This is a genomic window from Pseudomonas sp. LRP2-20 (genome assembly GCF_024349685.1).
Taxonomy (GTDB): domain Bacteria; phylum Pseudomonadota; class Gammaproteobacteria; order Pseudomonadales; family Pseudomonadaceae; genus Aquipseudomonas.
Genome location: NZ_AP025944.1, coordinates 4464313 through 4577528, shown reverse-complemented (window position 1 = coordinate 4577528; position 113216 = coordinate 4464313). Strand labels below are relative to the sequence as shown.

Sequence of the window (113216 nt, the reverse complement as noted above, 5' to 3'; positions counted from 1 at the left end):
GCAACGCAGACGCGGCGATCGTTGTAACTTCCGTATCGAAGTGCTTCCACATCTATAACAAACCTCAGGACCGCCTCAAGCAATCGATCATGCCTCGCATCAGGCGAGCGCTAGGAGCTGGGCCGAAAACTTACGGCCGCGAGTTCTGGGCGCTGAACGACGTTTCGTTCACCCTTAACAAGGGGGAGACGCTTGGCATCATCGGCCGGAACGGTTCAGGCAAGTCGACACTGCTGCAACTGATTTGCGGCACGCTTAGTCCCAGTCACGGACAGGTGCAGACGTTTGGCAAAGTGGCGGCATTGTTGGAGCTGGGTGCAGGTTTCAACCCTGAATTCACTGGGCGCGAAAACGTCTACCTGAGTGCCGCTTTCTATGGTTTGAGCAAGGAGGAGACCGATGCCCGCTTTGATGACATCGTCGACTTCTCGGAGATCCGCGACTTCATCGATCAGCCGGTCAAGACCTACTCCAGCGGCATGTTCGTGCGCTTGGCCTTTGCCACCATCGTTCATGTCGATGCCGACATCCTGATCATCGACGAGGCGTTGGCGGTCGGCGATGCGGTATTCACTCAGAAGTGCATGCGCTTCCTGCGCAAGTTCAAGGAAGAGAAGACACTGCTCTTCGTCAGCCACGACAGCAGCTCGGTCATTGCCTTGTGCGACAAGGCGCTGTGGCTTGCAGATGGTCAGATGAAGGAGCTCGGCGAAGCCAAGCAGACCTGCGAGAATTACCTGACTTACATCCTCGGCGCCACGAAGAAACAAGGCGAGCAAAGCCTTGCCGATGATGTTACCCCCACCGCCAGCAAGCTCAGAAAGATCTGGGCGAACGAGCGCCACTACGCGAGCGCCGGCGAGCCCAGCCTCTTCAAGCCTAACCTGGCGGCTTCCGCGCAAATGGGGCCGTTGGGCGCGCAAATCAAACATGTCAGCGTTACCGCCGAAGATGGAAGCGACATCCGCACTGTGAAAGGCGGTGAAGTGGTCACGCTGTCGATTCATGCGGTGGCGCTTGACGCCCTGCGCAGCCCGATCATGGGTTTTTTCGTCAAGGACCGGCTTGGCCAGTTCCTGTTTGGCAGCAACACGCTGAACATCAAGGACAGTGTGCCTGCCAGCGCTGATGCAGGCGAGGCACTAACGGCCAGTTTCACCTTCGCCATGCCTTGGCTGGCGCAGGGGGACTATTCTATCCAGGTTGCCATTGCTGACGGTGATCAACGGGATCACACGCAACATCACTGGATTCATGACGCGATTATTTTCCACTCCAGCAATGACCCATCGGCATCCGGTCTGATTGGCATACCGATGTTGGGCATTGAGCTAAGTACCGTTACTGAAGCAGGCTTATAAATGCATCTCTCCGCACTTAATTTTGGCCGGTTGTTTTTCGAGACCTACCGCAACAACTTACCTGCTGGTTCCACGGTCGTTGATATCGGGGCGCAAAACGTCAATGGCTCGATAAAAGATGTGTGTCCTGAGGATCTTCAGTATATCGGTGTGGACTTTGTCGAAGGCAAGGGCGTTGATGTCATTCTCGACGATCCGTATAAGCTGCCTTTCGAAGATGAAAGTATTGACGCCATTGTCTGCAGTTCGTGCTTTGAACACTCGGATATGTTCTGGCTGGTGTTCAATGAAATCCTGCGTATTCTAAAGCCGACCGGTATTGTCTACATCAATGCGCCGAGCAATGGCTATGTGCACCGCTGGCCTGTGGACTGCTGGCGCTTCTACCCTGACGCCGGTAATGCCCTGGTCACTTGGGCCAAGCGCAGCGGTTATGATCCTGTCCTGCTGGAGTCGTTCATCGGCCATCGCGCAGCCGACAACATGGATGGCGCCTGGAACGACTTCGTTGCGGTGTTCGCCAAGAGCCAGTCGCTGCAAGACCAGTTCGACAAAAAGATGCTCCACGCGTTGGAGGACTTCGACAACGGCCGGCTACCAGGCTCGGACGAGTTGATCAATTTCCACCAGGATCCGCCAGATTTTCGCCTTATCGAGCGCTTGCGCCAAGAGAATGCCAGCCTGCAGAAGCAGGTCGACGAGGATGCGCAGCGCGCGCATGCGGCAGAGTGTGAAATGCTTCGCGAGCAACTGGCTGCGCAGCAACAAGCGCTGGCACTGGCCCAAGAAGAACTGGCCCACGCACAGACTGCTGCGACAAAGGCGACTGACCAGCTGCAAAGCCTGCAGTTGCAACTTGCGCAGGCCAAAGAGCAGAACAAAAAGGTGGCTGTCGATTTCGCCAACACCCTGCAGGATATTCATCAGTCGGCCAGCTGGAAGGTGACTGGGCCATTGCGGCTTCTGTCCCGTGCCGTTCGCGGCGAGCGGCCGCTCGTGGCGGGTGGCTTGCGCCGCCGTGTGCTGGAGCAGATCAAACCGGTCTACTGGGCCATTCCGCCCAAGTACCGCACGCCGGTCCTGGACTGGAGCTACCGCAATCTGGACTTCGTGTTCCGCGGCAGCCCGCATTACGAGTGGTGGAAGAACGGTAGCCAAGCCCACCTCGACATCGCAGATGTTTCGCTGATTGCCATCGATAGCATCGAGCCGGTCGATCAGGTGCAAGGCCGCATTGCGATTCACCTGCATATGTACTACGAGGATCTGGCGGCGGAATTTGCCGGTCATCTGAAGCATATGCCGTTTGCCTATGACCTTTACGTGTCGGTGAAGGATGCCCAGGGCGAGCTGGCTTGCCGTGACGCTTTTGCCAAGCTTGAACAGTGCAAGGCGCTGACTATCAAGGTCGTGGAAAACCGCGGGCGAGACATTGCGCCGATGTTCTGTACCTTTGGTGAGGCGTTGCGCGGCTACGATTACATCGCGCACTTGCACAGCAAGAAGTCGCTGTACAACGCCGGCGCTACCGAGGGCTGGAGGGAGTACCTGAGCAGTCAGCTGCTCGGCAGCTCGCTGCAGATCCGCCGGATCTTCAGCCTGCTGAACCAGGGCAAAGGGATTGTCTACCCGCAGAACTACAAGTCGATCCCGCATCAGGCCAACACCTGGCTGGCCAACAAGGCGATGGGTACTGCCTGGTGTGCTCGGTTGGGTATCGCGCCGGTACCGCAGGGTTATTTCGATTTCCCCGCAGGTTCAATGTTCTGGGCCCGGGGCGACGCATTGCGTCCGTTGTTCGACGCCAACATCACCATCACCGACTTTGTCGAAGAGGCCGGCCAGACTGATGGCACCTTCGCGCACTGTCTGGAGCGACTGCTTGGGCTCAGTGGGCGCAAGCAGGGCCTGCCACCTGCGATCCTACAGGACATGCAGGCGCCGAGCTGGTCCGCCTGGCGCCTGGAGCAATCCACAGCCCGTCCATTCCAGTCGCTGGTGGACGCCTTGGCCAATCCGGACATCAAGTGCATTGGCTTCGACATTTTCGACACCTTGATCTGCCGTCCGCTGATTGATGCGGAATCGACCAAGCGTATTGTTGCGGCCAACCTACCCGAGCACCTGGCGGCGATGTTCAGCCAGTACCGAGTGGTGGCTGAAGGCGAGGCGCGCACGCAAAAGGGCGCGGATGTCGACCTGGGTGATATCTACCAGGTCTTCCAGCAGATGACGCGCTTGGCAGTCGAGGACGTCGCAGCTATCCGTGAGCTGGAAGAGCGCATTGAGTACAACTCGCTTTCCGCCCGTAGCGGTGGCGTAGAGTTGTTCGAGCGCGCCAAGGCCACCGGCAAGCCGGTTGTGCTGATTTCCGACATGTTCCTGCCCAAGGCTCTGATTATCCAGGCATTGAACGCTCATGGCGTGCACGGCTGGAGCGAGTTCTTCCTGTCCAACGAAGTGGGCCTGCGCAAGGATACCGGGCAGCTCTACGACCACGTGCTGCAAGCCTATGGCCTGCAGCCTGGCGAATTCATAATGGTCGGTGACAACGAGCGTTCGGACTTGCAGGTCCCTTGCGACAAAGGCTGTGTCGGCCTGCATGTTCTGCGTCCGACGGAACTGGCCAGGGGGACGCCACGCTTGCGCAGGATCGTGGAAAGGTACGAGGCCATCCCTGATCTCAACGCCGAATTGACCCTTGGCCTGCTGTTCAGAAAGAACTTCCAGGCGGTGGTCTACCCCGACCTGAACCCAGGTTCACTGTTCCATGCCACACCGTACAACATTGGATACAGCCTGCTTGGGCCGATGCTCACCGGTATGTCGCAATGGCTAATCGATAACGCGCGGCTCGATGGCGTCGAGCGCTTGCACTTCCTGGCGCGTGAAGGGCAATTGATGAAAGCGGTCTATGACGTGTGGGTGCAAGGTGTGGAGGACGCCCCGCCAGCGGATTATCTGGTGGTGTCCCGCCGTACGTGCAGTGTGCCATTACTGCAGACCCTGGACGATGTTTTCGCCCTCGGCAAGGGCGACTATTACTTGAATACGGCGGCCAATTACCTGCTCGAGCGCTTCGGCCTGGAGCTGAGCGATGCCCGATGGAGCGAGCTGCAAGCCGAGTTGCAAATTGGCAAGGACACCCAGGTAGAAGTCCGCAACGACGATCTGACGCCCGTGCAGCCACTGCTGACCAAGCTGGCCGATGTCATCTTCAAGGAGGCCTCGCAGGAGCGTGATGCACTGACGCTGTACCTCAAAAGCATGGGCCTGGATGCCGGGAAAAACGCGGTGGTGGACGTCGGTTACGGCGCCACCATCCAGAATTACCTGTGCAAACTCACCGGGCAGCCGGTGCACGGTTATTATCTGGCGACCGATGAGCGTTCGATCCCGGTGGCGGAGCAGCATGGTGTGATTGCCCGCGGTTGCCTGATGCACAACGTCGAGCACAGCCTTGCCGCGCCGATCATGTACTTGCGTAGCTTCGAGCTGGAGAAATTGCTCAGCTCCAGCGATGGGCAGGTGGTGAAGTACATGTCGGTCGATGGTGTCAACGTCGAGGCACAGCACCGCGAGCTGTCTGCGCTGGAGCTCGAGGGGGATGCGTTCCGTGCCGAGCTGCGCGATGGCGTGCTGCAATTCGCCAAGGATGCGCTACAGGTCCGTACTACCTTGCTGAGCAGCTTTGCCCCGTCGATTGAAGCCAGTCGGGCGCTGGCTGAAGAGTTCTTCTCGAAGCACTCTACTGATGAGCTGAAGCTGCTGGGCGAAGTGGCGCTGGATGATCACTACTGCGGTCGAGGTGTGGTGTAAGCAACGCTAGCGCCAGGCGCGAGCCAAGCTCGTGCCTGGCGGGGCAATTTGCATGCGCCCGGTGGGCGTGAGCATTCCTTGCGAAGCGCCGCTAAAGCGGCGCCCGAGCTCTCGGGCGCCACATCCCTCGCCTCAGCCCTCCCACCAGATCAACGCCGGTCAAACGCTGCCTTGTACAGGCAAATGAGTGACAGTACTGCCCGGTCGCGGGTTCGGCGACGACACTTGGTGCTGTTGCAGGCCATCTTCAACCAGGCGAACGCCTTGCCATGGTAGCCATCGAGGCCCATGAACGGGTTGGCGATTTCCAGCAGCGAAGCGGTCAGCCAGACCTGGCTGAACCACCAGCCATCGGTGATCTTCCGCCACCTGGCGAGGGCGGACGCTACGCCATTGTTGACCCCGACCTGATTGCGTTCATGCTGCCGGTAATCCAGCCCCGGCTCAGGATCGATCATCCATCGGTAACCCTGGCTGCGGGCAAAGGCGTAGCAGAACCAGTCGTGAAGGTCGACCCCCTGCGCCGCATCCCAGCAGCTCAGAATCTTTGCCTTGAACGCTGACGCCAGCGCCTGGCTCAGCACATAGGTGCAACCAGGGCCTGCAGCTTCGAACAGGTGATCCCAGCGCACCTGGGGTTGTGCCTTGTTCACAAGCAGTCGCCGCCCATTCTTCCAGAACGCAACCACATTGCTCGAATAACCGTCGGCTTGACTATCGCGCAGTGCCGTCACGGCCCGTTCGAGTTTGTCTGCGTACCACAGATCATCCTGATCGGAAAATGCCACGTAGTCGTACGTCGAAAGGTCGACATCCCTGATCAGGCGGAAGAAGTTGCGTGAAGCGCCCTTGAACGGGCCGGAGGGGGGGAGGAGTACAACGTTGGAGTGCGCGAGGGCATATTCGGCGCACCATACCTCGGTACCATCGGTGGAGGGGTCGACGCTGATATAAATATCGACGTCGACCCGCACCTGAGCCTGGATAGAGGCCAATTGCGCCTCTATCCATTCGCGGCCGTTATAAGCCGCGAGCAGCACGGCTACCTTGGCTGGCGCAGCGGCCATGCCTAACACGTGGGTAGCGGCTGGCATGCTCAGTGGTGACCTGGCTCCAGAAGGCGCTGCAAGTACTGGCCGTAGCCGGTTTTCTTGAGCTTGTCTGCCTGGCTGGCCACCTGTTCTTCGCTGATCCAGCCGTTGGTGTAGGCAATTTCTTCAAGGCAAGCCACTTTCCAGCCTTGGCGCTCTTCGATGGTCTGGATGAAGTGACTGGCTTCCATCAGCGACTGATGGGTACCGGTATCGAGCCAGGCGAAGCCACGGCCGAGAATCTCGACGCTGAGGTTCTTCTGAGCCAGGTAGGCACTGTTCACGTCGGTGATTTCGAGCTCGCCACGAGGCGATGGCTTGATGTTCTTGGCAATTTCCACGACCTGGTTGTCGTAGAAGTACAGGCCGGTCACCGCGTAGCTGGACTTGGGCTTGGCCGGCTTTTCTTCGATGCTCAGGGCGCGGCCGTTGGCATCGAACTCGACCACGCCGAAGCGCTCCGGGTCGGCAACGTGGTAACCGAACACGGTGGCGCCTTCGGTCTGGTTGGTTGCCGTGCGCAGATTGTCGGAGAAGTGCTGGCCGTAGAAGATGTTGTCGCCCAGGATCAGGCAGCAAGGGTCCTTGCCGATGAACTCTTCGCCAATGATAAACGCCTGCGCCAAGCCGTCCGGGCTTGGTTGTTCGGCGTAGCTCAGCTGCACGCCGTACTGGCTGCCATCACCCAGCAGCTTGCGAAACGCAGGCAGGTCTTCCGGGGTGGAGATGATCAGGATTTCGCGCATGCCGGCCAACATCAGCACCGACAGCGGGTAGAAGATCATCGGTTTGTCGTAGATGGGTAGCATCTGCTTGGAAACGCCCAGGGTCAGCGGGTGCAGACGCGTACCCGAACCGCCAGCCAGAATGATCCCTTTACGATTGGTCGTGTTCATTTATTCAAAGCTTCCATAAGCATGCGGGTGACACCACTTTGCCAATCCGGCAAGTGCAGAGAAAAAGCGTTGCGCAGTTTTGCGGTGGCCAGGCGCGAGTTCAACGGCCGTTTGGCGGGCGTCGGGTACTCGGTGGTCGGGATCGGGTTGACCGCTTCCACGGTCAGGGTTTCACCCAGGCTGCGGGCGAACTCGATGACGAAGCTGGCGTAGGCGTGCCAGCTGGTTTCACCAGCCGGGGCCAGGTGGTAGATGCCACCCAGCTCAGGGTTGCGCAGGGCTTGCTGCAGCGCGGCCACGGCCACGTCGGCCAGCAGGTCGGCACCGGTAGGCACGCCGACCTGGTCGGCGATGACGTTCAGCGTCTGCCTGTCCTTGGCCAGGCGCAGCATGGTCTTGGCAAAGTTGTTGCCCCGTGCCGCATACACCCAGCTGGTGCGGAAGATCAGGTGCTTGCAGCCCGAGGCGGCAATCAGCTGCTCACCCTCGAGCTTGGTGGCGCCGTAGTAGTTGACCGGCGCCACAGCGTCGGTTTCCTGCCAGGGGGCCGAACCGCTGCCGTCGAACACGTAGTCGGTGGAGTAATGCACCAGCCAGGCGTCGAGGCGCTTGGCTTCTTCAGCCATTACCTGGCTGGCCAGGGCGTTGACCGTATGGGCAAGTTCGCGATCGCTCTCGGCCTTGTCGACAGCGGTGTAGGCCGCCGCGTTGACGATTACCTGAGGTGCTACAGCGCGGATGGTGTCGCGCAAGCCGTTGAGGTCCGACAGGTCGCCGGCCAGTTCGCCATAGGCAGTCGGCGCCAGGTGGCGGTCCAGGGCTACCACTTCGCCGAGCACGCTCAGTGCCCGCTGCAGCTCCCAGCCGACCTGGCCGTTTTTACCCAGCAGGAGAATCTTCATGCCTGGCCTGTACGAGTGGTGTAGTTGGAATCGATCCATTGCTGGTAGCTGCCGCTTTTCACATGCGCGACCCACTCAGGGTTGTCCAGGTACCACTGCACGGTCTTGCGGATGCCCGATTCGAAGGTTTCTTCCGGTACCCAGCCCAGCTCACGCTGGATCTTGCTGGCGTCGATCGCGTAACGAAGGTCGTGGCCTGGACGATCCTGTACGTAGGTCAGCAGTTCGACATGCGGGCGGAACGCCGAATCGGGGCGTAGCTCGTCGAGCAGGGCGCAGACGGTGCGCACCACTTCGATGTTCTGTTTCTCGTTGTGGCCGCCGATGTTGTAGGTTTCGCCTACCTCACCTTCGGTCACCACCTTGTACAGCGCGCGGGCGTGGTCTTCGACGTACAGCCAGTCGCGAATCTGGTCACCCTTGCCGTAGATAGGCAGCGGCTTGCCTTCCAGTGCATTGAGGATCACCAGCGGGATGAGTTTTTCCGGGAAGTGGAACGGGCCGTAGTTGTTCGAGCAGTTGGTGACCAGGGTCGGCAGACCGTAAGTACGTGCCCAGGCGCGTACCAGGTGGTCGGAGCTGGCCTTGCTGGCCGAGTACGGCGAGCTTGGCTGGTAGGGCGTGGTCTCGGTGAACAGGTCTTCCGGGCCTTCAAGGTCGCCATACACTTCATCGGTGGAAATGTGGTGGAAGCGGAACGCCGCCTTGCGCGTTTCGTCCAGGGCAGCCCAGTAGCCGCGTGCGGCTTCCAGCAGGTTGTAGGTGCCGATGATGTTGGTCTGGATGAATTCGGACGGGCCGCTGATGGAGCGGTCGACGTGGGATTCGGCGGCCAGGTGCATCACGGCGTCAGGCTGGTGCTCGCGGAACACGCGGTCGAGTTCGGCGCGATCGCAGATGTCGACGCGTTCGAACGCATAGCGTGCGTTCTGCTCGACTGACTGCAGCGACTCCAGGTTGCCGGCGTAGGTCAGCTTGTCGACGTTGACCACCGAATCTTCGGTGCTGGAAATGATGTGGCGCACGACTGCCGAGCCGATGAAGCCGGCACCGCCTGTTACTAGGATCTTCACGAGAGTTTTCTACCTTGAGGTTCTGACAGATTCCGAATGGAGTCTGCATAGTCCATATTCGAACGGCTTAACCATAAAGACGGCTGGCGAAAGTATACCTGATGATTCATAGCTCGCGATAATAGGTGCCCGCCGGCACTGCCAGCCAAAAAGGTATGGCCGGGCGATTGCTGCCATTTATTTGCAGCATATTGTAGGAAAATTCCGATAAAGCTCGAACTTATGGCGAAGCGGAATCCAGCCATTACCGCATTGTCTCGATCCTGAGCAAAAGCACCTGGCCGCTATCCTCGTCTTGGCGACGCTTAGCCAGTATCATGTCGCGCTGCTGGTCTACCAACCAATTGCAGCCTATCAGGCACCGCAGGGAATATTTTCGGAGGATATATGATCGCTATCGTCACGGGTATCACAGGCCAGGATGGAGCCTATCTGGCAGAGCTGCTGCTGGGCAAAGGCTATACCGTGTACGGCACCTACCGGCGCACCAGTTCGGTGAACTTCTGGCGCCTGAGCGAACTGGGCCTTGATCAGCACCCCAACCTGCACTTGGTCGAGTATGACCTGACCGACCTGTCGTCCAGCATCCGCCTGCTGGAAACCACCCAGGCGACGGAAGTGTACAACCTGGCAGCACAGAGCTTTGTCGGGGTGTCCTTCGACCAGCCGATCACCACTTCTGAAATCACCGGCCTGGGCGCCGTCAACCTGCTGGAAGCCATCCGCATCGTCAACCCTAAGGTGCGTTTCTACCAGGCCTCTACTTCCGAGATGTTCGGCAAGGTACAGGAAGTGCCTCAGGTCGAAAGCACCCCGTTCTACCCCCGCAGCCCTTACGGTGTGGCCAAGCTCTACGCGCACTGGATGACCATCAACTACCGTGAGTCGTATGGCATCTTCGGTACCAGCGGCATTCTGTTCAACCACGAATCGCCCCTGCGCGGCCGTGAGTTCGTGACCCGCAAGATCACCGACTCCGTGGCCAAGATCAAGCAGGGCAAGCTGGACCTGCTACAGCTTGGCAACCTCGACGCCAAGCGCGACTGGGGCTTTGCCAAGGAGTACGTCGAAGGTATGTGGCGCATGCTGCAGGTCGACGAGCCGGACACCTTCGTGCTCGCCACCAACCGCACCGAGTCGGTTCGTGATTTCGTCACCCTCGCTTGCAAGGCGGTCGACATCAACATTGCCTGGCAGGGCAAGGACGAGAATGAAATCGGTATCGACGATGCCACCGGCAAGACCCTCGTTGCGGTCAACCCCAAGTTCTATCGTCCCACCGAAGTCGACCTGCTGCTCGGCAACCCGGAAAAGGCCAAGAACGTGCTGGGCTGGGAAGCCAAGACCACCCTCGAAGAGCTGTGCCGCATGATGGTCGAGGCCGACCTGCGCCGTAACCAGCAAGGGTTCTCCTTCTGATACTCGCCCACCAAGGAGCCTGAGCGTTTCGCCACGCGGGTGAAACGCTCGTGCAACCGATCTGGAGTTTCAACCATGACCAGGATCCTGTTGACCGGGGCCAGTGGTTTTGTCGGGAAGGTGCTGCACCGGCGCTTGCTGGCCGACCGCCATGAAGTGTTTGGCTCGGTCGCATCGTCGCCTGCACCGACAGACAGCGGCCACCACTACGAGGTGATGGACATCTGCGACCGCACCAGCGTCGACGCGGTCATCCAACGGGTTCGGCCGACGCACCTGATTCACCTGGCTGCAGTTTCCAATGTGGCAGTCAGCTTCAAGAACCCGATGCTGACCTGGAACACTAATGTCATCGGCACGCTGAACCTGATGGAGTCGCTCAAGGCCCACGCGCCTGATTGCTTCACCCTGTTCGTCAGCTCGTCCGAAGTCTACGGCGAAACCTTCAAGCGCGGCGAGCTGCTGGAGGAGGACGCGGCCTGTGCGCCGATGAACCCTTACGCAGCCAGCAAGCTGGCCGCCGAATTGGCGGTAACGCAGTACCTGCGCCAAGGGTTGAGCGGCGTTATCGTCCGGCCGTTCAACCATATTGGCCCGGGGCAAAGCGCCGACTTCGTGACGGCGTCGTTTGCCAGGCAGATCGCCCTGATCGAAGCCGGTTTGCAGCCGCCGGTGCTCAAGGTCGGCAACCTCGAGGCGAGCCGCGATTTCCTCAGTGTCGAGGATGTGTGCGACGCCTATGCAAGGCTGGTCGGGGTGCCGGTGGGCAGGCTTGAGCATCGGGTCTACAACATCTCGTCCGGCTCAAGCCGCAAGATCCGCGCGGTGCTCGATGAATTGCTGGCGCACACCACGGTGCCAATTGAGGTGCAGACCGACCCTGAGCGCCTGCGTCCTTCGGACATCCCGGTGGCGGCGGGTAGCAATCGGCGCATTCTCGCGGAGCTGGGCTGGGCGCCTGCCACGCCGCTGGCGCAGACGGTGGAAAGTATCCTCGATTACTGGCGGGAACAGATAGCGGCTGGCTGAGTCACCGCCAGCTGAATGAAAAAGCGCCTGAGTATGCTCAGGCGCTTTTTTTTGCGGCGGCAACGCTGACGGGGGTCAGGCCTTGGCGAGCATCTGGCGAATCTCGTTCAGGCGTTCGCGGTAGCGCAAGCCGGTGTAGCGGTAGTCGAAGTAGTTCTGCATGTGCAGGCGTGCACGCTTGCCGACGGCACGGCCCATTTCTGGCTCATCGACCAGTTTGACCATGTACCTGGCAGCTTGCTCATAGTCCGGGTCTGCCCAGCGCTGGCCCTCGTGGTGCGGATACTCGCCTTCCAGCACCGGGATCAGGTGATAATCCACCGCCAGGCTGGTGTCCTCGGTCATGAAGTCCATGTTCCCCGAGTAGGCGGTGGCTATCACCGGCTTGCCCAGCGCCATCGCTTCGGCGATACCGAAGCCGTAGCCTTCGGAACGGTGCAGCGACACGAAGCAGTCACTGCAGCGCAGCAGGTTCTTGACCTCGCTGCTGCTCATCATGCGGTCGATCAGCGTCACCCGGTTGTGCAGGTCGTGGACCTCGGCCTTGAGGGCCTCGTAGGCTTGCGGGTTCATATCGACCCCGTTCACCTTGATCACCAGGTGCGTTTTGGTGAAAGGCCGTTTCTCCATCAACTTTCTGAACGCGTGCAACACACCCTCAGGGTTCTTGCGCGTCGAGTAGGAACGCAAATCGTAGAAGAACAGGAACACATAGTCCGCTTCCGGCAAACCGAAGTAGCGACGGCTCATGAACGTGTCGAGGTTGATTTCGGTGGCCAGGGGCATGTGTATCACGGGCTTCTTGCACGCCGCCTGGAGGCCCTCCATGACAAAGCGCGAAGCGGCCCAGATTTCATCGAAACGGTCGAGCTCTACCGCCCACTCTTCGGGGTAGCGGGGTAGCTCCCACAATGGGTAGACAATGTTGTAGCCGGTCCACGGGCGCGAGTGGCTGATGTGCTCCCACACCGGCTTCACTTCGTTGCCATTGATGTGGAAGATGTTGATAGGCGCCGGGTTTTCCACCATGGCCTGGCCAAATTCGGCGACTTCCGCCTTGTTGGGCTGGACCATCTTATAGATGTCGTGCACCTGAGGCGTGGCGTAGGCCGCCCTCAGCGAGCGAAACGTAGCGCGTACGTGTTCGCCCATGCCGATGGGGGCGAAGGGATGGCCCGCGAGGCATACGTCTCTACTGTCGTTAATGATCTGAGTCATCGCTATTCAGCCGTTCAGTTTTTTTTCAGCAGACGCGAGGCGTCCAGCGCGTTGCTTACCGCTTCGAGGTAGGTGTGGCCGAACCGGCGGTCAGGCTCCAGATAGGCGCCCTCGGCCCATTCGTTCCAGGCGTTGATGAACACCAGGCGCTCGTCGCCGAAGTTCTGCTCGCGGGTGTCGGTAATCGACTCCTCCAGCCATGCCTGGAAGGCCCCGGGCGTAGCCTGCTCGAAGCAGAACCCGGCGTGCTGGCGCCGTGCGGTATTGTCCCAGCCCGGCATTGCGCCCTTGAAGCGGGTGTAGCCTGGGGCAGGGCGCGATGCGTAGCGCACGGCGACGTCACGATAATCTGCAACATTCCCGGTGAACTCCGGGTTTACCACAGCGCCGCTTGGTGGCTTGATCTCTGCCATGCCTTGCGGCGGGAATTCCACTGCAGCGTCGCAGCCGAACGCAGAAGGCGGCGTATTGGCCTGGGCCAGTTCGAACGACTCGACCATGGCGATGTAGATTTCACCCAGCCCTTGCTCGCGGCACACCTTGCGCCACGTGGCAGCGGTTTTGGCGAAGTCGGGGAACAAGGTGACGCGGTAGATCAGGATCAGCGGGCGGCCGTCGATCTTGATGTAGCGGTCGTCTTTGAAGAAACGCATCAAGTCGTAAATGACTGCGACGTCATCCTCGTCGGTATGGGCCTGTGCCATCAGCACTTCCTGCTCCATACCGTCCCAGCGCCGGGTCCAGTTTTCGTTGGCCCAGCACAGGCAGAACGGGATATCAGGCTTGTCGCTGAGCAGCAGTTGCTCTACCGGGCGCTCCAGCAAGCGGTGGCCATCGAACCAGTAGTAATAGAAGCAGAAGCCGTGGATGCCGTAGCGCTGGGCCAGTTCGGCCTGGGCCTTGAGTACTTCTGTCAGGCGCAGGTCGTAGTAGCCAAGGTCAGCTGGGATACGTGGCTGGTAGTGGCCGACGAAGTTCGGGTAAGCCTTGCTGACGTTGGTCCATTCGGTGAAGCCTTTGCCCCACCATAAGTCGTTCTCCGGCACCGGATGGAATTGCGGCAGGAAGAACGCGATGAGCCGAGGGTCGAAGTTCTTTTCGATCGACGACGCCCACTTGCGGTTCAGCACGCTGATGTTCTTGGAGATACAGGCCATCTTGAAATCGCTGTCGGTGGCCGCAGTGGTCTTGGACAGGTGATGGATGATGGTGGCCTGTGGGTTGTAATAGATTTCATGGCCGTCGGCGCGAATGCTCAGGCACAGGTCGCTGTCTTCGCAGTAGCACGGCAGAAACTCTTCCGAGAAGCCGCCAAGGCGCTTGAGCAGGGCGGTGGGGGCCATCAGGCACGCACCGGAAACGTAGTCCACGCGACGGGTGTAGTTGAAGCGCGGTTCGTTGGGGTTTTCGCCAAAACCGACCATGGTCGCGGTGCCGTCGGTGGCCAGCGCTGCGCCCGCCTCCTGCAGGTGGCCGCTGGGGTAGACGAACTTGGGCCCGACGGCGCCGACATTGTCGTATCGATCGAAGGTGGCCAGCAGCGCTTCGAGCCAGCCGGCGGTGACCTGCACATCGTTGTTCAGGTAGACCGTGTACTGGCCATTGACCTTGGCCATGGCGCGATTGCAGTTGCGCAGGAAGCCCACGTTCTGCTCGTGGCGCAGGTAGCGGATGTTGGCCAGCGTGCCCAGCAGTGCCTGGGTGTCGTCGCTGGAGGCATCGTCCGCGACGATGATCTCGACCGGCATGCCCGAAGGCATGTGCCGGGCGAGGGATGCCAGGCATTCGATCGTTAGCTTGACATTGTTGTACACCGGAACGATCACCGACACTCGTGGCGCCGGGCCCGGGTCGCGGAAGCGCAGGCGTGCTGCTTTTTCAGCCAGCTCTTGCGGGCTGAAGTCCAGCGTCGCGATGGGCTCGACCGGCCGGCTGGCGCGATCAGCAGCCTTGGCCTGGGCGATGCGCGCGCGAACGCTGGGGTAGTCCTGCCATTCCCAAATGCCATCGGCGTCAGGCAGTGCCCTGGCGCTGAACGCGGCGGATGCGGGCGGCGCCTGGACTGCGGCGACGGCGGCCGGCGCCTCCAGTTTCTGCTGATAATCCAGCCAGCACTTGTAGGCGTAGAGGTCTTTGAAAATGAAAGAAAAATTACTGAACAACAAGTGCCTGAACTTCAAGCGACTATCAGTAGACAGAGGCAGCTTACGGTACGCCTCATAAATCTCGTTTTTTATACGTTGCTTCATTTGAGGCATATAAGAATTCCCATTCTCACAGGCTTGGTCTACCTATTCGGTTATTCATCAGGTCTGTCAGCGTTGTATTCGCGTTCTGGGCGAGCGCCCTATGCTGCGCGGCACGCCGAGCAAGGGCAGCAGGCCGGTACGCGGTGTTCAAGCGAGCCCGTTCGCAGGGCTGGCCACGCCGGGTTCATAGGTCGTCATCCAGGCGGGCAGGGCGCACCGGGGGCGCAACGTCCAGCCTGGACCAGAAAAATCATGAAATGTTCCAGACCCACACGACAGACAACCGTGTGCACTGTCCTGTTCGCACACGATGCAGGCCCGGGGCCGATGTTGCGCCTCGAAGCGAATAGGTTTGTTTAGACGGAGGCGTTTGTGCAAAGCGATTTCCACCTGAAAGTAAGACGTAAACGACGTCATCACATGGCCCTGTACCTTTGCCTGGGGGCCGATGAATGAATCACACGCTTGGATGTCGGTTGAAACGCCAGTTGAAGCCACTCCAACGGTCGATTGACCAAGGAAGCGCTGGCAAAAAAAGCCCAGCGATTTTTCCACGGATTTCATGAAAGACAAGCTGCCGATTGTGGCACAGCACCTTGGTCTGCGCTAGGGCAGGTGTCAGAACGGCGGCGCCGGAAATTCCGACACCGCTCGCATTGAACAATGGTTGCTGCGCATCGGAAGGGCGCGTTGGAGGGGGTTATTTCGGTTTCAGGAAAACCAGCATCTGATACGGGTCCTGCAGGAAGTGCTCGGTGCCCACCACCTGCCATTCGCGCCAATGATCCTTGATGTAGTCGAGGGTCATCGAACTGTCGCCATAGGTGATCTCGCCATTGACCTGTGCCGGTGTGCCGACACCGTGTGGGGTAAAGGCGAAGCCTTTGCGCTCGTGATCTTTGATCATCTGCGATTTGACCACCAGATGGTTCTGGCTGTCGGGATGCACCTCCCAGTACGATTTCGGGCGAACCGTGATGATCAGCAGGCCATCGTCGGCAATATGCTTGCGGCAGGCAGAAACGGCCGCCAGTGCGGCTTTTTCGGACAGGTGGGTGAAGACCGAATAGGCGTAGATGAAGTCGAACTTCATGCCTGGAAATGGCAGGTTTTCGGGAAGATAGTCGGATTGTGCCAGGTTGCCGGTGATGCCGCAGTCAGCGCAAATCTGCAGTGACTGGTCCCAAGGGTCGCAGCCGTAGATGTTCTCGGGCGCGGTGAATTTGTAGAGGAGGCGCAGCAGCCGTCCCCAGCCGCAGCCGAAGTCGAGGATTTTGGCATTGTCGAGTGAACGCCCCGAGAAGCGGTTGACGCCGCATTCCAGGGTGCGCATGAAGGCGCAGCTTTGCAGGAGGAGATCGTAACCGGATGAACCGTTCCAGTTACGCTGGATTTCGTCGGGTGCCATCCTGGGGAGGATGCGCCTGAGGTCTTCGTGGTGTTCGGGAACATTCAGCATCAGGTCGCCAACAACATCGATTGGCAGGGTTCTCAGGTACTTGAAGAATTTTCCTTTTTCGTTCGTGTGAGCCGCAAGAGACTTGTAAATGTCGACGCGATCCATCGTACCTCCTTGCTGTTGGTTATGTAGCTCGGATGAGGGATTTGACTGTACTCCATCCTTAATCCAAAGACCAAACCAGAATTTTTCTTGGAGTAAACGCACGGAAGGCGCGCGATGGACGCCGCAGGCTAACCGGGTGGAGGGGGCCAATCGGCGCAGTTTTATCATTCAAACAACGTGGAAAATATTTGTCAGGCCATAATGACCGCAGCATCCGAGATTTGCGACAGATTTACCAGGCCCTTGGGCGGCCGAAATGTTCATGCAACGGTTCTTTTCGAGGTAACGGGCTGCCAGCGCTGCCCGTACGCTCATTGGGCAATAGCCAGAGATTATTGGGTTCTGCTCTTGATGTGCTCTACGGATTTCAAGAATTTTTGATGGCGGTCGCTTTCACGCATCTGATCTAGAGTGTCGCACTTCATTCTAGACCAAGTCACACCTTCTCGAATTAGCTTGGCTGGAACGCCCCCATAAGCACATCCGGGAAGTACGTGTCCGGTTACAAGAGACGACTGACCTATAATTGCGTCCTGCCCAATGAATGCGCCTTTAGAAATTCGAACATCGCGACCTATCCATGCATGATCGGATATGATCACGTCTTGGTCCAGGTTTATCTTTTGGCCAGTAGCGGTGTCGTAAATAGAGTGGTGATCGCTTCGGTCAATTATGATTCGTGCAGAAAGCATGCAGAAGTCGCCGATCTCAATTTTCCCCTCGTCACCACTCAGGATGGTTGTCATGCTCTCTACTGTGGTAAATCCGCCAAAATAGAGTATTGAGTGATTGCAGTTTATTCGGATGTCTGCATTGCTTAGGCGGCTGTGCGGTCCCAAAAAAATAATATTATTGTTGCCATTGATCGAGATCTTCGAATTATTCGATTCGCTGTTACTTCCGCGTATGAGAACGTTGCCCTTGCCTGCCAAAGCTGGGTGTGTGATGTCACCTTTCACTTGGGTGGAAGCGAAGCAAGAAAGTACAGAGGGGTTTGCTGATTTGTTTTCGTTAAAATGTTGCACTGCTTCAACCAATTCGCTCCTGCTTTTAGCAGTCAGTCGATCCAGTGCGGCTTGCAGAATGGAACCTTGCATAAGTCCTCCCCGAGAAAATATGAAGTATCTAACCATGCGCGTCGTGCTGCAATAGAAAATTACGCCAAGGCAGAAAATGTTCGCTCGGGAGGTGCGTTATGAGCCATCGAGTCATCCTTAGCAAAGTTTGATGAAAGGTTTGCTTCAGTCGTCGACTGCACTGGCGAAAGAGTCGTAAGGTCGATTCGCAATCCTCAAGGATGCATTGCTTGCACAGCTTTCGGATAGGCAACGCTGATTAACTATCTATTGCAAGCTCCACTTTTGCCGATGTTGGCATATGAGGCCCTTCGCTGCCCGTTATCGGCTTAACAGATAACTCATTGCTTTGGCCGTATTTGAATTGGGATTCTAACCAGGTCTCGGTCGAAACTTAGTTGGCAGCTTTGATTGAGATTGAACTTTGTGTAGTAGAGGTAGGCGGTGTCATTAACCGTGCCGAAATTTTCATCAGAAGATGTGCTGTCAATTATTGAAGGGTATGCGCCAGCGATTTGAGTGTTCTGGCAGTGTTCGTTCCCCTTCAGTGTGATAATGGTCTCGGGTTTGCTCCAGTCTTTTAGGTTTTCAGATAGGGCGTAGCTAAATTGTATGTCTATTCTTTTGGTGGTATTATGTAATTTGGTTACTTCAAATACGGCGATGTATTGCTTGCTGGCTGGATGCCATAGCAGGCTGCGAACTTTGTATGGGAGAGTTTCTAGTATTTTGCAAGATTGGCCGTCTGAGTGAGGGGCTGTATTTTTATACAGTGGGTCGGAAAAAGCTTTGCCATTCCAAGCTAGCCAGGACCTAGGGCTTGCTAAGTTATTAGTTCTTGCCAAGCAATTTCCGCGGGCTTGTTTCTTGTAGGGGGCTGTGTTGAATAATGCGTAGTAATGTTCGCCAAGCATGACAATATTGGATGTTGTTAGGAAGCCAGTTGCTCCCTTGCGAGTATTCGAAAAACCAGCAGGGGATTTAGCGACAATATGATGTGGGGCGGGAGCAGAGCGGAAGTGTTTGCCACCGTCTCCAGAGTGTGCCAGAACTATTGCGCTCATCCAGCAATCGTGGCTGTCGTTATGCTGGCAATTATTGAACCATTTGCCGTGATAGTCGGAACTACCGAGGCTGTAGATATCTTGGCCTTTGTTAGTGCTATAAAAAGTTTGTAGCCAAATACGGGCATCATAGCGCTCAGGATTTGAATCGAGTGAGCCTGAGAATAACGTGTTGCAATCAGGTTTCAGGTTGTCAAGGCTCGAGCCTTTCAGGGGGGTGTTTTTATAGTGTGTAGCATAAAGGTATACCGAGCCATCAATGGAGTGAAATGCTCTTGCCGGAGAGTCTGGGATGTTTTCCTTGAAACATCGTTGTTTGCTCCAGTCAAAAATGGTTTCGATGTTGTGTGGCTGCGCAGTAATCTGCAATGGGGATGTGGCACCGCTGGCCTGGAGAGAGGTGATAATCGTCAGAAATAATAGCGGTATTGAGGTTTTTGGCATCGGTAGGTTTTGATTTTGTTTGTCAGGATTTTTTATTTAGCGTGGTCTGGGTTTTGGTGTCTTGGGAGTGGTGAGTGTTTATTTATGGGGCGGCTTGTTGTGCATTAGAGGAAGGGTGGCTTTCGGGGGTAGGTGAAAGCCACCTCTGCAGTCAAGCTGAAGCAATAGCAATAGCTATAGTGTTAGCGCTTGGCAATTCCGTTCTGCTGAAGGAAGGTTTGGTATTGTTCGGCGATAATTTGGCGATTTTTGTCAAAGGCTTGGCCATCAAACTCTACCAAGTGTTGCAGGTCTTGGACGTTTATCCCATCTTTCACAGCGTCAGCCATGACGAAAGGAATTTTGCATTTTTCACACAGTTCGCGAATGCGTGAATCATGAGCGATGCAGAGTCCGGGTACACCAGCTTGGATCGCGAGCATAACGCCATGGATTCTCGCACCCACCACGAAATCGAAGCGTCGCAAGTACTCCATCCATGCAGGGATGTTGTAGAAGGAAATAAAGTATTTTCGGATCCACTGAGCAAATTGACTGTCATCAAGGTTGAGCTTGAGGTAGCCTTTCAGTTTTTGAATATATTCTGGATTAACTGAGTCGAAATCATTGCGCGACAATGCCACCGCTTCGTCGGTCGCCTGCACGATATACATCCCATTGGTATCTTCCATCATGCGTACCAAGGAGGATTCAAGTGTGCTGAGCGCTTTCCAGTTAGGATGCCCTGCGGCAATGGCGACCTTGCTGACTTTTTTCTTGTACAACTCTTGCAGCTTGACGCCGTGATCAGTTGCCTTATTGATCAGCAGTGATGGGCAGCCCAAAGATACTGCTTTATCCCCAAAGCCGTAATGGTCAAGGACCCGCAGCGTATAGTCACCACGGACTGTGATATTCGGGTGGCTTGAAGCTGCGCGTGCTACCAATGCATCCAGCCAAGCGAGAGTGCCTTCTGGCAGCACAGGAATATCATTGTGGCCAACACCACCTTGAGCGCCGAGGCCGATGGCGACGAAGTTAGGTTTAAGCTGTTTGAAAACATTGGCCAACCCCCCCATGTTCATATGGGTTCCCAACTGGTTGGCACAGGGCATGATCCCAATATCCCCCATCGAGTTTATAATCTCAGGGTTCGTGCTCCAAGAGACGGTTCGCGGTACGGTACCGATAATACGGTTGATCGCGTAATGGAAAGCCAGGTTGCCAGTATTGTGTCCAACCAGATTGTACAGCTCTGGCGTGGCAATGCTATGGGAGGCCGCCACAGACTCATTCAGGCCGAAGGTAAAGATATTTGGCATGCGGATCTCCATTGTATTGACGAATGGTGTGCTAATGCCGCTAGCCTCACCATTGCGCTACTGAAATTCAAAGCAAAGCGCCTTTGGGCGCTTTGCTCTTGAACGGCTGGTTTCTACGCGGGCGACAAGTTCATCAGCGAGATTTTTTCATTTTTGGGGCCGCGCTGCGGGGTGATCTTGAGATGCTCGACTGCACATTCGGAATAACTGATAGGTTTGACGATGCCGTCGTGCAGGCTTTCCCAGAGCCCCTCGGTTGTAGCTGCTTCCAGCAGAGTGTCCGCCAGGTCGATGGCGTTGCGAGCTTCGAAGTGCAGACCGTTTACGCCATGGGTGACTTTCTCAGCCATGCCGCCAATGTTGGCGCAGATGACAGGGCGCCCATAAATGAACGCTTCCTGAATGACCATCGGTGAGTTTTCCCACCAGATGGAAGGCACCAGCACCCAGTCGATTTTCGCCAGTCTGCTCTTGAGTTGCGAGGCCTGGTAGGGCCCTGCCCAGCGCACACAACCCTCGGCAATCAGGGGCTGCATCAGGTCATTGATCTTTTTCTGGAACTCGTGAGATTGATGCTCAAGGTTTGCGCCGTGGAATTCAACGACGATTTTTTTGCGTTGCTTTGGTGTCAGCCGGGTGATGGCTTCAAGGAGCAGGTCGGCCCCCTTGAATTCATTGATCTGGCCGAAGAAGCCGAAGCGGTTGCGCGCCGATGTGGTAACCCTCGGCGGCGCTGGCTCAGCTTCGTCTTGTCCGTTTTCAATCACCGTGATGTTCTGTGGCTCGATGCCCCAGGCAATATAACGCTGGCGCAGGAACTCGGACGGAGAGACAAAGTGATCAACGAACTCGAAGTGTTCCTTGATGAACATCTCGCGAAGCCAGAATTGCTCTCGGCTGAACGAAGGGATGCAGCGATGGCAATCATCGATGGAAGACTCGTAGCAAAGCTTCTTGGTGCCGGCCTTGACCATTTGACCCTGCTGGTGACAAATGGCCATGTACTCATGCAGGGTCACGATCAGCTGGGCGTTAGGAAGCTCCTGCTTGATGATGCGGAAGTATTCCAGCCCAAGGTGGAAGTAATGGTGTGCATAGATCTTGGTCGGTTTGAGAGCCGCGATCATGGCGCGGAAACCATGCCATACCGCATGGGCGTTCGCTGCCTTGATAAGGAATGAGTTACCCAGGGATTGTTCCCACAGGTACTCGTCCTCTCGGCGCAAGCTGAAACTGCCAGTGGGGCCGTTACCGCGGTCCACGCGGCCTATGAACCAGGCTTTCTCCACGTCGGGGTTGTTCTTGAAGGCTTTGAACAAATTGTAGGCGGCAATTTCTCCGCCCCCCAAGTTGAAGTCTGGGTGGCCATGCGCCAGGACCAGAATGCGATCTTTGCTCATCGTGTTCACTCCGACTTGAATTTGTTCATGATCTTCTCGATGTTCTTGCCCCATTTTTTCGTATGGCGCCACGCGTTGAACCTGACGACCAGCGTTCGATACGAGACATCGCCGAGCAAGGTGAAGGACTGACGCTCGAGGTGGGTGAGCACCACGGAGGGGAGGTAGCCGATCTTCAAGTCTTCGGCGTGCACTTTCAAACACAGGTCCGAGTCTTCAAAGTCACCAATCAGGTAGCCTTCGTCGAGGCCTTCGATTTTGTCGTAGGTGCTACGCTTGATTGCAACACAGGCACCGGTGATGGCTGGTTTTTCCGTCAGGCCAACCGCTTGATCCAGCGCTGGATCAAGGCCTGCCAGTGGATGCTTGTTAAGCCATACGCTCCAGCTTTGCGAGTAGACGAACTGCATTCCGCAATGCTGGATACTGCCATCCGGGAAGAGCAGTCTTGGCCCGATCATTCCGTATTCAGGATTGTCTTCCAGGCATTGGCTGAGGCTTTCGACCCAGCCAGTGTGGCGGGGGAAAACGTCACTGTTGAGCAGGATCAGCGTGTCGCCTTTGGAATGCTTCACACCCAAGTTGTTGGCGCCGGAGAAACCTCGGTTACGGTGACCCCAGACAATTGTGAAGGGAACCTGATAAAGCTTGAAGAGTGATTCTGCTTCGTTGACGAAAGCGTTGATCAGCGCAGGGTCATCAATGACATAAACGATCTCTGCGCTTTCTTTGAACGCAGGGTCTTTGGCGAAAGCGCTCAGTTGGTGCTCGACGAAATCCCAGCGGCCGTACAACGGAACGATGACACTGGTTTTAACCTGCTCTTCGAGCAGACTGCCGAATTGCCAGCATGTAGCGGGTAAATCGTTTCTCTGATTTTCCAGATTTTTTTCGAAGATCAGAGAGTTTACGACATCGCCTTCCCAGGCGTTGAGCCGGGTATTGAAATCCTGCGCGGGAGTGGCCAGTTTGAACGCAAATTCCGCGTAGTTCACAGGGTCATCAGCGATCGTCGTCCAGCGCACTGTTGCGATAAGTTTGAACTGATCGCCCTTCTGCTCGACGACCGCGAGGTGATCTTCGATATCCTGTGGGTAAGGCCAGTCGGTTACAAAACCACCGTAGACGATTTGTGACGAGTATTCACTCTTGAAGATTTTCGCAATGTCATCGCGATGGAAGCGAAGGCAAGTCGAAAGGTCTTTCTTGTTGCCCTTCGAGTCGACCAGCCACAGCGTAACCCCGGGCTTGGCAATGCTCCAGCCCGAAATAACTCCGACTTTTCCAGGGATGGCGCCGCAGAGATCAATGTGGGCCTGGGCGTTGGTCGAACTTTCTAGTTCGAGCTCGCTGATGTCGAACGTATCGGCAAATGCCCTCTTCGACGGCAGCTTGTAAGCAAAGACGGTGCCTTCGAAGTTGAACGTCAGGTACAGGTCTTTAGGGGGTGGAGACGACAATTTTGCAAGGATGCGGTAACCGGAAACTTTCAGGCTCGACTGGTTGCCGATGGAGGCTTCCACATCTGCTCTCGAGGTCGTTGAAATCTCGCAAGGAATCGCTTTGTTGGGCGCCGCCAGGCAAAACGGCAGACCTGCTTGCGTGGCCCAAATATCCAGCTGGATGCGGCTGTCCGATTGCTGGATGCTATCCAGTTTGATAATGATTTTCTTCGAGCCGTTCTTCGCTGTCAGCGTGACCGGTTGTGTGGCGATATCGTTCAGCACAACGGGTGGGTTGGGTATGGCTTTTGATTGTTTAGGCTCGGGGACCACGGTTTCAGTATTCACTGCTTTTTCCCTGGGTGAATATTTTTTCAATGAGTGGGGGTGGGGGTGCTGGCGTACCCTGCCGGGTAGTTGGACTGCCAGCGCCAAGTGTCACGAATCATGTCCTCTAACGTACGGCTGGCGACCCAGTTCATTTCCACCTTTGCTTTCGCTGGGTTCGACCAACTCTCCGCGACATCGCCCGCGCGCCGCTCGGTAAAGGAGTAGGGGATGTTCTGTCCGGTCACTTGCTCGAAGGAGTCAATGATCTCGATAACGCTGTAGCCAGTGCCTGTTCCAAGATTCCATGTGTGAAGTCCCTTGTGCTCACATATGAAATCAAGGGCTTTCAAGTGGCCCTCGACCAGGTCGACTACGTGGATGTAGTCTCTGATGCCAGTGCCGTCTGGAGTAGGGTGATCATTGCCAAAGACTTTGAGTTCTTTGAGCGTGCCAATTGCCACCTGGCTGATGTACGGCAGAAGGTTATTCGGGATGCCTTGTGGGTGCTCCCCCAACAGGCCGCTTTCGTGCGCGCCGATTGGGTTGAAGTAACGCAGTAGCGCGATGTTCCAGCGCTCATCGGCATCGCTGAAGTCCCTCAGCATATCTTCGATGATCAGCTTCGTGCGCCCATAGGGGTTGGTGGGGCGTTCAACCTTAGTCTCTTCGCTGATCGGCATCTCAGACGGGCAACCGTAGACGGTGGCCGAAGAACTGAAAACAAAATTGAAAACGCCATGTTGGTTCATGGTCTTGAGCAAGGTGAGTGTGCCAGCGACATTGTTGTCGTAGTATTTTTCAGGCTCTCTGACGCTTTCGCCCACTGCCTTCAGGCCTGCAAAATGGAACACCGCTTCGATCGCGTGTTCACTGAACACCTGATCCAGCAGTGCGCTGTCTCGAATGTCACCTTCCACGAATACCGGACGCTTTCCGCAAATGTTCTCGACGTGATCCAGAGCCGCACGCAGGCTGTTGCTGAGGTTATCCAGGACGACTACGTTCTTGCCATTTTGCAGCAGTGCCAGCACGGCGTGGGAGCCTATGTAGCCCGCTCCTCCAGTTACCAAAACTGTGTTGCTCATCATTCAAGTCCTTCAGAAAGATTTTGTCGCTGTCGTGCTCGCATGCTTCTCAGCGCTCGGTTTTATCGGCGAGATTACCGCGTGCTTTCAGCGTATTGGGGGGGAGTGCCAAGCCGCCATAGGGGCCGCTGAGATAGTCTGCACTTAGTGCTGGGTGGTAACAGTCATCAACCTTTTGCGTAGGAGACCATCGCTTGATGAACGATTGCTGTTCACGTTGAGCTCGTGCTTTCTTTTCCGGTGTCTGATCCTTGCCCCGGCTGGCGGACTCCGCATGTATCAGTTGGGCAAATGCACTCCAGATCAAGTGCAGGCCTAGTTCGCGGATTTTCAGGCACAAATCGACATCGTTGAAGGCAACCGGGAATGCGTGCTCATCCAGCCCGCCCGCGGACTCGAAGATCGATTTGCGCACGAGCAGGCATGCCGCAGTCACGGCACTTTGCCGGCGACTGGCCTGGTTCATGCCTAGATAGCCTGGGTCATGCTCGGCAAGATCATTGCCGGTATGGGCAGCCAAGCCATTGATACCCACCACCACGCCGCCATGTTGCACCATGCGGTTGGGCCACAGCAGCTTGGCGCCCACCGCGCCGACACCGGGGCGCAGCAGTTGACTGACCATTTCCTTGAGCCAACCGCTATCAATGACTTCGATATCGTTGTTCACCAGGCCAATCAGTTCACCGGTGGCGAGGCTCACCGCGCGATTATTGATTGTCGAGTAATTGAATGGATGAGGGTGGGCAACGACCGTGACTCCACGCGTCTGGATTTCTGATAGGTAGCCCAGGGTATCGGGATCGCTGGACTGATTATCGACGACGATGATTTCCAGATTCGGGTAGTCGGTATCGTTAAGTAGCCCTTCGACGCACGCCCGCAGTAACTTGTACTGATCCCGCGTGGGGACGATCAGGCTGACGCGAGGCAGTTGTGCCGGCAGTGGCCAATGGGCTCTGAATAGCGTCGGGAATTCAGGCACGGCTGTCACCGACGTACCCGGTGCCAGGCGTTGGCACAACCATTCCATTGCCTGTTGACGCATTGGCGAAGGAGCTGCCTGCTCAGGACTGGCCGGTGCATGGCAGGCGCGGTGGTACAACACTCGCGGCAAGTGCACGACACTTGCATTGGTCTCTTGTGTGGCCAGAGCGATGCCTGCTGTCAGGTCGTGCCAGTTGACGGCAGTTGTACCTGCACGTGAGCCCAGCAGCGTCAGCGCTTGTTGGACAATGCTTGCTCCAAAAATCGCTCCAGATGTAAAAATATCCGCGCCAATGAACAGGTCGATATCCCATACCGGCTTGAACCACGGCAGGCTGCGTTCGCCCTGTGGTCCGTCGCGGTCGCAGTCGGCGTAGGCCCACGCGCTGCCATCGTCCAGCAGGGCGCTGAGATGAGGTATTGCCAATTTCGCCAACCGGTCACCAGCAGCAACGGGTAGGATGCGATCGCAACCGCTCTCCAGCAACTGCTCTAGGGCTGGCAACAGATCGGCAAAGGCGGCAGTCGCCAGTTGATGCACGTTCGCCCGGAATTCGCCCAGGCTCGCCAGGCTGGTTTGCTCGAGTGCGGCATCGCCTTCACTGATCAGCAACAGGCCAAGTTTGCCCTGCAGAGTTGGTGTTTCTTTGGCGTCCAGACGCTGGAACGCCTCGAACCATTGCGGGTAGTTCTGCCAGCCTGCGCTCTTTGGCAGACGCAGAGTTTGTTCCTTGGCCACTTCGGTGAGCAGTGCCAAGATAGCCGGCTCTTGGGTCCCGTCCAGTTGTTGCAACAAGCCCTCGACGCCTTCCGGCCAGCAGCACAGGCGTATGGGGCTGCCAGACAATGGTTGGCCTCGGTCGTCGACCACATCCAGAATGTGCAACTTGCCGTCCGCCAGTTCCCAGGGCAGGTCAATGGCAAAACCGTGATCGCTGGTGGCGCGGTATGCCAGTGCCTGGTTATGGGTATCGCAGGTCGCTTGACTGATGACCTGGTTGCCTTTACGCACGGTCACTTGCACGTGGCGGCGCGGTGCTTCGGGGTCCCAGCACCAGCCGCCGACTCGCAGGCCGCCGGTGTGCCATACCTGCGAGGTGACCGAGGAGGTGTCCTTGTTGGGCGCGGTGGGTAGCAGAACCTGGCCTTCCAGGATGAACGCCTGGTTGGCGATTCGCGCTGTGATCACCTGGGCCTCGTCCAGCCACCCTTGCCGCAGTTGCACGGCGAAGCCATGGAACTGATCACCAGCCGGCGCTTGCGGTTCGTACTGGTCGGCGCGGGCCAAGGCGACGCTGGTGCCATCGATGAACACTTCGATCACCGAGCGCTGCTCCGGTTGCGCAGCGTCCATGGCCCAGCCATGCAGCACGTCACCTTGCAGGCCGATGATGGCTCCGTTGAAGGCGGGGAGGGTGACGTGGCGTTGGGCCACCTGCGGCGTGTCCAAGAGGTGTTGGGTCATCAGTCCTGGCTCGGTGAAAAAGGCAAAAAGGAGAGGGCAGCTGCACCGGCTTCGCCAGCCAGCAGGCTGGCGCTGGCGTAGAGCGGCAGTGCCAGGTCGTTGGCCAGCAGCGGAGCGCTCCAGCCGGCGCCTGGTTCATCGATCAGGCTTAGAACGCCGTCGATGCCAGCGGACCGGACGAGTTCGGCAGGGCTGAAACCATGCAGCGCAGGCAGCCGATGCACGGCGCCCGTCGCCATCAGTGGTTTGAGCCACGGCGTGTCATTCTGGGCCAGCAAGCGCAGCGGCAGCCGCTCGCGGGTGATCTGCCTGGCCACCTGTAGCCAGCGCTGGGCAATGGCGGGGTTGCTTAGTGTGTCGCCGATCATCAGCGCACGTGGGGCTTTATCTGGCAATGTCACACAGGTGGAGGCGGTTGCCACTTGCAGGTTGGCTTGCGGGAAGGCAGCGGCATAAAGGGGGCGAAGGGCCTGCCACGGCAGTTCCACGCTGGTGGCTTCGCGGGCGAAACGTTGCCAGTCATAGTCGCCTTCCTGATTCAGCAGCCGGTCATCCCGGCATGCGATCCGGTAGGGAATGCCCAACAGAGCAGGCAGATCGCACAGTACGGTCGGGCAGCTAGCCAGCTGTTCAAACACCAACTCCTGGAGTGGCAGCTTGCGCAGGCATTCCACCAGTGGGGCGAAATCGCCTGGCAATTCGAATTCCAGGTTCAGCGCCAGTGGTTGCAACGGCGCCTGCAGCGCCACCCAGCGGCGATGGCTGTCACGCTGGCAGGTCAGGCTGAAGGCAGCGTCGCTGTGGACGCCAGCATGTATGTACAGGGCGCGGTCGGCCACTGCCGGCCAGCGTGCGCTGTGCTGCGCGGCTGCGGCTTCGCCCAGCTGGGCGAGGCGGGCGCGCTGCAAGGCTTGCCGGGCAGGTTTGATCGGGTCACGCAGGCAGAAGGCGTTGTAGCGCGCCGGCGCAGCTGGGTAGCGCTGGCGCAGAATGGCGTTGTTGTGGGCTACGCGCAGGGTTTTCTCGGCGCCGAACGAGATACCGCCTTGGTGCGCCACGAACACATTGGGCGCGCCCATGTGCCGCCAGCCTTGGTCGCGGGCGCGCAGACACCAGTCGGTCTCTTCGCCATAGCCGCGGGACAGGTGTACTTCGTCCAGATAGCCCACTTGGTCGAGTGCGGCCCGTTTGATGTACAGACAGAAGCCGCAGCCTGTCTCGATCTCCATCGGCGGGCTGGCGACTTGCCGGGCCAGCTCATCGAGTTCGGCCTGCTCCTTGGCGCTGGGCATGGCGTGGCTGACCTGGCTACGCGGGAAGCTCATCAGCTCGCCGTTGTTTGTGAAGGGGGTCACCGAGGCGATGCGGGCGTCGCTGTAGGCCACTTCGCGCAGGCGGTCGAGCCAGGCGCCGTGTACCCGGGTGTCAGCGTTCAGCCACACCACATCCTTGTTCGGGCTCAGGCCCATGGCGCGGTTCATGGTGCGGATGAAGCCGAGATTCACGGCATTGTGCACCAGCGTGATCTTGCCTTTCGCTGCCAGCGCCTTGAGGGCCTTGGCCAGCTTGGGCTGCGGCGTGGCATCGTCGACCACCACCAGGCGGTGGGGCGTGCGGTTGAGCTTGCGCGCTTCCAGGGCGCTGTTGATGCACTCCAGGGTTTCGTCCAGGCCGTCATACACCGGAATCAGCACGTCGACCGGTTGCTGCTCGCCGCCACCGTTGGCAGGGGGCGGCGGCACGAAGGCTGGCATGGCGAACACTGGGCTGCCGAGCAAAGGGTCGCCGTTGGCGAAACGCACGTGTACCGCAGCCGTCGGGTTGGGCACGCCGATGCGAATACCTCCGTGGCTGGCCGGCAAGCCGGCGGCACTGAGCAGCGGGTGGGGGGCATTGGCAAAGGTATCGACCTTGTTGCCGTTCACCTCCAGTTGCAACGCCGCCGGTGCCTGCGGGTTGCGCAGGTCGATGGCCCAGCCGTGGATTTCGCGACGCGCCTCGATATAGCGCATCACCCCGACGGTACCCGGTGCGTCAGCTTGCGCTGCCAGCAGCTTGAGTACCAGGGCCAGCTCGTTGGCTGCGCTGATCTCGGGCAGGTTGGCGAGGATCTGGCGGCGAAGCTCGGCGGGTGTCTCCGCCTGGCTGCGTGCTTGCCACAAAGTCATGCGCAGGGCAGGTTCGTTAGGTTGCTGCCGCCATGCCGTGGTCAGGTACATGCAGGCCAAAGCGGCGTGCCCCTGGGCTAGCAGGCTGCGGCCGATCAGGGCGTGGATGTCGGCGCGGTCAGGCAATGCCTGGGCGGCATTGGCAAAAAACAAAAAAGCCAGCTCAGGCGTCTGCGGCAATGCCGCGATGCCTTTCCACACCAGTGCCTCCGGCCGGTATTCGGCGGTTTGCAGGGCGCGCTCGAGTGCGGCGGCCGCCAGGGCAGGCTCATTGGCCTGGCGATGACGGTGGAAAATGTCCATGAGCGTTTCTCGCCCATGGTCGAGGAGTCTGGACATAAGCTTGGCTTGACTACAAAAAATAAAAAGAGGGGCGACCCGAAAGTCGCCCCTTTTTCGCATACACCCGGCCTTGCGACCGGGTATACGCTTCGCTACGACAGGGCTAGTTACACCTGGCCGTGCAGCACGACGACGTTGTCGTTGTGCTCAACAGCTTCGGCGGAACCAACGATGGCCAGCGCGACGTCGGTGTGCGAAGCACCGTTCGCCAGAGCAGCTTGCCAGTCAGCCTTGCCAGCTTCGTCTGCGGTACGGCCCAGAGCGGACTGGTACAGCGAGTCGATGAAGTCGCTGTCGGACTTCAGGCCAGCTTCGGTCGAACCGAGGAAGCTCTGAACCACGTCGGTGCGGCTGGTGCCGTTGAACAGCTGAGCGACCCAGGCGTCCAGGCCATCCTGATCCGCATCGCGGCCCAGAACGTTTTCGTACAGTTCACGTACGAAGGTGGCGTTCGACTGATCCAGCTGCAGCGCTTCGCTGGATTGAGCGATGGCGGCTGCCACGTCGTTCAGCGAGCCACCGTTGGCCAGCACGGCTTGCCAATCGGCAGCACCGGCTGCATCAGCGTCGCGACCCAGCAGAGCTTGGTACAGCTCGTTGATGTCGGCAGCGTTGACCTTGCTGGTGAACTCGGAGGAGTTCAGGAAGGCGTTGGCGATGTCGGTCAGCGAGGTGCCGCTGTTGACTGCGCCGACGAACGCCTTGGTGCCTTCCAGGTCGGCATCGCGGCCCAGCAGGCCTTGGTACAGACGCAGGGCAGCTGCTTCGTCTTCGCTCTGCGCCAGGGCAACGGTGTCACCGTTGGCGAAGGTCAGGAACTCAGCGTTGCTGATCTGGGCAGTCTGGTTGCCGGTCAGGTTGACGTTGAAGTTGTTGCCAACGGCGAAGTTGTAGGCATCGCGCGAGCCGTCCAGCTGGACAACGTCGAAGCCTGCGCCAGTGTCGACCACGTCAGCGTGGTTGCTGCCGCTCAGGATCACGGTGTCGGTGCCCGAACCGGTCTTCACGTAGTTGTTGCCAGCGCCAGCGATAACGGTGTTGTTGCCGTTGCCGGTGATGATGGTGTCGTTGCCGTTGCCAGCGTCGATCACTACGTTCTGGTCGCCTACGGTGATCACGTCATCGCCGTTGCCGGTGGTGATGATCTGGTCGTTTTGGCTAGCAGCTACGTTGACAACCAGGTTGGCGTCGCTTTCCAGAACGAAGACGTTGGCGCCAGCGGCTTGAGCGGCGGACAGGTCAACGGTGACCTGGTCGGCCACGTTGCCGACGACTACGCCGGTAACCACGTTGGCAGTGCCGGACTCAGGCAGAACCAGGTTCACGCCGTCGAAGGTGGCGAGGTTGACGGTAGCGCCTTCTTCGTTCAGGCCCAGCAGCGAGTTGATGGCATCAACGGTGGTCGACGAGATGTTGGCGGTAGCCAGGTGGTCTTGCAGTTCCGCGACGGGATTATCGTATTGCATCATTCATTCCTGTTACTTCAAGCCGATTGGCTTGCTGCACTGATTTTCTGCGGGTGCGCAGAGTTTTCCCACGGAGACTTAAAGCGGGCAGCGTTCATCTTCGTAACGGGAGTAATGGCGATATGCAGCGCCACCAACGGCTCGGTGCCGGTGGGGCCATGCATCATCTGATTGGCGATCAGGCGTTGTGGTTCGGCGCCGGCGAACACGATATGGCCTGTCAGTTCGTAGCGTTTGCGGTGTGGGCCGACCAGGCTGAAGCCGGCGCTGAGCAGCGGCAAGCCCTGGCCACGGGCACCGATGAAGGTGCCGGTGGAGACATTGCGGCTGGGGCCGGAGCCGGCCACAGTGCCGGTGTACAGCAGGTCGACGCCGGCCGGTTTGTTCGGCCAGTTAATCGCAAACCCTTCGAGGAATTCGTCGCTATCCGGGGTGCCGGCCCAGCCCTCTTCGGAAATGACTTCACCGGCCTGTTGCAGGTGTGCGGTCAGTTCCAGGGCGATGGCGGGCGGCGCGGCAAGCGTAGCTGCGGCTTCGCTGTTGGCAACCACGGCGAAGGTACGCATGATCGCAGGCGAGGTGTCGATGCGGTCGATGCGCAGGTCGATCGGCTCGATGACATCGTCGAACATGTGGTATTCGGTGATCAGCACGGTGGTCACGCCACCTTTCACCCGGGCGACGATGGTGTCGCCGAGCTTGGTCAGCATGTTCTTGCTGACGCCCTCTGCGGGGAAGAAATCGATGGAGCCTTTGCCCAGTGGCGCTTGTTGCAAAGCGATGCACACCGGCTTGTTGGCAGGTGGTTGGGAGGCATAACGGAAGATGTACATGCCTGGCTCGAGCAGCGTGACGCGCGAGCTTATTTTCAAGCCGTCAAGGGTTTGTGAAGGCAGAGACATGGCCTTGTTAAGCTCCTTTTAAATCCGAAACACCGGCAGCTAACTTGCTCAAACCTGTGCATGCACTACGAACGGCCAACGAGGGCTCCTTGCGAGGGGCGAAGATGCAGTGGCGAGGGAATGTTGTCAACTGTCGAAGGTAAAATAAATTTCATTTTTTGACTGAACTAAATGATCTGAACAGCGCTCCGAGCGTGCGAAATGGTGATTAAAAGGTTGTCGGAACGATAGTTCTGTTTCTGGTTAAAATCTTTGTAAATCAGTATGTTATTGTTTTTGTATTGATTAGGGTCAATGTTTTGGCTTTATTTGCGCCCGTTTTACCTTCTGCCGACCAGCGGTAGCACCATCGGCGGCAGGTCCGGCCGGGGGGGTGGCGTATTGCTGCCTATGTAAGGCTGAGCCCTCAGTGGCTCTAAGCGTTTGCCTAGGACGTTGCAGCCCCAGGCTCGGCTGTCACTGTTTTTTCATGTAAGGGATTGTCAGCTGGCTGTTCGTCGGCCTCTGCGCCGGGCTGGCCGGATTCATGCACGCCGTTCATCAAAGTGGGTGTTACACTGCCCGCCGTTTTCCGCCTTCTCAGTATGGATACCATGAGTTCTCTTACCGAAAACAACCTGCGCGCCGCCCTCAAAGCCTGTAAAAGCAGCTTCCTTTCGGTCGGTTTCTTCAGCTTCTTCGTCAATGCCCTGATGCTCGTCCCCACCTTCTATATGATCCAGGTGTCCGGGCGGGTGATTCCTTCGAGCAGTACCTCCACGTTGCTCATGCTGACCTTGATCCTCACCGTACTGGTGGTGACCATGGGTTCGTTGGAGTGGGTGCGCTCGCGGATCATGGTGCGTATCAGTAACCGGCTGGATGTGATGCTCAGCCGCGACGTTTACCGGGCAAGCTTCAAGCGCGCACTCAACAGCGGCGGCTCGGACGCTACCGCGCAGTCGCTCAATGACCTGACCGCGTTGCGCCAGTTCTTCACCGGGCCAGGTTTGTTCGCCTTCTTCGATGCCCCCTGGTTCCCCATCTACACCATCGTCATGTTCCTGTTCCACCCCTGGTTCGGTTTCATGACGCTGGCCTGTGGTGCGGTGCTGACCGTGCTGGCGGTGGTCAACCACAAAGTTACCGGGCAGGCGTTGGCCAACGCCAACAAAGAGAATGTCGCCTCCAACGTCATCACTACCAAGACCTTGCGCAATGCTGAAGTCATCGAATCGATGGGCATGCTCGAAACGCTGATGAACCGTTGGGCCAGGCGCCAGCGGCAGATCATGCTGCTGCAGTCCGAAGCCAGTGATAAAGGCGGCATCGTCACTTCCACCTCGAAGACATTCCGCACCTGGTCGCAGTCGATGATGCTGGCTATTGGCGCTTACCTGGTGATAACCCACGAGATCAACCCCGGCCTGCTGATGGCCGGTTCGCTGCTACTCGGTCGGGCGCTTTCGCCCATTGACCAGATGATCGGCAGCTGGAAAGGCTTCGTCGCCGCCAAGGTGCAGTACGAGCGCCTGAGCAAGGTGATGGACGACCTCAACAAAGAGCCGGAGCGCATGCCGCTGCCGGCCCCGGAAGGCCAGATCCAGGTCGAGAACCTGATCGTCGCGCCACCGGGCGCCAAGGCAGCGGTCATCCGCAACATTAGTTTCGTGGTGCCGGCCGGCTCCATCGTCGGTATCGTCGGCCCGAGTGCGGCAGGCAAGTCGACACTGGTGCGCGCGCTGATGGGCATCTGGCCCCCTCAGCACGGCGTGGTGCGCCTCGATGGCGCCGACATCGCCAGTTGGGACAAACAGGCGCTTGGCCCTTACGTCGGTTACTTGCCACAGGACATCGAACTGTTCGAAGGCAGCATCAGCGACAACATCGCCCGTTTCGACAAGGTCGATCCGCAGAAGGTCGTGCACGCTGCGCAAATGGCTGGCGTTCACGAGATGATCCTGATGCTGCCGGACGGCTATGACACCGTGATCGGTAGCGATGGCATCAACCTGTCCGGTGGCCAGCGCCAGCGCATTGGCCTGGCCCGCGCCTTGTACGGCAACCCGCGGCTGATCGTGCTCGATGAACCCAACTCCAACCTGGACGATGTCGGTGAGCGCGCGCTGGGCGTCGCCCTGCAAAAGCTCAAGGAAACCGGCGCCACGGTGTTCATTGTTTCGCACCGCCCCAACATCCTCACACGGCTGGACCGCGTCCTGGTGATGGCCGGCGGCACCGTGTCGATGTACGGCGAACGCGACCGTGTCATCGCCGAACTGGCTGCGCAACAGGCCAAGGCCCAGCAGCGCGTCGGCCAGCCCGCCGTCGCGCAACCTGCGGCCTCTGCACCACATCCGGCTGCCCCCGTGGCACCAGCTGTTGCGCCCGTCAGCACGACCAGCACCGGCGCGTAAAAGGATTTATCGATGAGCAGTAAAGCGATCACCACGTTCGACCACAATTTCGACGACATGCCCACCTCCGACCGCGGTATCCGCCGGATCGGCCTGACCATTGTGTTCGTCACCTTCGGTATCTTTGGCACCTGGGCGGCGTTTGCGCCATTGAGCAATGCCGTGCATGGCTCCGGCGTGGTTACCGTGCAGAACTACCGTAAGACCGTGCAGCACCTGGAAGGCGGCATTGTCAAAGAGCTTCACGCCCGCGATGGCGACCGCGTGAAGAAGGGCGACCCGCTGATCGTGCTGGACGAGAGCCAGTTGAGCGCGGAGTACGAGTCCACCCGTAACCAGCTGATCGTGGCCCGCTACAAGGAGGCGCGTTTGCGCGCCGAGCGCGATGGCCTGCCAGCGATTCCGGTCGTGGCCATGGAAGGTACCGATTCGGACCGTGCCACCGAGGCGCTGGCCGGCGAACAGCAGGTGTTCAAGGCGCGCCGTGACTCGCTGCAAGGCGAGATTTCGGTCAACCGCGAACGCATCGAGCAGATGAAGCAGCAGATCGTCGGCCTCAACGACATGATCCGCACCAAGACCGGGCTGGAGAAGTCCTACAGCGGCGAGATCAAGCAATTGAGGGAACTGCTCGCCGAAGGCTTCGTCGACAACCAGCGCCTGCTCGAGCAGGAGCGCAAGCTGGACCTGCTCAAGACCGAGGTCGCCGACCACGAGTCGACCATTACCAAGACCAAGCTGCAAATCGGTGAAACCGAGCTGCAGATCGTACAGTTAAAGAAGAAGTTCGACGCCGACGTGGCCAAGGAACTGTCCGACGTGCAGGCCCAGGTGTTCGACCTGCAGGAAAAGGAGGCTGCGCTGCGCGATCGCCTGTCTCGCGTGGTCATTCGAGCCCCGGAAAGCGGCATGGTGCTGGACATGAAGGTGCACACCATTGGCGGTGTGGTCAGCGCGGCTACGCCGTTGCTGGACATCGTCCCGGCGTCCTCGGAACTGGTGATCGAAGCCAAGGTGGCGACCAAGGATATCGATCGACTGGAGCTGGGCAAGACCGCGGACATTCGCTTCAGTGCCTTCAACCAGGCGACCACGCCGGTGATCGAAGGCACACTGGTGCGTATCTCCGCTGACAGCCTGACCGAGGAGCGTACTGGCGACCAGTACTACCTGGTGCGAGTCAAAGTCACCGAAGACGGCATGAAGAAACTCGGCAACCGCAAGCTGCAACCTGGCATGCCAGCCGAGGTCCTGATCAACGCAGGCGAACGCACCATGCTGCAGTATCTGCTGAAGCCGGCGCGAAACATGTTTGCCGAATCGCTGATCGAGGAATGATTGTGCTGCGTTTGCTACCCGGTGTACTGATCTGCATGACCGCCTGGCAAGTGATGGCGGATGAATCCAAGGGCGTGGTCACTGCGCCTTCCAAAGGGGTTTCGGCATCCACATACGCCTTGGACCTTGCAGGTCTGTACCGCGAGGCGCGCCTCGAGGATCCGCGTGTGCTGGCAGCCTACGCCCAGGCGCGTTCGGCTTCCGAGAAACAGCGTGAGGCCTTGGGCCAATTGCTGCCGCAGGTGTCGGCCAATGCCAACTCCAGCCGCGTATTGCGCAAGAACGAACTCACCCGCGACATTTACAACAACGAATCCTACGCGCTGAGCCTGACCCAATACCTCTACAACAAGCCGGCCTGGGAGCGCTACCAGAAGTCCAAAAGCGTCAAGGCGCAGAAGGGCGAGCAGGCCGAAGACACCTTGGCCGAGGCGACGGTGGATCTGGCCAAGCGCTACTTCGTGGCCTTGGCTGCCGATGATGAGTTGGCACTGGTGCAGGCCGAGCGTCGCGCCACCCAGAAGAACCTAGACCGCGTCAGCATGATGTTCGACCGGCAGATGGCCAAGATCACCGACAAGCTAGACATGCAGGCGCGGGTCGATGCCCTGGCTGCGCAGGAAGTGGATGCGCGCAATCAGGTGCTGGTCAGCCGTGAGGCATTGGCCGAGATCGTCGGGCGGCCGATCACCGAGCCGTTGAGCCGCGTGCGTAACGATGTCACCCTGCAGGCGCCGACTCGGCCGCTACAGAGCTGGATTACCCAGGCCGTCGAAACCAATCCACTGCTCAAAGCTTCGCAAAGTGGCGCAGAGGCTGCCAATGCGGCGGTGCGTGAGGGCAAGGGCGAGCATTACCCTCAGCTTTCGCTGAGCCTCAGTGCGCAGCAGAGCGACCAGGGTTATGACAACACCCAGGCACCACGCAGCGATAGTTATGTGGCCACGCTGGGGGTAAAAATCCCGATCTACAGCGGTGGCTCCACGTCGGCGCGGGTGCGCGGTTTGTATGACGATCAGCTCGCAGCCGAGGTGCAGGCTGAAGGTATCCGTCGGCAAGTGGTCAAGGAAACCACCACGGCTTACCTCACGGCGCAGTCCAGCGTCGAGAAGATTCGCGCCAACCGTAACGCCTTGTCGTCGGCGCAGCAATCGAGCGTGGCGGCGCAGAAGGCTTTCACCTTCGGCGTGGTGAATGCGGTGGATGTGCTGACTGCGGTGCAGAACGAGTTCAAGGCGCGCCGGGACTTGCTGAAGTCCCAGTATGACTTCATCACCAACCTGTTCCTGCTCAACCGCTGGGCGGGGGAGCTCAATCAGGACAGTGTCGATCATGTGAATGTCTGGCTCAGTCCGGTCCCTGAAACCGGCCTGCCCGGCGGCGACGTGGCGCGGCTGGAAGCGCGTCGCTAAGGCCATTTGCAGCGCGGCGTCAGTCGCTGTCGAGCGTAGCGCCCAACATCGGTATACTGCCTGGCTAAACCTTCACGGGCGTTGCTGCCCATGAAGGGTCGTCAGCAGGTTGTCGAGCAGTTTTCATGGAGCGAACGATTCTTGTAACCGGTGCCAGCGGGTTCGTTGGCAGCGCCCTTTGCCGTACCCTGGCCGTACAGGGCGGTTTCGCCGTGCGTGGTGCTGTGCGCAAGGCCGAGTCACTCATGCCTGCGGGTGTATCGAGCGTAACCGTGGGCGAGCTCGATGCCGCTACTGACTGGACGGTGGCACTGGCTGGCGTCGAGGTACTGGTGCACACCGCTGCGCGTGTGCATGTCATGCACGAAACCGCCAGCGACAGCCTGGCCGCGTTTCGCCGGGTCAATGTCGATGGCACCTTGCACCTGGCCAGGCAAGCCGCCGCGGCGGGCGTGCGACGTTTCGTCTTCATCAGCTCGATCAAGGTCAATGGTGAGGCCAGCCAACCGGGGCGGCCGCTGGGCGCAGATGACGTACCGGCGCCAAGCGATGCCTACGGTATCTCCAAGCATGAAGCTGAGCAGGGTTTGTTCCAGCTGGCCGCCGCCACGGGCATGGAGGTGGTGGTGGTGCGCCCGGTGCTGGTCTATGGGCCAGGCGTCAAGGCCAACTTTCACAGCATGATGCGCTGGGTGGCGCGGGGCGTGCCGCTGCCCTTCGGGGCAATCGACAACCGCCGCAGCTTGGTCTCGCTGGGCAACTTGGTCGACCTGATCCTGGCCTGTATCGATCACCCACAAGCGGCCGGTCAGGTGTTCATTGCCAGCGATGGCGACGATGTATCGCTGCCTCGCCTGCTGCAGGCGATTGGTCGTGAGCTCGGCCGTCCGGCACGCTTGCTGCCGGTCCCCCCTCGACTGTTGCAGTTGGCCGCAGGCCTGCTCGGCCGGCGCGACCTTGCCCAACGCCTGCTGGGGTCGTTGCAGGTGGATATCACCAAGAACCGTCAGCTGCTGGGCTGGGTGCCGCCATTGACCCTCCACCAAGGCCTGCATGCCACGGCGCACTCTTTTCTGGAAAACCAACACCGATGATCTGGCTTCTTCTGGCCGCAGGCCTTGCTTCACTGCTGTTGACGGCGGCGTTGCGCCGTTACGCGCTATCCCGCAGCTTGCTGGATGTTCCCAACGCCCGCAGCTCGCACACCCTGCCGACGCCACGCGGGGGAGGGCTGGCGTTCGTGCTGGTGTACCTGGCCTCTGTCGTGGCTATGGCCGCTGCTGGTGTTGTGGCCATGGCGCCACTGTTGGCGCTGCTGGGCAGCGGAGGGCTGGTGGCACTGATCGGCTTCATGGATGACCACGGGCACATCGCCGCGCGCTGGCGCCTCCTCGGGCATTTTGCCGCTGCCGGCTGGGGGCTTTACTGGCTCGGAGGCCTGCCGCCGCTGGTGATTTTCGGCTTGCCGCTGAACATGGCCTGGCTGGGCATGATCATCGGTCTGCTGTACCTGGTTTGGCTGCTTAATCTGTACAACTTCATGGATGGTATCGACGGCATCGCCAGCATCGAGGCCATTTGCGTTTGTCTGGGTGGGGCTTTGCTGTATTGGCTGAGTGGCTATGCAGAGGCCATCTGGTTGCCTATGCTTCTGGCGGTGACGGTGGCCGGTTTCCTGTTCTGGAACTTCCCGCCCGCACGCATCTTCATGGGCGATGCCGGGAGTGGTTTTCTCGGGGTGGTGCTGGGCTTGCTGGCATTGCAGGCTGCCTGGATAAACCCGCTATTATTCTGGGGGTGGTTAATACTTTTGGGTGTATTCGTGGTCGATGCCACGTTTACGCTGATCCGGCGCCTGGTGCGCGGGGAGCGGGTGTATGAGGCCCACCGTAGCCACGCCTACCAGTTTGCTTCGCGCCTGCACGGCAGCCACCTGCCGGTCAGCCTGTCGGTGGCTGCCATCAACCTGTTCTGGTTGCTGCCCGTCGCCGTGGCGGTAGTGGCCCTGGACCTCGACGGGGCGACAGGAACATTGCTGGCTTATGTGCCTCTAACGGTGCTCGCGGTCAAGTACCGAGCGGGTGAACGGGAACAAGATGCCCCAATGTACTGAACATCGCGCAACTCGGTTGTATGTGCGGATTGACTGGGAGGGGCCACGGGCGGTTTATCCGGGGCCCATGGCACAGAGGAGAGCGGGATGAGTGGCAGCAACAGAGAAGGGTTTCGTCAGTACCTGGTAAACCTGTCGCGGCGACAGAAGCGGCTGATACAGGTCTGCACCGACGTGTTGCTGATCTGGATAGCCCTGTGGCTGTCGTTCATCGTGCGCCTGGGCATCGATGAAATGTACAACCCGATTCTGGAACACACCTGGCTGTTCCTGGCCGCGCCGGTGGTGGCTGTGCCTCTGTTCATCCGTTTCGGCATGTACCGCGCGGTAATGCGTTACTTCGGCAACGATGCGCTGATCACAATCATCAAGGCTGTCACGCTGTCGGCGCTGATCCTGGCGGTGGTGGTGTACTGGTACAGCAACCACAAGGTCGTGGTGCCGCGTTCGATCATCTTCAACTACTGGTGGCTCAGCCTGGTCATCATCGGCGGTCTGCGCCTGATCATGCGCCAGTTCTTCCTCGGTGACTGGTTCACCGGTAACCACCAGATTCCCTTCGCCAACCGCGACGATGGCCTGATCAAGGTCGCCATCTACGGTGCAGGTACAGCCGGCAACCAGTTGCTGGCGGCATTGCGCATGGGGCGCGTGATGCGCCCTGTGGCGTTCATCGACGACGACAGTGATCTTGCCAACCGGGTCATCTCCGGCCTGCAGGTCTACAAGCCCAAGCACCTGCAGCAGATGATCAAGGAAAGCGGCGCCCAGGAGATCCTCTTGGCCTTGCCCCGTGCCTCCCGGGCCCGGCGCAAGGAAATCCTGGCCTTCCTCGAGCCTTACCCACTGCACGTGCGCAGTGTGCCGGCCTTTGCCGACCTGGCCAGTGGCCGGGTCAAGGTCGATGACATTCAGGACGTCGACATTGCCGACTTGCTGGGACGCGACCCGGTGCCGGCGCAGGACGAACTGCTCGACCGCTGCATCAAGAATCAGACGGTGCTGGTCACCGGGGCCGGCGGCTCGATCGGCTCGGAGCTTTGCCGGCAGATCATCGGCCTCAAGCCCAAGACTTTGCTGCTGTTCGATCACAGCGAGTTCAACCTGTACAGCATTCTCAGTGAGCTGGAACAGCGCATTGCCCGTGAGTCGCTTTCGGTGCGTCTGCTGCCGATCCTCGGCTCGGCGCGCAACCAGCAGCACTTGGTCGACATCATGAGTACCTGGAGGGTCGACACGGTCTACCACGCGGCTGCCTACAAGCATGTGCCGATGGTCGAACACAACATGGCCGAGGGCGTCCTCAACAACGTCTACGGCACATTGTGCACCGCCCAGGCTGCGTTGCAGTCTGGCGTCGCCAACTTCGTGCTGATCTCCACCGACAAGGCGGTGCGCCCGACCAACGTCATGGGCAGCACCAAGCGCCTCGCCGAGCTGATCCTGCAGGCCCTCAGCCGCGAAGCTGCGCCGGTCATGTATGGCGACAGCAGCAAGATTTCACGGGTGAACAAGACCCGCTTCACGATGGTGCGGTTCGGTAATGTGCTGGGCTCCTCGGGCTCGGTGATTCCGCTGTTCCATCAGCAGATCAAGGCCGGTGGGCCGCTTACTGTCACGCACCCCAGGATCACCCGTTACTTCATGACCATTCCCGAAGCTGCACAGTTGGTGGTGCAGGCAGGGGCCATGGGCCAGGGGGGCGATGTGTTCGTCCTGGACATGGGCGAGCCGGTGAAAATTGTCGAGTTGGCCGAGAAGATGATTCACCTTTCTGGCCTGAGCGTGCGCGGCCCTGGCAACCCCAATGGCGATATCGCCATCGAGTTTTCCGGCTTGCGGCCGGGAGAGAAGCTGTATGAGGAACTGTTGATCGGGGATGATGTTTCGCCAACGGTGCATCCAATGATCATGACCGCCAACGAAGACTTCCTGCCTTGGGATCTGCTGCGTGAGCGTCTGGGCGCGTTGCTCAAGGCGGTGGCGGAAGATGACTTCAGCCGGATCCGTCATCTGTTGCGCGAGCTGGTCAATGGCTACTCGCCAGAAGGCGAGATCGTTGACTGGTTGTATCAACAGCAGCGCAAGGACAGGTAACGCGGATTCCTACAGCTAACAGGGATTCAACCGCTTCGCAGGCCCCCTTCGGACCGATACCTTGAGCAGGCAGCCAAGGAAACGCTGCCTAGTAATCCATCCGAAGGAGTTTCTGCATGCGTAATACAGTTCTTTCCTACCTGTTACTGCCTCTGTTCGCCGGCCTCGCATTTTCGGTCAGCGCCGCGCCGGCGGATAAACCTGTCACTCAGCCAGTGTCGATGGTGAGCCAGAAAAGCACCGGGCCAGCACTGCTGAATTTGAACCAGGCCGACGCGGCAACCTTGCAAAAAGAGCTCAATGGCATCGGCAAGGCGAAAGCCGAAGCCATCGTGGCCTATCGCGAAGCCAACGGAGCGTTTGCTTCAGTGGATGAACTGCTGGAGATCAAGGGTATCGGGAACGCGCTGCTGGAGCGTAACCGTGACAAGCTGAGTGTGGAATAACACAGGTTGGCAGGGCGGCACTTGTGCCATGCAAGGCCGCTCTCACTGTTTGCATGCGTGTCAACTCTGGTGTTACCGGTCTTGGGCATCCTTGGCATCGGCCTCGGCATTGCGTTCATGTACCTTGCGCAGTTGCTCTTCAGTCAAGGGCAGTTTTTTCGCCGTATCGCGCAGCATCATCAACCCGCCGACGATCGATCCGAGGGCTATGATGAGTATCAGCCAGGCATACCAGGGCATTGTGTGATCTCCTGTCAACATCACGGTGCAGTACGTGTACAAATATTGAACAATCGCCGGTTGCGTTGGTTCAATTATAGGCACCGCACCTTGCCGGGCCAATTCCGTTGACCCGCGGCCCCCAAAGCCTGTGCTACTTCGTTTACAATGCGCGCCGTTTACGACTTGCCAAGAGACCCCCGACCATGTCCGCCTGCCAGACGCCCCTGATCGTCGCCCTGGATTTCCCTACTCGTGACGCCGCCCTGAAGCTGGCTGACCAGCTCGACCCCGCCCTGTGCCGGGTAAAAGTTGGCAAGGAGCTGTTCACCAGCAGTGCTTCGGGCATTGTCGAAACCCTGTGCGCCAAGGGCTTCGAGGTGTTCCTCGACCTCAAGTTCCACGACATCCCCAACACCACGGCCATGGCGGTCAAGGCCGCTGCCGAGATGGGCGTGTGGATGGTCAACGTGCATTGCTCCGGTGGCCTGCGCATGATGGCCGCCTGTCGCGAAGAGCTGGCCAAGCGCAGCGGCACGCAGCCGTTGCTGATCGGCGTGACGGTGCTGACCAGCATGGAACGTGAAGACCTCGCCGGCATCGGCCTGGACGTCGATCCGCAAGAGCAAGTGCTGCGTCTGGCGGCGCTGGCCGAAAAGGCCGGCATGGACGGCCTGGTGTGCTCGGCACTGGAAGCGCCAGCGCTGAAGGCCGCGCACCCGCAGCTGCAACTGGTCACCCCGGGCATTCGCCCTGCCGGCAGTGCCCAGGATGACCAGCGCCGTATCCTCACTCCGCGCCAGGCGCTGGATGCAGGTTCCGACTACCTGGTGATCGGCCGCCCGATCAGCAAGGCTGAGAACCCGGCGCAAGCGCTGGCTGAGGTTGTGGCACAAATTCGTAACTGATCTTTCAGTAGTATCCGCTAGCCATGGTCAGGTGCTGATCGCTCTCAGTTGAATAGGGGTGCTAGATGTCAATCGATGTATCGGTCGAATCCCCGGCGCAGCGCTGGGGGCGGATGATCAACGGCTATGTATTGCCGTTGGGTTGGCTGGTGATGCTTACCGGGATGTTCTGGGCCTGGGATCGCACGCTGTATCACAAGCTGTTCTACGCCCTGCTGGCGCTGCCGACATTGGTGGCGCTGGTGCTGCAGCCGCGCATGCTCAAGGCATTGCTCAACAACCCGCTGTTCATCGCCTTCGTGGTGTTCTGTGCCTACACCATGCTGACAATCACCTGGTCAGACGCGCAAGGCTCGGTGGGGAGCCTGATCAAGCGGCCGCTGTACATTGCAATGCTGCTGTTTTCGGCAGGCATCATCACCTTGCAGTCGCCATCGCTGCTTCATCAGTGCGTGCATTTGGCGGCCAAGATCGTGGCGTTGGCGGCGTTCATCTCGGTGGTCTTTTTCGTGGTCTACCAGATGCCTGCGGGGGCGGAGCGCCTGGACGGCTATGGTGCGCTCTACAACCCATTGCTGACTGGGCACGTGCTGGGTGCCTTCGCTTGCATCTGGCTGGTGTCCTGGTTCCAGGCCCGCCGTTTGCTCGACCCGATGTCGCTGGTCTGCCTGGCGGTACTGGGTGTGGCGATCCTGGCCACCGGTTCCAGAACACCCTTGGTCGGGCTGGCGGCCGCGTTGATTTGGTTGATGATTGTGGGGGAGCGCAAGCGGCGGTTGTTGGCCTTGGCGGTGGTGGTTGTCACCCTGGTTGGTATTGCACTGCTCTACCCGGAAGCCATCACCCAGCGCGGTGTGTCGTACCGGCCGGCCATCTGGATGGAGGCGTTGCGCCAGATTGGTGAGCGCCCGTGGCTGGGCCATGGTTATGACGCGCCGATGACCGTGATACTGCCTGGCGTGGACTTCACCCTTGCCGACCCGCACAACATCGAGCTGGGTGTGCTTTACGCGGGCGGCATCGTCGGCTTTGCCTTGTGGATGGTGCTTTACGGCCTGGCCATGTACTTCTGCTGGGCTTACCGCAAGCACCCAGGGGTTTGCCTTGCAGCAGCCTGGTTGATCTTCGGTTTCGCTTCGGGCCTGACCGAAGGCAATGCCTTCATGTCACGCCCGAAGGAGCACTGGTTCCTGATCTGGATGCCAATTGCGCTGGTCTACGCGCAGTCGCTGATTCACTGGCAGCGCCCGCGCGCTGCTTAGGAGCAGACCATCCGCCACACGCCGCGCAGGGTTTTCCTGTTCCAGTACTTGAGCGGGATCTGCGAAAGGATTTCCCGGCTCAATGCCTTGTCGCGGCTGGCGTACTTAAGCATCATCGAGTTACGGAAGTTCATGCACACCTGTTCGTAATGAGGGTGGTCGCTGAACACGGCGAAGGTACGCAGTACGTTGTCCACCATGAAGCGGCCATTCTTGAAGGTGTTGGTCGGGTGGTCTCGGTACTGTGCCAGCACCTCGCCCAGTACATCGATGTAATAACCGGCCCGGGCGATCGACAGTTCGATATAGACATCTTCCAGGCGGATATCGGTATTGAAGCCGCCTACCTTTTCCAAGGCTTCGCGCCGCAGCATCAGGGTTGCTGCCATGGGGCCTGGCTTGCGGTCGAGGAACAGGTCGTCGAAATCCAGGCGGCGGAAGGGCAGGTTGCGGTTGCGCTGCTCGCGCGCGCCCATGACGTTGCCGTCCTGGTCGATGGTTTCGATGTTGGCCGAGCAGATGCCCACTTCAGGCTTGCCGTTCATGTATTCCACTTGGGTGGCGATACGGTGTGCCAGCATGATGTCGTCGGAGCCGAATGGCACGATCAGGCTGCCCTTGGCGCGGGCGATCGCGTCGTTCAGGGTGCGTGCCAGGCCCTGGTTGGCCTGAAGGCGCAAATCGAACCCGTGCTGTTCCTGCAGGCGCTTGAGCAATGCAGGGCTGTCATCCTTGGAGCCATCGTCGATCACCAGAAGCTCGATGTGCTTGTAGGTCTGGTTGATGACGCTGTTGATGCTTTCTTCGATATAACGTGCGTGGTTGTATGACGCGATGATCACAGTCACCAACGGCGTGTCACTAACGTCGTGACGCTGAGAACTCATGTAAAACCTCTGACCTATGTTCGTTCCGAGTGAAGCATCAATAGCAGTCTGCCTGCTGGTTTTCCTGAGCAGTGGCTATATGGCATTTTGTGAAGGCGGTCCCATTCTAAAGGAAGGGGTTGCCAGAGGGATATGGCAGGGCAGTTCGCGGCGTTGATCCGAATCAGCAAAAAGGGCCGGTATGCATGCATACCGGCCCTTTCGCCTTACACCTGATGGACTCAGGCAATAACCAGCGGCGCGAACCCTTTTACCAGGTCATCCAGCGCCTTGATCTGTGCCAGGAATGGCTCCAGCTTGTCTAGCGGCAATGCGCTCGGGCCGTCGCATTTGGCTTGGTCCGGGTTCGGGTGGGCTTCCAGGAACAGGCCCGCCAGGCCAACGGCCATGCCGGCACGGGCCAGGTCGACCACCTGTTCGCGACGGCCACCGGAGGCAGCGCCGGACGGGTCGCGGTTCTGCAGGGCGTGGGTGACGTCGAAGATGATCGGCAGGTTGTCGCAGGTGCGCTTCATCACGCCGAAACCGAGCATATCCACGACCAGGTTGTCGTAGCCCATGCAGGTGCCGCGGTCGCAGAGGATCAGCTGGTCGTTACCGGCTTCCTTGAACTTGTGCACGATGTTCTGCATCTGCGACGGGCTGAGGAACTGTGGTTTCTTGATGTTGACCGGTTTGCCGGTCTTGGCCAAAGCCACTACCAGGTCGGTTTGGCGGGCGAGGAAGGCTGGCAGTTGCAGCACATCGACCACCTCGGCCACCGGCGCGCACTGATGGATTTCATGCACGTCGGTGATGATCGGTACGCCAAACTCGGCTTTTACCTTTTCGAAGATGCGCAGGCCTTCTTCCATGCCCGGGCCACGGAAGGAGTGGATCGAGGAACGGTTGGCCTTGTCGAAGCTGGCCTTGAACACGTAAGGGATGCCAAGTTTCTCGGTAACCCGAACGTACTCGGCGCAGGCGGTCAGGGCCAGGTCCTCGGATTCGAGCACGTTGATGCCGCCGAAGAGGACGAACGGGGCGGTGTTGGAGCACTCGATGGTGGGGGTGATCTTGATCATGGTCATCTCTGCAAATCCCTTGTCACTGGTTTCAGTGGCGAAGGGGAATCTTACAAGATCTGCGTTCCCTGTGCCGACCCTTTCGGGGGCGCGGTCCTCGCAGGCGGGGCTTGATCTCACCAGCGCTGACGCTGTGATGGCAAGCAATCACCGGGGTAGGGGGAAAGAGAACCTTGATCAAAAACCGTAAGTCACTTTCCCGCCAGGCCCCGCCACCAGCACTTTGCATCACATGACAAAAACCTTACCATTCGCGGCTTCGCATCAACTGCAGTTTTCTGGGACAGAAATGAATCACCTCAACATCGCTAAAGAAGCCCTCATCGCTCAAGCCCAGGCCGTATCCCAGTTGGCCGACCGCCTTGATGATAACTTCCAGCGCGCTGTAGAACTGATTCTCAGCTGCCAAGGTCGTACCGTGGTGTGTGGCATGGGCAAATCCGGCCTGATCGGGCAGAAGATGGTGGCCACCTTCGCTTCCAGTGGCACTCCCAGTTTTTTCTTGCACCCCGCTGAAGCCTTCCATGGCGACTTGGGCATGCTCAAGCCGATTGATGTGCTGATTCTCATCAGCTACAGCGGCGAAACCGAAGAGCTGATCAAGCTGATCCCGAGCCTCAAGTCTTTTGGCAACAAGATCATCGCGATGACCGGCAACGGCAAGTCGACCCTGGCCAAGCACGCCGACATCTGGCTGGACATCTCGGTCGAGCGCGAGGTATGCCCGAACAACCTGGCCCCGACCACTTCGACCCTGGCCACCATGGCCATGGGCGACGCTCTGGCAGTGGCGCTGATCGAAGCCATCCAGTTCAAACCGATGGACTTCGCCCGCTATCACCCCGGTGGCAGCCTGGGCCGCAAGTTGCTGACACGGGTGTGTGATGTGATGCACTCGCCGGCACCGGTTGTACAGCCGACTACCGGCTTCCATGACTGTCTGCTGGTGATGACCCACAGCCGTCTGGGCCTGGCCGTGGTGATGGACGAAAACAAGTTGGTGGGCATCGTGACTGACGGTGATCTGCGGCGGGCGCTGCTGAACAACGCAGGCATCATTCACGAAAGCGTTGCCCAGTTCATGACCGCCCATCCGCATATCATCCGGGAAGAGGCGCAGTTGTCCGATGCTGAGGCGTACATGCTGGAAAACAAGATCCGGGCACTGGCAGTGACGAATGCTGAAGGTGCCGTAGTAGGTGTAGTCGAAATCTTCAGCTGATATTCAAACATTCAAGCGACATGTGCGAGGGGCCGCATCGGCGGCCCCATGCAATCAGACCTTCAACACCAACTTGCCAAAATTCTCGCCGCTGAACAGCTTGAGCAGGGTCTCGGGGAACGTCTCCAGCCCCTCGACCACATCCTCCTTGCTCTTGACCTTGCCGGCGGCCAGCCAGCCGGCCATCTCCTGCGCGGCCTTGCCATAGTCCTTGGCGTGGTCCATGACCACGAAGCCTTCCATGCGCGCGCGGTTCACCAGCAGCGCCAGGTAGTTGGCCGGGCCTTTGACAGCTTCCTTGTTGTTGTACTGGCTGATGGCGCCGCAGATGACGATGCGTGCCTTGAAGTTGATGCGGGTGAGCACGGCGTCGAGGATTTCGCCGCCAACGTTGTCGAAGTACACGTCAACGCCTTTGGGGCATTCGCGTTTCAGGCCAGCCAGCACGTCTTCGGCCTTGTAGTCGATCACGCCGTCGAAGCCCAGTTCGTCCTTGAGGTACTGGCATTTCTGCGCGCCACCGGCAATGCCGACCACATGGCAGCCCTTGAGCTTGGCGATCTGGCCGACGATGCTGCCCACCGCACCGGCTGCGCCGGAGATGACCACGGTGTCGCCAGCCTTGGGCTGGCCGACTTCGAGCAGGGCGAAGTAGGCGGTCATGCCGGTCATGCCCAATGCCGAGAGGTAGCGCGGCAGGGGCGCGAGCTTGGGGTCGATCTTGTGCAGGCCCTGGGGCTCGCCGGTGAAGTAGTCCTGCACGCCAAGGGCGCCGCTGACGTGGTCGCCGGGTTTGTAGTCCGGGTGGTTGGAGGCGACCACTTCGCCGACGCCCAGGGCGCGCATCACCTGGCCGAGGGCGACGGGCGGGATGTACGACTTGCCCTCGTTCATCCAGCCGCGCATGGCCGGGTCCAGCGACAGGTACAGGTTGCGGACCTGGATCTGGCCGGCGGCGGGGGCCTCGACAGGTATTGTCTCGAAGGTGAAATCGTCACGGCGCACGGCGCCGACCGGGCGTTTGGCAAGCAGGAAGCGGCGGTTGGTCTGGGTCATGGCAGTTCCTTGTTAGGCGATGAGGCACAGCGGTCAATTTAACCTGCTGATGCAGGCTGGTCCGCAAAATCACTGGTAAGCATGATAGCCCAACCGTTGCCCTGATGATGCTGCCCAGCCGGGTGGCGGCATGACTAGACTTTGCCCGGACACCTGCAAGCCGCTGCGCTCCCTATGGGAGCCGCGCTTGTCGTGGCGACGGACCGCGTCGATGGGCCGCAAAGCGGCCCCATGTTTCGGACATCGCGAAAACCCTGCTGGCCCACCCGAGGGCTGCGCCCTCGATCGCCGGCAAGCGCGGCTCCCACAGCGAACGCCTTCACCTGGACTGATGATTGGAGCAAACGATGAGCATGACCTTTTCCGGCCGGGTAGCCCTGGTCACCGGCGGTGCGGCGGGTATCGGCCGGGCAACGGCACTGGCCTTTGCCCGCGAAGGGTTGAACGTGGTGGTGGCCGACCTCGACCCGGTCGCCGGCGAGGCCACGGTGGCCTTGATTCGCCAGGCCGGTGGCCAGGCGCTGTTCGTGGCCTGTGACGTGACCCAGGACGCCCAGGTGCGCCAGCTGCACGAGCGCACCATCGAAGCCTATGGGCGCCTGGATTACGCCTACAACAATGCCGGCATCGAAATCGAAAAGGGGCGCCTGGCCGAGGGCAGCGAGGCGGAGTTCGACGCCATCATGGGCGTCAATGTCAAAGGCGTGTGGCTGTGCATGAAGTACCAGCTGCCGCTGCTGCTGGCCCAGGGCGGTGGGGCGATCGTCAACACCGCCTCGGTGGCGGGCCTGGGCGCGGCGCCGAAGATGAGCATCTACGCCGCCTCCAAGCATGCGGTGATCGGCCTGACCAAGTCGGCGGCCATCGAATATGCCAAGAAGGGTATCCGGGTGAATGCCGTGTGCCCGGCGGTGATCGACACCGACATGTTCCGCCGCGCCTACGAGGCAGACCCGCGCAAGGCCGAATTTGCCGCCGCGATGCACCCGGTCGGGCGTATCGGCAAGGTTGAGGAAGTTGCCGGTGCGGTGCTGTACCTGTGCAGTGATGGCGCAGCATTCACTACCGGGCACAGCCTGACCGTGGATGGCGGAGCCACCGCGATTTGACGATGTTCGTGCCAAGGGGCTTGGGACATGGTTGCGCAGCAATGTCGCGTATGGGCAGCACGCCCGCGCCCAAACCGGTCTCCAGCACGCAGGGCGACCTTCAGCTTGCTGATAGCGACAGGCTCATAGCCATTTGACACCATTTCGCCGCCGCCCCCTTGTTAGCAAGGCGAAAACGTTGCCACGCTTGGCCCTTGGTAAAACCTTGCACGGTGAAAGGGGATCGGCGATGGCGGCGAACAGGCACGGTGTTCTGGCCAACCTGGGCATGGCCCGCAAACTGGGCCTGGGCTTTGCCCTGGTGCTGCTGCTTACCGTGGCGGTGGCGGCCATCGGCATCGCGGCGCTGCATAGCGTTGGCCAGCGCTTCGACGGCCTGCGCGAGCTGGGCCGGTTCAATACCGACCTGCTGCGCCTGCGCCAGCACGAGCAGGCCTTTGCCTTGCGCTCCGACATCAAGGAGGCCGAGGCCTTGCGCAGTGGCTTGCACAACCTTGCCGAACGCGCCCGCAGCCTGCCGGCGCTGGCGGCGGCCGAGGCTGACCTGGCGGCCTACGGCCAGGCCTTTGAAGCCTTCGTCGAAGCCGTGCAGGCCAAGGAGCTGGCGCTGGACATGGCCAGTTGGTCGGTGTCCAGCGTGGCCAACAACCTCGATGTGCTGCAGGCCGGCCTGGCCGACGACGCCACCTATACCCTCAAACAGTCCCAGGGCCAGCAAGGAGGCGAGTTCCTGGAGCAGGCCGGGCAGGTGGCGCAGGTGTCGCGGCTGATGCTGCAGGCCATGGACCAGGCACGGGTGCGCCTGGACAAGAGCCGCAAGGGTGAGGAGGGGGAACAAGGCCGTATCGCCCAGACGCTCGAGGCGGCGCAGTTGGTCGAGCAGCTCAAGGCGGCGGTGACCGATGCGGGCTACCAGAGTGTGCTCGGCGAGGTGGCCGGGCACATTGCCAGCTTCTCCGACAAGCTCAACGAATACACCGACCTGCTCGGCAAGGAGCAAGGCATCAAGGCGCAGCTGCAGGCAAGTGCCGAGCAGGTCACCGGGCGGGTAGACCAGGCCTATGCGGTTGATCAGCAAGCCATGCAGGCTGAGTTGGCGCGCAACAGCGTGGCCATCGCCCTGGCCACCGGGCTGGCGTTGCTGGTGGGCATCCTCGCCGCCTGGTTGATCACCCGCGCCGTGGTCGGCCCGCTCAAACGCGTGATCGGCCGTGCCCAGCGCATTGCCGCTGGCGAGTTGGGCCTGGAGGACGAAGCGCCGCGCACGGATGAAGTGGGTCAGCTGATGCAGGCCATGCAGCAGATGGCCGCCGGGTTGTCCGGGGTGGTCAGTGGCCTGCAGCAAGGTATCGAGCAACTGGCCGGTAGCGCCCAGGCGTTGTCGGCGGTGACTGAGCAGACCAACCGGGAAGTTGGCAGCCAGAAGGAAGAAACCGAGCAGGTGGCCACCGCCATGCAGCAGATGACGGCCACCGTGCACGACGTGGCGCGCAATGCCGAAGAAGCCGCTCAGGCGGCGCAGGCGGCCGATGACAAGGTTGACGCCGGCCAGCGCGTGGTACGCGAAAGCATGCAGCGCATCGAGCAGCTGGCGACGGCAGCGGATACCGCCAGCGCCGGCATCGACAGCCTGAGTGCCGAGATCCACACCATTGGCGATGTGCTGGCGGTCATCAAGAGCGTGGCCGAGCAGACCAACCTGCTGGCGCTCAACGCGGCCATCGAGGCGGCCCGGGCGGGTGAGCAGGGGCGTGGTTTTGCGGTGGTGGCCGACGAGGTACGGGCCCTGTCCCGGCGTACCCGGCAGTCGACCGAGGAAATCGAACGGCTGGTAGCCAGCCTGCGTGGCAATGCCCAGCAGTCGGTGGCGCAGATCCGCGGCAGCACCGAGCTGGTGCGCCTGGCCGTGGCCGATGCGCTGCAGACCGAAAGCGCGCTGGGCAGTATTGCGGTGGCAGTGTCGTTGATCCAGCAGATGAACCAGCAGATTGCCGCGGCGGCCGAGCAGCAGAGTTCCGTGGCCGAGGAAATCAGCCGAAGCGTGACGCAGATCCGTGGCAGTGCCGACCAGGCGGCGCTGGCGATGCAGGACAATGCCCGGTCCAGTATCGAGCTGGCGCAGTTGGGCAGTGACCTGAAAGGCATGGTTGGGCATTTCAGGCTTTGAGTGCCTGGCGGAGGATTTTTGTGGGGTTTGAGATCGAGCGCCGCCCGCGCGGCGCATCGCGAGCTGCGCTCGCTCCTACGTCTGTTTCGGGCCAGTAACGCCGTGGCAGGCGCGCGCGACCGCCTTGTTGGTACGACGCGATATCGCGCGATGCGTCAAAGCGTTCGCGCGAAAATTCCCCAGGAATAACTGGCCCGAAACAGACGTAGGAGCGAGCGCAGCTCGCGATGCGCCGCGCGGGCGGCGCTCGATCTCAACCGCAACGCCGATCTACCGTCGATCACCCCGTGGATTGAGGATCAGCAAGGTCAGTACCCCCGCCACGATCCCCCAGAACGCCGAGCCGATCGAGAACAGGGTCAACCCCGAGGCCGTCACCATGAAGGTGATCAGCGCCGCCTCGCGCTCCCTTGCCTCGCTCATGGCCACGGTCAGCCCGTTCATGATCGAACCGAACAACGCCAGCGCCGCAATCGACAGCACCAGCTCCTTCGGCAGCGCTGCGAACAAGGCCGCCAGGGTGGCGCCGAACGTGCCGGCAATGCCATAGAAAATCCCGCACCATACTGCCGCGGTATAGCGTTTGCGCGGGTCTTCATGGGCGTGCGGCCCGGTGCAGATCGCGGCACTGATCGCGGCCAGGTTGACCCCGTGCGAGCCAAACGGTGCCAGCAGCAGCGAGGCGAAACCGGTCGCCGAAATCAGCGGCGAGGCGGGCACCTGGTAGCCGTCGGCGCGCAGCACGGCCACGCCAGGCATGTTCTGCGAAGTCATCGCGACCACGAACAAGGGAATGCCGATGCTGATGGTCGCGGCCAGCGAGAAGCTTGGCGTGGTCCACACCGGGGTGGCCACTTCCAGCTTGAAGCCGCTGAAATCCAGCAGGCCGAGGGCGCCGGACAGTGCCGTGCCCACCAGCAAGGCGGCCAGTACGCAGTAGCGCGGTGACAGGCGCTTGACCAGCAGGTAGCTGAAGAACATGCCCAGTACCAGCAGGGTGCGGTGCTGCGCGGCAACGAAGATTTCGCTGCCGATCTTGAACAGGATCCCGGCCAGCAAGGCCGACGCCAGCGATGCCGGGATGCGTTTGACCAGGCGCTCGAAGCTGCCGGTCAGGCCGCAGATCACCACCAGCACCGCACAGGTGATGTAGGCACCGATGGCTTCGCCGTAGCTGACCCCGCCCAGGCTGGTGATCAGCAGCGCCGCACCGGGGGTCGACCAGGCCACGGTGATTGGCGTGCGGTAGCGCAGCGACAGGCCGATGCTGCACACCGCCATGCCGATCGACAACGCCCAGATCCACGAAGAAATCTGCGCGCTGGTCAGGCCGGCTGCCTGGCCGGCCTGGAACATCAGCACCAGCGAACTGGTGTAGCCGGTGAGCATGGCGATGAAGCCGGCGACCACCGCCGACGGTGAGCTGTCTGCCAGGGGCCGCAGGCGTGCGGAAGTGGCATCGGTCATGGGTTGGGTCCTTGTCCAGGTGTAAGCATTTTTTTCAGACTAACGCGGGCTGGATTGATCCTTGCCATACAGCAGGCATTGCTTTTAGCCGTACAGTCGCCAACTATTGGGCAAGTTTGCGCAACTGCATGGGAGGGGGCGGGCAATGTACAAGGTGTATGGTGACTACCAGTCGGGCAATTGCTACAAGGTCAAGCTGATGCTCAGCCTGCTCGACCGCCCGTATGAATGGCAGGCGGTGGATATCCTCAAGGGCGAGACCGAAACGCCTGAGTTTCTGGCCATGAACCCCAACGGCAAGGTGCCGGTGCTCAAGCTCGAGGACGGTACCTGCCTGTGGGAATCGAACGCCATCCTCAACTACCTGGCCGATGGCAGCGAATTCCTGCCCAGCGAGCCGCGCCTGCGGACCCAGGTGTTGCAGTGGCAATTCTTCGAGCAGTACAGCCATGAGCCGTACATTGCCGTGGCGCGGTTCATCCAGTTCTACCTGGGGCTGCCGGAAGAGCGCGTGGAGGAATACCGCAAGCTGCACAAGGGCGGTTACAAGGCGTTGAAGGTGATGGAGCGGCAGTTGCAGATGACGCCGTATCTGGTCGGGGACCAGTACTCGATTGCCGATGTGGCGCTATATGCCTACACCCACGTGGCGCATCAGGGCGGCTTCGACCTGACGGATTACCCGGCAGTACGCGAGTGGCTGGCGCGGGTGGCCAGCCATCCGCGGCATGTGCCGATGGTCGACTGAGCTGATGCGGTCCTTGTGGGAGCCGCGCTTGCCGGCGATGGGCCGCGAAGCGGCCCCACGATTTCATGGTTGTTGCATAAATTGCCGGGGCCGCTTCGCGGCCCATCGCCGGCAAGCGCGGCTCCCACAGGGGTCGCGCAGGGCTTACGCGAAGCGTTTGTCCAGATAGGCGATGATGGCCTTGGATTCATACATCCAGGTCACCTTGCCCTGTTCCTCGATGCGCAGGCACGGCACTTTCACCCGGCCGCCACCTTCGAGCAACGCCTGGCGATGCAGGTCGTCGTTCTTGGCATCACGCAACGCTACCGGCACGTTCAAGCGGTGCAGGGTACGGCGGGTCTTCACGCAGAACGGGCAGGCATGGAACTGGTACAGCGCGAGGCCCTTGGCCTCCTGCTCGACACGCGCCTGGGCCGCGGCATCACGCTTCTGCTTGGCTGGGCGGCTGATCCAGTCGCCGAACACGATGAGCTGGCCGAGGCCGACCCGCAGGGCTTTGACGATCATGGGCTACTCCTGAAATGAAAAAGCCGACCCCTGGGGGCCGGCTCGGGTCATGCGCCGATCACTTGATCAGGCTGAGGAACTCGCTGCGAGTCGAGGCGTTTTCACGGAACTCACCCAGCATCACCGAGGTGAGCATGGTCGAATTCTGTTTTTCCACGCCGCGCATCATCATGCACATGTGCTTGGCTTCGATGACCACCGCCACGCCAGCGGCGCCAGTCACCTGCTGCACGGCCTCGGCGATCTGGCGGCTGAGGTTTTCCTGGATCTGCAGGCGGCGGGCGAACATGTCGACGATGCGCGCGACCTTCGACAGGCCCAGGACCTTGCCCTTGGGCAGGTAGGCCACGTGAGCCTTGCCGATGAAGGGCAGCATGTGGTGTTCGCACATCGAATACAGCTCGATGTCCCGGACCAGCACCATCTCACTGTTGTCGGAGGTGAACAGCGCGCCGTTGGTGACTTCTTCCAGCGTCTGCTCGTAACCGCGGCAAAGGTACTTCATGGCCTTTGCAGCCCGCTTGGGCGTGTCGAGCAGGCCCTCACGGGAGACGTCCTCGCCAAGTTGGCTGAGGATCTCGGTGTAGTTCTGTTCCAGGGACATGTATCTACCTGTGGGAAAAATCGCAAAAATGAAGGGTACGGCGGCGCGCGCGGCGCTGCAAGCACGGCGTTACTCGTCGCGGCCTTCCATCATGGTTCGCTTGAGCATCACATACACCGCGCCGGTGCCGCCATGGCGGGCCTGGCACGAGGTGAAACCGAGCACTTGCGGGTGCTGGCGCAGCCAGGTGTTGACGTGGCTCTTGATCATCGGGCGCTTGCCGTCCAGGCGGGCGGCCTTGCCGTGGGTCACCCGTACGCAGCGGACTTCGAGCTGGGTGGCTTCGGCGATGAAGGCCCACAGGGTTTCGCGGGCCTTCTCCACGCTCATGCCATGCAGGTCGAGGCTGCCCTCGAAGGCGATCTGGCCGAGCTTGAGCTTGCGGATCTGGCTTTCCTGCACGCCATCGCGGCGCCACATCAGCTCGTCTTCGGCACCGACGTCGATGACGAACTGGTCGGACAGGCCGTCGATCACCAAGGTCTGGTCGCTGCGGATGGTCGCCGCCTGGCGCAGGCCGGCGAGCTGCTTGCGGTCGGTTTTCGGTTTGCCCACATCGGCGCGGTCGTGCTTGATCGGCTTGACGCCGCGCACTTCGGCGCTGAACAGGGAAAAATCGTCGTCTTGCATGGTGCCTCCACGTGGGCGGCGTAGTTTACGCGATCAGCCTTGTGTCGTCAGTACCGGCCTCTTCGCGGGTAAACCCGCTCCCACAGGGACCGCACAGGTCTTGAACATTGTGCAGTCCCTGTGGGAGCGGGTTTACCCGCGAAGAGGCTCGAAGCACAAACCACTAATCGTGCTTCTTCATCAGGTGCGGCGACAGGTTCAGCTCGCGCCCTCGGCGCAGGCGAATGCGGCTGCGCCGCCAGAAGCGCACGCCCAGGTACAGCAGCAACAGCCCGGCCACGGCCAGGATGCCGGCCAGCGGGCGGTTGGCATTGAGTTCGGCGAGTGCTGTGTAGTTGCCAAGCAGCCCGGCGATGCCGGCCATGGCCAGCAACACGCCGAGTGTGGCGATCAGGGCCGACAGGCCGGCGGCAATGCGCGCACCCCAGTTACGCGGTTCCCGCGGGCGCAGACGCTTGGCGTCGAAACTGCCTTTGAGCTTCATTCCAGTTTCCTCTGTGGACATCCGGAATTCGACCTGGGCCCGGCCCTGGGGTTCCGCCCGGCTGCCGGGCGGTCATCGCAACGTCAGCTCAGATCAGGCTGGCGGTAGGGGCGACACAGGCGAAGTTGTCGGCCATCACGGCCATTTCACACGCGTGGATCTGGGCGGCGGGGATCACCTGATCCTTCAGCGCCAGGTCGCGAGTCGCCGAGGCGTCTTCCACCAGGGTGCAACGGTAACCATAGTCCTTGGCGCGGCGCACGGTGGTGCTGACGCTGGAATGGCTCATGAAACCGCACACGATCAGGTCCAGGTGCCCAAGCGCCTGCAGGGTGTCGTGCAGCTTGGTGTTCTTGAAGGCGTTGGGCATGCGCTTTTCGATGACGATTTCACCTTCGCGCGGCTCAAGGCCCGGGATGAACTGGCCGGCCGGGCCTTGCGGGTCGAAGCGCCCGCCAACGGTACCGAGGTGGCGAACGTGGATGATCGGACGGCCGGCCTTGCGGGCGGCGTCGAGCAACCGGGCGATGTTGGCCACGGCCTCGTCCATGCCCGACAGTTGCAGAGGACCGCTCAGGTATTCCTTCTGCGCATCGATGATGATCAGGCTGGCTTGGCTCAGCTTGGCCGGCGGATAGTCGCGGCCAGTGAGGCGGAACATCGTGGTTGGAACGGACATCAAGGGCTCCTTGGGTAGGGCTTTTGTATACCTATTCTCCCTTGCCTTGGCGCCAATGGGAATGGTTGACATCGCAAGCGGCGTGGTTACTGGCCTGTGGCTTGCCGCTGGAGCATCGCGGGGAACAAATGTACGGGTTGGGCTGTTAGACTTTTGTACGGTCTGAATAGGAGTACCCCGTGATCACATCTCGTCTGCGCACGTTGCGCGACCATATCCGCTGGGCGGTCAGCCGCTTCCATGAGCACGAGCTGTTCTTCGGCCATGGTGCCGACAATGCCTGGGACGAAGCCCGCCTGCTGGTGCTGGGTGCCGTGCACTTGCCATGGGAAATCGCCGACAGCTACCTGGACTGCCAGCTCGAGGACGACGAGCGGGTCCGCCTGCAGCACCTGCTCAAGCGCCGCATCGAAGACCGCGTGCCGACCGCCTACCTGTTGGGCGAAGCCTGGTTCTGCGGCATGTCGTTCATCGTCGACGAGCGCGTGCTGGTGCCCCGCTCGCCGATCGGCGAGCTGATCGAGAAGCGCTTCGAGCCGTGGCTGGCGGCTGAGCCGGCGCGTATCCTTGACCTGTGCACCGGCTCTGGCTGCATCGGTATCGTGGCTGCCGAAGTGTTCCCCGAAGCCGAAGTGGTGCTGGCCGACCTGTCGTTCGACGCGCTGGAAGTGGCCAACCAGAACATCGAGCGCCACGGCCTCGACGAGCGCGTGTTCACTGTGCAGGGAGACGGCTTCGCTGGCCTGCCAGGGCAGCGTTTCGACCTGATCCTGTCCAACCCGCCGTATGTCGATGCCGAGGACTTCGGCGACATGCCGGCCGAGTATCACCACGAGCCGGAAATGGGCCTGGCCTGTGGCAACGATGGCCTGGACCTGGTGCGGCGGATGCTGGCCGAGGCGGCTGACCACCTGACCGAAAAGGGCCTGCTGATCGTTGAGGTCGGCAACAGCCAGGTGCATGTCGAGGCGCTGTACCCGGAAGTGGACTTTGCCTGGCTGGAGTTCGAGCGCGGCGGGCATGGTGTGTTCATGCTCACCGCCGAGCAGTGCCGGCAGCACCAGGAGCTGTTCAAGGCGCGCGTCTGATTGTGGCCTTGGGGCTGCTTTGCAGCCCATTCGCGGGTAAACCCGCTTCCACAGGGAGTTCGCTACCCTCAGGTTCGGTGATATCCCTGTGGGAGCGGGCTTGCCCGCGAAGCAGGCGGCTCGGTTTCAGCGGGTAGCGATCCAGATCAGCAGCCCGGCCTGGAACACGGCAAACGCCACCAGGCAGGTGATGGTAAAGCGCAATCCGCTGTCTTCGCGCCGATACTTGGCCACCCGCTCATCGCGCTCGCGCAGCTGCCCTTCTTTTTCCAGCAATTGCTGCTCGGCCTGCTGCAGCATGCCCGCTGCATCGAGCATGCTCAGCTGTTGCACCTTCTCGGTGTTCCAGCCGCCCTTGAGCTGGCTCACCGTGGTGTCGAGCGTACGGCCCTTGAGGTGCTGTGGGTCGGCGTATTCCACCTCCAGGCCGGTGGCGGTGATGAAGCGGTCGCGGCGCAGGCGGGTGTCTTCGTTCAGTGCATCCTTGTTCGGCAGCGCCATGCCTTCGACCCGGTAGTTCGACCAGCGGCGCTGCAGCCACTGCACGGCCTGGCCCAGCATGAAGCGGCCGATGCCACGGTTCAGCGGCTCCAGTTGCAGGCCGCTGTCGCTGCCGAGGGTCACCAGGCGCTCGGCGTGATCCACCCGCACATCCAGCTGGTTCTGCTCCTTGCGCACCTTTTGCCCGGGCAGGCGGATTTCCATGCGCAACAGGCTGTGGGCCTTGTCATGGCGCTCGGCATAGGCGAACTCGACGAAGCGCAATGGCCGTGCACCACTGTTGCGGTCGGTGGGCATGGGCGCCAGGCGCAGCAGCTGGAAGTGTTCGACGGCAAGGTCGGCCCAGGGCAGGGCGGCGGGCTCCGGGGCGTGCGGCTCTTCGGCTGGCTCTACGGCGGCGGGGGCATCGGTCATCAAGGCATTCCTCAGATACGGGCGGGCGCTGACCGGGGCTGCCTTGCAGCCCATCGCCGGCAAGCGCAGGGGCGCACAGCAATCAGCCTTGAGGAGATCCTGTGGGAGCCGCGCTTGCCGGCGATGGGCCGCAAAGCGGCCCCAATCAGCACCAATACCGTTTTATCGGCAGCTTTTGCCGATGTTTGAGGGTCAGGCCGAAGGCAGTTGGTGAATGAAGCTGACCACCCGCTCGCCGAGCTCCCGTGCCAGTGGCAATTCCGGGTTGAGGTAGCTGTCACGCTGCAGGTGCATGTCCTTGGGGCTGATGCGCAGCATGTGGTTCATGCCGTCGATCAGTACCAGTTGGGCATCCGGCTTGGCCGCCTTTAGGCGTTCGGCGTCGGCCACGTCGACCTGCACGTCGTTGCGGCCCTGCACGATCAGCGCCGGCATCGGCAAGCGGGCGAAGGCCTGCGCCGGGTCCTGCTGGAGCAGGGTGATCAGGTACGGCTGTACGCTGGGGCGAAACACCTGGCGCAACGGGGCCGGTACGTCCAGGCTGGTCTGCCCGGCCTGCAGGCGGTCGAGCAGGGCGCTGCCACCGGCCAGCTGCGCCGGCGGCAGGCGTTGGGCCAGTTGCTCGCGCAGCACATCTGCCAGTGGTCGGCCGATGCCGGCCAGGGTGATCACGGCGCTGGCACCGGCACGCTCGGCGGCCAGGCTGGCGATCAGCGCACCTTCGCTGTGGCCGACCAGGATCAGTGGGCCGAAGCGGGGGTCGGCCTTGAGCTTGCGGCTCCAGGCCACCACGTCGTCGACATAGCGTTGCACGCTGAGGTCGCGCTCATCCGGTGTCGCCGGCTGGCTGGCGGCCACCCCGCGCTTGTCGTAGCGCACGCTGGCGATATGTTCGTTGGCCAGCACCAGGGCCAGGCGCTTGAGGTTGTCGACGCGCCCCGAGGCCGGGTTGTTGCCGTCGCGGTCGGTGGGGCCGGAGCCGGCGATGATCAGCACCACCGGCGGCGGTGTGGCCTGTTGCGGCAACAGCAGGCTGCCGTGCAGCACGCCCTGGCCAGTGTCCAGGTCGATGGGGCGTTGCAGCACGGTAGGGGCGGCGGCCTGGGCCAGGCCAGTGCACAGCAGGAGGAAGAAGGCGACGAGGCGCGACATCATGCGGTACTACAGTGGGGAGATGACGGTTTGACCCAGTGTTTGCGGGAAGGTTCGGTGGCTGTATGTGGCAGGCCTGGCCGTTTCCCGGTTAAACCCGCTCTCACCGGGACCGCGCAAGGCCTGTGGGAGCGGGTTTACCCGCGAAGAGGCCAGCACAGGCAAGCAAACCCTCTGTATACTCCCTGCTTTCGTTCATCTCAGGCAGATCTCGCGGAGCGTCCATGTCCGGCAATACCTACGGCAAGCTGTTCACTGTCACCACCGCTGGCGAAAGCCATGGCCCGGCGTTGGTCGCCATTGTCGATGGTTGCCCACCTGGCCTGGAAATCTCCCTCGCCGACCTGCAGCACGACCTTGACCGGCGCAAGCCTGGCACCAGCCGGCACACCACCCAGCGCCAGGAAGCCGACGAAGTGGAGATCCTCTCCGGCGTATTCGAAGGCCGAACCACCGGCTGCTCGATCGGCCTGCTGATCCGCAACACCGACCAGAAGTCCAAGGACTACTCGGCGATCAAGGACCTGTTCCGCCCGGCCCACGCCGACTACACCTACCACCACAAGTACGGCATCCGCGACTATCGTGGCGGCGGCCGCAGTTCGGCACGGGAAACCGCCATGCGTGTGGCCGCCGGTGCCATTGCCAAGAAATACCTGGCCACCCAGGGCATCCAGGTGCGTGGCTACATGAGCCAGCTGGGCCCGATCGAAATCCCTTTCAAGACCTGGGATTCGGTGGAGGAAAACGCCTTCTTCAGCCCCGACCCGAGCAAGGTGCCGGAGCTGGAGGCGTACATGGACCAGCTGCGCCGTGACCAGGATTCGGTCGGGGCCAAGATCACCGTGGTCGCCGAAGGCGTGATGCCTGGCCTGGGCGAGCCGATCTTCGACCGCCTCGACGCGGAGCTGGCCCATGCGCTGATGAGCATCAACGCGGTCAAGGGCGTGGAAATCGGCGCCGGTTTTGCCAGCGTTGCCCAGCGTGGCACCGAGCACCGTGACGAGCTGACCCCGGACGGCTTCCTCAGCAACAATGCCGGCGGCATTCTCGGCGGCATCAGCTCGGGCCAGCCGATCGTCGCCCACCTGGCATTGAAGCCGACCTCCAGCATCACCACCCCAGGCCGTTCGATCGACGTCGATGGCAACCCGGTCGACGTCATCACCAAGGGCCGCCATGACCCGTGCGTAGGTATCCGCGCCACGCCGATCGCCGAAGCGATGATGGCCATCGTGCTGATGGATCACCTGCTGCGCCACCGTGCGCAGAATGCCGATGTGAAGGTCAACACCCCGGTGCTGGGCCAGCTCTGACATAGCCAGGCCCGGCCACTTCGCGGGCAAGCCCGCTCCCACAGGATCACCACCACTTGCAAGCGTGTGCGGTCCCTGTGGGAGCGGGCTTGCCCGCGAAGTGGCCGGTACAGCCTCACACAAGGCCCACCCGATGCCTGAGATCCCCTACTGGCGCCTGTCCAGCTTCTACCTGTTCTACTTTGCCCTGCTGGGTTCCACCGCCCCGTTCCTGGCCTTGTACTTCGACCATCTGGGCTTCTCCCCGGCACGCATCGGCGAGCTGGTGGCCATCCCCATGCTGATGCGCTGCATCGCCCCCAACCTGTGGGGCTGGCTCGGCGACCGCAGCGGCCAGCGCCTGCTGATCGTGCGCCTGGGCGCCTTGTCTACACTGGCCACCTTCTCGCTGATCTTCTTCGGCAAGAGCTACGCCTGGCTGGCGCTGGTCATGGCGCTGCATGCGTTCTTCTGGCATGCAGTGCTGCCGCAGTTCGAAGTCATCACCCTGGCCCACCTGCATGGGCAGACCGCGCGCTACAGCCAGGTGCGCCTGTGGGGTTCGATCGGCTTCATCCTCACCGTGGTCGGCCTGGGGCGGCTGTTCGAATGGCTGAGCCTGGACATCTACCCGGTGGCCTTGGTGACCATCATGGCCGCCATCGTCGTCGCCAGCCTGTGGGTGCCCAACGCCCAGCCAGTGGAGCAGGGCGAGCGCCGGGAGACGGGCGGCTTCCTGCGCCAGCTGACCGCGCCGGGGGTGATCGCCTTCTATATCTGCGTGGCGTTGATGCAGCTCAGCCACGGCCCGTACTACACCTTCCTCACCCTGCACCTGGAACACCTGGGCTACAGCCGCGGTGCCATCGGCTTGCTGTGGGCGTTGGGGGTGGTCGCCGAAGTGCTGATGTTCATGGTCATGAGCCGTGTGTTTGCCCGCTTCAGTGTGCAGCGGGTGCTGCTGGTCAGCTTCCTGCTGGCGGCGCTGCGCTGGCTGTTGCTGGGCAACCTGGCCGATGAGCCGGCCGTGCTGATCTTCGCCCAGTTGCTGCACGCGGCCACCTTCGGCTGCTTCCATGCCGCGTCCATTGCCTTCGTCCAGGCCAGTTTCGGGGCCCGCCAGCAAGGCCAGGGGCAGGCGCTGTATGCGGCGCTGTCAGGTACTGGCGGTGCGTTGGGCGCCTTGTATTCAGGATACAGCTGGAAACTGCTGGGGCCCACCTTCACCTTTGGTATGGCCAGCGCCGCAGCGCTGGCGGCAGCCGTTATCATTGCCACTCGTTCGAAATCGACCAGGACCAGCAGCCGATGAGCATCCTCTGTGTTTTCCACCCGTCCAGCCCGGACTTGCCGAACAAGGTGCTGACCCACCACGACGACATCGCCGCGACCCTGGCCGAGCAGGGCGTGCGCTTCAGCCACAGCCCGCTGGCGCTGCGTGTGCGCCCGGGCAGCAGCCAGGCGGATGTGCTCGAGGCCTGCCGCGAGCAGCTCGACCAGCTGATGACGGCCCAGGGCAGTGTGGCGTACGCGCTGCTCAACCGTGACGGCCTCGACCCGACCCAGGTGGATGTGCGTGACGAGCATGTACATGACAGCGAGGAGGTGTTCGCCATGGTGGCTGGCCGCGCGCAAGTCGGCATGCGCCTGGGCGAGTATGTGTATACGGTGCTGTGCGAGAAGGGCGATCAGCTGGTGGTGCCGGCGCAAACGCGGCGCTGGGTGGAGCTGGGGGACAACCCGTTCTGCCTGGCGTTGCGCCTGTTTGGCAGTGAGCAGGGTACAGAGCCGCGCTTTACCGGCGATGCGACCGCTCGGGCGTTTCTCGGGATCGACGAGCTTTGATGCCTGACCGGCCTCATCGCGGATAAATCCGCTCCTACAATCAGGTACCCCGCCATCCCTAAGGGCAATGCAGTACCTGTCTGTAGGAGCGGATTCATCCGCGAGAGGCCGGCACAGACAAACCTCAGCGGTAGGTCGGCAGCGCGAACCGCTGCTGACTCTGCAGCATGGAAATCACCGGCAGTTCACTGGCCTGCTCGGCCAGGTCACGGCGAATGGCACTGATTGCCCACGAGAGCTGCTCGGCACTGTGGAGTTGGCCGTAGGTCAGCACGCGGCGGGTTACCTTGCCATCAGCGGCGCGCAGGGTCAGCAACACGCCACCGTCAGGGCGGGGCTGGGTGGCAACCTGATAGGCCGAGAACACCGAGACGAATTTTTCCTGGATGAGGTCCATATCAACTCCTGACTGTTGTGTGGGCAGACGTGAGTTGATCGTTGCAGTGACCGTGCCAGAACTGGGAGATGGGAAAAGCCCAGCAAATACAGGGTGTTATGGGGTTTTTTCAGAAGCGGCATCGTGCAGGCTGCATGGTCGTGCATTTTGCACAGTGCATTTTGCACAGTGCATTTTGCACGGCTCAGGCTTTGCCTATAGACCCAATAGAATCTGAACCTTTGACCCTAATGGCATGCCTGACAAAAACTTGGGCAATCATTTATGCCAGGAGGTTCCCGATGTCCGCTCAACCCACCGCTACCGCCATGACCGATGACGAAACCGCCGCCTTTGCCGAGCAGGTCTTCGAGCGTGCCCGCCAGGGCGATGCCGAGATGCTCGGGCGCCTGCTGGCCAGCGGTCTGCCGGCCAACCTCCGTAACCACAAGGGCGACACCTTGCTGATGCTGGCCAGCTACCACGGCCATCATGAAGCGGTAAAGGTGCTGTTGGCCCACGGTGCCGACCCGCTGATCGCCAACGACAACGGCCAGTTGCCCATCGCCGGTGCGGCGTTCAAGGGCGACCTGGCGATGATCTGCCTGCTGCTGGAAAGTGGCGTGCCGGTCGATGCTGCCGCACAGGACGGGCGTACCGCGCTGATGCTGGCGGCAATGTTCAACCGTGGCGAGATTCTCGATTACCTGTTGGCCCAGGGGGCCGACCCGGCGCGCCAGGACGCTCGCGGCGCCACGGCGCTGATGGCGGCGCAGACCATGGGCGCAGTGGACACCGCCGCCCGCCTGCAAGCGCTGGCCGGCTAACCGCCCGGGGGCATTTGCGGCTATCCTTGGCGACTTTTCACCCGTCGCAGGCCCCCTTCATGAAAAACCAGTTGCTCGAATTCATCAGCCTCATCGGTGCCGGCTGCATGCGCGATGAGGACATCGAGCGCATCGCCGACGAGGCCGCCCAGGCCTATGCCGACCCCGCCGTCTTCCTGGCCGCCAACCCTGATATCAACTACGACGACAGCTTCCCGATCCCGCTGGGTGAATGGGTCGTGCTCGGCAGCCTGCCTGACACCGTGGTGTTCCAGGCCGACACCTACCAGGAGCTGTTCCAGCGCATCAGCGATTCGTTCGACCAGAGCGTGCCGTTCACCCTCAAGCCCAAGCAACTGGCGCGCACCGAGCCGCTGACTGCGCTCAACCGCATTCAGGTGCAGATGGGCGCGTTGAACAAGGAAGCCGGTGGCTATGTGCTGCTCAACTTCAGCCAATTGCTCGATGATGAACTGCAGATGGTGATGGTGGGCCAGCAGGACCTGGCGCGGGTGCTTGAGCTGGGAGCAGAGCTGGGGATCAAGGTGGAGCCGGCGCTGGAGGCCTTGAAGGTCGCCGTTCACGTCTGACAGCAGCGTTTGCCTCTTCGCGGGCAAGCCCGCTCCCACAGGGACCACACAATGCTTGATATTGTGGTGATCACTGTGGGAGCGGGCTTGCCCGCGAAGAGGCCATTGAAGGCGCCCAGCTACTTCAGCCCAGCGCGGTATCGAGAAACATCATCACCGCAAACCCACCCATCAACCCCAGGGTCGCCGAGGTCTGGTGCCCGTTGCGGTGGGTCTCGGGAATCACCTCGTGGGACACCACGAAGATCATCGCCCCCGCCGCCAGCCCCATGCTGATCGGGTAAGCCAGGGCAAACCCGGTGGAAATGCCCAGGCCAATCACCGCGCCCAGGGGTTCCATCAGCCCCGAACCAATTGCCACCAGCGCAGCCTTCAGGTTCGACAGCCCGGTCGCCCGCAAGGCCAATGCCACGGCCAGGCCCTCAGGAATGTCCTGGATGGCGATGGCGCTGGTCAGCGGCAGGCCGATGTTCATGTCGCCATTGGCGAAGCTCACGCCGATCGCCATGCCCTCGGGCAGGTTGTGCAAGGTGATCGCCAGCACGAACAACCATACCCGGCTGATGCGCTCGGCCTCCGGGCCGCAAGGGCCGGTGCTTTCATGTTCGTGCGGGGTGAAGCGGTCGAGGCCGAGCATCAGCAGCACACCCAGGCCCATGCCCAGCACCACGGTGAACGCCGCCGCCGGGCCGTTGCCGGTGATCGCCCGGGCGGCATCCAGGCCCGGCAGGATCAGCGAGAACGAACTGGCGGCGAGCATCATGCCGGCGGCAAAACCGAGCATTACATCCTGGCTGCGCGCGCTGACATCGCGCAGCACAACGGCCAGCACCGCACCGAGGGCGGTGGCGGCGAAACCGGAAAGCCCGCCGAGCGCGGCCAGATGCAAGTTGTCGGCGTGGTCGCCGTTGATGGCATTCCAGAAGCTTGCCGCCAGCAGCACGATGACCGCCAGCAAGCTCACGCCCAGGCCCGCGCTGAGCCATGGTGTGCTGAGCACTTGCTGGCGCCAGGCATTCAGCAAGGAGGGTGGGGTGGCGCTTTGGCTGTGGGCGGGGGGCATACGAACCTCGAATCCATGAATGCTTGCAGTTTATGCAGTGACCTGCGCGGCTGGCCAAGGATTCCCTTCTATAGCCTTGATAGAGGATGATGCACAACGACAGCCTTCAAGGAGAACGTGGCAATGGGCTCTAGCTTCAATGGCCTGGTCGGCCTGATCATCCTCGCCCTGGACATCTGGGCAATCCTCAATGTGATCAAAAGCAGCAGCGAAGTGGGGATCAAAGTGCTGTGGATTCTGCTGATTGCCCTGCTGCCAGTGATCGGCCTGGTGATCTGGGCGATTGCCGGGCCGCGGGGTAATGTGCGGATATGAAAGCCGCGTCCCAGACAAAATCAGCAATAGTAACGTGACAAAATTTTCACATTGGATTAAACAGAATCCGCTCCCGCATAATGCTTGCGTTGGGCCAGCCCCAACGCCATCTCCGCAAACCGCAATCCTAGGACCTTCCCATTCATGGCTAACACGGATGCCTTGAGGCAACAGGGCGCGCGAGCGTTCACGCCGACCTTGAAATCGCACCTGGCCTATACGCTGCTCAGCGGCCTGGTGATCATGTTGATGCTCAGCCTGGTGCGCCTGGCGCTGCTGGTCTACAACAGCGACATGATCGGCGACACCCCTTACTCGACCGTCGCCGAAGGCTTCTTCAACGGTTTGCGCTTCGACCTGCGGGTGGTGGTGTACCTGAGCATTCCGCTGCTGCTGGCGATGCTCAGCCCCTGGCTCATGGCCCGGCGTGGGCTGTTCCGCTTCTGGCTGACCGTGGCCTCGAGCGTGGTGATGTTCCTCGGCCTGATGGAGATGGACTTCTACCGTGAGTTCCACCAGCGCCTCAACGGCCTGGTCTTCCAGTACATCAAGGAAGACCCGAAGACCGTGCTGAGCATGCTCTGGTATGGCTTCCCGGTGGTCCGTTACCTGCTGGCCTGGGCCTTCGGCACTTGGTTGCTGAGCCTGCTGTTCAAGGGCATCGACCGCCTGACCCGTGGTACCGGCGAACAGCGCGTGGCGCCGTGGTACAACCGCCTGGCGGTGTTCATGGTGATCCTGCTGGTGGCCGTGGTCGCCGCCCGTGGCACCCTGCGCCAGGGCCCGCCGATGCGTTGGGGGGACGCCTTCACCACCGACTCGAACTTCGTCAACCAGCTGGGCCTGAACGGCACCCTGACCCTGATCGACGCCGCCAAGAGCCGCTTCGGCGAAGACCGCGCCAATATCTGGAAGCCGGTGCTGAAGCAGGAGCTGGCCACCGAGACCGTGCGCAAGCAGCTGCTGACCGCCCACGACACCCTGGTCGATGCCGACGAGGCTGCCGTGCGCCGCGACTTCGTGCCGCCGGCCGACCGCACCTTGCCGATCAAGAACGTCGTGGTGATCCTCATGGAAAGCTTCGCCGGCCACTCGGTAGGCGCCCTGGGCAGCCCGAACAACATCACCCCGTACTTCGACAAGCTGGCCAAAGAAGGCCTGCTGTTCGACCGCTTCTTCTCCAACGGCACCCATACCCACCAGGGCATGTTCGCCACCATGGCCTGCTTCCCCAACCTGCCAGGCTTCGAATACCTGATGCAGACCCCTGAGGGCGGCCACAAGCTGTCGGGCCTGCCGGCGCTGCTCAGTGCCCGCGACTACGACGACGTCTATGTCTACAACGGCGATTTCGCCTGGGACAACCAGTCCGGGTTCTTCGGCAACCAGGGCATGACTACCTTCATCGGCCGTAACGACTTCGTCAACCCGGTGTTCTCCGACCCGACCTGGGGCGTGTCCGACCAGGACATGTTCGACCGCGGCAACGAGGAACTGGCCAAGCACGATGGCAAGAAGCCGATCTACGCGCTGCTGCAGACCCTGTCCAACCACACGCCGTACGCGCTGCCAGCCAACCTGCCGGTCGAGAAGGTCACCGGCCAGGGCCGCCTGGATGAGCACCTGACCGCCATGCGTTATTCCGACTGGGCGCTGGGCCAGTTCTTCGAGAAGGCGCGTAAAGAGCCGTACTTCAAGGACACCCTGTTCGTCATCGTCGGCGACCACGGCTTCGGCAACCAGCAGCAGGTCACCGAGCTGGACCTGGGCCGCTTCAACGTGCCGCTGCTGCTGATCGCGCCGGGCATCCAGGAGAAGTTCGGTGCGGTCAACCATACCGTGGGTACCCAGGTCGACATCGTGCCGACCATCATGGGCCGCCTGGGTGGTGAGACCCGCCACCAGTGCTGGGGCCGCGACTTGCTCAACCTGCCTGAGGGCGACCCGGGCGTGGGCATGATCAAGCCGTCGGGCAGCGAGCAGATCGTCGGCCTGGTCAAGGGCGATCACCTGCTGATCGAGTCCAAGGACATGAGCCCGCGCATGTACCGCTACCAGCTGGGCAGCGAGTTCAAGGCCGAGCTGATCGAAAGCCCGGAGCAGCCGCAGATGCTGCAGCAGCTCGAGGCCTTCATCCAGACGGCGACCAAGAGCCTGCTGGACAACACGGCCGGTGTCGTACACGGTACGCCGAAGAAGTAACTAGCAAGCAGTAAACAGAAAAGGGCCGCATTGCGGCCCTTTTCTGTTGCTGAACGAATTCCCAGGCACAAGGTCTGCATCTACAGGCGTCACACACCGGGTGTTCTTTGATTGAGAGGGCAATTCAATGAAAGAGTGGGAAGTCATCTTTGCCGATCAGAAAGGCGAGCCAACCACTTTGTTGATGCACGGTGAACAGTGCCCCAGCGAGGAAGAGGCTGCCCGCGCCATCCGTTCGCATCTGTTTCCGGTCATGGATGAACTGGACCTCAACGACTTCCAGGACCGCGCTCCATCCCCTACCGCACGCTGGCTCAAGGAGCAGAATGGCGTGATCATCACCAGCATTCACGAAGCGCCCTGAATCACAGGTTGGCGTGGTGCCTGCGCAGGCACTACGCTGGTGGGAGGTGTGGGCCTTTTCTGCGGGCCTGCACCCATTCAATTCGCGTCTTGCATCAGCTCGATCTGCTGGCAATGCCGGCAGGTGCGTAGTGCACGGAAAGTCTATCCATCGCTTTATTCGGGAGGACGATTCATGAGCAGCCTGAACGACGATATCAGCAGCAATGTCCTGCGCCAGATGAAAGCTGGCGGTTTCGACTTCACCCGCATCCACCCCATCGAGTTCTACGCGGTATTTCCAGATGAAGCCGGCGCGCGACGGGCCGCCGGGCAATTTCGTGGTGAATCGTTGAATGCTCAGGTGCGTGAACTGGACGATGGCGCGTGGCACCTGGAACTGAGCAAGGTCATGTACGCCACCTACGGTGGCATTGGTGACTTCGAGGAGGCCTTCGAGCAGGTCGTATCACCCTATGGCGGCGAAGTCGAAGGTTGGGGCGTCAAGCACGAAAGGCCGATAGCCTGAAAGGAATGCATTGCCTTCTTCGCGGGCACGCCCGCTCCCACAGAACTGCACACAACTCATTGAATGCAGGGACACTGTGGGAGCGGCTTCAGCCGCGAACACCGGCGCAGCCGGTGCCATGCACCGCGTTGGATTCTTCGCGGCTAAAGCCGCTCCCACAGGGTTGGGTGATCTCCCACAGAGATATCACCGCCCGCAAACCCAGTGATATTCGTGAGGGGAGCGGGCACGCCCGCGAAGAAGCCTCCCCGCTTTCAGGGCTTGCGCCCGGCCATATGGCCCAGATAGGCCAGCAGTTCATCCAGTTCCTGCTCACTCAGCACACTTTCAGTAAACCCCGGCATCCGCGCCTGCGGCCATTGCCGCAAGCTCTGCGGGTCTCGAATGTACCGGCGCAGGTACTCAGGCCGGAAATACTCGGTCGGGTTGTGTGGCACATTCAGGTCCGGCCCGAACTGAGTATCCCCCGCGCCATTGAGCCGGTGGCAGGCCAGGCAGTTCTGCTGGAACAGCGCAAAGCCCTGACGCACCGGGTCGTTGGCCGGCAAAGCGGGGTCGGGCAGCAGCGCCGGAAAACGCTGCTCGACCGGCGCCAGGCGGCGGATCGTGGCGACCTGGAAGGGCCATTGCTCGGGGCGAATGCTGCTCGCCTGTGGGTTAGTCCAGACCAGGTAGAAAGGCCCTGCGCTCGGTTTGCCGTCGCCCAGCGCCGGCCACGGCCTGGCCGGGTCCTCGACGGCCAGCCAGGCACGTGCCGGGCCTTCCTGCAGCAACGGCCCGGCCGGCATTTCTGCGGCAAAGCCGTCCAGCGCCACTGCCTGTAGATGGTCATCGGCCTTCACCCCTTGCAGCAGCGTTGCCAAAGGCACGGCGCGATAGTGCATGGGCCGCTGGTAGGAAACGTCCTGATCGATATCGATATCGCGAGCCTGAGGGTGCTTCAGCAGTGCTTCACTGGACCACTGCCGGGCGCTGTCACCCAGCTCCAGGTGCAACTGCGCCGCCGATAGCGGCAGGCTCAACAACAGGGCTAGCGCGGCAAGGCAATGGCGCATGGGCAATCTCCGACCATAAAGCCGGAAGATTAACCCAAGCGAAGCATCGGCGCTGTCAACCGAACAACCGCGTAAGGTTGGGGAGGATCAGTAGCAAAGTCGTGGCGAAGAGAATGAGCCCGGCTTGGCGAAGTTTCGATTGTCTGAACATGGCGGACCGCCTTCTTGTTGTTATTCCTGAATACCCGGTGGCTTCCTTGTCGGGTCTGCTTGCCTCATGTATGTGGATATAAACCACCCGCAGGGTGAGCGTTATCCATTATTGAGAACCCTTTGTTCTAAGCGGCTAGATTTTCGATTCGGATCGGCTATGAGGCCAGTGGCCATCCCGCTGGCACGCTCTGCCTAGACAGCCGCGTATCCACCCGCGGTTCCCCGACAAAATGTGACCGTTCGTCAGTGCAGCCTACTTGCTTGTACGTGGCTTTCGCGTCAGTCTCTACACCAGATTCCCACCCATGTCGTTCAGGACTATCCCTATGTCGTTACGCATCTGCATCCTTGAAACCGATGTCCTGCGACCGGAGTTGACCGCGCAGTACCAGGGCTACGGAAGGATGTTCGAGCAGCTCTTCTCGCGTCAGCCGATCGCAGCCGAGTTTCGTGTGTACAACGTGATGAACGGCGACTACCCGCCCGACGGTGAACGCTTCGATGCCTACCTGGTCACGGGCAGCAAGGCCGATTCGTTTGGTAGTGATCCCTGGATCCAGACCCTGAAGGCGTACCTGCTCAAGCTCTACCAGCGTGGCGAGAAGCTGCTGGGCGTGTGCTTCGGGCACCAGTTGCTGGCGCTGACCCTGGGTGGCAAGGCCGAGCGCGCCGACCAGGGCTGGGGGGTGGGCATTCACCGCTATTCACTGGCGGCGCATGCGCCGTGGATGGACCCGGAGGTTTCCGAGCTGACCTTGCTTATCAGCCACCAGGACCAGGTCACCGAGCTGCCCGAAGGCGCCACGGTGATCGCCTCCAGCGATTTCTGCCCGAACGCGGCCTACCACATTCGCGACCAGGTGCTGTGCTTCCAGGGGCACCCGGAGTTCGTCCATGATTACTCGCGGGCGCTGCTCGATGCGCGTCAGGAGTACCTGGGGGACGAGGTGTACCACAAGGCCATTGCCAGCCTGGCCAACGAACACCAGGGCGACCTGGTAGGGGAGTGGATGCTGCGCTTCATCCAGCAGCCGGCCAAGGCCAGCGACAGCGCCGCCTGATCGATTACCGGGGCTGCCTTGCGGCCCATTCGCGGGCAAGCCCGCTCCCACTGCTATTGGATCGCATTCGAACCCTGTGGGAGCGGGCTTGCCCGCGAAGAGGCCTCACAGCCAGCCAGATTTCTTGAAGCTGGCATAGAGCCCGCTACAGCCCAGCGCAATCACGCCGAGTACCCCAAAGTAGCCATAGTGCCAGTTCAGCTCCGGCATGTTCTGGAAGTTCATCCCGTAGATCCCGGCAATCGCCGTGGGGAAGGCGAGGATCGCCGCCCACGCGGCAAACTTGCGCTGCACGATGCTCTGCCGTGACGACTCCAGCAGCATGCCGATCTCGATGGTCTGGCTGGCGATGTCGCGGATCCCGGCCAGGTCCTCCATCTGCCGCGTGACGTGGATCTGCACGTCACGGAAGTACGGGCGCATGTTCTTGTCGATGAACGGGAAGCTCAGGCGCTGCAGTTCCTCGCTGATTTCCACCATCGGTGCCACATAGCGGCGCAGGCGCAGGATGTCGCGGCGCAGGCTGTGCAGGCGCTGGATGTCTTCTTCCTGCAACGAGTTGCTCAGCACACTGCGCTCCAGCTCCTCGATCTCGCCATGAATGGCCTCGCTGACCGGTTGGTAGTTCTCGGTGACGAAGTCGAGCAGGGCATACAACACGAAGTCCTCGCCATGTTCGAGCAGCAGCGGGCGCGCCTCGCAGCGTTGGCGCACCAGGGCGTAGGATTTCGAGTGGCCGTTGCGGCAGGTGATGATGTAGCCGTTGCCGGCAAAGATGTGGGTTTCGATGAACTCCAGCCTGCCTTCGTGGCGTACCGGCGAGTAGGTGACGATGAACAGCGCGTCACCGAAGGTTTCCAGCTTGGGCCGGCTGTGCTTTTCCAGCGCATCCTCGATGGCCAGTTCGTGCAGGTTGAACTGGCACTGCAGGTTGGCCAGCTCCTCGGCGTTGGGCTCTTCCAGGCCGATCCACACGAAGTGCCCCGGCTTGCGCGCCCACTCGCTGCCTTCGTCGATGCTGATGTTGGTGACCTTTCTGCCGGCGGCATACACCGCCGATGCCACGACTCGACCCATGGTTATCCACTTTTTCGGTTGCACACGGCTTACAGCTTGGGCTGTAGTGGCGCGCAGAGCAACCTAGCGATTGCCGAGTTCATCTTCCATATGGTCGATGCACTGCTGCATCTGGGTACGGCACTGTTCGATCAGCGCCGGCAGGTCCTGCTGGCTGAGGCCGCTGGTGGCGATCGGTGGCAGCGAGCGCACGATCACGGTCCGCCGCCGCCAGCTGTTCAGGTTCAGGCGCCGGGCATAGCGGCTGACGCACACCGGCACGATGGGCACGCCGGCTTCGATGGCCATGTGGAACGCGCCTTTCTTGAACGACAGCAACTGTTCTGCCGGGTTGCGCGTGCCTTCCGGGAAGATCCAGATCGAGGTGTCGTCACGCAGGATGCGCGTGGTGGTCTGCATCGCCTTGCGCGCCTGGTAGGCGTTCTTGCGGTCGATCAGCACATTGCCACCGAGCCAGAACAGCTGGCCGAACAACGGAATCCAGCCGAGGCTCTTCTTGCCGATGGCGACAGTGCGTTGCGGCACCACATGGCCAAGGATGAACAGGTCGAAGTTGGACTGGTGATTGGCGACGATCACGCAGCCAGGCGGCTGGTCCCACAGCGGGCCGACTTCGGTCTTGACCTTGATGCGCATCAGCCAGGTGGCCGGCAGGCTGTAGAGGCGGGCAAAGACGCGGCTGTTGTCGCGGTTGAAGGGGCGCAGCAGGCCGATCAGCAGGCCGACGGCGCCCACCAGCAGAAAGTGCAGCCCTAGCAGGAGCATGCGAAGCGAGTAAAGCATGGTACGACTCACACCAGACAGTCGCGGCGCAGTGTACGGCTGTGCACTGGCCGGGGCAAACCCTGGTGTAAGCCGGTGCGCCCTCTTCGCGGGTAAACCCGCTCCCACAGGTATATCACTGACCCTGAGTGCAGCGCTGTACCTGTGGGAGCGGGTTTACCCGCGAAAGGGCCGGTACAGGTCAGCCCATGTGGCCCTGATCGAGCAGAATCGCCTCGTCCAGGGCGTCCAGCAGCCCCTTGCGCACTTTCAGCTTGGTGTTCTTGTGCGCCAGCATGTTCAGCTTCTTCAGCTCACCGGCAACGCCCTTGGCGATCTCCAGCAACTGCTCGGCCGGCACCACCTTGTCGAGGAAACCGGCATCCAGGGCATCCTTGGGCTCGAACATCTCGGCGTTGATCACCGAGCGGTGGAAGGCCGAGCGACGCAGGCGGTCGCGGGCCAGCTCGATGCCGGCGTGGTGCATGGTCATGCCGATCTGCACTTCGTTCAGGCCGATCTTGTACGGGCCTTCGACGCCGATGCGGTAGTCGGCCGACAGCAGCAGGAAGGCGCCCTTGGCCACGGCATGGCCGGGGCAGGCGACGATCACCGGGAACGGGTGCGACAGCAGGCGCCGGGCCAGGGTGGAACCGGCGGTGACCAGGGCCACGGCTTCCTTGGGGCCGGAGGTCATTACCTTGAGGTCGTAACCGCCGGAGAGGATGCCCGGCTGGCCGGTGATGATCACCACGGCACGCTCCTGCGTGGCGCGGTCGAGGGCGGCATTGAAGGCCGCGATGACGTCCGGCGAGATGGCATTGACCTTGCCGTTGTTCAGGGTCAGGGTGGCGATGCCGTCTTCGGCGTGGTAGGTAATCAGCTCGCTCATGGCGGAATCCTTTGGGTGGCGTGGCGACGACGTTACCCAGCACGGCAGGCCAGGTAAAGCAGCAAGGCTGACTGGCCAGTCAGCGCCGGGACGCGATGCCTTGCATGGCGCGGGCAGAGCGTTTGCAGCGGGTAAAAGCGCTGGCGAGATTGGCAGCATTGCCCTGGCAACCTCGGGTTTTCAGTGGGTTGGCTTAAATGCATGAAAAATTTGAAAAAAATGCTTGCCAAAGAAAAGCTCTTCTACTAAATTAGCGCGCCTCGACGGGGTGAAAGCCTTGAAGAGAAAACGGTGAAGTGTCCGAGTGGTCGAAGGAGCACGCCTGGAAAGTGTGTATACGAGAAATCGTATCAAGGGTTCAAATCCCTTCTTCACCGCCACATTCTGAAAAGCCCCCGCGCTGAAAAGCTCGGGGGCTTTTTGCATTCTGGGCAGTTTGTGCCCAAACTTCTGAGCCTTGCGCGGACCCTGTGGGGGCGGGCGTGCCCGCTCCCACAGGGTTTCTACGAAGCTGTCAGAAACTGATGGAAGCCGACAGCCGCGCCGTCCGCGGCGCCCCCTGGAACAGGTAGTTGTCGCCCAGGTAATCCCCCACATCACGCCAGTAGCGCTTGTCGAAGACGTTATCCACCGTCAGCCGCAGCGTCGTGTCATAGCCACCCACGCGTGTGCGATAGCGGCTGCCGAGATCGAACACGGTATACCCACCCACCTCGACGTTGCCGGCCTGGCTCGCATATTTACTGGCGCTGTAGCGCGCCCCACCGAGCAGTGCCAGGCCAGGCACTGGCAGGCTGTACTCGGCCTGCAGGGCTGCGCGCAGTCGCGGCACGTTGATCGCCTGATGGCCTTCATAGGCGTCGGTGCCGCTGTCCTGCACCCGGGCGCGAATCGCCGCGGCGCTGGCCTGAAGCTGCAGGTTCGAGGTTGCCCAGCCGCTGGCGCCCAGTTCCAGGCCGATGTTCTTCTGCTGGCCCTGCTGCACATAGGTGTAGCTGCCGTCGCCTTCCGGCCGTGCGTACTGGTACGCCTGGCGGATCTGGAACAGCGCGGCGCTGAAGCTCATGCCTTGCCAGTCACGCTTGATGCCGAGCTCCAGCTGGTGCGAGAGGGTGGGGGCGAGAATCTCGGCCGCGTTGCTGGCATACCAGGGCGCTGTGCCGCCAGCCGACAGCCCCTTGGCGTAGCTGGCATACACCGTGGTGTCGGGGCGGGGTTTGTAGATCAGCGCGGCATTGGGCAGCAGCTGGTATTGCCGGGTATGGCGCCCGGCCACGCCGTTCTCGTCCCAGGTCCTTTCATCCAGGCGCACTTCGCGGGCGCCAAGTACGGTCTGCCATTGCTCGTTGAAGCGGATGCGGTCGCTGACGAACAGGCCGTACTGGCGGCTGTCCAGGCGCTTTTCGCTGGCGCCGACCGCCTTGCCCGATGGCGCCACAGCCGGTGCGCCGGTATAGATGTTGCCGCTGCCGACCAGCTCGTTGTAATAGGGGCGTTGATCGAGCGTGCGGCGTTGGGCGCTGCTGCCCACGGTCAGGTCGTGCTGCACGCCCAGCGCGTCGAAATGGCCATTGAGCATGGCCTGGGCCTCATCGGTGCGGCGGGTATCGTCGGGGCTGCGGAAGTCGTAGATGTCGTAGTCGCCGTCGGGGCTGAAGTGTGACTGCCAGCCGCCCTCGCTGCCCCAGGCGAACGCGCTGTAGTCATCGATCACCACCTGGCTGCGTGACGCGCTCAAGGTGCCGCTCCAGGCCTCGTTGAAGCGGTACTCGAAGCGCCCACCGAGGTTCAGTGCGTCGGTCTGCACTGGCTTGGCCCAATGCTGGTAGGCCAGGCGGTCGCTCGGGTCGATGTCATGGGGCAGTTCGCTGCCGCCCAGCAGCTGGTAGCCCGGCACTGAGCGCTGCTCGCGGTGCTGGTATTCGGCGTCCAGCTGCAAGGTGGCATCGGGGCTGATCTGCCAGTCGAAGGCCAGCGAGGCGAAGTCGCGCCGGCCGTCGGCATGGTCGACGTAGGAGCGGATGTCCTCATGGGCCAGGTTGGCGCGCAGGCCGAACTGGCGCTCGCTGCCGAACCAGCCGCCGAGATCGGTGGCCAGATAGCGCTCGCCTTGCGCGTTGGTCGAAACCGTCACACTGCGTACGTCGGCGGCGCGCTTGGTCACGTAGTTGATCAGCCCGCCAGGCTCCGATACGCCACTCTGTAGCCCGGACAGGCCCTTGAGCAGCTCGACCTGCTGCTTGTTCTCCAGCGCCACGTTCTGCTCGCCGGCGATGGTCTGGCCGTTGATGCGGTAGCTGCTGGCGGCATTGAGCTCGAAGCCGCGCACGTTGAAGTTTTCGTAGTAGCCGATCGGGGCATAGCTATCGCCCACCGAGGCGTCGCTTTGCAGCACTTCGCTGAGCAGGCGGACCTGGCGGTCTTCCAGTAGCTGCTGGCTGAACACGCTGACCGAGGCCGGGGTATCGAGCAGTGGCGCGGGCTGGAAGCCGCCGACCGAGGCCTCGCGAACCTGGTAGCCCTCATCGCCGTAGGTATCGGACACTTGCACCGGGGCCAGTTCCAGGCTGCCTTCGGCCAGGCCATGGGGGCTGTGCAGGGCCAGGCCCAGGCTGAGCAGGCTCAGGGGCAGGTGGGGGCGAAGCAGGGGCATGCAGAGAGCGTCCTTGGGGCAGATACCGCGCAGGCCCTTTCGCGGGTAAACCCGCTCCCACAGGTACGGCACTGCCCATGAAAGCAGTGCGGAACCTGTGGGAGCGGGTTTACCCGCGAAAAGGCCGGAACAGGCGAAAAAAGGGCCGCTATCTTAACAGGGCCAAGCCCCGCTGGGGTTCAATCGGCAGGTGGCGGGCGGCGGTGCTGGCGCCAGGTGTCGTCTATTTTCGACCAGGTCTTGCCGTCGGTGATGGCCATCAGTTTACGGCCATCCTTGAAAGTGGCCAGGAAGGTGGCCTCTTCCTCTTTACCGCCTAGCCAGAGGCCGGCAAGCAGGCCCACCGGGCCGGCCACCAGCGCCCCGGCCACGCCCCAGCCGAGGGCGGTACCCAGGCTGCGGCTAGACTCCAGGCTGGCCAGGCGCAGGTCAGCGATGCGGGCAAGTGAAATGCGTTCGCCAGGTGAGGGGCTGCGCGGGGTCTTGAGTGTGAGCGATCCATTGCGAAACTCGCCTTCACCTTGCAAGAAATCGCCGGATTGCACCGTGAGTCTTGTCATTGATTCGTCCTGTCAGTGAAAGGTCCTTGACCAGCGCCTACTGAGCGCCGCCGGGGCAGGCAAGTCAACGACCAGGCGACGGAGGGTAATGCGACAGCCCGTCGCGCTCAATGGTGGCTTCAGGCTAGCTGCGCCGCGGCCTTGCGCTGCGACAGCCCCCATACCACCAGGGCCAGTGTGCCGATCGCCAGGCCTGCCACCACGATGCCCATCCACCCTTGTCGCTGAAATAGCTGCGTGCCCAGCAACGAGCCTAGCGCACCACCGATGAAGTAACAGGTGATGTAGCCGGCATTCAGCCGGGTACGTGCTTCAGGTCGCAAGGCGATCACCGCATTCTGGTTGCTCACGTGCACCAGCTGCACGGCCAGGTCCAGTACCAGCACGCCCAGCAGCAAGGCCAGCAGCGAGCTTTCGGCAAAGCCCAGCGGCACCCACGACAACAGCAGCGCCACCAGGCCAACGGTGGTGCCCAGCGAGCCCTTGCCACGGTCGGCCAGGCGCCCGGCCCAGTTGGCCGCCAGGGCACCGGCCGCGCCCGCCAGGCCGAACAGCCCGATGGCGGCGTCGGAGTAGTGGTAGGGCTCGCGCGCCAGCAGGAACGCCAGCGGTGTCCAGAACAGCGCGAACAGGCTGAATGCCAACAGGCCCAGCAGCGAGCGCAGGCGCAGCACGGGCTCTTCGATGAACAGGCGGAACACCGAGCCGATCAGCGCCGGGTATTTCAAGCCGGCATGGCTGTTGTGCTCGGGCAGGTTGCGGTACAGCGCCAGTGCCGCTAGCGCCATCAGCGCCGCGGCCAGCACATAGATGCTGCGCCAGCCGCCCAGCTCGGCCATGAAGCCGGCCGCAGTGCGCGCCAGCAGGATGCCCAGCAGCAGCCCGCTCATCAACGTGCCCACTGCGCGGCCACGCTGATGCGGCTCGCTCAGGGTGGCGGCCATTGGCACGAGGATCTGCGCCACCACCGAGAACAGGCCGGTGAGCGCGGTGCCGAGCAGCAGCCAGGGCAGGCTTGGGGAACAGGCGCTGATGACCAGGCCGAGGGTGGAAATGGCGGTCATCACCACGATCAGCCGGCGCTGCTCGAACAGGTCACCCAGCGGCGCCAGCAGCAGCAGGCCGGCGCCATAGCTCAGTTGCGCGGCAATGACGATACTGCCGGCGCTGGCGGTACTCAGGCCGAACTGTTGGGCGATGCTGTGCAGCAGCGGTTGGGCGTAGTAGTTGCTGGCCACGGCCAGGCCGGTGGCGGTGGCCATCAGCAGGATCAGCGCGCGGCTGAGGGAGGGGGATTTCATGGGGGTCTCGTTGGGGGTTGGGGGTGTTCGTCGATGATTTTGTTGCGCCTGTGAGATCGAGCGCCGCCCGCGCGGCGCATCGCGAGCTGCGCTCGCTCCTACGTTTGTTTCGGGCCAGTAATGTCTGTGACAGGCGCGCGCGACCGCCTTGTTGGTACGACACGATATCGCGTCATGCGCCAAGGCGTTCGCGCGCAAATCCCACAGGGATAATTGGCCCGAAACAAACGTAGGAGCGAGCGCAGCTCGCGATGCGCCGCGCGGGCGGCGCTCGATCTCTGCACCAGCATACAGCTCAAGCCCTGCACATTGCCGCCTTCACACCCCCCCTCAAGCCGCAAACCCACCATCGGCCAACAAACTGGCCCCGGTGATGTAACCCGCCTCAGGCCCGGCGAGATACGCCACGAAGCTGGCGATCTCGTCCGCCTGCCCATACCGCCCGATCGCCATCAGCGGAATCAGGCTTTCGGCGAACTCGCCGCTGGCCGGGTTCATGTCGGTGTCCACCGGCCCCGGTTGCACGTTGTTCACGGTAATGCCCTGCGGGCCCAGGTCGCGGGCCATGCCCTTGGTCAGGCCGACCAGTGCCGACTTGCTCATGGCGTACGGTGCGCCGCCGGCAAACGGCATGCGCTCGGCATTGGTGCTGCCGATATTGATGATGCGCCCGCCCTGGCCCATGTAGCGGGCGGCTGCCTGGCTGGCGACGAACACACTGCGTACGTTGACCGCGAGTGTGCGATCGAAGTCGGCCAGGTCGAACTCCGCGAGCGGCGCCACGGCCAGCACGCCGGCGTTGTTGACCAGGATATCGAGGCGGCCGAACGCCTTCACGGTATCGTCCACCGCCAGTTGCAGGGCGGCGGCGTCGGCGCTGTCGGCGCGCAGCGCCAGGGCCTGGCCGCCGGCAGCCTTGACCTCTTCGGCCAGCGCTTCGGCCGGGCCGGCGGAACTGACGTAGGTGAAGGCCACCTGTGCACCTTCGCGGGCCAGGCGCCGTACGATGGCCGCGCCAATACCGCGCGAGCCGCCTTGGACGAAGGCGACTTTGCCTTCGAGGGTAAGTTGCTTGGACATGCTGATCTCCTGCTGGAAGCAAGGCCGAATGCCTTGGATGGACGCAGTATCGACCGATGATTACCTGCTGATAAGATGGCAATCACTATCAGCAGAGTAAACCTTTGGTTGGCAATCATGGCCATGGAGTCTTTCAACGCCCTCGAGTGCTTCATCCGAAGTGCCGAGGTGGGCAGTTTCGCCGAGGCGGCCCGGCGCCTGAGCATCACCCCGGCGGCAGTGGGCAAGCACGTCGCCCAACTGGAAGCGCGCCTTGGGGTACGGCTGTTCCAGCGTAGTACGCGCAAGCTGACCTTGACCGAGGCGGGGCAACGTTTTTTGGGCGAGGTGAGCGATAGCTTCCGGACCATCCAGTACGCCGTGGCCAACCTGGCCAGCGCCGAGGGCCAGCCGGCCGGGCTGCTGCGGGTGAGCATGGGCACCGTATTCGGCCGCCTGTACGTGCTGCCGCTGCTGGGTGAGTTCTTGCGCCGCTACCCGGCGATCACCCCGGACTGGCATTTCGACAACCGCCAGGTCGACCTGATCGGCCAGGGCTTCGATGCAGCCATTGGTGGTGGTTTCGAGCTGCCGCTTGGGGTGGTGGCGCGCAAGCTGACCCCGGCGCATCGGGTGCTGGTGGCGGCGCCCGCGTACCTGGGCCGGCATGCCGCCATCGAAGACCCGCAGGGGTTGCAGCGCCATGACGGGATTCTGATCCGCTCGCCACAGACCGGGCGGGTACGCTCCTGGCCCTTGACCAGCCGCTGGCAGCAACAGCAGCCGTTGCTGTTGCGCCAGGCGATGACCATGAGCGATTCGGATGCGGCGTGCGCGGTGGCGCAGCAGGGGTTGGGGATTGCCCTGGTCAGCTTGCCGTTCGCCGTGCCTTATCTGGAGGCCGGGCAGCTGCAGCGGGTGCTGCCGGACTGGTATGTGGATGATGGGTCCATCAGCTTGTATTACGCCGAGCACAAGCTGTTGCCGGGCAAGACCCGGGCGTTCATCGACTTTGTGGTAGAGCAGTTTGCCGAGCGGGGGTTGGCGGGGCGCTTTGATGCATTGGCCTAGAGGTGTGTCGCCTGTGCCGGCCCTTTCGCGGGCAAGCCCGCCCCCACAGGATCACCACAGTCTTGGGCATTGTGCGATGCCTGTGGGAGCGGGCTTGCCCGCGAAAGGGCCCTGTCAGGCAATATTGATGATGTAGAAAAGCTGAGGACCAAGACCCAGCTCATCATCGACTTTCTTGCCTATCAACTGCTGCCCCAGGGGCGAGCGCGGGGTAATCACGGTCACCAGTTCCTCCCCTTCGCCAATTTTCAACCCCGCCGCCTCAGGCCCGAGGAACAGCACCCGCTGGTCACCCCGTTCATCTTCCAACGTCACCAGGTTGCTCACCTGCACACCCCGCGCCGGGTCATACTCGCGCAGCAGCAACTGCTGGTAAGTCAGCAGCGCCTGGCGAATTTCGGCGGTGCGCCGTGCCTGACCGGTGGCCAGGTACGAGGCCTCCAGCCCGAGCGTGTCGTACTTGTTTTCGGCGATGTTCTCTTCGGCGGTGGCCGCCTCGTAGGCGGTCTGCGCCGCACGGCGCAGCACCTCCATGTCGGTTTCCAGGGCCGTGATGATGCGGCTTAGCAGGAGGGCCTTGTCCATGGTCAGTAACAGAACTCCAGAACGTTGGCCTGGCTCTTGTCGGTCGGCGCGGTGCGGTTCTGCGCAAGCCAGAACTGGCACTTGGGGCTGTTGAGGTTGCGCGGGTTGCCTTGGGCCGCCTCGGCGGCCTGCTGGATTTCCTGCTTGTGCAGGATGTCCTTGTAGCGCTCGAACATCTCGCTTTGCGCGTCCTGCGGCTGTGCCGGTGTCGCCGCCGCTGGCGACTTGCTGTAGGCAGGGGCCACTGCCTGGGCCACCGGTTGCACCTGTTCGGGCCACAGCTGCAAGGCCAGCCACAGGCTCAGGGCGATCGCCACGGCGCCAAGCCACAGGCCAAAGGCCACGCAGAAAATCAGCTGCAGCGGTTTGAGGGTGATCTTCAGTTCACGGTGGCGGGGCATGGCGGCCTCCTGGCAGGGCGGGCGAGGCGGCCATTGTCGCATGGCGCTGGCGCTTTTTGCCGTGCGGTGCTTTTGTCGGCGACAATTTATCCGCAGAATTCGCGGTTTTTGCGCAGGGCGAGGCAGGGCACATGAAAACCACCTGGGACATTTTCTGCAGCGTCGTCGACAACTATGGCGATATCGGCGTGACCTGGCGCCTGGCCCGGCAACTGGTGGCCGAGCACGGCCTGGCGGTGCGCCTGTGGGTGGATGACCTGAATGCCTTCGTGCCGCTGTGCCCAGGCGCCGATGCAGGTGCGGCGCAGCAATGGCAGCAGGGTGTGGATGTACGTGCCTGGCCCGACGACTGGCAGCCCGCGGCGCCGGCGGATGTGGTGATCGGGGCCTTTGCCTGCCAGTTGCCCGCAGCCTACGTCGAAGCGATGCGCGTGCGCACCTCGCCGGTGCTGTGGCTGAACCTGGAATACCTCAGCGCCGAGGACTGGGTGGAAGGTTGTCATGGCTTGCCATCGCCCCAGCCCAATGGCCTGCGCAAGGTGTTTTTCTTCCCAGGGTTCACCGCCGGGACCGGCGGGTTGTTGCGCGAAGCCAGCCTGCTGCCGCGTCGGCAGGCCTTCGAGCAATCGGCCGAGGCGCGTGCGGCGTTCCTCCAGGGCCTGGGTGTGCAGTTGCAGCCAGGTGCGCTGCTGATGTCGCTGTTTGCCTACGAAAACGCGCAACTGGGCCGTTGGCTCGATGCCCTGGTCGATGATGCCGAGCCGGTTCACCTGCTGGTCCCACAGGGGCGTATCCTCGGCGACCTGGGCGCCTGGCTCGGTGAGCAGGCCTTGCAAGCCGGCGATGTGCACCAGCGTGGCACCCTGACCGTGCAGATCCTGCCGTTCGTCAGCCAGGATGATTATGACCGCTTGCTGTGGAGCTGCGATTTCAACGCGGTACGAGGGGAGGATTCGTTCGTGCGCGCCCAGTGGGCCGGCCGGCCGATGCTGTGGCATATCTATGTGCAGGACGAGAATGCCCACTGGGAAAAGCTCGAAGCCTTCCTCGCCCGATATCGACAGGGCCTGTCGGACGCTGCCAGTGAGGCGCTGCTGGCCCTGTGGCGTGCCTGGAACATGGACCGTGACATGCACGCGGCCTGGCAAGGTGCCCGCAAACACTGGGCGGAACTGCAGCAGCACGCCGCGGATTGGGTGGTGAGTCAGGCCGCTCGGCCGGACCTTGCCGCAGCGCTAGTACACTTTTACCGAAATTCGCTATGATACGCGGCCTCGATTTTTATAAATCCATCCAGATTCGGATATTTTGCAATGAAAACTGGTAAAGAAATCAAACCCGGTACCGTTCTGCGCATCGACAACGATCCGTGGCTGGTTCAGAAAGCTGAATTCACCAAGTCGGGCCGTAACAGCGCGATCATGAAGACCAAGCTGAAGAACCTGCTGACCGGCTACAAGACCGAAACCGTGTACGGTGCGGACGACAAGCTGGACGACGTGATCCTGGATCGCAAAGAAGCGACCCTGTCGTTCATCAACGGTGACGAATACACCTTCATGGACACCACCGACTACACCATGTACGAGCTGAACGCCGAGGACATCGAAGCCGTTCTGCCGTACATCGAAGAAGGCATGGAAGACGTCTGCGAAGCCGTGTTCTTCGAAGGCCGCCTGGTATCGGTTGAACTGCCGACCACCATCAGCCGTAAGGTCGTCTACACCGAGAACGCTGCTCGTGGCGACACTTCCGGTAAAGTCATGAAGCCTGCCAAGCTGGCAAACGGTACCGAGATCCAGGTTGCCGACTTCATCGCTATCGACGAGTGGATCGACATCGACACTCGCGACAACAGCTTCAAAGGCCGCTCCAAGAAGTAATCCTTCTTGCGAAACGCAAAAAACCCGGCCTTGGCCGGGTTTTTTTGTGCCTGTGATTTACACCGTCACATGCAGGCGTACATCTACATTGCCGCGGGTGGCGTTGGAGTACGGGCAGACCTTGTGGGCCTTTTCCACCAGGCCTTCGGCATCGGCCTGAGCCAGCCCCGGCAGGTTGATGTGCAGGTCGATGTCCAGGCCGAAACCACCGGGAATCTGGCCGATACCGACCTTGGCGGTGATCGAGGCATCCGCAGGCAGGGCTTTCTTCTCCTGGCCGGCAACGAACTTCAGCGCGCCGATGAAGCAGGCCGAGTAACCAGCGGCGAACATCTGCTCAGGGTTGGTGCCGTCACCACCGGCGCCGCCGAGTTCCTTGGGGGTGCTCAGCTTGACTTCCAGCTTGCCGTCGCTGGAGCGGGATTTGCCGTCGCGACCGCCGGTGGAGGTGGCTTCTGCGATGTACAGCGGAGTGACCTTTTGCATCTTGAGCCTCGCTAGTGTGCTGTGCGCCCCTGGTCATCAGGTGGCGTCATGTGAGTACGGGATTTAAATTAGCGCGCAATTAGTTAGTGCGCAAGATAAATCTTCACCGCTCGTCCGAACGGGCATCACACAGCGTAGCCGTCAGAGGTTTTTTTGCAGGCTGTCGCGCAGCTCCAGCAAGTCGGCCTGCAGCTGCTGCAGGCGTTCGAGGCTGCGGCCGCTGGCCTTGAGGATGCACTGTGGCACTTCCCGGGCCTGCTGCTGCAAGGCGCGGCCTTTGTCGGTCAGTTGCACCAGCACCACCCGCTCATCCTCGCGGCTGCGGTTGCGCTGCAGCAGGCCTTCGCTTTCCAGGCGCTTGAGCAGTGGCGTGAGCGAGCCAGGGTCGGTCAGCAGGTGCTGGCTGATTTCACCTACGGTGAGGCCGTCCTGTTCCCACAGCACGAGCATGGCCAGGTACTGCGGGTAGGTCAGGCCCAGCGCTTGCAGCAGCGGCTTGTAGACCTTGGTCATCAGCAACGAGGTGGAGTGCAGGGCGAAGCAGACCTGGTTGTCCAGCAGCAGCTCGTCACAGGAAGCTTGGGTGTTGGCGTTCATGCAGGTCCTTGAATGTCATCAATGGAGAAATCTAGCACGCTGAAGGTGGGGGCGCTTACTGCCAGCGCAGTTCACTGCGCAGCGCCAGGTCCCAGGGTGGCACCGGGCTGAAGCGGCTCTTGAGAAATTCGAGCAGCAAACGGCTGCGAGAGTTCGTTTCATGTTCAAGGCGCAGTGCATAAATGCCACTGGTTTCGGCCTCGGGCAGGCCGTTGTCGCAGAACAGCGGCACCAGTTCACCGCGCAGCAGGTAGTCGCTGATCAGCCAGGTCGGCAGGTGGGCGATGCCCAGGCCAGCGAGGGCACCGAATAGCAGGGTTTCGGCGTTGTTGGCGGCCATGCGCATGCGTGCCGGGCGGTACAGGCGCATCTGCCCGCCGACCGCGAAGCGCCAGGCGAACGGTGGCGCCAGGCCGTCCCAGTCGAGGCCATCGTGGCCGGGCAACTCGCTGGGGCAGCTGGGCACGCCGCGGCTGGCCAGGTAGGCAGGGCTGGCGCAGGCAATGCGCACCATGTGTGCCAGTTTTGTTGCGACCAGGCGGGTGTCGGCCAGCGGGCCGGCGCGAAGCACCAGGTCGACCTCGCCCAGGTGGCTGCCGTGCAGGTCGACGAAGCTGTCGATCAGCCGCAGCTGCACGTCCAGGCCTGGATAGGCCACCAGGAAGTCGGCGATCGCCGGTGCCAGGTGACGGCGGCCGAAGGCGGCCGGGGCGTCGATGCGGATCAGGCCTTCTGGGGCATTGCTCAGTGATACCGCTTCGGCACGGGCCAGGCGCAGCTCCTCGATGATGCGCCGGGCGCGCTCGGCGAAGGCATTGCCTGCCGGGGTGACGCGCACGGCGTGGGTGCTGCGGGTGAACAGGCGGCTGCCGACGGCGTTCTCCAGGCTGTCGATGCGCCGGGCCACGGCGGAGGGAGTCAGCGGATGGCGACGGGCGGCAGCAGAGAAACTACCGGTTTCCAGCACGTCGAGGAACAGGCTCAACTGGTCGGTGAGGGCGTCGGGGCTCATGGTCACTTTGCTCTTGCGCTTGTGGTTTTGCGCCGTTTGGCTTTGCGAAATACGCACAGCCATTGTGCGTTGCTGTGCGTTTCCCTGCCAGCCCGCAATCGTTAGCATGCTCGCATTGCAAACAGGCGGGTGAGACCCTGATGATCGAGTGGTTGTTGTATATCGTGCTGGGCGCAGGCCTTGGCACCATGGGTGGGTTGTTCGGCATTGGCGGCGGGCTGATCGCCATCCCGGCGCTGGGGGTGTTGTTCGGCCTTGATCAGCAACTGGCCCAGGGCACGGCGCTGGTGATGGTGGTGCCGAACGTGCTGCTGGCACTGTGGCGCTATCACCAGCGCAACCGCATTGAACTGCGCCATGCCTTGCCGTTGTCTCTGTGCAGCTTCCTGTTCGCCTGGCTGGGGTCGATCTGGGCGGTGGGCATCGATGCCCACGCCATGCGCCTGGGCTTTGTCGGCTTCCTGGTGGCGCTGGCGGTATGGAACGTGGCGCGGATATTCCTCAAGGTTTCGCCACCCACTGCCGAGCTGCGCTATGCCTGGCCGTGGCTGGGTGTGCTGGGCAGCTTTGCCGGGACCATGGGCGGCCTGTTCGGTGTGGGTGGGGCGGTGGTGGCAACGCCGATCCTGACCAGTGTGTTCGGCACTACTCAGGTGGTGGCGCAGGGGCTGTCGCTGGCGCTGGCGGCACCGAGCACCTTGGTGACGCTGGTGACCTATGGGGTGCATCACAGTGTCGACTGGGGAGTGGGGATCCCATTGGCGGTCGGTGGGCTGCTGAGTATCAGCTGGGGGGTGAAACTGGCCCATGCGCTGCCAGAGAAGGTATTGCGGGCGATGTTCTGCGTGTTTCTGGTTGTGTGTGCGGTGATGTTGGCGTTTGAACTGTAAGATCGCCGGGGCCGCAAAGCGGCCCCAAATCATTGGAATCCTTCGACGATGTAATCGGCCATGCAGTCGGTGATCGGCGACTGGCTCTGGCTGTTGCGCAGCAGCATCACGTTGGCCACTGGCAACTGCGGTAAGCCTTCGTTCTCGCCAAGTATGCGAATGTTGCCACCTACAAGGCTCTGCAGTTGCGCCGTCACCGCCAGCCCCGCGGTAACGATGGCGAAGATCGCTGCCAGGCTGGGGCTGGTGTAGGCGATGCGGTAATCGATGCCCTGGGCCTCCAGGGCATTGCAGGTCCAGGCGCGGCAGAAGCAGTCGCTGTTGAACAGCGCCAGCGGCATTGGCCGCTGCTCCTGCGGGCAGAAACCTTCGGCGGCGGCCCATACCAGGCGCTCCTGGCGCAACAACTGGCCAACCTCGTTGCCGGGCTCGCGAGTGACGATGGTCAGGTCCAGGTCCTGGCGCAGCATCAGTTGTTTGGAGGAGTCGCAATGCACCTCCACCTGTACCAGCGGGTAAGCCTGGGCAAAGCTGGAGAGAATGGTCGGCAGAAAGCGCATGGCGTAGTCATCCGGTGTGCCGATGCGCACCATCCCGACCATGTGCGGCATGCGCAGGGTGTTGAACACCTCGCCATGCAGCTTGAGGATGCGCCGGGCATAGCCCAGCAGTACCTGGCCCTCGGCCGTGAGCCGGACCTGGCGCCCTTCGCGCTCGAACAGCTGGCGCTGCAGGATGTCTTCCTCCAGGCGTTTCATCTGCATGCTCACTGCCGACTGGGTGCGGTTGACCACTTCCCCGGCGCGGGTGAAGCCGCCTTGCTCGGCGATGGCGACGAAGGTGCGCAGCACGTCGGCATCGAGGCTCTGGTACTGGGACATTGCATCAATCTCCGAGATGCATGGCATCAGAAACATTCGTTGGATTGATCTTAAGCCTGGGCAGAGACTGAAGCCATCAACACGGAGGGCTTCACGATGAAAGGTCAAGTCAGCAGCATCCAGCAACCTGCCTTTTCCCTGAACCACCTGTGGCATGTGGCCCTGGACCGTCCGGCCCGGTGGCTGCAGCTGTACCGCCAGCGCCAGGAACTGGCCAGCCTGAGTGATGCGACCTTGCATGATCTGGGCTTGAGCCGGGCAGACATCCAGCAAGAGGCCGACCGGCATTTCTGGGATGACCCGTTGCGTAAATGAGCTAAGTTTGTCGGTGGACTTGCCGGCCCTTTCGCGGGGCAAGCCCGCTCCCACAGGAACCCATCTTGCCTGAGGCAGTGCTATCCCTGTGGGAGCGGGCTTGCCCCGCGAAAGGGCCGGAACAGACGCCACAAGGAGATCAGGCTTGCCCCTCAAGTTGTCCATCAACCAAGCTCGGCGCCTGGCCCTGTCAGCTCAAGGATTTGGTAAACAGTACGAGTCCGCTCCGGCGCTGCCCGCACTCAAACGCATGCTCCAGCGCCTGGGCGTCGTGCAGATCGACTCGGTCAACGCCGTGGTTCGCTCCCATTACCTGCCGCTGTTCTCCCGCCTCGGCAACTACCCGCCGACCATGCTCGACCAGCTCGCCTGGGGCCGTGGCCGCCAGCGGCAGCTGTTCGAATATTGGGGCCACGAGGCCTCGCTATTGCCCCTCAACCTCTACCCGCTGCTGCGCTGGCGCATGGCCCATGCCGCCGATGGCCGCGGCATCTACCGCCAGCTCGCGCAGTTCGGCCGCGAACGCCAGGACGTGATCGCCCGTGTGCTGGCGGCCGTGCGCGAACAGGGCGCGCTGGGCGCGGGCAGCTTGTCTACCCGTCAGGAGCGGGCCGGCCCGTGGTGGGACTGGAGCGAAGAAAAGCACGCGCTGGAATGGCTGTTCGCCGCCGGTGAAGTGACGGTGGCGGGGCGCCGGGGCTTTGAACGGCTCTACGACGTACCGGAAAAGGTGTTGCCCAAGGCGATTCTCGAGCAGGCGCTGCCGAGCGAAGCAGAAGCCCACCAAGGCCTGATGCTGCATGCAGCCACGGCGCTGGGCGTGGCCACCGAGCGCGACCTGCGCGATTACTTCCGCCTCGAGCCCGGCCAGGGCAGGGCGGCGCTCGACGAGCTGGTCGCCGATGGTCGCCTGCAGCCGGTCGAGGTGCAGGGCTGGAGGCAGCTCGCCTACTGTGCTGGCACGCCGCGCATCCCCCGGCGCATCGACGCCAGTGCGCTGCTGTCGCCGTTCGATTCACTGGTCTGGGAGCGCAGCCGCACCGAGCGGCTGTTCGATTTCCACTACCGCCTGGAAATCTACACCCCGGCGCACAAGCGGGTGTACGGCTACTACGTGCTGCCTTTCCTTTACCGCGAACGCATCGCCGCGCGCCTGGACTTGCGCGCCGAGCGCGCCCTTGGGCAACTGGCGGTGCACGCCGTGCATGCGGAATCGATAGCGTTGGACGAAGAGGGTTATCAAGCCCTGGCGGCTAATCTGCTGCGCATGGCCCAGTGGCTGGGCCTGGAGCGGGTGCAACTGAACTGCCCTCGGGCAGAGGGCAGCCAGTTGCGTCAGGCCTTGCTCAGCGCCGCACCTGCTTGAGGGTTTCGGCGATCAGGAAGGCCAGTTCCAGCGACTGATCGGCGTTCATCCGTGGGTCGCAATGGGTGTGATAGCGGTCGGACAGGGCATCCTCGGTGATCGGCCGGGCGCCGCCGATGCACTCGGTGACGTTCTGCCCGGTCATCTCGATATGAATGCCACCCGCATGGCTGCCTTCGGCCTGGTGCACCTGGAAGAACTGCTTGACCTCATCGAGGATCTGCGCGAAATCGCGGGTCTTGTAGCCGCTGCTGGCCTTGATGGTGTTGCCATGCATCGGGTCGGAACTCCACAGCACCTTGCGCCCCTCGCGCTCGACGGTGCGGATCAGCCTCGGCAGGTGTGCGCCGACCTTGCCGGCGCCCATGCGCACGATCAGGTTGAGGCGGCCGGGGTCGTTGGCCGGGTTGAGCGTGTCGATCAGGCGGATCAGCTCTTCGGGGTTCATGCTCGGGCCGACCTTGACCCCGATCGGGTTGTGCACGCCGCGCAGGAACTCGACATGGGCGCCGTCGAGCTGGCGGGTGCGGTCGCCGATCCACAGCATGTGCGCGGAGCAGTCGTAGTAGTCGCCGGTCAGGCTGTCCTGGCGCACGAAGGCTTCTTCATAGTTGAGCAGCAGCGCTTCGTGGGCGGTGAAGAAACTGGTTTCGCGCAGTTGCGGCGCGCTGTCGAGGCCACAGGCACGCATGAAGGCCAGGGTTTCGTCGATGCGGTTGGCCAGCTGGTGGTACTTGTCGGCCAGCGCCGAGTTGGCGATGAAGTCGAGGTTCCACTTGTGCACCTGGTGCAGGTCGGCAAAGCCGCCCTGGGCGAAGGCGCGCAGCAGGTTGAGGCTGGCGGTGGCTTGGTGGTAAGCCTGCAGCAGGCGCTCCGGGTCCGGCACGCGGCTTTTTTCGTCAAAACCGATGCCGTTGACGATGTCGCCGCGGTAGGCCGGCAGGGTGACGTTGCCGATGGTTTCGTCGCCCGAAGAGCGCGGCTTGGCGAACTGCCCGGCCATGCGCCCGACTTTCACCACCGGGCAGCCAGCGGCGAAGGTCATGACAATGGCCATCTGCAGCAGCACCTTGAAGGTGTCGCGGATCTTCGCCGCCGAGAACTCGGCGAAGCTTTCGGCACAGTCGCCGCCTTGCAGCAGGAAGGCACGGCCCTCGGTGACCTCGGCAAACTGCCGGCGCAGCTCGCGCGCCTCACCGGCGAACACCAGCGGCGGGTAGTTGGCCAGGGTCTGCTCGACCTTGAGCAGGTGCGCGGCGTCGGGGTAGGTCGGTTGCTGCTGGATCGGCAGGGCACGCCAGCTGTCGGGGCTCCACGGTCGGTTCATCACGGGCTCGGTCTTGTCTGTTATAGGCTGCCTGCCATGGTAACAGCGGCGCCGAGCTTGTTGCATCCGGGGCGTTGGCGGACAATGCGCGTTTTTGCGCGGGTGGGTGGCAGGTACATGGCGACGGAGCGGGAAGAGAAGCTGTTGGCCCGGGTCGAGGATGCCTTTGGCGTGGTCAGCGTGTACGAGGTGGAGGATTACCGCTTCCTCGAGTTTGGCGATGCCATCGAGCAAAGCTGCGTGTTCACCGCCGACCCCAGCTGGCTGGAGTATGACTACACCCGTGCCATGCTGGTCGGTGCACTGTGCCATGAGCTGCCGGAGAGTGCGCTGTTTCTCGGCCTGGGCGCCGGCACCCTGACCCAGGCGTGCATGAAGTTCCTGCCGCTGGAAGACATCGAGGCCATCGAGCTGCGCGCGGACGTGCCGCGCCTGGCCATGGAGTACCTGGGCCTGGATGATGATCCGCGTCTGTACGTGCGCATCGGCGACGCCCTGGAGTTGCTGCCCTCGGCCGAGCAGACCGACCTGCTGTTCGTCGACCTTTACACCGACCACGGGCCGGGTGTCGGGCACCTGGCGTGGAATTTCCTCGAAAACTGCCAGAAGAAGCTGAACCCGGGCGGTTGGCTGGTGATCAACCAGTGGGCCAACGACGATGGCAAGCCACTGGGCGCGGCGCTGCTGCGCGGGTTGTACCACCGGCATTACTGGGAGCTGCCGGTGAAGGAGGGCAATGTGATCCTGCTGGTGCCGGCGGACCTTGAGCAGCAACTGGACCTCGACGGCCTGCGGGCGCGAGCCGAGGCGTTGGCGCCGCGCCTGGGGTACAGCCTGGAAGGGTTGATTCGCGAGATTCGGCCCGCCACCTGAAACCGCTTCGCCCTTTTCGCGGGCAAGCCCGCTCCCACAGGTACCGCGCAAGGCTCGGAACAATGCGGTCGTTGTGGGAGCGGGCTTGCCCGCGAAAAGGGCGGCTCGGATTGCAGGCGGGAATCGATTCAGCCGGCCAGGGTTGATGGCCCGATACTGGCCGAAGAGCCAGAAAAATTTACTCACTACCCGGCATTAATTCGGGTATAGTACGCGCCGGTCTTTTAGCGGGCCTCAAAATCAGGTGGTGCAAATCCTCCGAGTCCAGCTTCGGCTGCACGTCCGCTAGGCGGACCTTCCCAAAGTTTTCTTTTTCAATCGTTTTCGCAAATCCCCGCCGACAAAGCTGCCTGGGTGACCGTTCCGGTCTTTCAAGGCATGTGCAGCTTTGCAGCATGGGTCTTTGCGGATGCACTTAGAGGCAGACCCATGACCCAGGAAACCGGCGGCTTCGCCGCTCTCGATCTTAATCCGAACATTGTTGCTGCCGTTCTGGCGACCGGCTACGAAGAGCCGTCCGCCATTCAGCAACAATCGATCCCGATCATCCTCGCCGGTCACGACATGATCGGCCAGGCGCAGACTGGCACCGGCAAGACCGCTGCCTTCGCCCTGCCGATCCTCAACAAGATCGATGTGAGCAAGCGCGAACCGCAAGCCCTGATCCTGGCGCCAACCCGTGAGTTGGCGCTGCAAGTAGCTACCGCTTTCGAAACCTACGCCAAGCAGATGCCAGGCGTTAATGTGGTGGCTGTATACGGTGGCGCCCCGATGGGCCCGCAGCTGCGTGCCATTCGCAACGGCGCGCAAATCGTCGTCGCTACCCCGGGCCGTCTCTGCGACCACCTGCGTCGTGACGAGAAAGTCCTGTCGACCGTGCAGTACCTGGTACTGGACGAAGCCGACGAAATGCTCAAGCTGGGCTTCATGGACGACCTCGAAGTGATCTTCGACGCCATCCCGGCCAGCCGCCAGACCGTACTGTTCTCCGCCACCCTGCCGTCGTCGATCCGCTCGATCGCCGAACGTCACCTGCGTGAGCCCAAGCACGTCAAGATCCAGAGCAAGACCCAGACCGTTACCGCGATCGAGCAGGCCCACCTGATGGTCCACGCCGACCAGAAGATCCCGGCTGTTCTGCGTCTGCTGGAAGTCGAAGAGTTCGACGCGCTGATCGCCTTCGTGCGCACCAAGCAAGCCACCCTGGACCTGGCCGCCGCGCTGGAAGCCAAGGGCTACAAGGCTGCTGCGCTGAACGGTGACATCGCCCAGAACCAGCGTGAGCGTGTGATCGACTCGCTGAAGGATGGCCGCCTGGACATCGTCGTCGCCACCGACGTCGCTGCCCGTGGTCTGGACGTACCGCGCATCACTCACGTGTTCAACGTCGACATGCCGTACGACCCGGAATCCTACGTGCACCGCATCGGCCGTACCGGCCGTGCCGGTCGTGATGGCCGTGCACTGCTGCTGGTCACCCCGCGTGAGCGCCGCATGCTGCAGGTGATCGAGCGCGTGACCGGGCAGAAGGTTGCCGAAGCCCGCCTGCCGAACGCCCAGGCTGTACTGGATGCCCGCATCAAGAAGCTGACCTCGAGCCTGGCGCCGCTGGTTGCCGAAGCAGAAGCCACCCATGGCGAGCTGTTCGACCGCCTGACCGCCGACCTCGGTTGCAGTGCACGTGCGTTGGCTTCGGCGCTGCTGCGCAAGGCCACCAATGGCCAGGCACTGGACCTGGCCGCGGTAGAGCGCGAGCAGCCGCTGGTGCCGAGCTTCGCCCCGCGTGGCGAGCGTGCCGAACGTGGTGAGCGCACTGAGCGCAGCGACCGTGGTGATCGTGGTGACCGCGAGCGTCGCGCGCCAATGCCGCTGGCCGAAGGCCGTGTGCGTTGCCGTACCGCCCTGGGTGCCCGTGACGGTATCGCCGCCAAGAACCTGCTGGGTGCGATCCTCAACGAAGGTGGCCTGGCCCGTGACGCCATCGGCCGTATCCAGGTACGCGACAGCTTCAGCCTGATCGAGCTGCCGGAAGATGGCCTCGAGAAGCTGCTGTCCAAGCTCAAGGACACTCGCGTAGCCGGTAAGCAGCTGAAGCTGCGCCGCTACCGCGAAGATTGATCCTGATGCAATGAAAAAATCCCCGGCCTAGGTCGGGGATTTTTTTTGGCCTGTTCCGGCCTCTTCGCGGGCAAGCCCGCTCCCACAGGGATCGCGCCAGATTCTGGAAATTGAGCAAGACAGTTGCTCCCACAGGATCTTCACAGGCCTTGAGAGCTGTGAGGTTCCTGTGGAAGCGGGCGAGCCCGCGAAGCGGCCATTCAGTCGAACCGGTAGATATCCATTCCCAAAGCCCCCAGGGTGAAGCCCTGGTGCACGATCCCGAACCTGTCCCCGGCCCCCAGGGCAAAGAACAGCGGCAGCAAGTGCTCATCACTGGGATGGTTGCGCGCCGCAAAGGGCGCCTGTTTGCGGTAATCCAGCAGCGCGGCCTGGTCATCTGCCTGCAGCCGCTCCACCACCCAATCCCGGAACGCCAGCGCCCAGGGTTCGATCACATCGGGCCCGGCATGCCAGTCCAGTTCACCCAGGTTGTGCGTGATACTGCCGGAACCGACCAGCAAAACGCCTTCAGCGCGCAGCCCTGCCAGTGCCTGGCCGACCTTGATCTGCAGCGCAGGCCCCATCTGGCTGGGCAAGGAAACCTGGATCACCGCAATGCCCGCATCCGGGTACATCAATGACAGCGGCACCCAGGCGCCGTGGTCGAATGGCCGCTGCACATCCAGGCGCGCCGGCAAGCCTGCGGCGTTCAGCAGTGCACTGACCTGGCTGGCCAGGGCTGGCTCGCCCGGCGCCGGGTATTGCACTGCGTACAGTGCCGGCGGGAAACCGTAGAAGTCGTGCCAGGTCTCTGGCTGCGAGGCGCCGGTTACCTGCAGCTCGCGGCTTTCCCAGTGCGCCGACACCACCACGATCGCCTTTGGCCGGGGCAGGGCGTTGGCCAGCCCGGCCAATGCCGGCCCGCTGGCGCCGGGTTGCAGGGCGAGCATGGGGGAACCGTGGGAGATGAACAGGCTGGGCAGCATGACGGGGGTCCTGAGGGTTAAGATGCAATCATCTTCGATCAACTACTGATCGAAATCCAAACCAAGTTTTGCCGAAAAATTATCAAAAAATCGGGAGTGATCATGGAGCCAGCGTTTTGGCAGCAGCGGTGGGCCGACAACCAGATTGGTTTCCATCAGTCGCAGGTGAACCCATATCTTCAACAGTATTGGCCGCAGTTGCAGCTGGCGCCGGGCAGTCGTGTGCTGGTGCCACTCTGTGGCAAGAGCCTGGACCTGGCCTGGCTGGCAGGGCAGGGGTACCGGGTGTTGGGGGTAGAGTTGTCGCGGCGGGCGGTGGAGGCTTTCTTCCGTGAGCATGGGCTGGAGCCGAAAGTGACGCAGCAGGGCGCTTTCGAAGTCTGGTGCAGCGGTGATGTGCAGCTGTGGTGTGGTGATTTCTTTGCTTTGCGCGCGGAGGATATTGCCGATTGCGCGGCGCTTTATGATCGCGCCGCACTCATTGCCCTGCCGCCTGAAATGCGTGCGCAATACATGCGTTTGCTTTCACAGCTATTGCCGCCAGGTGCCGGGCTGCTGGTGACACTGGACTATCAGCAGGAACTGCTGGCCGGGCCGCCGTTTTCGGTAGCGGATGATGAAGTGCGGCGTGGGTTTGTAGGTTGGCAGGTGGAGGCGTTGGAGGCGCAGGAAGTGATCGGGGAAAGCCCGAAGTTTCAGCAAGCCGGAGTGAACAGCCTGGTCGAACGCGTGTACCGCGTACAGTTCTGAGCGAAAACAAAAGGGCAACCGAAGTCGCCCTTTTCTATTGCCAGTGTCCCGTGGATCAACCGCGGCGGCGCAGGGCCTCGATGCGGTCTTCCAGTGGCGGGTGGCTCATCAGCAGTCCGGCCAGGCCGTGCTTGAGGCCGCCATTGATACCGAAGGCCTTCAGGGTGTCGGGCATGTGCACCGGCAGGCCTTGCTCCACGCGCAGGCGCTGCAGGGCGCCGATCATCGCGGCGGTACCGGCCAGTTGCGCGCCGGCTTCGTCGGCACGGTACTCGCGGCGGCGCGAGAACCACATGACGATCATGCTGGCGAGGATGCCGAGGATCAGCTCGGCGACGATGGTCGCCACGTAGTAGGCGATGCCCTGGCCTTCTTCGTTCTTGAAGATCACCTTGTCGACGAAGTTGCCGATGATGCGGGCGAAGAACATCACGAAGGTGTTCACCACGCCCTGCACCAGCGCCAGGGTGACCATGTCACCGTTGGCCACGTGGCCGATCTCGTGGGCCAGCACGGCACGCACTTCATCAGGCGAGAAACGCTCCAGCAGGCCCTGGGACACAGCTACCAGCGCGTCGTTGCGGTTCCAGCCGGTGGCGAAGGCGTTCGCCTCGTAGGCCGGGAAGATACCCACTTCGGGCATCTTGATGCCGGCTTCGCGGGACAGCTCCTCGACCGTTTGCAGCAGCCACTGCTCGTGGCGGGTGCGCGGCTGGCTGATGATCTGGGTGCCGGTGGTCATCTTCGCCATCCACTTGGAGATGAACAGCGAGACCAGGGAGCCGGCAAAGCCGAACACGGCGCAGAAGACCAGCAGGCTGCTGAGGTTGAGGTCAACCCCGTTGGCGGCCATGAACCCGTTGAAGCCGAACAGGCTCAGGGTAATGCTTGCAACCAGCACCACCGCGAGGTTGGTGGCTACAAACAACAGAATGCGCATCATGGTTGTTACGTTCTCCTGACGGATGAGTTGTTGCTTACTGCGGGGTATATAAGGTCCCGGCCGCAGCGATTCAATCGGGCGACTATTTCAAACTGTGTACGGCGGAGTATGGCAGAGGATGGCGTGGGGGCTGTGAGACAGAGCGTTGCAGGATGTAAGAAACGGTGCATGCCTTGAGGTTTGCGGGGTCTGGGAGATCGAGCGCCGCCCGCGCGGCGCATCGCGAGCTGCGCTCGCTCCTACGTTTGTTTCGGGCCAGTAACGCCTGTAGCAGGCGCGCGCGACCGCCTGGTTCAGGCGGAGCGATACCGCGCCAAGTGCCAAAGCGTCCGCGCGCAAATCCCCCAGGAATAATTGGCCCGAAACAAACGTAGGAGCGAGCGCAGCTCGCGATGCGCCGCGCGGGCGGCGCTCGATCTCGCCAACACCACAAATCTCCCGGCGAACCTTACTGCGAATAGGTCCGCAGGAAATTGCCAATCCGGCCAATCGCCGCTTCCAGGTCATCCACCCGCGGCAAGGTCACCACGCGGAAGTGGTCCGGCCACGGCCAGTTGAACGCGGTGCCCTGAACGATCAGCAGTTTCTCCGACAACAGCAGGTCGAGGGCGAACTTCTCGTCGTTGAGGATCGGGCAGACCTTCGGGTCGATCCTCGGGAAGGCATACAGCGCGCCCATCGGCTTCACGCAGCTGACGCCCGGGATGTCGTTGAGCAGCTCGTAGGTGCGGTTGCGCTGTTCCAGCAGGCGGCCCGGCGGCAGTACCAGGTCGTTGATGCTCTGGTAGCCGCCCAGCGCGGTCTGGATAGCATGCTGGGCCGGCACGTTGGCGCACAGGCGCATGTTGGCCAGCATGTCGATGCCTTCGATGTAGCTCTGGGCGTGGTGCTTGGGCCCGGAGATGATCAGCCAGCCGGAACGGAAGCCCGCGACCCGGTACGACTTGGACAGGCCGTTGAAGGTCAGGCACAGCAGGTCCGGGGCCAGCGACGCGGTGCTGATGTGCACGGCTTCGTCGTAGAGGATCTTGTCGTAGATCTCGTCGGAGAACACCACCAGGTTGTGCTGGCGCGCCAGTTCCAGCATGCCCAGCAGCAGCTCTTTCGAATACACCGCACCGGTCGGGTTGTTCGGGTTGATGATCACCAGGGCCTTGGTGTTCGGGGTGATCTTGGCCTTGATGTCCTCAAGGTCCGGGAACCAGTCGGCCTGCTCGTCGCACAGGTAATGCACCGGCTTGCCACCGGCCAGGCTCACGGCGGCGGTCCACAGCGGGTAGTCGGGGGCCGGGATCAGCACTTCGTCGCCGTTGTTGAGCAGCGCCTGCATCGACATCACGATCAGCTCGGACACGCCGTTGCCGAGGTAGATGTCCTCGATGGTGACGCCCTCGATTTCCTTTTGCTGGCAGTACTGCATCACCGCCTTGCGTGCGCTGAACAGGCCCTTGGAGTCGCTGTAGCCCTGGGCGGTGGGCAGGTTGCGGATCACATCCTGGAGGATTTCGTCTGGCGCTTCGAAGCCAAACGGCGCCGGGTTGCCAATGTTCAGCTTGAGGATGCGGTGGCCTTCCTCTTCCAGGCGTTTGGCGTGCTTGAGCACCGGGCCGCGAATGTCGTAGCAGACATTGGCGAGCTTGTTCGATTTGCTGAACTGCATGATGTGATCCCGATTGAGAATACGCGGCGCGCCGCCGTCGAAAGGTTTGAAAGGGCGAGGCGCGGGTGCCAGACTTGAGGCCTTGCACACGAAGCCAACTAATATACGTGCCACCCGCGTTACGGAAAAGACGGCGCGAGGTGAAATTCAGCCTGCCGAGGTTCACTTATGCAAAAGATCGACAAGACACTGGAAGAATGGCGCGCCATGCTCGACCCTGAGCAGTATCAGGTGTGCCGCCTCAAGGGCACCGAACGGCCGTTCAGCGGCAAGTACAACAGCGAGCGCCGCGCCGGCGTCTACCATTGCATCTGCTGTGGCCTGCCGCTGTTCGACTCGCAGACCAAGTTCGATGCCGGTTGCGGCTGGCCGAGCTTCTACGCGCCGATCGAAGAAAGCGCGATGATCGAGATCCGTGACACCTCCCACGGCATGATCCGCACCGAGGTCACCTGTGCCCAGTGCGATGCGCACCTGGGCCATGTGTTCCCCGACGGCCCGCCACCGACAGGCCTGCGCTACTGCATCAACTCGGTGTGCCTGGACTTCAAACCCCGCGACGGAGCCTGAAAATGGCCGGATCGATGCTGGATATCCCCTGCGTGACCCTGGGCGGCGAGCAGAAAACGCTCGGCGACTTTGCTGGCAAGGCGCTGCTGGTGGTCAACACCGCCAGCCAGTGTGGCTTCACCCCGCAGTACCAGGGCCTGGAGCAGCTGTGGCGGGACTACCGCACGCGTGGCCTGGTGGTGCTGGGCTTCCCGTGCAACCAGTTCGGCAAGCAGGAACCGGGCGATGCACGGGAAATCGCGCAGTTCTGCGAAGCCAATTTCGGCGTGAGCTTTCCGCTGTTTCGCAAGATCGAGGTCAATGGCCCAGGCGCCCATCCGCTGTTCGTCGCACTCAAGCAACGCGCCCCGGGCCTGTTCGGCACGCAGAAGATCAAGTGGAACTTCACCAAGTTCCTGGTGGACCCGGCCAGCGGCAAGGTCAGCCGTTACGCGCCGAGCACCAAGCCCCAGGCACTGGAAGCCGACATCGAGCGCCTGCTCAGCCGCTGAGCGGTACCCAGTGGTCGATCAGCGCCAGCAGTTCCTCGCGGCGGAACGGCTTGGCCAGGTAGTCGTTCATGCCCGCCGCGCGGCAACGCTCGCGCTCCTCGGGCATGGCGTTGGCGGTCAGGGCGACGATCGGCAGTTCTGGCCAGCGCCCGCTCTGGCGAATGCGCCGGCTGGCCTCGTAGCCATCCATCACCGGCATGTTGCAGTCCATCAGCACCAGGTCGAAGTCTTCCCGCTCCAGCCATTCCAGGGCCTCGACGCCCTGGGTGGCGACCTGCACCTGGCAGCCGAGCTTGGCCAGCATGCCCTTGGCCACCAGCTGGTTCACCGGGTTGTCCTCCACCAGCAGGATGCGCGCGCGGCCCTCGCTGGTCGTGAGCAGCGGGGTGGCCAGCGGGTGCTCAGGGGCATGCCCCTGCAAGGTCCGGCGCAGGGTCTGGTACAGCGCATTGCGCGACAGTGGCCGGGCCAGCTGGTGCAGCGGCGCCAGTTGCGCCGATTGCTCGGCGGGCAGGAAATTGCCGTAGGCCGTCACCAGCAGGATCGGCGCCTGCAGCGCAGGGCGTAGCTGGAACAGTTGCTGCAGGTCGTCGGTGATCAGCAGGTCGATGTCATGGCCGAATGCAGCGCTGCTGTCATGGCGTTGGTAGTCGAGCCCCCAGGCGGGTAACAGGCCCTGCAGCAGTTCGCTGAGGCCGCTGCCAGGGTCGCTGAGGGCGAGGACCTTGCCCTGCAGGGCTGGCGGCGCAACGGCCTCGGTGTGGGTGGGCAACGGCAGTTCGGCGCTGAAGCGGCTGCCAAAGCCAGGCTCGGACTGGATATGCAGGTGGCCCTGCATGGCCTTGCACAGGTTGCGGGTCAGGGCCAGGCCCAGCCCGGTACCACCGTATTGGCGGGTGATGCCGGCGCCCGCCTGGGTGAAGGGCTGGAAGATCCGCGCCTGGGCCGCTTCGGGGATGCCGATGCCGGTATCGCGCACTTCCAGGCGCACGCCACCGACAATGCGCGTCAGGCGCACGTCGACGCGGCCGAAGCGGGTGAACTTGAGGGCGTTGGACAGCAGGTTGCTGACCACCTGGCGCACCCGCGTGGGGTCGCCGAGCACTGAACTGGGGAAGTCGCCGGCGATCAGGCAGGTCAGCTCGACGCTTTGCGCGGCGTTCTGCGACAGCAGGTTGGCGGTGTCCTCGACCATGGCACCCATGTCGAAGGGGATGCGCTCCAGTTCCAGCTGCCCGGCATCGAACTTGGACAGGTCGAGAATATCGTTGAGCAATTCCACCAGCACCTTGCCCGAGTCATGGGCGATCGACAGTTGCTGGCGCTGTTCGCCGGCCAGCGGGCTGTCCAGGGCCAGGGCGATCATGCCGAGCATGCCGTTGAGCGGGGTGCGGATCTCGTGGCTCATGTTGGCCAGGAAGGCGGCGCGCGCCTGGGCCATGTCGAGGGCGCGCTGGCGCGCCTCTTCCAGCTCCTGGTTGGACTGGCTGAGGCGGCTGTTGCTGGCCTTGAGCTCTTCGGTGCGGGCCGAGACGATGTCTTCCAGTTCGTTGAGGTACTGGGTCAGGCGGTTTTCCGCGGTGCGCCGCTGCTGGATCTCGGTGGCCATGCTGACGAACTGCTGATTGGCGACCTTGACCAGTACGCCGATCTCGTCGAGTTCGTGGCCGGGCGGGCAATCCACCCGGGTTTGCCCGGGTTGGCGCGGGTCGCGGCCGGTGAGGGCGCCGATCACCGTCACCAAGGGCTTGGTCAGCATCATGTAGAACAGCGCCAGGAGAATGCCGGTGAGCACCAGGCTGCGGGCAAAGCCGTTGAGCAGGGTGACCCCGGCACGGTCGAGGAAGCGCCCGCCGAAGGCGTAGGTGTCGACATCCAGGTACAACGTGCCGAGGTATTCCTCGGGCATGTGGGTCAGGTACAGGCGTTCCTTGAACTGGCGCTTCTCGCCGAACAGGAAATCGCTCAGTGGCCGGTAGCGGTCCTGCAGGCGCGGGCGCTCGACATCGGCCAGCACGGTCTCGTTGTTGTCGATCAGCCGTGCACGGATCACCGCCGGCGACTCCAGCAGGCCTCGGGTCAGCTCCAGCGCCAGCTCCGAGTCGATGTTGTAGGCGATGCGCGAGGCCGGATTGTGGCTGATCTGCAACAACGCCTGCACTTCGCGGTTGATGGATGCGTCTTCGCTGGCATAATCGATGCCGATCTGGATGAGACTGAGCAATGTTCCCAGGATGAAGCCGACCAGGACTGTCAACCGGGCTTGCTTGTATGACAGGCGATTGGTGAACTTGATATCCATGGGTCCCGAGCCGGTTTCACGTCCCTTGCGCTGCGCAAGCATAGCCGAACAGCCCCGGCTGCTGGTGGGTCTGTCACACATTCAGCCTTGATTGTTCTACTGGCTGTGCCGGCCTCTTCGCGGCTGAAGCCGCTCCCACAGGTTTATCACTGCCCTTGAGGCCTGTGGTGTTCCTGTAGGAGCGGCTTCAGCCGCGAAGAGGCCGGCACAGCAGCCCCGAATCTGAATTTGCAGGAGCCCTGATGGACGCTCGCTTGATTGCTTTCCTGGACCGCGCCGAATCGGTGCTGGCACGTCTCGAACCCCTGTTGCCGGCACCACGCCCGGACATCGACTGGGCCACCACCCTGGCTGCGCGCTGGCAACGCGATGGCCGCACAGGCTACCTGATGCCCCTGGAAGTCAGCCTGGACATCCGCCTGACCGACCTGATCGGGGTCGACAGGCAACGTGATCAGCTGGGCCGCAACACCCACCAGTTCATCAACGGCTTACCGGCCAACCACGCCTTGCTGTGGGGCTCGCGTGGCACCGGCAAATCTTCGCTGGTGCGCGCCCTGCTGGCCGAGCATGCAGGTGCCGGGCTGCGCCTGATCGAAATCGAGCGCGACCACCTGGCCGACCTGCCACGTGTCGTCGAGCAGCTGCAAAAGCTGCCGCAACGCTTCATCCTGTTCTGCGACGACCTGTCGTTCGAAGCCGGGGAGGGTGATTACCGCGTGCTCAAGAGCGTGCTCGATGGCTCGCTCGAACAGGCGCCAGACAACGTGCTGCTGTACGCCACTTCCAACCGCCGCCACCTGGTGCCGGAGAAGGAAAGCGACAACGAGAACTGGAAGCGTGTCGACGGTGAACTGCACCCCAGCGAAGCGGTGGAAGACAAGATTGCCTTGTCGGACCGTTTTGGCTTGTGGCTGTCGTTCTACCCGTTCACCCAGGAGCATTTCCTCGACGTGGTCGAGCACTGGATCGGCCAGTTGGCACGCCCCGCCGGCCTGGCCTGGCAGCGTACCGAAGAACTCGACATCCTCGCCGTGCGCTGGGCCACCGGCCGCGGCAACCGTAATGGCCGTTGTGCCTATCAGTTCGCCCGCTACTGGGTCGGGCTGCAATTGCTGGAGCAAAAGTAAACATGATCGACCTCAATGCCAGTGGCGCTGGCCTCGACGGCTACAACCTGCTGGCGGCGCAAGTGCAGGCGCTGTTTGCCGACGAACGCGACTTCATCGCCAACGCCGCGCAGTTTTCGGCGTTTCTCTACAACCAGGTGGACGACCTGAACTGGGCGGGCTTCTACCTCAACCGCAACGAAGAGCTGGTGCTCGGCCCGTTCCAGGGCCAGGTGGCCTGCGTGCGCATTCCGTTCAGCAAGGGCGTGTGCGGCGCGGCGGCGGCCACCCGGCAGACCCAGCGGGTCGAGGATGTGCATGCGTTCCCGGGGCATATTGCATGTGACAGCGCGTCGAACAGCGAGCTGGTGATTCCGCTGGTGAAGGCAGGGCGGTTGATTGGTGTGCTGGACCTCGACAGCCCGAAACTGGCGCGCTTCAGTGAGGCGGATCAGGTGGGGCTGGAAAGGTTGGCAGCGATCTTCCTGGAGTTGACCGACTGCTAATGTGGTTCAGCCTGTAATGGCCTCTTCGCGGCTAAAAGCCGCTCCTACAGGACTGTGCATTCACTGTGGGAGCGGCTTTGGCCGCGATGAGGCCGGTACAGGCTTCAGGGTCAGTCGTAGATCACCCGCTTTTTCCAGGTCTCGTCCTCATCGGTCTTGAGCCCCTGGGTCAGTTCGTTCTGTTCGTTCTCCGCCGGCTCCATCTTGTCCAGCACCTGGGCATTGGCCCGGGCCAGCAGTTTCTCCAGGTACGTCAGCTGCTCTTCATACACTTTTGGCTCCGGCTGCTTGCGCAGGTACTGCACGCCGCGCTCGAAAGCCAGCCGCGCCTGGCCCGGCTGTTCTTGCTGCAGCGCCTGCTGGCCGAGGTTGTTGAAGAACTCGATATGCAGCAGCACCAGGATGTGGCGGATCTCCTTGACCCAGTGCTTGCCCTCAGTGTTCTGCAGGACGTTTTCCTGGGTGGCCTTGACGATCTGGGTGTGCAGCGCTTCGAGCAGGAATCGCACATCCTTGGCCTTGACCTCGGTCTGGATCGGGCTGGGCGGGTTGTTCACCGGGATCCTTTCGCCCTGGGCGATCAGCCCCTCGAGTTCGGCGATGCGCGCCTTGAGTTCGCTGCTGTGCTTGTCCAGCGCCAGGCGCCGCTGGTTGAGGTTCAGCTCCAGGCGGGCCAGCACCAGTTTCAGCGCCGGGGTCATGAACTGGCCGGGGAAGGTCTCGGTGATTTCGCCACAACGGCGGACCCGGTCGGCCAGGTCGATCTTCAGTCGCGCACGTTCGAGCTTGCTGTTTTCGACCACGTTGTTGAGGTAGCCGATCACGATCAGCAACGCGATACCCGCCACGATGAGCAGAGTGATCAGAAGTGGTGTCACCGTTAACGCCTCATCAAGAAGTTTTGCTTAATAGAGTGTAGTGCCAGCGGCCGCTGCCGCGAAGGGACCAGCGCGGTAGCCTTGTTGCACTTTGTCGGCTGACTGCCGCATTCCTCGAGTGATGGCACTTTGCGACGACTGTGTCAGAAAATCAACGCCAATCCTTCGGCATGCCCTGGCGGCGCCTTCTATAGGTACCGAAGTCATTGATTTAAATAAATTTATAGAAAGGGGTTGACGCCTGTTCGAAGCCTCCATAGAATGCGCGCCACTTGCAGCGTAAAGCACACAGCGAAACGCGGCAGGGAGTGAAAGCAGGCAGTAATGCCAGCAGCGTGTCCCCTTCGTCTAGTGGCCTAGGACACCGCCCTTTCACGGCGGTAACAGGGGTTCGAGTCCCCTAGGGGACGCCAAATTGCGGGAATAGCTCAGTTGGTAGAGCACGACCTTGCCAAGGTCGGGGTCGCGAGTTCGAGTCTCGTTTCCCGCTCCAGTTTATCCGGCAACGCTTCGGCGAGGCAGGAAAAGAAAATCCAGGCTGAATCGTGAGGTTCTGTTCTGGTGCACTGAAAAGTGTTGTGTGTCCCCTTCGTCTAGTGGCCTAGGACACCGCCCTTTCACGGCGGTAACAGGGGTTCGAGTCCCCTAGGGGACGCCAAATGCGGGAATAGCTCAGTTGGTAGAGCACGACCTTGCCAAGGTCGGGGTCGCGAGTTCGAGTCTCGTTTCCCGCTCCAGTTTAAATACTGTGGCGTCTATGCGGTGCAGTGGTGGTGAAGGTCGTAATGGCGCTTCACGCCGAGAGTTGTAAAGCTTCAAATTGCGGGAATAGCTCAGTTGGTAGAGCACGACCTTGCCAAGGTCGGGGTCGCGAGTTCGAGTCTCGTTTCCCGCTCCAAATCGAAAAACGCCATCTCTTACGAGGTGGCGTTTTTTTTCGTCTGCCGAAAACCGCACTCAGCCAATCTGCCAGCCCGGGGCGCCTGCCACCAGGGTGCCGCCGTGGCTGGTGCTATCACCGTCCCTGGCGGCCGGCTGGCCCTCGATCATCGTGCAGGCGGCGCCGGTTTCGATGATTGCACCACAGCTGACCCTGTCGCCCACCCGCGCGATGGCCCTGCCGTTGACGAGTGTCGAGCTTGAGCCGGTTTCCACGGTGCCTTCGCCGTGGAGGGGGCAGACATGCAGATCACCTACGAGTATGACGGCTTTCATTTGCGCTTCCTTTTGTTGGGTTGAATGGGGCGTTCCTCAAAGGCTTCTGGTGGTGCGGGCGCTGCACGAACGTTGAACAGCCGGCAGATGACATACCAGCAGAGGGCGACCGTGAGGTTGTAGGGGAACAGCACGAACCAGAACGGCAGTTGCCAGTTCTTCTTGCCCTGCATTTCACCGGGCTCGCCGGTTCGCCAGGGCGCGTAGTGACGCCAGGCTTCGGCCGGGGTCAGGCAGATGGCATGGAGCGGTTTGTGCCACCAGTTGGGTGGGCCGGGCGGGGGGAGCTTGTCGGGGCCGTGGTCCATGAAATGGCGCAGGTATTCCCAGACTTCGGCGACGTGTTTGAGGTCGGATTCGGTGGGTTCGTTGCTGTCTGTCCAGAGGCAGTCTTTTTGATGGAGCGTGCCGTCGGCTCGGTAGGGGGCGAAGGCAAGGGCGTAGCTGGTGCTGAAGGATGAACCGCCGAATTCGGTGCGTTTGAAGAGCCCGCCAGCGATGTTGTTCCAGTCGAATACGATAAGTTTCTTGCCGCGTTGGTAGAGGATTTTTTTGGTAGAGCGATTGAAGTATATTTGTGAGAGGTTTTTTATGTAGTAAATCCGATAAGCTAGAAAGGGTGAGAAAATGAATGGTGTAAATATATATATGGCTATTGAATGGGCGTCTGAAATTATCAGTGGACGATATTCGTTGTCCAGGATTTCAGGGTAGGTAAATAGGGCAAGTGTTGCGAGCATGGCGGTGTAAAGCTTTCCCATGAATACGGAGTCCGATACCCAAGGGTTTCGCAAGGATAAAATATGCGTATCAATGCTCGCAAGCTGGTCGGTGATGTAAGCACGGTATTGAGTTTTGGTGTGAGGCGTGAACAGCCATAAAATAGCCATAATTATCTCGATAGGGAAAATAGTGATTGAATAACCGCTTCACCATCTAGGCCAGAACCTGGTTGGTAGGAAATGCTTAGTGTGATGTCTGCGTGGTAAGGTGGCGTGATCTTGAAATTAAGTATCAAGCCGCCAGAGACTTCATGGCAAATAGGGTTGTCTGAAAGTGTTGATATATGATCGCCATTCTGACTTCTAAATATAGTGGCGCTCCACTGGCTTTGTCCTAGTACGAAGCCTTTCAAAAGCACCGTGAACTCTACTGTGGGTGGAGTGCTATCAACCTCGTTGTGGGTGATGGAAGTCCAGTTTGGGAGAGACCAGTAGCTATTGTCAGTCCATTTGCTATCTAGGTTTTCGAATCCTAATGCTTTTGCTTCTTCAGAGGAGATGAGAATGGGGGAGTAGTACGTGTCATACCAGGCTTTGACTTCTTCCTTTAAGCTCTGGAAGCCAGGAAGTTTTTTGTTGTGATCTAGCTTTAAGTTGACTCGGTTTTCTCCGTCATTAAGGCGAGTGCCGAATATGCTTCTGCTTACCCAGAGTTCTAACGGGCTATGTATCCTCTCGCTTGCCTTCGCATGGAGATATAAGCCTCCTGCTAATATGGTCGCTCCTACTAATACAATAGCTGCGGCAGCCCAACCGGCAAAAGGAATTACTAAAGTCGCTCCCGCAATTGCTAGGCTGCCCTCAAGGGTGAGGACGGCGCCTGCGGCAACAGCACCACCCCCATAGAGTGTGAGCTGAGCAGATGTAGGATCCCCCTGTTCTTTCTGTCGTCTATATTTCGCTATATCTGAAAGTAAACTCATAATTATTGCGGGGTAACCAGAAAGCCTGGCAAATAAGTTACTTCCCATAAACTTGATCAGCCCATTACCAAACGCCATCCCCGGCAACGTGCTGCTCAATCTCAACACCAACGCCTTCTGCGTCGCCCGCACACTGACCAAGGTCGCTGCCGCCGCGCCGATCACCCCGAAAATCGATGCCGCAAACCCGGTCGTGTATTCCGGCGCATTGCTCCTTTGCAAACTGTGGTAGGCATTCTGTAGTGAGATCACGTTGAACCAGAGCATCCCGGCGTTCAAACCACCCCCGCCGCCGGAGGTCAGCAGCCCGAGAAAACTCGGCTTGGCCCGCGCCGTCGTCGTCAGCTCCAGCGTCACCGTCCTGCTCCCGGAGATGCGCAGTTCCTTCATCTCTTGAACCTGCGCCATCCCCTGCTTCAGATACCGCTCCACCTCCTGACTGAACGGATTCTCCCGAATCGCCTGATCGGTAACCTTGTACCGCGCGCCCAGCAGCCCCAGCGCCTTCTCGGCATTGCCCTCCTGCGCTGCCGCCAGCACCTGCTGGCGCAGGCTGTGGCTGGCATCCCAGCGGGTCTGCCCGCGCATGCGCTTGAGCACCACGGCATGCACCGATTGGGCGGTGAGGTCAGTGATGCCGGCAATGGCCGGGAAGCGCCCGGCCAGGCCTTCGATCACGTTGTCGCCACCACCGAGCAGGGTGCCGACCGAGTCCGCCTTGTCCTTGAATGGGTTGAACGGTGCCAGGGCGTCGTACAGCGGGCTGTCGTGCTGGTCCAGCCACTGCTCCAGGCGCTTGAAGCGTGGGTCCAGGTCTTCGAGCCCGGGTGTCGGCTGGCTCATCGGGTGGATCAGCAGTGCCAGGGCGACTTCCAGGCCGTAGGCCGAACTGCGTTCGTCGCGGTCATAGCAGGCCAGGGCGGCGGCCAGGCTGTCAGGGTCGTCCAGGTGCGGGGCTTCGGCACTGGCCAGCCAGGTGTCGTGGTCGTCGCTGGCCTGCAGGGCCAACAAGCGCCGGGCGCTGATGCGCTCCTCCAGTTCGTCGCGCTCGGCCAGGAACTGCAAATACTTGTCGCTATCGATGCGCTGCCCCAGGCGTGCGCCCTGGGGGGAGTAATCCGGGTGGGTGAGGGTCAGGTAACGTGCGCTGGCCGGGGACAGGGCGGGGCCGGTACGTTTGAGCCCCAGGCGGAAGGTGGCCAGTTGCGGGTTGTCGGCATCCGCCGGGTACAGGCTATGCAGGGTCTTGTCCAGGAGCATGGCCACCAGGTTGCGGTGGTGAAAGTCGCGGCTCCTGCGGCTGAGCTGCTCGGCATCCAGGCGAAAGCAGGCCGGGACGCGGCTGTGCTCGGGACCTTCGACGGGCTTGAGGTGGGGCAGGGGCTCGTTGGGCATCAGGTCGCGCAGCTGGTGCTGGTAGGCCGAGACCGTCAGGCTGAGGTCCAGGGCCATGCCTTCGGCGTCGGCGAGGGCGACCACCACCGGGACTTTCGGCTGGGCACCGGGGTAATGGCGGGCCACGCCGACGAGGTTGCCGATGGGCAAGCTGCCGTCGAAGGCATGGCTGCTCCAGCTCAGCGGCATGCGCTGGTCGGCGGGCTTGTAGTCCTCGACCCAGCTGGCCAGGGCGCTGACCAACAGCACGTGGGGCTGGCTGGAGGGGGCCGGGTTGCCATTGATGAGCTCGGCCATGTCCAGCCGGCGCATGTGGCGTTGACGCTGGCTGAGCGAGCCGGTGATGCGGGCGGTGGTGGCGTTGGTCCACAGGTGCGGGCTGTAGGCGATCCACACTTCCCTGGCAGTGTCCTGGCAGGTATCGGCCCAGACCCAGCCCATGGCCCGGCTGCCCTGGAAGCAGTCACGCCGGTGGTAGTGCTCCAGGCAGCGGTAGCGCAGTTCCTTGTACAGGCCTTGGCCGTTGTACTCATGAATGGACAGCTTTTCGCCGCGGGGACCTTTCATGAACACGTAGACGTAACCCGGGCGCAGGGCGCGCAAGGTATAGCTGGAGTGGTGCAGGGCCGGGAAGTCTTGCGCGAGGTTGAAACCGGCATCGGCGTAGCGGTAGTCGGGGGTCTCGGCGGAACGTGGGACGATGGCGTAGCGTACTGGCAGGATGGGGATGCGGGCGCTGCAGGCGGGGGCGGACGTGGCTTGGCTGATGTAGGCGCTAGTCATCGCAGGGCTCCTTGCTCTGTACCAGTGACAGCAGGTCGCGAAGCCGCTGCTGGGGCGATTCATCGAGGTTGTTGTAGATTTTCGAAGCCGGTTTATCGCTCATCAGCCACATGTGCCTGGCCATCAGCCGAAGGAGTTGGCCAGCGACCTCCTCGTCGCGGAAATGGATGGCATGCAGCTGCGGCAGCAGTCCTTCAACCCACTCACGGGTAGCCGCCAAGGTCTGGCTGGCAAAAGCTGGCATGCCCGACACCTCGTGGGCCAACGACAGGACGAAATGCTCATGCAGGCCTGCTTGCAGGCGGTCCAGTTCGGGCTGGTAAAGCGTTAGCGCTGGCTCTGATCGCGAACGGGCGATCGTGGGGGTGTTTTCAAGCGTCTTCCACTCATGGGCTGGGCCATGGTTCACGCGCCATGCCAGTGATGAGACGGGCCCCAGCCAGGTGCGGCGATAGTCGTCATCCAGCGCGTCCAGCCAGGCGGCAAGATTGTCTGGTGTGATCTCGAAGGTGGCGGCACCCTGGTCCGGGAGGATCACCTGCACCAGGCTGGCAAAGTGCTCGGCCAAGATTGGGAGGTCGGCGTCGGCGTCCAGCGCAATGGCACCGCCGACCGGCATCCAGGTTGAAATGGCATGGGCAAGCAGCTCAGGTGCTTGCGACACATCGACCAGCAGCGGGCCGAACTCGTGTTCCTCGTCCAGGGCGCTGCCCTGCCAAACCCAGGCATGGCGAGTGTGCTGGCTGACCTCTCGGACAAGGTCCATTACCGAAGGCGCAAAGGCCGGCAACACCTCGCCATACTGCGGTACGGGTCGGTAGCTCCAGCCCTCGAGCGTGCGGGTCATGAGCAGTAGATAGCGGCAGCCTCGCGCAAAAAACGGCCCGGGGCGGGGATGCGATGGCTGTGCGTTCATTGGCCGGGTCCTCGTAGGCAACGGCAGTCCTGCAGGGCGCAGGTGCCATCGGGGCGGCGCCCGCACTGGCGTTCCAGCGGCTTGCCGGTGACGGGCGCATGGGTGATGGAAAAAGGGTGGCTGGCGCCGCCGGCGGATTTGAGCAGTTCGCCATTGATGCGCAGGGTCGGGCTGTCCAGGGTGATCCCGGATTCGTCGATGCGGATCGAGCCCCCCGGGCCCTGAAGGATCAGGGCGTCGGCTGCGCGCAGTTCGTAGCGCCGGGTGCGCCGGCGGATGGCCACTTTTGCCTCCAGCCCGGCGTGCCCTTCGACCTGCTGTTCCAGGTTGCCGCCGATACGGGCGTGGTGATTCGCGGTGATCTGGTCGAGGCGATGATTGCCGATGCTTTCAACGCGGTCCTTGGCCACCTGGATCGACTGGTTGCGGCCGACCTGGAGAACGGCGTCTTGCCCGATGACGACCCGCTCGTCGTTGCCGACGTTTTCGCTGCGGTCGTGGCCGATGCTGACGCTTTCGTTGTGGCCGACCTGCTCGGTGCGGTCATTGCCGACCTGGGTGCTCTCGTCGTGCTTGACGATATTGTTCTGGTCCCGTTCGGCATGGATGAACACCTCCTGGCGCCCCAACTCGTCCTCGAAACGCAGTTCGTTGAATCCATCGCCTTTGTGGGTCTGGCTCTTGATGGTCATGCGCGTCTTGTGTTCGGGCAGGTCATACGGCGGTAGCTGATTGCCGCAATAGGTGCGCCCGGTGATCATCGGCTGGTCAGGGTCGGCATTGACGTACTGGATGATCACGTCCTGGCCGATGCGCGGGATGGCCATCGCGCCCCAACTGCCGCCGGCCCAGCCCTGAGAGACCCGCACCCAGCAGGAGCTGAATTCGTTGTCGCGGCTTTCCCGGTCCCACGGGAAGCTGACCTTCACGCGGCCCCACTCGTCGCAATAGATCTCTTCGTTGCGTGGGCCGACCACGGTGGCCATGTGCGGGCCGTCGATGCGTGGCTTGGGCAGCGGTTTCGGCCGCCATTCGGCCATGCCGGGCACCAGGGTGGCGGTTTGCGTGTAGTGCGTGCCGCGTTCGGCGTCCGCCGCTTCTTCTTGCAGGCTGGTAAATTGCGAACCCTCGTGGGTGACCTGGATCACCCGCCAGAGCACATTGAAGTCGTCACGTGGGTGGCCGGTGAGGGTGAACGCGCGGCCTGCCTGCAGGCGGATGTCATCGCCGTCGACTTCGGCAAGCCGCGCATCGTGGCGCAGGCCCATGAGCCGGGTTTCGGTGAAGGGTTTACCCGCGGCATCGCGCTTGTAGCGGCCCGGGTAGTCGAAACGTTCGTAGTCGCTGCTCTGGTGCGCCAGTTGGGGCGCGTGGGCCGTATGCTCCTGGCGGTATGCCGGGTTGGTGAAGGTGTAATCGCGTTGCACCTGCCGCGCCGTGCGCACCTGCTCGGTGTAGTGCAGGCGGCGCAGGCAGGGTGTGGCTGGGTCACCACCGCCGTTGGAGTGGTACAGCACGGTGTTGGGATCAAATGGCTCATCGCCATCTGCGAAGCCTTCGTCGTCATCTTCGGGCCTGATCGCACCGCGCCCGATCAGGCCCAGCGCCAGCAGGCGGTCGGTCATCAGCAGCTTATGGTGCTTGGGCGTGTGCTCGAAGCTGTAGACGATGCCTTCTTCGGCGGCGAGGCGGGCGATGAAGTCCAGGTCGGTTTCACCGGCCTGGACACAGAATTCCCGCACCTGATGACGCTCGGCGAAGCTGATATCGAACGCGTACTGGAGAATGCCCTGTCGCTTGAGCATCAGCTCAAGGATCTGCGGCACGGTCTTATGCTGGAAGATGCGCCAGTTCGAACGCAGGGCGGCACGGGCCAGTTGGGGTTCGACGCAGGCGTGGTAATAGGTGCGGTAGAAGCCGCTTTTGCCCTGGCTGAAGCGGCTGACCAGGCCATGGACATAACGCACCGGGCGTTCAGCGTGGTAGACGGTGAACAGTACCGGTTTGTCGAGCAGATGGCCGAAGTCGACGTCGTTCTCGTAGCTGATCAGTGTCAGGTCCAGTTCGAACGGTTGGCTTATCCCTTCCTTGAAGGTGAACGACACCACTTCAAATTCGATGTTGCCCACGAAGAGCTCAAAACTGAAACGCAGATCGGATTGCCTGAACATCAGAGATCCTTTTCTTCACGTGAAAAAGCCTGACAACGCGCACGGGCGTGGCGCGTCACTCGAAACGATGAGGTGAAACAGCGTGCGAGTATTCCGATTTATTGAGAGGCAGTGGCTTCAAGCCGGTTTACTGGGGGCATTTGCTATCAAGTGCTGTAATGGGTCTTCCTGCGATTGCGATAACGCGTCCAGTGCCTTTAACGGGTCGTGCCTTGTTTCTGAAGTTAACAGGGCATGGATATCTGCGATGGGCTTGGTGTTCAGGCCGTGCGGTTGATCTGTATGTACCGGCATTTCGGCGAGCAAGGCGTCAATCGAGTTTCGCCGCGTAGCCAGAAGTTCATCCAGTGGCGCGTTGCCGGCCCGGTCGTCCTGGAAGTTGACCTGGATTTGGTAGCGGCCGACCTGAAACCGATCGCCTTCCAGCAGCACCCTGGGTGTACCGAGGTCAAGGCTCCGGTGATCGTCGTTCATGAAGGTTCTGTTGCTGTAGTCGATGATGCAGAACCGGCCCTCGACCCAGCGGATCTCACAGTGAACAGGGGCAACCTGATGATCAACATCGACAAGCTGCCAGCACGCGGCTTCGCTACCAATCGTGCCGCCCCTTCGATCGAACTGGCGGCGCGCGATGCAGCCGAGCTGCAAGCGCTCCGGATTGGTAATGTTCAGGGTGATCGTACGGATGGAATCAATGTCCGTGGTGTTTGACATACGTATTCAACTCCTTGTCGCTTTCGTACTCCCCGCCAGGCTTGGTGTTTATAGTTTGTTTAATGCGGGTTTAAGTAGGTAGGTGTTTTCCTTGGTCTTTTCATGGCCTGGTTGGTTGGCAGGTGCCCCTTAAAACATGAGGGGAAGCGTAGTCGTGCGTCGAGCAAAGATGTGTAAAAAAGTATTTGTATATGGGTGTGAGTCGTGCATCAGGCGCACTCGTCTGAATTTGGGCTTGTGGGGGAGGGCTGTAAGTGTGCTAAGCGTATTTGTAGGAAGTTTCGCTTAGTTGTGTAGGGTTTATTACTTTGA

Annotated in this window: 98 protein-coding genes, 6 tRNA genes and 1 pseudogene (1 of these 105 running past the window's edge); 48 read left to right on the top strand and 57 right to left on the bottom strand. The window is 61.6% G+C overall.

Going from position 1 to position 113216, the window contains the following annotated elements; all coding sequences use genetic code 11:
• Together OCX61_RS20515 and OCX61_RS20510 are read left to right on the top strand one after the other, a co-directional pair.
• Positions 1-1361, top strand: partial view of an ABC transporter ATP-binding protein gene (locus tag OCX61_RS20515; RefSeq protein WP_261941138.1) — the 3' portion only. It extends 19 nt beyond the left edge of the window; 1361 of the gene's 1380 nt are visible here — the last part of the coding sequence; its start codon lies beyond the left edge, outside the window; its stop codon occupies positions 1359-1361.
• Between the two features lie 150 nt (positions 1362-1511).
• Positions 1512-5180 (top strand): rhamnan synthesis F family protein, encoded by a 3669-nt coding sequence (locus OCX61_RS20510; RefSeq protein ID WP_261941137.1) that lies wholly within the window; start codon positions 1512-1514, stop codon positions 5178-5180.
• A gap of 149 nt (positions 5181-5329) precedes the next feature.
• Here OCX61_RS20510 and OCX61_RS20505 read toward each other — a convergent pair whose 3' ends face one another.
• Genes OCX61_RS20505 through rfbB form a run of 4 tightly spaced genes read right to left on the bottom strand, consistent with a single transcriptional unit; the run spans position 5330 to position 9142 of the window.
• Positions 5330-6247, bottom strand: a complete 918-nt coding sequence (locus tag OCX61_RS20505; protein WP_261944346.1) for a glycosyltransferase — start codon at positions 6245-6247, stop codon at positions 5330-5332.
• Between the two features lie 29 nt (positions 6248-6276).
• Positions 6277-7167, bottom strand: coding sequence for a glucose-1-phosphate thymidylyltransferase RfbA (rfbA, locus tag OCX61_RS20500; protein WP_261941136.1), 891 nt, complete (start codon positions 7165-7167; stop codon positions 6277-6279).
• Complete coding sequence (gene rfbD / locus OCX61_RS20495) at positions 7164-8069, bottom strand: dTDP-4-dehydrorhamnose reductase (RefSeq protein WP_261941135.1); 906 nt, start codon at positions 8067-8069, stop codon at positions 7164-7166. The genes rfbA and rfbD overlap by 4 nt, the downstream gene beginning before the upstream one ends.
• Positions 8066-9142, bottom strand: coding sequence for a dTDP-glucose 4,6-dehydratase (gene rfbB, locus OCX61_RS20490; RefSeq protein WP_261941134.1), 1077 nt, complete (start codon positions 9140-9142; stop codon positions 8066-8068). The genes rfbD and rfbB overlap by 4 nt, the downstream gene beginning before the upstream one ends.
• Before the next feature lie 387 nt (positions 9143-9529).
• Here rfbB and gmd point away from each other — a divergent pair, with 387 nt between their 5' ends.
• Positions 9530-10561 carry a GDP-mannose 4,6-dehydratase gene (gene gmd, locus OCX61_RS20485; protein ID WP_261941133.1) on the top strand — a complete coding sequence of 344 codons (1032 nt, stop codon included), beginning with the start codon at positions 9530-9532 and terminating at the stop codon, positions 10559-10561.
• 75 nt (positions 10562-10636) lie between these two features.
• The gene (locus tag OCX61_RS20480; protein WP_261941132.1) at positions 10637-11590 is read left to right on the top strand and encodes a GDP-mannose 4,6-dehydratase; all 954 of its coding nucleotides are present in this window, start codon (positions 10637-10639) and stop codon (positions 11588-11590) included.
• Positions 11591-11665: 75 nt separating this feature from the next.
• Here OCX61_RS20480 and OCX61_RS20475 read toward each other — a convergent pair whose 3' ends face one another.
• The 13 genes from OCX61_RS20475 to OCX61_RS20415 form a co-directional block, all read right to left on the bottom strand.
• A complete protein-coding gene (locus OCX61_RS20475; protein ID WP_261941131.1) occupies positions 11666-12808 on the bottom strand; it encodes a glycosyltransferase family 4 protein in 1143 nt (380 codons plus the stop codon).
• Between the two features lie 14 nt (positions 12809-12822).
• Entirely contained in the window at positions 12823-14973 is a 2151-nt protein-coding gene (locus tag OCX61_RS20470) for a glycoside hydrolase family 99-like domain-containing protein (RefSeq protein ID WP_261941130.1), read from the bottom strand.
• Between the two features lie 784 nt (positions 14974-15757).
• Entirely contained in the window at positions 15758-16621 is an 864-nt protein-coding gene (locus tag OCX61_RS20465; RefSeq protein WP_261941129.1) for a class I SAM-dependent methyltransferase, read from the bottom strand.
• Positions 16622-16953: 332 nt separating this feature from the next.
• The gene (locus OCX61_RS20460; RefSeq protein ID WP_261941128.1) at positions 16954-17718 is read right to left on the bottom strand and encodes an acyltransferase; all 765 of its coding nucleotides are present in this window, start codon (positions 17716-17718) and stop codon (positions 16954-16956) included.
• 320 nt (positions 17719-18038) lie between these two features.
• A complete protein-coding gene (locus tag OCX61_RS20455) occupies positions 18039-19205 on the bottom strand; it encodes a hypothetical protein (protein ID WP_261941127.1) in 1167 nt (388 codons plus the stop codon).
• A gap of 182 nt (positions 19206-19387) precedes the next feature.
• Positions 19388-20506 (bottom strand): polysaccharide pyruvyl transferase family protein, encoded by a 1119-nt coding sequence (locus tag OCX61_RS20450; protein WP_261941126.1) that lies wholly within the window; start codon positions 20504-20506, stop codon positions 19388-19390.
• A gap of 113 nt (positions 20507-20619) precedes the next feature.
• Positions 20620-21906 (bottom strand): glycosyltransferase family 4 protein, encoded by a 1287-nt coding sequence (locus OCX61_RS20445; RefSeq protein WP_261941125.1) that lies wholly within the window; start codon positions 21904-21906, stop codon positions 20620-20622.
• Between the two features lie 5 nt (positions 21907-21911).
• Positions 21912-23696, bottom strand: a complete 1785-nt coding sequence (locus OCX61_RS20440) for a glycosyltransferase family 2 protein (RefSeq protein ID WP_261941124.1) — start codon at positions 23694-23696, stop codon at positions 21912-21914.
• A gap of 26 nt (positions 23697-23722) precedes the next feature.
• Positions 23723-24763, bottom strand: a complete 1041-nt coding sequence (gene galE, locus OCX61_RS20435) for a UDP-glucose 4-epimerase GalE (RefSeq protein ID WP_261941123.1) — start codon at positions 24761-24763, stop codon at positions 23723-23725.
• Positions 24764-24812: 49 nt separating this feature from the next.
• A complete protein-coding gene (locus OCX61_RS20430) occupies positions 24813-27215 on the bottom strand; it encodes a glycosyltransferase family 2 protein (protein WP_261941122.1) in 2403 nt (800 codons plus the stop codon).
• Positions 27215-29686, bottom strand: a complete 2472-nt coding sequence (locus OCX61_RS20425; RefSeq protein WP_261941121.1) for a glycosyltransferase family 2 protein — start codon at positions 29684-29686, stop codon at positions 27215-27217. The genes OCX61_RS20430 and OCX61_RS20425 overlap by 1 nt, the downstream gene beginning before the upstream one ends.
• A gap of 146 nt (positions 29687-29832) precedes the next feature.
• The gene (locus OCX61_RS20420; RefSeq protein WP_261941120.1) at positions 29833-31191 is read right to left on the bottom strand and encodes a DUF4214 domain-containing protein; all 1359 of its coding nucleotides are present in this window, start codon (positions 31189-31191) and stop codon (positions 29833-29835) included.
• Positions 31192-31208: 17 nt separating this feature from the next.
• Positions 31209-32087, bottom strand: coding sequence for a hypothetical protein (locus OCX61_RS20415; protein WP_261944345.1), 879 nt, complete (start codon positions 32085-32087; stop codon positions 31209-31211).
• A gap of 599 nt (positions 32088-32686) precedes the next feature.
• Here OCX61_RS20415 and OCX61_RS20410 point away from each other — a divergent pair.
• From OCX61_RS20410 to OCX61_RS20380, 7 genes are all read left to right on the top strand, one after another.
• On the top strand, positions 32687-34489 hold the full coding sequence (locus tag OCX61_RS20410) for a type I secretion system permease/ATPase (RefSeq protein ID WP_261941119.1): 1803 nt from the start codon (positions 32687-32689) through the stop codon (positions 34487-34489).
• Positions 34490-34501: 12 nt separating this feature from the next.
• A complete protein-coding gene (locus OCX61_RS20405; RefSeq protein WP_261941118.1) occupies positions 34502-35827 on the top strand; it encodes an HlyD family type I secretion periplasmic adaptor subunit in 1326 nt (441 codons plus the stop codon).
• Between the two features lie 53 nt (positions 35828-35880).
• Positions 35881-37239: a TolC family outer membrane protein gene (locus OCX61_RS20400; protein WP_410011122.1), complete on the top strand. Its 1359-nt coding sequence runs from the start codon at positions 35881-35883 to the stop codon at positions 37237-37239.
• Between the two features lie 125 nt (positions 37240-37364).
• Complete coding sequence (locus OCX61_RS20395) at positions 37365-38333, top strand: UDP-glucose 4-epimerase family protein (protein WP_261941116.1); 969 nt, start codon at positions 37365-37367, stop codon at positions 38331-38333.
• A complete protein-coding gene (locus OCX61_RS20390; protein ID WP_261941115.1) occupies positions 38330-39352 on the top strand; it encodes an MraY family glycosyltransferase in 1023 nt (340 codons plus the stop codon). The genes OCX61_RS20395 and OCX61_RS20390 overlap by 4 nt, the downstream gene beginning before the upstream one ends.
• A gap of 87 nt (positions 39353-39439) precedes the next feature.
• On the top strand, positions 39440-41449 hold the full coding sequence (locus OCX61_RS20385) for a polysaccharide biosynthesis protein (protein ID WP_261941114.1): 2010 nt from the start codon (positions 39440-39442) through the stop codon (positions 41447-41449).
• 116 nt (positions 41450-41565) lie between these two features.
• A complete protein-coding gene (locus tag OCX61_RS20380; protein ID WP_261941113.1) occupies positions 41566-41895 on the top strand; it encodes a ComEA family DNA-binding protein in 330 nt (109 codons plus the stop codon).
• 72 nt (positions 41896-41967) lie between these two features.
• Here OCX61_RS20380 and OCX61_RS20375 read toward each other — a convergent pair whose 3' ends face one another.
• Positions 41968-42135 (bottom strand): DUF2897 family protein, encoded by a 168-nt coding sequence (locus tag OCX61_RS20375; protein ID WP_003252762.1) that lies wholly within the window; start codon positions 42133-42135, stop codon positions 41968-41970.
• Between the two features lie 185 nt (positions 42136-42320).
• On the opposite strand from OCX61_RS20375, the gene pyrF reads away from it, so the two are divergent.
• Together pyrF and OCX61_RS20365 are read left to right on the top strand one after the other, a co-directional pair.
• Positions 42321-43022, top strand: coding sequence for an orotidine-5'-phosphate decarboxylase (gene pyrF, locus OCX61_RS20370; protein WP_261941112.1), 702 nt, complete (start codon positions 42321-42323; stop codon positions 43020-43022).
• Positions 43023-43087: 65 nt separating this feature from the next.
• The gene (locus OCX61_RS20365; protein ID WP_261941111.1) at positions 43088-44284 is read left to right on the top strand and encodes an O-antigen ligase family protein; all 1197 of its coding nucleotides are present in this window, start codon (positions 43088-43090) and stop codon (positions 44282-44284) included.
• Here OCX61_RS20365 and OCX61_RS20360 read toward each other — a convergent pair.
• The gene (locus OCX61_RS20360) at positions 44281-45171 is read right to left on the bottom strand and encodes a glycosyltransferase family 2 protein (protein ID WP_261941110.1); all 891 of its coding nucleotides are present in this window, start codon (positions 45169-45171) and stop codon (positions 44281-44283) included. The two genes, OCX61_RS20365 and OCX61_RS20360, sit on opposite strands and share 4 nt — an antisense overlap.
• Before the next feature lie 221 nt (positions 45172-45392).
• Entirely contained in the window at positions 45393-46235 is an 843-nt protein-coding gene (kdsA, locus tag OCX61_RS20355; RefSeq protein WP_261944344.1) for a 3-deoxy-8-phosphooctulonate synthase, read from the bottom strand.
• A gap of 289 nt (positions 46236-46524) precedes the next feature.
• Here kdsA and OCX61_RS20350 point away from each other — a divergent pair, with 289 nt between their 5' ends.
• Complete coding sequence (locus OCX61_RS20350) at positions 46525-47457, top strand: KpsF/GutQ family sugar-phosphate isomerase (protein WP_261941109.1); 933 nt, start codon at positions 46525-46527, stop codon at positions 47455-47457.
• 54 nt (positions 47458-47511) lie between these two features.
• On the opposite strand, the gene OCX61_RS20345 is transcribed toward OCX61_RS20350, so the two are convergent.
• The gene (locus OCX61_RS20345) at positions 47512-48513 is read right to left on the bottom strand and encodes an NADP-dependent oxidoreductase (RefSeq protein WP_261941108.1); all 1002 of its coding nucleotides are present in this window, start codon (positions 48511-48513) and stop codon (positions 47512-47514) included.
• A 347-nt stretch (positions 48514-48860) separates the two neighbouring features.
• Here OCX61_RS20345 and OCX61_RS20340 point away from each other — a divergent pair, with 347 nt between their 5' ends.
• From OCX61_RS20340 to OCX61_RS27415, 3 genes and pseudogenes are all read left to right on the top strand, one after another.
• Positions 48861-49622, top strand: a complete 762-nt coding sequence (locus OCX61_RS20340; RefSeq protein WP_261941107.1) for an SDR family oxidoreductase — start codon at positions 48861-48863, stop codon at positions 49620-49622.
• Between the two features lie 229 nt (positions 49623-49851).
• Positions 49852-50880: pseudogene (locus tag OCX61_RS27420) on the top strand (methyl-accepting chemotaxis protein); the annotation flags it as partial.
• A 27-nt stretch (positions 50881-50907) separates the two neighbouring features.
• The gene (locus tag OCX61_RS27415) at positions 50908-51789 is read left to right on the top strand and encodes a methyl-accepting chemotaxis protein (RefSeq protein WP_410011121.1); all 882 of its coding nucleotides are present in this window, start codon (positions 50908-50910) and stop codon (positions 51787-51789) included.
• A gap of 270 nt (positions 51790-52059) precedes the next feature.
• Here the strand turns inward: OCX61_RS27415 and OCX61_RS20330 are convergent, their stop codons facing one another.
• Complete coding sequence (locus tag OCX61_RS20330; protein WP_261941105.1) at positions 52060-53256, bottom strand: benzoate/H(+) symporter BenE family transporter; 1197 nt, start codon at positions 53254-53256, stop codon at positions 52060-52062.
• 145 nt (positions 53257-53401) lie between these two features.
• Between OCX61_RS20330 and OCX61_RS20325 the strand changes: the two genes are divergently transcribed.
• Entirely contained in the window at positions 53402-54004 is a 603-nt protein-coding gene (locus OCX61_RS20325; RefSeq protein ID WP_261941104.1) for a glutathione S-transferase family protein, read from the top strand.
• 144 nt (positions 54005-54148) lie between these two features.
• Here OCX61_RS20325 and OCX61_RS20320 read toward each other — a convergent pair whose 3' ends face one another.
• From OCX61_RS20320 to OCX61_RS20300, 5 genes are all read right to left on the bottom strand, one after another.
• Entirely contained in the window at positions 54149-54514 is a 366-nt protein-coding gene (locus OCX61_RS20320; RefSeq protein WP_261941103.1) for a glutathione S-transferase N-terminal domain-containing protein, read from the bottom strand.
• 58 nt (positions 54515-54572) lie between these two features.
• A complete protein-coding gene (gene folE, locus OCX61_RS20315; RefSeq protein WP_103449647.1) occupies positions 54573-55118 on the bottom strand; it encodes a GTP cyclohydrolase I FolE in 546 nt (181 codons plus the stop codon).
• 69 nt (positions 55119-55187) lie between these two features.
• Positions 55188-55748 (bottom strand): Smr/MutS family protein, encoded by a 561-nt coding sequence (locus OCX61_RS20310; protein ID WP_261941102.1) that lies wholly within the window; start codon positions 55746-55748, stop codon positions 55188-55190.
• Between the two features lie 163 nt (positions 55749-55911).
• Complete coding sequence (locus tag OCX61_RS20305; RefSeq protein WP_261941101.1) at positions 55912-56232, bottom strand: hypothetical protein; 321 nt, start codon at positions 56230-56232, stop codon at positions 55912-55914.
• An 88-nt stretch (positions 56233-56320) separates the two neighbouring features.
• Entirely contained in the window at positions 56321-56911 is a 591-nt protein-coding gene (locus OCX61_RS20300; RefSeq protein ID WP_085675474.1) for a cysteine hydrolase family protein, read from the bottom strand.
• A gap of 179 nt (positions 56912-57090) precedes the next feature.
• Between OCX61_RS20300 and prmB the strand changes: the two genes are divergently transcribed.
• Complete coding sequence (gene prmB / locus OCX61_RS20295; RefSeq protein WP_079226992.1) at positions 57091-57999, top strand: 50S ribosomal protein L3 N(5)-glutamine methyltransferase; 909 nt, start codon at positions 57091-57093, stop codon at positions 57997-57999.
• Between the two features lie 126 nt (positions 58000-58125).
• On the opposite strand, the gene OCX61_RS20290 is transcribed toward prmB, so the two are convergent.
• Positions 58126-58914, bottom strand: a complete 789-nt coding sequence (locus tag OCX61_RS20290; RefSeq protein ID WP_261941100.1) for a hypothetical protein — start codon at positions 58912-58914, stop codon at positions 58126-58128.
• Positions 58915-59106: 192 nt separating this feature from the next.
• On the bottom strand, positions 59107-60069 hold the full coding sequence (locus OCX61_RS20285; protein ID WP_261941099.1) for an alpha/beta hydrolase: 963 nt from the start codon (positions 60067-60069) through the stop codon (positions 59107-59109).
• Between the two features lie 221 nt (positions 60070-60290).
• Between OCX61_RS20285 and aroC the strand changes: the two genes are divergently transcribed.
• The 3 genes from aroC to OCX61_RS20270 all read left to right on the top strand — a co-directional run bounded on the left by aroC (position 60291) and on the right by OCX61_RS20270 (position 63206).
• The gene (aroC, locus tag OCX61_RS20280; RefSeq protein WP_261941098.1) at positions 60291-61382 is read left to right on the top strand and encodes a chorismate synthase; all 1092 of its coding nucleotides are present in this window, start codon (positions 60291-60293) and stop codon (positions 61380-61382) included.
• 133 nt (positions 61383-61515) lie between these two features.
• Positions 61516-62673, top strand: a complete 1158-nt coding sequence (locus OCX61_RS20275) for an MFS transporter (protein WP_261941097.1) — start codon at positions 61516-61518, stop codon at positions 62671-62673.
• A complete protein-coding gene (locus OCX61_RS20270) occupies positions 62670-63206 on the top strand; it encodes an oxidase (protein ID WP_261941096.1) in 537 nt (178 codons plus the stop codon). The genes OCX61_RS20275 and OCX61_RS20270 overlap by 4 nt, the downstream gene beginning before the upstream one ends.
• Positions 63207-63330: 124 nt before the next feature.
• On the opposite strand, the gene OCX61_RS20265 is transcribed toward OCX61_RS20270, so the two are convergent.
• Positions 63331-63603 carry a DUF3509 domain-containing protein gene (locus tag OCX61_RS20265; RefSeq protein ID WP_027596016.1) on the bottom strand — a complete coding sequence of 91 codons (273 nt, stop codon included), beginning with the start codon at positions 63601-63603 and terminating at the stop codon, positions 63331-63333.
• 281 nt (positions 63604-63884) lie between these two features.
• On the opposite strand from OCX61_RS20265, the gene OCX61_RS20260 reads away from it, so the two are divergent.
• Positions 63885-64409, top strand: coding sequence for an ankyrin repeat domain-containing protein (locus tag OCX61_RS20260; protein WP_261941095.1), 525 nt, complete (start codon positions 63885-63887; stop codon positions 64407-64409).
• A gap of 59 nt (positions 64410-64468) precedes the next feature.
• Positions 64469-64999, top strand: coding sequence for a hypothetical protein (locus OCX61_RS20255; protein WP_261941094.1), 531 nt, complete (start codon positions 64469-64471; stop codon positions 64997-64999).
• A 124-nt stretch (positions 65000-65123) separates the two neighbouring features.
• Here the strand turns inward: OCX61_RS20255 and OCX61_RS20250 are convergent, their stop codons facing one another.
• Entirely contained in the window at positions 65124-66062 is a 939-nt protein-coding gene (locus tag OCX61_RS20250; protein ID WP_261941093.1) for a ZIP family metal transporter, read from the bottom strand.
• A gap of 123 nt (positions 66063-66185) precedes the next feature.
• Here OCX61_RS20250 and OCX61_RS20245 point away from each other — a divergent pair, with 123 nt between their 5' ends.
• The 4 genes from OCX61_RS20245 to OCX61_RS20230 all read left to right on the top strand — a co-directional run bounded on the left by OCX61_RS20245 (position 66186) and on the right by OCX61_RS20230 (position 69450).
• Positions 66186-66377, top strand: a complete 192-nt coding sequence (locus OCX61_RS20245; protein WP_261941092.1) for a PLDc N-terminal domain-containing protein — start codon at positions 66186-66188, stop codon at positions 66375-66377.
• A gap of 144 nt (positions 66378-66521) precedes the next feature.
• Positions 66522-68579 (top strand): LTA synthase family protein, encoded by a 2058-nt coding sequence (locus OCX61_RS20240; RefSeq protein WP_261941091.1) that lies wholly within the window; start codon positions 66522-66524, stop codon positions 68577-68579.
• Positions 68580-68706: 127 nt separating this feature from the next.
• Complete coding sequence (locus OCX61_RS20235) at positions 68707-68943, top strand: hypothetical protein (RefSeq protein ID WP_261941090.1); 237 nt, start codon at positions 68707-68709, stop codon at positions 68941-68943.
• 174 nt (positions 68944-69117) lie between these two features.
• Complete coding sequence (locus OCX61_RS20230) at positions 69118-69450, top strand: ribonuclease E inhibitor RraB (protein WP_261941089.1); 333 nt, start codon at positions 69118-69120, stop codon at positions 69448-69450.
• 254 nt (positions 69451-69704) lie between these two features.
• Here the strand turns inward: OCX61_RS20230 and OCX61_RS20225 are convergent, their stop codons facing one another.
• Positions 69705-70505 (bottom strand): c-type cytochrome, encoded by an 801-nt coding sequence (locus OCX61_RS20225; RefSeq protein ID WP_261941088.1) that lies wholly within the window; start codon positions 70503-70505, stop codon positions 69705-69707.
• A gap of 479 nt (positions 70506-70984) precedes the next feature.
• Between OCX61_RS20225 and OCX61_RS20220 the strand changes: the two genes are divergently transcribed.
• The gene (locus OCX61_RS20220; RefSeq protein WP_261941087.1) at positions 70985-71719 is read left to right on the top strand and encodes an amidotransferase; all 735 of its coding nucleotides are present in this window, start codon (positions 70985-70987) and stop codon (positions 71717-71719) included.
• Between the two features lie 105 nt (positions 71720-71824).
• Here OCX61_RS20220 and OCX61_RS20215 read toward each other — a convergent pair whose 3' ends face one another.
• The 3 genes from OCX61_RS20215 to OCX61_RS20205 form a co-directional block, all read right to left on the bottom strand.
• The gene (locus OCX61_RS20215) at positions 71825-72796 is read right to left on the bottom strand and encodes a magnesium and cobalt transport protein CorA (RefSeq protein WP_261941086.1); all 972 of its coding nucleotides are present in this window, start codon (positions 72794-72796) and stop codon (positions 71825-71827) included.
• Positions 72797-72859: 63 nt separating this feature from the next.
• Positions 72860-73579 carry a lysophospholipid acyltransferase family protein gene (locus OCX61_RS20210; protein ID WP_261941085.1) on the bottom strand — a complete coding sequence of 240 codons (720 nt, stop codon included), beginning with the start codon at positions 73577-73579 and terminating at the stop codon, positions 72860-72862.
• Between the two features lie 181 nt (positions 73580-73760).
• The gene (locus OCX61_RS20205) at positions 73761-74450 is read right to left on the bottom strand and encodes a crotonase/enoyl-CoA hydratase family protein (protein WP_261941084.1); all 690 of its coding nucleotides are present in this window, start codon (positions 74448-74450) and stop codon (positions 73761-73763) included.
• A 290-nt stretch (positions 74451-74740) separates the two neighbouring features.
• On the opposite strand from OCX61_RS20205, the gene OCX61_RS20200 reads away from it, so the two are divergent.
• Positions 74741-74830: transfer RNA gene (locus OCX61_RS20200), tRNA-Ser, on the top strand.
• A gap of 134 nt (positions 74831-74964) precedes the next feature.
• On the opposite strand, the gene OCX61_RS20195 is transcribed toward OCX61_RS20200, so the two are convergent.
• The 4 genes from OCX61_RS20195 to OCX61_RS20180 form a co-directional block, all read right to left on the bottom strand.
• The gene (locus OCX61_RS20195) at positions 74965-77103 is read right to left on the bottom strand and encodes a TonB-dependent siderophore receptor (protein WP_261941083.1); all 2139 of its coding nucleotides are present in this window, start codon (positions 77101-77103) and stop codon (positions 74965-74967) included.
• Positions 77104-77282: 179 nt separating this feature from the next.
• Positions 77283-77663, bottom strand: a complete 381-nt coding sequence (locus tag OCX61_RS20190) for a hypothetical protein (RefSeq protein WP_054883694.1) — start codon at positions 77661-77663, stop codon at positions 77283-77285.
• 119 nt (positions 77664-77782) lie between these two features.
• Positions 77783-78964: an MFS transporter gene (locus OCX61_RS20185; RefSeq protein WP_261941082.1), complete on the bottom strand. Its 1182-nt coding sequence runs from the start codon at positions 78962-78964 to the stop codon at positions 77783-77785.
• Positions 78965-79294: 330 nt separating this feature from the next.
• Positions 79295-80044: a 3-oxoacyl-ACP reductase family protein gene (locus OCX61_RS20180; RefSeq protein WP_261941081.1), complete on the bottom strand. Its 750-nt coding sequence runs from the start codon at positions 80042-80044 to the stop codon at positions 79295-79297.
• Positions 80045-80161: 117 nt separating this feature from the next.
• Between OCX61_RS20180 and OCX61_RS20175 the strand changes: the two genes are divergently transcribed.
• Positions 80162-81094 (top strand): LysR family transcriptional regulator, encoded by a 933-nt coding sequence (locus OCX61_RS20175; RefSeq protein WP_261941080.1) that lies wholly within the window; start codon positions 80162-80164, stop codon positions 81092-81094.
• Between the two features lie 114 nt (positions 81095-81208).
• Here the strand turns inward: OCX61_RS20175 and OCX61_RS20170 are convergent, their stop codons facing one another.
• Entirely contained in the window at positions 81209-81679 is a 471-nt protein-coding gene (locus OCX61_RS20170; RefSeq protein WP_261941079.1) for a GreA/GreB family elongation factor, read from the bottom strand.
• Between the two features lie 2 nt (positions 81680-81681).
• Positions 81682-82080 (bottom strand): hypothetical protein, encoded by a 399-nt coding sequence (locus OCX61_RS20165; protein ID WP_261941078.1) that lies wholly within the window; start codon positions 82078-82080, stop codon positions 81682-81684.
• A 131-nt stretch (positions 82081-82211) separates the two neighbouring features.
• Here OCX61_RS20165 and earP point away from each other — a divergent pair, with 131 nt between their 5' ends.
• Together earP and efp are read left to right on the top strand one after the other, a co-directional pair.
• Entirely contained in the window at positions 82212-83345 is a 1134-nt protein-coding gene (earP, locus tag OCX61_RS20160; RefSeq protein WP_261941077.1) for an elongation factor P maturation arginine rhamnosyltransferase EarP, read from the top strand.
• Between the two features lie 48 nt (positions 83346-83393).
• Positions 83394-83963 (top strand): elongation factor P, encoded by a 570-nt coding sequence (efp, locus tag OCX61_RS20155; RefSeq protein WP_027919495.1) that lies wholly within the window; start codon positions 83394-83396, stop codon positions 83961-83963.
• A 57-nt stretch (positions 83964-84020) separates the two neighbouring features.
• Here efp and OCX61_RS20150 read toward each other — a convergent pair whose 3' ends face one another.
• The 3 genes from OCX61_RS20150 to OCX61_RS20140 form a co-directional block, all read right to left on the bottom strand.
• Positions 84021-84449, bottom strand: a complete 429-nt coding sequence (locus OCX61_RS20150) for an organic hydroperoxide resistance protein (RefSeq protein ID WP_023632623.1) — start codon at positions 84447-84449, stop codon at positions 84021-84023.
• A 141-nt stretch (positions 84450-84590) separates the two neighbouring features.
• Positions 84591-85046 (bottom strand): MarR family winged helix-turn-helix transcriptional regulator, encoded by a 456-nt coding sequence (locus tag OCX61_RS20145; RefSeq protein WP_027919493.1) that lies wholly within the window; start codon positions 85044-85046, stop codon positions 84591-84593.
• A 55-nt stretch (positions 85047-85101) separates the two neighbouring features.
• The gene (locus OCX61_RS20140) at positions 85102-86058 is read right to left on the bottom strand and encodes a LysR family transcriptional regulator (RefSeq protein WP_261941076.1); all 957 of its coding nucleotides are present in this window, start codon (positions 86056-86058) and stop codon (positions 85102-85104) included.
• Positions 86059-86198: 140 nt separating this feature from the next.
• Here OCX61_RS20140 and OCX61_RS20135 point away from each other — a divergent pair, with 140 nt between their 5' ends.
• Complete coding sequence (locus tag OCX61_RS20135; protein WP_261941075.1) at positions 86199-86948, top strand: sulfite exporter TauE/SafE family protein; 750 nt, start codon at positions 86199-86201, stop codon at positions 86946-86948.
• A gap of 29 nt (positions 86949-86977) precedes the next feature.
• On the opposite strand, the gene OCX61_RS20130 is transcribed toward OCX61_RS20135, so the two are convergent.
• Positions 86978-87829 (bottom strand): LysR substrate-binding domain-containing protein, encoded by an 852-nt coding sequence (locus OCX61_RS20130; protein WP_261941074.1) that lies wholly within the window; start codon positions 87827-87829, stop codon positions 86978-86980.
• A gap of 96 nt (positions 87830-87925) precedes the next feature.
• Between OCX61_RS20130 and OCX61_RS20125 the strand changes: the two genes are divergently transcribed.
• Positions 87926-88144 (top strand): DUF1127 domain-containing protein, encoded by a 219-nt coding sequence (locus tag OCX61_RS20125; RefSeq protein WP_261941073.1) that lies wholly within the window; start codon positions 87926-87928, stop codon positions 88142-88144.
• A 145-nt stretch (positions 88145-88289) separates the two neighbouring features.
• Positions 88290-89510 carry a winged helix-turn-helix domain-containing protein gene (locus tag OCX61_RS20120; protein ID WP_261941072.1) on the top strand — a complete coding sequence of 407 codons (1221 nt, stop codon included), beginning with the start codon at positions 88290-88292 and terminating at the stop codon, positions 89508-89510.
• Here the strand turns inward: OCX61_RS20120 and OCX61_RS20115 are convergent.
• Positions 89491-90837 carry a class II 3-deoxy-7-phosphoheptulonate synthase gene (locus OCX61_RS20115; RefSeq protein ID WP_261941071.1) on the bottom strand — a complete coding sequence of 449 codons (1347 nt, stop codon included), beginning with the start codon at positions 90835-90837 and terminating at the stop codon, positions 89491-89493. The two genes, OCX61_RS20120 and OCX61_RS20115, sit on opposite strands and share 20 nt — an antisense overlap.
• A 117-nt stretch (positions 90838-90954) precedes the next feature.
• Here OCX61_RS20115 and OCX61_RS20110 point away from each other — a divergent pair, with 117 nt between their 5' ends.
• Together OCX61_RS20110 and OCX61_RS20105 are read left to right on the top strand one after the other, a co-directional pair.
• Positions 90955-91710, top strand: a complete 756-nt coding sequence (locus OCX61_RS20110; protein WP_261941070.1) for a spermidine synthase — start codon at positions 90955-90957, stop codon at positions 91708-91710.
• A 429-nt stretch (positions 91711-92139) separates the two neighbouring features.
• The gene (locus OCX61_RS20105; RefSeq protein WP_510177795.1) at positions 92140-93828 is read left to right on the top strand and encodes a DEAD/DEAH box helicase; all 1689 of its coding nucleotides are present in this window, start codon (positions 92140-92142) and stop codon (positions 93826-93828) included.
• Between the two features lie 200 nt (positions 93829-94028).
• Here the strand turns inward: OCX61_RS20105 and OCX61_RS20100 are convergent, their stop codons facing one another.
• Positions 94029-94796, bottom strand: coding sequence for a DODA-type extradiol aromatic ring-opening family dioxygenase (locus OCX61_RS20100; RefSeq protein WP_261941069.1), 768 nt, complete (start codon positions 94794-94796; stop codon positions 94029-94031).
• A 102-nt stretch (positions 94797-94898) separates the two neighbouring features.
• On the opposite strand from OCX61_RS20100, the gene OCX61_RS20095 reads away from it, so the two are divergent.
• The gene (locus tag OCX61_RS20095) at positions 94899-95546 is read left to right on the top strand and encodes a thiopurine S-methyltransferase (protein WP_261944343.1); all 648 of its coding nucleotides are present in this window, start codon (positions 94899-94901) and stop codon (positions 95544-95546) included.
• Positions 95547-95601: 55 nt separating this feature from the next.
• Here the strand turns inward: OCX61_RS20095 and htpX are convergent, their stop codons facing one another.
• Both htpX and OCX61_RS20085 read right to left on the bottom strand, forming a co-directional pair.
• The gene (htpX, locus tag OCX61_RS20090) at positions 95602-96489 is read right to left on the bottom strand and encodes a protease HtpX (protein ID WP_023661073.1); all 888 of its coding nucleotides are present in this window, start codon (positions 96487-96489) and stop codon (positions 95602-95604) included.
• Positions 96490-96937: 448 nt separating this feature from the next.
• On the bottom strand, positions 96938-98149 hold the full coding sequence (locus OCX61_RS20085; RefSeq protein WP_012313392.1) for a pyridoxal phosphate-dependent aminotransferase: 1212 nt from the start codon (positions 98147-98149) through the stop codon (positions 96938-96940).
• Between the two features lie 168 nt (positions 98150-98317).
• Between OCX61_RS20085 and msrB the strand changes: the two genes are divergently transcribed.
• Both msrB and OCX61_RS20075 read left to right on the top strand, forming a co-directional pair.
• Positions 98318-98719 (top strand): peptide-methionine (R)-S-oxide reductase MsrB, encoded by a 402-nt coding sequence (msrB, locus tag OCX61_RS20080; RefSeq protein WP_261941068.1) that lies wholly within the window; start codon positions 98318-98320, stop codon positions 98717-98719.
• Between the two features lie 2 nt (positions 98720-98721).
• A complete protein-coding gene (locus OCX61_RS20075; protein WP_261941067.1) occupies positions 98722-99210 on the top strand; it encodes a glutathione peroxidase in 489 nt (162 codons plus the stop codon).
• Here the strand turns inward: OCX61_RS20075 and OCX61_RS20070 are convergent.
• The gene (locus OCX61_RS20070; protein ID WP_261941066.1) at positions 99200-101554 is read right to left on the bottom strand and encodes a hybrid sensor histidine kinase/response regulator; all 2355 of its coding nucleotides are present in this window, start codon (positions 101552-101554) and stop codon (positions 99200-99202) included. The two genes, OCX61_RS20075 and OCX61_RS20070, sit on opposite strands and share 11 nt — an antisense overlap.
• 200 nt (positions 101555-101754) lie before the next feature.
• Between OCX61_RS20070 and OCX61_RS20065 the strand changes: the two genes are divergently transcribed.
• Complete coding sequence (locus OCX61_RS20065; RefSeq protein ID WP_261941065.1) at positions 101755-102642, top strand: ATP-binding protein; 888 nt, start codon at positions 101755-101757, stop codon at positions 102640-102642.
• Between the two features lie 2 nt (positions 102643-102644).
• The gene (gene msrC / locus OCX61_RS20060) at positions 102645-103127 is read left to right on the top strand and encodes a free L-methionine (R)-S-oxide reductase MsrC (protein ID WP_261941064.1); all 483 of its coding nucleotides are present in this window, start codon (positions 102645-102647) and stop codon (positions 103125-103127) included.
• A 110-nt stretch (positions 103128-103237) separates the two neighbouring features.
• Here msrC and OCX61_RS20055 read toward each other — a convergent pair whose 3' ends face one another.
• Positions 103238-104005: a hypothetical protein gene (locus OCX61_RS20055; RefSeq protein ID WP_261941063.1), complete on the bottom strand. Its 768-nt coding sequence runs from the start codon at positions 104003-104005 to the stop codon at positions 103238-103240.
• Positions 104006-104342: 337 nt separating this feature from the next.
• Here OCX61_RS20055 and OCX61_RS20050 point away from each other — a divergent pair.
• From OCX61_RS20050 to OCX61_RS20030, 5 genes are all read left to right on the top strand, one after another.
• Positions 104343-104418, top strand: a tRNA-Glu gene (locus tag OCX61_RS20050).
• 4 nt (positions 104419-104422) lie between these two features.
• Positions 104423-104498, top strand: a tRNA-Gly gene (locus OCX61_RS20045).
• Between the two features lie 89 nt (positions 104499-104587).
• Positions 104588-104663: transfer RNA gene (locus OCX61_RS20040), tRNA-Glu, on the top strand.
• Positions 104664-104666: 3 nt separating this feature from the next.
• Positions 104667-104742, top strand: a tRNA-Gly gene (locus OCX61_RS20035).
• Between the two features lie 85 nt (positions 104743-104827).
• Positions 104828-104903: transfer RNA gene (locus OCX61_RS20030), tRNA-Gly, on the top strand.
• 59 nt (positions 104904-104962) lie between these two features.
• On the opposite strand, the gene OCX61_RS20025 is transcribed toward OCX61_RS20030, so the two are convergent.
• From OCX61_RS20025 to OCX61_RS20000, 6 genes are all read right to left on the bottom strand, one after another.
• Positions 104963-105220 carry a PAAR domain-containing protein gene (locus OCX61_RS20025; RefSeq protein ID WP_261941062.1) on the bottom strand — a complete coding sequence of 86 codons (258 nt, stop codon included), beginning with the start codon at positions 105218-105220 and terminating at the stop codon, positions 104963-104965.
• Complete coding sequence (locus tag OCX61_RS20020) at positions 105217-106110, bottom strand: DUF6708 domain-containing protein (protein ID WP_261941061.1); 894 nt, start codon at positions 106108-106110, stop codon at positions 105217-105219. Before OCX61_RS20020 ends, OCX61_RS20025 begins: the two co-directional genes overlap by 4 nt.
• Positions 106111-106112: 2 nt before the next feature.
• A complete protein-coding gene (locus OCX61_RS20015; RefSeq protein WP_261941060.1) occupies positions 106113-109103 on the bottom strand; it encodes a T6SS effector BTH_I2691 family protein in 2991 nt (996 codons plus the stop codon).
• Positions 109096-110019 (bottom strand): DUF4123 domain-containing protein, encoded by a 924-nt coding sequence (locus OCX61_RS20010; protein WP_409261769.1) that lies wholly within the window; start codon positions 110017-110019, stop codon positions 109096-109098. Before OCX61_RS20010 ends, OCX61_RS20015 begins: the two co-directional genes overlap by 8 nt.
• Positions 110016-112190 carry a type VI secretion system Vgr family protein gene (locus OCX61_RS20005; protein ID WP_261941058.1) on the bottom strand — a complete coding sequence of 725 codons (2175 nt, stop codon included), beginning with the start codon at positions 112188-112190 and terminating at the stop codon, positions 110016-110018. The genes OCX61_RS20010 and OCX61_RS20005 overlap by 4 nt, the downstream gene beginning before the upstream one ends.
• A gap of 117 nt (positions 112191-112307) precedes the next feature.
• The gene (locus OCX61_RS20000) at positions 112308-112904 is read right to left on the bottom strand and encodes an FHA domain-containing protein (protein ID WP_261941057.1); all 597 of its coding nucleotides are present in this window, start codon (positions 112902-112904) and stop codon (positions 112308-112310) included.
• Positions 112905-113216 lie beyond the last annotated feature (312 nt).

Excerpts from the sequence above, each read along its gene's own strand:
- OCX61_RS20170 (WP_261941079.1), bottom strand. The coding sequence starts at position 81,679 with ATGGACAAGGCCCTCCTGCTAAGCCGCATCATCACGGCCCTGGAAACC.
- OCX61_RS20105 (WP_510177795.1), top strand. The coding sequence starts at position 92,140 with ATGACCCAGGAAACCGGCGGCTTCGCCGCTCTCGATCTTAATCCGAAC.
- earP (WP_261941077.1), top strand. The coding sequence starts at position 82,212 with ATGAAAACCACCTGGGACATTTTCTGCAGCGTCGTCGACAACTATGGC.
- OCX61_RS20005 (WP_261941058.1), bottom strand. The coding sequence starts at position 112,190 with ATGTTCAGGCAATCCGATCTGCGTTTCAGTTTTGAGCTCTTCGTGGGC.
- OCX61_RS20225 (WP_261941088.1), bottom strand. The coding sequence starts at position 70,505 with ATGCGCCATTGCCTTGCCGCGCTAGCCCTGTTGTTGAGCCTGCCGCTA.
- OCX61_RS20145 (WP_027919493.1), bottom strand. The coding sequence starts at position 85,046 with ATGAACGCCAACACCCAAGCTTCCTGTGACGAGCTGCTGCTGGACAAC.
- OCX61_RS20330 (WP_261941105.1), bottom strand. The coding sequence starts at position 53,256 with ATGACCGATGCCACTTCCGCACGCCTGCGGCCCCTGGCAGACAGCTCA.
- OCX61_RS20010 (WP_409261769.1), bottom strand. The coding sequence starts at position 110,019 with ATGAACGCACAGCCATCGCATCCCCGCCCCGGGCCGTTTTTTGCGCGA.
- rfbD (WP_261941135.1), bottom strand. The coding sequence starts at position 8,069 with ATGAAGATTCTCCTGCTGGGTAAAAACGGCCAGGTCGGCTGGGAGCTG.
- OCX61_RS20180 (WP_261941081.1), bottom strand. The coding sequence starts at position 80,044 with ATGTCCAAGCAACTTACCCTCGAAGGCAAAGTCGCCTTCGTCCAAGGC.
- OCX61_RS20185 (WP_261941082.1), bottom strand. The coding sequence starts at position 78,964 with ATGAAATCCCCCTCCCTCAGCCGCGCGCTGATCCTGCTGATGGCCACC.
- aroC (WP_261941098.1), top strand. The coding sequence starts at position 60,291 with ATGTCCGGCAATACCTACGGCAAGCTGTTCACTGTCACCACCGCTGGC.
- OCX61_RS20210 (WP_261941085.1), bottom strand. The coding sequence starts at position 73,579 with ATGCTTTACTCGCTTCGCATGCTCCTGCTAGGGCTGCACTTTCTGCTG.
- OCX61_RS20290 (WP_261941100.1), bottom strand. The coding sequence starts at position 58,914 with ATGACCGATGCCCCCGCCGCCGTAGAGCCAGCCGAAGAGCCGCACGCC.
- OCX61_RS20410 (WP_261941119.1), top strand. The coding sequence starts at position 32,687 with ATGAGTTCTCTTACCGAAAACAACCTGCGCGCCGCCCTCAAAGCCTGT.
- OCX61_RS20375 (WP_003252762.1), bottom strand. The coding sequence starts at position 42,135 with ATGCCCTGGTATGCCTGGCTGATACTCATCATAGCCCTCGGATCGATC.
- OCX61_RS20325 (WP_261941104.1), top strand. The coding sequence starts at position 53,402 with ATGTACAAGGTGTATGGTGACTACCAGTCGGGCAATTGCTACAAGGTC.
- OCX61_RS20065 (WP_261941065.1), top strand. The coding sequence starts at position 101,755 with ATGGACGCTCGCTTGATTGCTTTCCTGGACCGCGCCGAATCGGTGCTG.
- OCX61_RS20385 (WP_261941114.1), top strand. The coding sequence starts at position 39,440 with ATGAGTGGCAGCAACAGAGAAGGGTTTCGTCAGTACCTGGTAAACCTG.
- OCX61_RS20190 (WP_054883694.1), bottom strand. The coding sequence starts at position 77,663 with ATGACAAGACTCACGGTGCAATCCGGCGATTTCTTGCAAGGTGAAGGC.
- OCX61_RS20395 (WP_261941116.1), top strand. The coding sequence starts at position 37,365 with ATGGAGCGAACGATTCTTGTAACCGGTGCCAGCGGGTTCGTTGGCAGC.
- OCX61_RS20205 (WP_261941084.1), bottom strand. The coding sequence starts at position 74,450 with ATGAGCGAGCTGATTACCTACCACGCCGAAGACGGCATCGCCACCCTG.
- OCX61_RS20100 (WP_261941069.1), bottom strand. The coding sequence starts at position 94,796 with ATGCTGCCCAGCCTGTTCATCTCCCACGGTTCCCCCATGCTCGCCCTG.
- OCX61_RS20230 (WP_261941089.1), top strand. The coding sequence starts at position 69,118 with ATGAGCAGCCTGAACGACGATATCAGCAGCAATGTCCTGCGCCAGATG.
- OCX61_RS20110 (WP_261941070.1), top strand. The coding sequence starts at position 90,955 with ATGGCGACGGAGCGGGAAGAGAAGCTGTTGGCCCGGGTCGAGGATGCC.
- OCX61_RS20265 (WP_027596016.1), bottom strand. The coding sequence starts at position 63,603 with ATGGACCTCATCCAGGAAAAATTCGTCTCGGTGTTCTCGGCCTATCAG.
- OCX61_RS20340 (WP_261941107.1), top strand. The coding sequence starts at position 48,861 with ATGAGCATGACCTTTTCCGGCCGGGTAGCCCTGGTCACCGGCGGTGCG.
- OCX61_RS20135 (WP_261941075.1), top strand. The coding sequence starts at position 86,199 with ATGATCGAGTGGTTGTTGTATATCGTGCTGGGCGCAGGCCTTGGCACC.
- htpX (WP_023661073.1), bottom strand. The coding sequence starts at position 96,489 with ATGATGCGCATTCTGTTGTTTGTAGCCACCAACCTCGCGGTGGTGCTG.
- OCX61_RS20475 (WP_261941131.1), bottom strand. The coding sequence starts at position 12,808 with ATGACTCAGATCATTAACGACAGTAGAGACGTATGCCTCGCGGGCCAT.
- OCX61_RS20430 (WP_261941122.1), bottom strand. The coding sequence starts at position 27,215 with ATGACCCAACACCTCTTGGACACGCCGCAGGTGGCCCAACGCCACGTC.
- OCX61_RS20125 (WP_261941073.1), top strand. The coding sequence starts at position 87,926 with ATGAAAGGTCAAGTCAGCAGCATCCAGCAACCTGCCTTTTCCCTGAAC.
- OCX61_RS20245 (WP_261941092.1), top strand. The coding sequence starts at position 66,186 with ATGGGCTCTAGCTTCAATGGCCTGGTCGGCCTGATCATCCTCGCCCTG.
- OCX61_RS20115 (WP_261941071.1), bottom strand. The coding sequence starts at position 90,837 with ATGAACCGACCGTGGAGCCCCGACAGCTGGCGTGCCCTGCCGATCCAG.
- OCX61_RS20305 (WP_261941101.1), bottom strand. The coding sequence starts at position 56,232 with ATGAAGCTCAAAGGCAGTTTCGACGCCAAGCGTCTGCGCCCGCGGGAA.
- OCX61_RS20445 (WP_261941125.1), bottom strand. The coding sequence starts at position 21,906 with ATGAGCAAAGATCGCATTCTGGTCCTGGCGCATGGCCACCCAGACTTC.
- OCX61_RS20070 (WP_261941066.1), bottom strand. The coding sequence starts at position 101,554 with ATGCTTGCGCAGCGCAAGGGACGTGAAACCGGCTCGGGACCCATGGAT.
- OCX61_RS20450 (WP_261941126.1), bottom strand. The coding sequence starts at position 20,506 with ATGCCAAATATCTTTACCTTCGGCCTGAATGAGTCTGTGGCGGCCTCC.
- OCX61_RS20195 (WP_261941083.1), bottom strand. The coding sequence starts at position 77,103 with ATGCCCCTGCTTCGCCCCCACCTGCCCCTGAGCCTGCTCAGCCTGGGC.
- OCX61_RS20255 (WP_261941094.1), top strand. The coding sequence starts at position 64,469 with ATGAAAAACCAGTTGCTCGAATTCATCAGCCTCATCGGTGCCGGCTGC.
- OCX61_RS20300 (WP_085675474.1), bottom strand. The coding sequence starts at position 56,911 with ATGTCCGTTCCAACCACGATGTTCCGCCTCACTGGCCGCGACTATCCG.
- OCX61_RS20505 (WP_261944346.1), bottom strand. The coding sequence starts at position 6,247 with ATGGCCGCTGCGCCAGCCAAGGTAGCCGTGCTGCTCGCGGCTTATAAC.
- OCX61_RS20390 (WP_261941115.1), top strand. The coding sequence starts at position 38,330 with ATGATCTGGCTTCTTCTGGCCGCAGGCCTTGCTTCACTGCTGTTGACG.
- OCX61_RS20350 (WP_261941109.1), top strand. The coding sequence starts at position 46,525 with ATGAATCACCTCAACATCGCTAAAGAAGCCCTCATCGCTCAAGCCCAG.
- msrC (WP_261941064.1), top strand. The coding sequence starts at position 102,645 with ATGATCGACCTCAATGCCAGTGGCGCTGGCCTCGACGGCTACAACCTG.
- OCX61_RS20085 (WP_012313392.1), bottom strand. The coding sequence starts at position 98,149 with ATGCAGTTCAGCAAATCGAACAAGCTCGCCAATGTCTGCTACGACATT.
- OCX61_RS20095 (WP_261944343.1), top strand. The coding sequence starts at position 94,899 with ATGGAGCCAGCGTTTTGGCAGCAGCGGTGGGCCGACAACCAGATTGGT.
- OCX61_RS20310 (WP_261941102.1), bottom strand. The coding sequence starts at position 55,748 with ATGCAAGACGACGATTTTTCCCTGTTCAGCGCCGAAGTGCGCGGCGTC.
- OCX61_RS20285 (WP_261941099.1), bottom strand. The coding sequence starts at position 60,069 with ATGATGTCGCGCCTCGTCGCCTTCTTCCTCCTGCTGTGCACTGGCCTG.
- gmd (WP_261941133.1), top strand. The coding sequence starts at position 9,530 with ATGATCGCTATCGTCACGGGTATCACAGGCCAGGATGGAGCCTATCTG.
- OCX61_RS20360 (WP_261941110.1), bottom strand. The coding sequence starts at position 45,171 with ATGAGTTCTCAGCGTCACGACGTTAGTGACACGCCGTTGGTGACTGTG.
- OCX61_RS20465 (WP_261941129.1), bottom strand. The coding sequence starts at position 16,621 with ATGGATCGCGTCGACATTTACAAGTCTCTTGCGGCTCACACGAACGAA.
- OCX61_RS20250 (WP_261941093.1), bottom strand. The coding sequence starts at position 66,062 with ATGCCCCCCGCCCACAGCCAAAGCGCCACCCCACCCTCCTTGCTGAAT.
- OCX61_RS20240 (WP_261941091.1), top strand. The coding sequence starts at position 66,522 with ATGGCTAACACGGATGCCTTGAGGCAACAGGGCGCGCGAGCGTTCACG.
- OCX61_RS20130 (WP_261941074.1), bottom strand. The coding sequence starts at position 87,829 with ATGTCCCAGTACCAGAGCCTCGATGCCGACGTGCTGCGCACCTTCGTC.
- OCX61_RS20345 (WP_261941108.1), bottom strand. The coding sequence starts at position 48,513 with ATGACCCAGACCAACCGCCGCTTCCTGCTTGCCAAACGCCCGGTCGGC.
- galE (WP_261941123.1), bottom strand. The coding sequence starts at position 24,763 with ATGAGCAACACAGTTTTGGTAACTGGAGGAGCGGGCTACATAGGCTCC.
- OCX61_RS27415 (WP_410011121.1), top strand. The coding sequence starts at position 50,908 with ATGCAGGCCATGCAGCAGATGGCCGCCGGGTTGTCCGGGGTGGTCAGT.
- OCX61_RS20075 (WP_261941067.1), top strand. The coding sequence starts at position 98,722 with ATGGCCGGATCGATGCTGGATATCCCCTGCGTGACCCTGGGCGGCGAG.
- OCX61_RS20215 (WP_261941086.1), bottom strand. The coding sequence starts at position 72,796 with ATGGGTCGAGTCGTGGCATCGGCGGTGTATGCCGCCGGCAGAAAGGTC.
- folE (WP_103449647.1), bottom strand. The coding sequence starts at position 55,118 with ATGTCCCTGGAACAGAACTACACCGAGATCCTCAGCCAACTTGGCGAG.
- OCX61_RS20380 (WP_261941113.1), top strand. The coding sequence starts at position 41,566 with ATGCGTAATACAGTTCTTTCCTACCTGTTACTGCCTCTGTTCGCCGGC.
- OCX61_RS20150 (WP_023632623.1), bottom strand. The coding sequence starts at position 84,449 with ATGCAAAAGGTCACTCCGCTGTACATCGCAGAAGCCACCTCCACCGGC.
- OCX61_RS20270 (WP_261941096.1), top strand. The coding sequence starts at position 62,670 with ATGAGCATCCTCTGTGTTTTCCACCCGTCCAGCCCGGACTTGCCGAAC.
- OCX61_RS20025 (WP_261941062.1), bottom strand. The coding sequence starts at position 105,220 with ATGAAAGCCGTCATACTCGTAGGTGATCTGCATGTCTGCCCCCTCCAC.
- efp (WP_027919495.1), top strand. The coding sequence starts at position 83,394 with ATGAAAACTGGTAAAGAAATCAAACCCGGTACCGTTCTGCGCATCGAC.
- OCX61_RS20015 (WP_261941060.1), bottom strand. The coding sequence starts at position 109,103 with ATGACTAGCGCCTACATCAGCCAAGCCACGTCCGCCCCCGCCTGCAGC.
- OCX61_RS20480 (WP_261941132.1), top strand. The coding sequence starts at position 10,637 with ATGACCAGGATCCTGTTGACCGGGGCCAGTGGTTTTGTCGGGAAGGTG.
- msrB (WP_261941068.1), top strand. The coding sequence starts at position 98,318 with ATGCAAAAGATCGACAAGACACTGGAAGAATGGCGCGCCATGCTCGAC.
- OCX61_RS20175 (WP_261941080.1), top strand. The coding sequence starts at position 80,162 with ATGGCCATGGAGTCTTTCAACGCCCTCGAGTGCTTCATCCGAAGTGCC.
- OCX61_RS20365 (WP_261941111.1), top strand. The coding sequence starts at position 43,088 with ATGTCAATCGATGTATCGGTCGAATCCCCGGCGCAGCGCTGGGGGCGG.
- OCX61_RS20420 (WP_261941120.1), bottom strand. The coding sequence starts at position 31,191 with ATGCAATACGATAATCCCGTCGCGGAACTGCAAGACCACCTGGCTACC.
- OCX61_RS20400 (WP_410011122.1), top strand. The coding sequence starts at position 35,881 with ATGGCGGATGAATCCAAGGGCGTGGTCACTGCGCCTTCCAAAGGGGTT.
- OCX61_RS20455 (WP_261941127.1), bottom strand. The coding sequence starts at position 19,205 with ATGCCAAAAACCTCAATACCGCTATTATTTCTGACGATTATCACCTCT.
- OCX61_RS20405 (WP_261941118.1), top strand. The coding sequence starts at position 34,502 with ATGAGCAGTAAAGCGATCACCACGTTCGACCACAATTTCGACGACATG.
- OCX61_RS20020 (WP_261941061.1), bottom strand. The coding sequence starts at position 106,110 with ATGGCTATTTTATGGCTGTTCACGCCTCACACCAAAACTCAATACCGT.
- pyrF (WP_261941112.1), top strand. The coding sequence starts at position 42,321 with ATGTCCGCCTGCCAGACGCCCCTGATCGTCGCCCTGGATTTCCCTACT.
- rfbA (WP_261941136.1), bottom strand. The coding sequence starts at position 7,167 with ATGAACACGACCAATCGTAAAGGGATCATTCTGGCTGGCGGTTCGGGT.
- OCX61_RS20140 (WP_261941076.1), bottom strand. The coding sequence starts at position 86,058 with ATGAGCCCCGACGCCCTCACCGACCAGTTGAGCCTGTTCCTCGACGTG.
- OCX61_RS20260 (WP_261941095.1), top strand. The coding sequence starts at position 63,885 with ATGTCCGCTCAACCCACCGCTACCGCCATGACCGATGACGAAACCGCC.
- OCX61_RS20320 (WP_261941103.1), bottom strand. The coding sequence starts at position 54,514 with ATGATCGTCAAAGCCCTGCGGGTCGGCCTCGGCCAGCTCATCGTGTTC.
- OCX61_RS20165 (WP_261941078.1), bottom strand. The coding sequence starts at position 82,080 with ATGCCCCGCCACCGTGAACTGAAGATCACCCTCAAACCGCTGCAGCTG.
- kdsA (WP_261944344.1), bottom strand. The coding sequence starts at position 46,235 with ATGATCAAGATCACCCCCACCATCGAGTGCTCCAACACCGCCCCGTTC.
- OCX61_RS20425 (WP_261941121.1), bottom strand. The coding sequence starts at position 29,686 with ATGGACATTTTCCACCGTCATCGCCAGGCCAATGAGCCTGCCCTGGCG.
- OCX61_RS20235 (WP_261941090.1), top strand. The coding sequence starts at position 68,707 with ATGAAAGAGTGGGAAGTCATCTTTGCCGATCAGAAAGGCGAGCCAACC.
- OCX61_RS20000 (WP_261941057.1), bottom strand. The coding sequence starts at position 112,904 with ATGTCAAACACCACGGACATTGATTCCATCCGTACGATCACCCTGAAC.
- OCX61_RS20220 (WP_261941087.1), top strand. The coding sequence starts at position 70,985 with ATGTCGTTACGCATCTGCATCCTTGAAACCGATGTCCTGCGACCGGAG.
- OCX61_RS20275 (WP_261941097.1), top strand. The coding sequence starts at position 61,516 with ATGCCTGAGATCCCCTACTGGCGCCTGTCCAGCTTCTACCTGTTCTAC.
- OCX61_RS20460 (WP_261941128.1), bottom strand. The coding sequence starts at position 17,718 with ATGCAAGGTTCCATTCTGCAAGCCGCACTGGATCGACTGACTGCTAAA.